107 protein-coding genes, 3 tRNA genes and 3 rRNA genes (2 of these 113 running past the window's edge) are annotated in these 115,343 nt (G+C 40.2%); 78 read left to right on the forward strand and 35 right to left on the reverse strand.

Annotation, left to right across the window (positions count from 1 at the left end; translation table 11 throughout):
• Positions 1-85, forward strand: partial view of an L-cystine-binding protein TcyA gene (locus CVS89_RS01240; RefSeq protein ID WP_107848298.1) — the 3' portion only. Its footprint begins 455 nt before the window's first position; the window shows 85 of its 540 coding nt (coding positions 456-540); its start codon lies beyond the left edge, outside the window; the stop codon is at positions 83-85.
• On the opposite strand, the gene CVS89_RS01245 is transcribed toward CVS89_RS01240, so the two are convergent.
• Complete coding sequence (locus CVS89_RS01245) at positions 63-536, reverse strand: cysteine permease (RefSeq protein ID WP_107848299.1); 474 nt, start codon at positions 534-536, stop codon at positions 63-65. The two genes, CVS89_RS01240 and CVS89_RS01245, sit on opposite strands and share 23 nt — an antisense overlap.
• A 94-nt stretch (positions 537-630) precedes the next feature.
• Here CVS89_RS01245 and CVS89_RS01250 point away from each other — a divergent pair, with 94 nt between their 5' ends.
• The 8 genes from CVS89_RS01250 (at position 631) to CVS89_RS09880 (ending at position 8,147) form a co-directional block, all read left to right on the forward strand.
• Positions 631-1,005, forward strand: a complete 375-nt coding sequence (locus tag CVS89_RS01250; RefSeq protein ID WP_107848300.1) for a RidA family protein — start codon at positions 631-633, stop codon at positions 1,003-1,005.
• A 374-nt stretch (positions 1,006-1,379) separates the two neighbouring features.
• Positions 1,380-2,890: ribosomal RNA gene (locus CVS89_RS01255) — 16S ribosomal RNA — on the forward strand.
• 94 nt (positions 2,891-2,984) lie between these two features.
• Positions 2,985-3,061 (forward strand) — tRNA-Ile (locus CVS89_RS01260).
• A 12-nt stretch (positions 3,062-3,073) separates the two neighbouring features.
• Positions 3,074-3,149 (forward strand) — tRNA-Ala (locus tag CVS89_RS01265).
• 433 nt (positions 3,150-3,582) lie between these two features.
• A 23S ribosomal RNA gene (locus CVS89_RS01270) occupies positions 3,583-6,487 on the forward strand.
• Positions 6,488-6,620: 133 nt separating this feature from the next.
• Positions 6,621-6,739: ribosomal RNA gene (gene rrf, locus CVS89_RS01275) — 5S ribosomal RNA — on the forward strand.
• The 16S, 23S and 5S rRNA genes sit together here with 2 tRNA genes alongside, the layout of an rRNA operon.
• Before the next feature lie 261 nt (positions 6,740-7,000).
• On the forward strand, positions 7,001-7,243 hold the full coding sequence (locus CVS89_RS09965) for a hypothetical protein (protein WP_198425267.1): 243 nt from the start codon (positions 7,001-7,003) through the stop codon (positions 7,241-7,243).
• Positions 7,244-7,571: 328 nt separating this feature from the next.
• Positions 7,572-8,147: an RNA-directed DNA polymerase gene (locus CVS89_RS09880; RefSeq protein ID WP_262367839.1), complete on the forward strand. Its 576-nt coding sequence runs from the start codon at positions 7,572-7,574 to the stop codon at positions 8,145-8,147.
• 858 nt (positions 8,148-9,005) lie between these two features.
• On the opposite strand, the gene CVS89_RS01285 is transcribed toward CVS89_RS09880, so the two are convergent.
• Positions 9,006-9,848 carry a DUF3737 family protein gene (locus tag CVS89_RS01285; RefSeq protein WP_107848050.1) on the reverse strand — a complete coding sequence of 281 codons (843 nt, stop codon included), beginning with the start codon at positions 9,846-9,848 and terminating at the stop codon, positions 9,006-9,008.
• Between the two features lie 111 nt (positions 9,849-9,959).
• Between CVS89_RS01285 and dcd the strand changes: the two genes are divergently transcribed.
• From dcd to CVS89_RS01340, 11 genes are all read left to right on the forward strand, one after another.
• On the forward strand, positions 9,960-10,520 hold the full coding sequence (dcd, locus tag CVS89_RS01290; protein WP_107848051.1) for a dCTP deaminase: 561 nt from the start codon (positions 9,960-9,962) through the stop codon (positions 10,518-10,520).
• A 197-nt stretch (positions 10,521-10,717) separates the two neighbouring features.
• Positions 10,718-12,697 carry a motility associated factor glycosyltransferase family protein gene (locus CVS89_RS01295; protein WP_107848052.1) on the forward strand — a complete coding sequence of 660 codons (1,980 nt, stop codon included), beginning with the start codon at positions 10,718-10,720 and terminating at the stop codon, positions 12,695-12,697.
• Between the two features lie 2 nt (positions 12,698-12,699).
• Positions 12,700-13,887, forward strand: a complete 1,188-nt coding sequence (locus tag CVS89_RS01300) for a UDP-N-acetylglucosamine 4,6-dehydratase (RefSeq protein ID WP_107848053.1) — start codon at positions 12,700-12,702, stop codon at positions 13,885-13,887.
• Complete coding sequence (locus tag CVS89_RS01305; RefSeq protein ID WP_107848054.1) at positions 13,874-15,025, forward strand: LegC family aminotransferase; 1,152 nt, start codon at positions 13,874-13,876, stop codon at positions 15,023-15,025. The genes CVS89_RS01300 and CVS89_RS01305 overlap by 14 nt, the downstream gene beginning before the upstream one ends.
• 11 nt (positions 15,026-15,036) lie before the next feature.
• Positions 15,037-15,639, forward strand: a complete 603-nt coding sequence (locus CVS89_RS01310; RefSeq protein ID WP_107848155.1) for a NeuD/PglB/VioB family sugar acetyltransferase — start codon at positions 15,037-15,039, stop codon at positions 15,637-15,639.
• A 24-nt stretch (positions 15,640-15,663) separates the two neighbouring features.
• Complete coding sequence (gene neuB, locus CVS89_RS01315) at positions 15,664-16,665, forward strand: N-acetylneuraminate synthase (protein WP_107848055.1); 1,002 nt, start codon at positions 15,664-15,666, stop codon at positions 16,663-16,665.
• Positions 16,662-17,822 carry a UDP-N-acetylglucosamine 2-epimerase gene (gene neuC, locus CVS89_RS01320; protein WP_107848056.1) on the forward strand — a complete coding sequence of 387 codons (1,161 nt, stop codon included), beginning with the start codon at positions 16,662-16,664 and terminating at the stop codon, positions 17,820-17,822. The genes neuB and neuC overlap by 4 nt, the downstream gene beginning before the upstream one ends.
• Positions 17,819-18,865: a nucleotidyltransferase family protein gene (locus tag CVS89_RS01325; RefSeq protein ID WP_103571442.1), complete on the forward strand. Its 1,047-nt coding sequence runs from the start codon at positions 17,819-17,821 to the stop codon at positions 18,863-18,865. The genes neuC and CVS89_RS01325 overlap by 4 nt, the downstream gene beginning before the upstream one ends.
• Positions 18,866-18,878: 13 nt before the next feature.
• A complete protein-coding gene (locus CVS89_RS01330) occupies positions 18,879-19,781 on the forward strand; it encodes a Gfo/Idh/MocA family protein (protein ID WP_107848057.1) in 903 nt (300 codons plus the stop codon).
• The gene (locus CVS89_RS01335) at positions 19,774-20,481 is read left to right on the forward strand and encodes a cytidylyltransferase domain-containing protein (RefSeq protein ID WP_107848058.1); all 708 of its coding nucleotides are present in this window, start codon (positions 19,774-19,776) and stop codon (positions 20,479-20,481) included. The genes CVS89_RS01330 and CVS89_RS01335 overlap by 8 nt, the downstream gene beginning before the upstream one ends.
• Positions 20,468-21,238 (forward strand): oxidoreductase, encoded by a 771-nt coding sequence (locus CVS89_RS01340; protein ID WP_107848059.1) that lies wholly within the window; start codon positions 20,468-20,470, stop codon positions 21,236-21,238. The genes CVS89_RS01335 and CVS89_RS01340 overlap by 14 nt, the downstream gene beginning before the upstream one ends.
• A 276-nt stretch (positions 21,239-21,514) precedes the next feature.
• Here the strand turns inward: CVS89_RS01340 and CVS89_RS01345 are convergent, their stop codons facing one another.
• Positions 21,515-23,014 carry a flagellin B gene (locus tag CVS89_RS01345; RefSeq protein ID WP_103571446.1) on the reverse strand — a complete coding sequence of 500 codons (1,500 nt, stop codon included), beginning with the start codon at positions 23,012-23,014 and terminating at the stop codon, positions 21,515-21,517.
• A 201-nt stretch (positions 23,015-23,215) separates the two neighbouring features.
• On the opposite strand from CVS89_RS01345, the gene topA reads away from it, so the two are divergent.
• The 4 genes from topA (at position 23,216) to crcB (ending at position 27,708) form a co-directional block, all read left to right on the forward strand.
• Positions 23,216-25,330, forward strand: coding sequence for a type I DNA topoisomerase (gene topA, locus CVS89_RS01350; RefSeq protein WP_107848060.1), 2,115 nt, complete (start codon positions 23,216-23,218; stop codon positions 25,328-25,330).
• A gap of 59 nt (positions 25,331-25,389) precedes the next feature.
• Positions 25,390-26,109 carry a leucine-rich repeat domain-containing protein gene (locus CVS89_RS01355; RefSeq protein WP_107848061.1) on the forward strand — a complete coding sequence of 240 codons (720 nt, stop codon included), beginning with the start codon at positions 25,390-25,392 and terminating at the stop codon, positions 26,107-26,109.
• A 406-nt stretch (positions 26,110-26,515) separates the two neighbouring features.
• Positions 26,516-27,355 (forward strand): biotin synthase, encoded by an 840-nt coding sequence (locus CVS89_RS01360; RefSeq protein WP_107848062.1) that lies wholly within the window; start codon positions 26,516-26,518, stop codon positions 27,353-27,355.
• The gene (gene crcB, locus CVS89_RS01365; RefSeq protein ID WP_107848063.1) at positions 27,355-27,708 is read left to right on the forward strand and encodes a fluoride efflux transporter CrcB; all 354 of its coding nucleotides are present in this window, start codon (positions 27,355-27,357) and stop codon (positions 27,706-27,708) included. Before CVS89_RS01360 ends, crcB begins: the two co-directional genes overlap by 1 nt.
• A gap of 531 nt (positions 27,709-28,239) precedes the next feature.
• Here the strand turns inward: crcB and CVS89_RS01370 are convergent.
• Positions 28,240-28,722 (reverse strand): hypothetical protein, encoded by a 483-nt coding sequence (locus tag CVS89_RS01370; protein ID WP_107848064.1) that lies wholly within the window; start codon positions 28,720-28,722, stop codon positions 28,240-28,242.
• A gap of 116 nt (positions 28,723-28,838) precedes the next feature.
• Here CVS89_RS01370 and CVS89_RS01375 point away from each other — a divergent pair, with 116 nt between their 5' ends.
• The 3 genes from CVS89_RS01375 to CVS89_RS01385 are packed head-to-tail and all read left to right on the forward strand — an operon-like array spanning position 28,839 to position 32,082.
• Positions 28,839-30,002: a cation:proton antiporter gene (locus CVS89_RS01375; RefSeq protein ID WP_002940802.1), complete on the forward strand. Its 1,164-nt coding sequence runs from the start codon at positions 28,839-28,841 to the stop codon at positions 30,000-30,002.
• Positions 30,003-30,004: 2 nt separating this feature from the next.
• Complete coding sequence (locus CVS89_RS01380) at positions 30,005-31,282, forward strand: citrate synthase (protein ID WP_103589875.1); 1,278 nt, start codon at positions 30,005-30,007, stop codon at positions 31,280-31,282.
• Positions 31,279-32,082, forward strand: a complete 804-nt coding sequence (locus CVS89_RS01385; protein WP_107848065.1) for a 3'(2'),5'-bisphosphate nucleotidase CysQ family protein — start codon at positions 31,279-31,281, stop codon at positions 32,080-32,082. Before CVS89_RS01380 ends, CVS89_RS01385 begins: the two co-directional genes overlap by 4 nt.
• Positions 32,083-32,084: 2 nt before the next feature.
• Here CVS89_RS01385 and CVS89_RS01390 read toward each other — a convergent pair whose 3' ends face one another.
• The 8 genes from CVS89_RS01390 to CVS89_RS01425 are packed head-to-tail and all read right to left on the reverse strand — an operon-like array spanning position 32,085 to position 38,109.
• Positions 32,085-32,549 carry a damage-inducible protein gene (locus CVS89_RS01390; RefSeq protein WP_107848066.1) on the reverse strand — a complete coding sequence of 155 codons (465 nt, stop codon included), beginning with the start codon at positions 32,547-32,549 and terminating at the stop codon, positions 32,085-32,087.
• A 1-nt stretch (position 32,550) separates the two neighbouring features.
• A complete protein-coding gene (locus CVS89_RS01395) occupies positions 32,551-34,107 on the reverse strand; it encodes a class I SAM-dependent methyltransferase (protein ID WP_107848067.1) in 1,557 nt (518 codons plus the stop codon).
• A 9-nt stretch (positions 34,108-34,116) separates the two neighbouring features.
• Positions 34,117-34,614, reverse strand: a complete 498-nt coding sequence (locus CVS89_RS01400) for a redoxin family protein (protein WP_107848068.1) — start codon at positions 34,612-34,614, stop codon at positions 34,117-34,119.
• Positions 34,615-34,650: 36 nt separating this feature from the next.
• On the reverse strand, positions 34,651-35,325 hold the full coding sequence (gene modB, locus CVS89_RS01405; RefSeq protein WP_107848069.1) for a molybdate ABC transporter permease subunit: 675 nt from the start codon (positions 35,323-35,325) through the stop codon (positions 34,651-34,653).
• Complete coding sequence (locus tag CVS89_RS01410; RefSeq protein ID WP_107848070.1) at positions 35,325-36,182, reverse strand: sulfate/molybdate ABC transporter ATP-binding protein; 858 nt, start codon at positions 36,180-36,182, stop codon at positions 35,325-35,327. Before CVS89_RS01410 ends, modB begins: the two co-directional genes overlap by 1 nt.
• 2 nt (positions 36,183-36,184) lie before the next feature.
• Entirely contained in the window at positions 36,185-36,574 is a 390-nt protein-coding gene (locus CVS89_RS01415; RefSeq protein WP_107848071.1) for a TOBE domain-containing protein, read from the reverse strand.
• On the reverse strand, positions 36,571-37,326 hold the full coding sequence (gene modA, locus CVS89_RS01420) for a molybdate ABC transporter substrate-binding protein (RefSeq protein WP_107848072.1): 756 nt from the start codon (positions 37,324-37,326) through the stop codon (positions 36,571-36,573). The genes CVS89_RS01415 and modA (CVS89_RS01420) overlap by 4 nt, the downstream gene beginning before the upstream one ends.
• Positions 37,327-38,109 (reverse strand): TOBE domain-containing protein, encoded by a 783-nt coding sequence (locus tag CVS89_RS01425; protein ID WP_103581455.1) that lies wholly within the window; start codon positions 38,107-38,109, stop codon positions 37,327-37,329.
• A gap of 154 nt (positions 38,110-38,263) precedes the next feature.
• Here CVS89_RS01425 and CVS89_RS01430 point away from each other — a divergent pair, with 154 nt between their 5' ends.
• From CVS89_RS01430 to CVS89_RS01440, 3 genes are read left to right on the forward strand one after another with little or no spacing between them, the layout of a single operon-like run.
• The gene (locus tag CVS89_RS01430; protein ID WP_107848073.1) at positions 38,264-38,974 is read left to right on the forward strand and encodes an MlaA family lipoprotein; all 711 of its coding nucleotides are present in this window, start codon (positions 38,264-38,266) and stop codon (positions 38,972-38,974) included.
• Positions 38,975-38,976: 2 nt separating this feature from the next.
• Positions 38,977-39,579: an ABC transporter substrate-binding protein gene (locus CVS89_RS01435; protein WP_107848074.1), complete on the forward strand. Its 603-nt coding sequence runs from the start codon at positions 38,977-38,979 to the stop codon at positions 39,577-39,579.
• Complete coding sequence (locus tag CVS89_RS01440; protein WP_107848075.1) at positions 39,579-42,029, forward strand: efflux RND transporter permease subunit; 2,451 nt, start codon at positions 39,579-39,581, stop codon at positions 42,027-42,029. Before CVS89_RS01435 ends, CVS89_RS01440 begins: the two co-directional genes overlap by 1 nt.
• 2 nt (positions 42,030-42,031) lie before the next feature.
• Here the strand turns inward: CVS89_RS01440 and CVS89_RS01445 are convergent, their stop codons facing one another.
• A complete protein-coding gene (locus CVS89_RS01445) occupies positions 42,032-42,607 on the reverse strand; it encodes a BON domain-containing protein (RefSeq protein ID WP_103589888.1) in 576 nt (191 codons plus the stop codon).
• 75 nt (positions 42,608-42,682) lie between these two features.
• Between CVS89_RS01445 and CVS89_RS01450 the strand changes: the two genes are divergently transcribed.
• Positions 42,683-42,780 (forward strand) — tRNA-Sec (locus CVS89_RS01450).
• A gap of 12 nt (positions 42,781-42,792) precedes the next feature.
• Here CVS89_RS01450 and CVS89_RS01455 read toward each other — a convergent pair.
• Positions 42,793-43,452 (reverse strand): molybdate ABC transporter permease subunit, encoded by a 660-nt coding sequence (locus CVS89_RS01455; protein ID WP_107848076.1) that lies wholly within the window; start codon positions 43,450-43,452, stop codon positions 42,793-42,795.
• 8 nt (positions 43,453-43,460) lie between these two features.
• Entirely contained in the window at positions 43,461-44,159 is a 699-nt protein-coding gene (gene modA / locus CVS89_RS01460; RefSeq protein WP_107848077.1) for a molybdate ABC transporter substrate-binding protein, read from the reverse strand.
• 127 nt (positions 44,160-44,286) lie between these two features.
• Here modA (CVS89_RS01460) and CVS89_RS01465 point away from each other — a divergent pair, with 127 nt between their 5' ends.
• From CVS89_RS01465 to CVS89_RS01515, 11 genes are all read left to right on the forward strand, one after another.
• On the forward strand, positions 44,287-45,387 hold the full coding sequence (locus CVS89_RS01465; protein WP_107848078.1) for a nicotinate phosphoribosyltransferase: 1,101 nt from the start codon (positions 44,287-44,289) through the stop codon (positions 45,385-45,387).
• Positions 45,384-45,881, forward strand: a complete 498-nt coding sequence (locus tag CVS89_RS01470; RefSeq protein WP_107848079.1) for a chemotaxis protein — start codon at positions 45,384-45,386, stop codon at positions 45,879-45,881. Before CVS89_RS01465 ends, CVS89_RS01470 begins: the two co-directional genes overlap by 4 nt.
• 112 nt (positions 45,882-45,993) lie before the next feature.
• Positions 45,994-46,809, forward strand: coding sequence for a menaquinone biosynthesis family protein (locus CVS89_RS01475; RefSeq protein WP_233091267.1), 816 nt, complete (start codon positions 45,994-45,996; stop codon positions 46,807-46,809).
• On the forward strand, positions 46,806-47,075 hold the full coding sequence (fliQ, locus tag CVS89_RS01480; protein ID WP_223154231.1) for a flagellar biosynthesis protein FliQ: 270 nt from the start codon (positions 46,806-46,808) through the stop codon (positions 47,073-47,075). Before CVS89_RS01475 ends, fliQ begins: the two co-directional genes overlap by 4 nt.
• Entirely contained in the window at positions 47,072-47,869 is a 798-nt protein-coding gene (locus CVS89_RS01485) for a UDP-N-acetylmuramate dehydrogenase (protein WP_107848081.1), read from the forward strand. The genes fliQ and CVS89_RS01485 overlap by 4 nt, the downstream gene beginning before the upstream one ends.
• Before the next feature lie 8 nt (positions 47,870-47,877).
• Positions 47,878-48,366: an addiction module antitoxin gene (locus CVS89_RS01490; protein WP_107848082.1), complete on the forward strand. Its 489-nt coding sequence runs from the start codon at positions 47,878-47,880 to the stop codon at positions 48,364-48,366.
• 62 nt (positions 48,367-48,428) lie between these two features.
• On the forward strand, positions 48,429-49,526 hold the full coding sequence (recA, locus tag CVS89_RS01495) for a recombinase RecA (protein WP_021085361.1): 1,098 nt from the start codon (positions 48,429-48,431) through the stop codon (positions 49,524-49,526).
• Positions 49,526-50,776, forward strand: a complete 1,251-nt coding sequence (gene eno / locus CVS89_RS01500) for a phosphopyruvate hydratase (RefSeq protein ID WP_002940828.1) — start codon at positions 49,526-49,528, stop codon at positions 50,774-50,776. The genes recA and eno overlap by 1 nt, the downstream gene beginning before the upstream one ends.
• A 104-nt stretch (positions 50,777-50,880) precedes the next feature.
• On the forward strand, positions 50,881-51,063 hold the full coding sequence (locus CVS89_RS10185; protein ID WP_178140078.1) for a hypothetical protein: 183 nt from the start codon (positions 50,881-50,883) through the stop codon (positions 51,061-51,063).
• 5 nt (positions 51,064-51,068) lie between these two features.
• Positions 51,069-51,929, forward strand: coding sequence for an AMIN domain-containing protein (locus tag CVS89_RS01510; protein ID WP_107848083.1), 861 nt, complete (start codon positions 51,069-51,071; stop codon positions 51,927-51,929).
• A 66-nt stretch (positions 51,930-51,995) separates the two neighbouring features.
• Entirely contained in the window at positions 51,996-53,057 is a 1,062-nt protein-coding gene (locus CVS89_RS01515) for a tyrosine-type recombinase/integrase (protein ID WP_107848084.1), read from the forward strand.
• A gap of 273 nt (positions 53,058-53,330) precedes the next feature.
• Here CVS89_RS01515 and CVS89_RS01520 read toward each other — a convergent pair whose 3' ends face one another.
• The 6 genes from CVS89_RS01520 to CVS89_RS01545 all read right to left on the reverse strand — a co-directional run bounded on the left by CVS89_RS01520 (position 53,331) and on the right by CVS89_RS01545 (position 61,466).
• Entirely contained in the window at positions 53,331-56,321 is a 2,991-nt protein-coding gene (locus CVS89_RS01520; RefSeq protein WP_107848085.1) for a molybdopterin dinucleotide binding domain-containing protein, read from the reverse strand.
• Positions 56,322-56,334: 13 nt separating this feature from the next.
• Complete coding sequence (locus CVS89_RS01525) at positions 56,335-57,072, reverse strand: 4Fe-4S dicluster domain-containing protein (RefSeq protein ID WP_107848086.1); 738 nt, start codon at positions 57,070-57,072, stop codon at positions 56,335-56,337.
• A gap of 185 nt (positions 57,073-57,257) precedes the next feature.
• The gene (locus tag CVS89_RS01530) at positions 57,258-58,388 is read right to left on the reverse strand and encodes a glycerate kinase family protein (RefSeq protein ID WP_107848087.1); all 1,131 of its coding nucleotides are present in this window, start codon (positions 58,386-58,388) and stop codon (positions 57,258-57,260) included.
• On the reverse strand, positions 58,385-59,779 hold the full coding sequence (locus tag CVS89_RS01535) for a GntP family permease (RefSeq protein ID WP_107848088.1): 1,395 nt from the start codon (positions 59,777-59,779) through the stop codon (positions 58,385-58,387). Before CVS89_RS01535 ends, CVS89_RS01530 begins: the two co-directional genes overlap by 4 nt.
• A gap of 168 nt (positions 59,780-59,947) precedes the next feature.
• Positions 59,948-60,910 carry a phospholipase A gene (locus tag CVS89_RS01540; RefSeq protein WP_107848089.1) on the reverse strand — a complete coding sequence of 321 codons (963 nt, stop codon included), beginning with the start codon at positions 60,908-60,910 and terminating at the stop codon, positions 59,948-59,950.
• Positions 60,903-61,466 (reverse strand): molybdenum cofactor guanylyltransferase, encoded by a 564-nt coding sequence (locus tag CVS89_RS01545; protein WP_107848090.1) that lies wholly within the window; start codon positions 61,464-61,466, stop codon positions 60,903-60,905. Before CVS89_RS01545 ends, CVS89_RS01540 begins: the two co-directional genes overlap by 8 nt.
• A 226-nt stretch (positions 61,467-61,692) precedes the next feature.
• Between CVS89_RS01545 and CVS89_RS01550 the strand changes: the two genes are divergently transcribed.
• Positions 61,693-61,950, forward strand: coding sequence for a SemiSWEET family transporter (locus CVS89_RS01550; protein ID WP_103569944.1), 258 nt, complete (start codon positions 61,693-61,695; stop codon positions 61,948-61,950).
• A gap of 437 nt (positions 61,951-62,387) precedes the next feature.
• Here the strand turns inward: CVS89_RS01550 and leuC are convergent, their stop codons facing one another.
• The 4 genes from leuC to CVS89_RS09985 form a co-directional block, all read right to left on the reverse strand.
• The gene (leuC, locus tag CVS89_RS01555) at positions 62,388-63,653 is read right to left on the reverse strand and encodes a 3-isopropylmalate dehydratase large subunit (RefSeq protein WP_107848091.1); all 1,266 of its coding nucleotides are present in this window, start codon (positions 63,651-63,653) and stop codon (positions 62,388-62,390) included.
• An 83-nt stretch (positions 63,654-63,736) separates the two neighbouring features.
• Positions 63,737-64,414 (reverse strand): TonB-dependent siderophore receptor, encoded by a 678-nt coding sequence (locus tag CVS89_RS09975; RefSeq protein WP_232523992.1) that lies wholly within the window; start codon positions 64,412-64,414, stop codon positions 63,737-63,739.
• Positions 64,395-65,219 (reverse strand): TonB-dependent siderophore receptor, encoded by an 825-nt coding sequence (locus CVS89_RS09980; protein WP_320205005.1) that lies wholly within the window; start codon positions 65,217-65,219, stop codon positions 64,395-64,397. The genes CVS89_RS09975 and CVS89_RS09980 overlap by 20 nt, the downstream gene beginning before the upstream one ends.
• A gap of 22 nt (positions 65,220-65,241) precedes the next feature.
• Positions 65,242-65,874: a TonB-dependent siderophore receptor gene (locus CVS89_RS09985; protein ID WP_232523993.1), complete on the reverse strand. Its 633-nt coding sequence runs from the start codon at positions 65,872-65,874 to the stop codon at positions 65,242-65,244.
• Between the two features lie 119 nt (positions 65,875-65,993).
• Between CVS89_RS09985 and CVS89_RS01565 the strand changes: the two genes are divergently transcribed.
• Positions 65,994-67,316 (forward strand): NFACT RNA binding domain-containing protein, encoded by a 1,323-nt coding sequence (locus tag CVS89_RS01565; RefSeq protein WP_107848092.1) that lies wholly within the window; start codon positions 65,994-65,996, stop codon positions 67,314-67,316.
• A gap of 2 nt (positions 67,317-67,318) precedes the next feature.
• Positions 67,319-67,660 carry a hypothetical protein gene (locus tag CVS89_RS01570; protein ID WP_107848093.1) on the forward strand — a complete coding sequence of 114 codons (342 nt, stop codon included), beginning with the start codon at positions 67,319-67,321 and terminating at the stop codon, positions 67,658-67,660.
• A gap of 432 nt (positions 67,661-68,092) precedes the next feature.
• Here the strand turns inward: CVS89_RS01570 and CVS89_RS10250 are convergent, their stop codons facing one another.
• Positions 68,093-68,518 carry a ComEA family DNA-binding protein gene (locus CVS89_RS10250; RefSeq protein ID WP_035142682.1) on the reverse strand — a complete coding sequence of 142 codons (426 nt, stop codon included), beginning with the start codon at positions 68,516-68,518 and terminating at the stop codon, positions 68,093-68,095.
• A 262-nt stretch (positions 68,519-68,780) separates the two neighbouring features.
• On the opposite strand from CVS89_RS10250, the gene accB reads away from it, so the two are divergent.
• From accB to CVS89_RS01620, 9 genes are all read left to right on the forward strand, one after another.
• On the forward strand, positions 68,781-69,233 hold the full coding sequence (gene accB / locus CVS89_RS01580; RefSeq protein WP_087583527.1) for an acetyl-CoA carboxylase biotin carboxyl carrier protein: 453 nt from the start codon (positions 68,781-68,783) through the stop codon (positions 69,231-69,233).
• Positions 69,233-70,564, forward strand: coding sequence for an acetyl-CoA carboxylase biotin carboxylase subunit (locus CVS89_RS01585; RefSeq protein WP_004317853.1), 1,332 nt, complete (start codon positions 69,233-69,235; stop codon positions 70,562-70,564). The genes accB and CVS89_RS01585 overlap by 1 nt, the downstream gene beginning before the upstream one ends.
• A 104-nt stretch (positions 70,565-70,668) precedes the next feature.
• Positions 70,669-72,021, forward strand: a complete 1,353-nt coding sequence (locus CVS89_RS01590; protein ID WP_107848094.1) for an MATE family efflux transporter — start codon at positions 70,669-70,671, stop codon at positions 72,019-72,021.
• Between the two features lie 44 nt (positions 72,022-72,065).
• Entirely contained in the window at positions 72,066-72,734 is a 669-nt protein-coding gene (locus CVS89_RS01595; RefSeq protein WP_107848095.1) for a CsgG/HfaB family protein, read from the forward strand.
• Positions 72,719-73,117, forward strand: a complete 399-nt coding sequence (locus CVS89_RS01600; protein ID WP_107848096.1) for a DUF4810 domain-containing protein — start codon at positions 72,719-72,721, stop codon at positions 73,115-73,117. Before CVS89_RS01595 ends, CVS89_RS01600 begins: the two co-directional genes overlap by 16 nt.
• Positions 73,114-73,791 carry a DUF799 domain-containing protein gene (locus tag CVS89_RS01605; RefSeq protein WP_107848097.1) on the forward strand — a complete coding sequence of 226 codons (678 nt, stop codon included), beginning with the start codon at positions 73,114-73,116 and terminating at the stop codon, positions 73,789-73,791. The genes CVS89_RS01600 and CVS89_RS01605 overlap by 4 nt, the downstream gene beginning before the upstream one ends.
• Positions 73,792-73,796: 5 nt before the next feature.
• Entirely contained in the window at positions 73,797-74,699 is a 903-nt protein-coding gene (locus tag CVS89_RS01610; protein ID WP_107848098.1) for a DMT family transporter, read from the forward strand.
• Positions 74,677-75,099, forward strand: a complete 423-nt coding sequence (locus CVS89_RS01615; protein ID WP_107848099.1) for a Sua5 YciO YrdC YwlC family protein — start codon at positions 74,677-74,679, stop codon at positions 75,097-75,099. Before CVS89_RS01610 ends, CVS89_RS01615 begins: the two co-directional genes overlap by 23 nt.
• A gap of 160 nt (positions 75,100-75,259) precedes the next feature.
• On the forward strand, positions 75,260-77,848 hold the full coding sequence (locus CVS89_RS01620) for a retention module-containing protein (protein ID WP_107848100.1): 2,589 nt from the start codon (positions 75,260-75,262) through the stop codon (positions 77,846-77,848).
• Position 77,849: 1 nt separating this feature from the next.
• On the opposite strand, the gene CVS89_RS01625 is transcribed toward CVS89_RS01620, so the two are convergent.
• Positions 77,850-78,350, reverse strand: a complete 501-nt coding sequence (locus CVS89_RS01625; RefSeq protein ID WP_196088150.1) for a DNA-deoxyinosine glycosylase — start codon at positions 78,348-78,350, stop codon at positions 77,850-77,852.
• Positions 78,351-78,431: 81 nt separating this feature from the next.
• Here CVS89_RS01625 and CVS89_RS01630 point away from each other — a divergent pair, with 81 nt between their 5' ends.
• The gene (locus tag CVS89_RS01630) at positions 78,432-78,878 is read left to right on the forward strand and encodes a hypothetical protein (protein WP_107848102.1); all 447 of its coding nucleotides are present in this window, start codon (positions 78,432-78,434) and stop codon (positions 78,876-78,878) included.
• A 31-nt stretch (positions 78,879-78,909) separates the two neighbouring features.
• Here CVS89_RS01630 and nifJ read toward each other — a convergent pair whose 3' ends face one another.
• Positions 78,910-82,461, reverse strand: coding sequence for a pyruvate:ferredoxin (flavodoxin) oxidoreductase (gene nifJ, locus CVS89_RS01635; RefSeq protein ID WP_107848103.1), 3,552 nt, complete (start codon positions 82,459-82,461; stop codon positions 78,910-78,912).
• A 156-nt stretch (positions 82,462-82,617) separates the two neighbouring features.
• Between nifJ and CVS89_RS01640 the strand changes: the two genes are divergently transcribed.
• The 4 genes from CVS89_RS01640 (at position 82,618) to fldA (ending at position 85,452) form a co-directional block, all read left to right on the forward strand.
• Positions 82,618-83,784 carry a sugar transporter gene (locus CVS89_RS01640; protein ID WP_107848104.1) on the forward strand — a complete coding sequence of 389 codons (1,167 nt, stop codon included), beginning with the start codon at positions 82,618-82,620 and terminating at the stop codon, positions 83,782-83,784.
• Positions 83,785-83,920: 136 nt separating this feature from the next.
• Complete coding sequence (locus CVS89_RS01645) at positions 83,921-84,232, forward strand: DUF2325 domain-containing protein (RefSeq protein WP_002939277.1); 312 nt, start codon at positions 83,921-83,923, stop codon at positions 84,230-84,232.
• Positions 84,233-84,235: 3 nt separating this feature from the next.
• Positions 84,236-84,949, forward strand: coding sequence for a UDP-N-acetylmuramate--alanine ligase (locus CVS89_RS01650; RefSeq protein ID WP_107848105.1), 714 nt, complete (start codon positions 84,236-84,238; stop codon positions 84,947-84,949).
• A gap of 11 nt (positions 84,950-84,960) precedes the next feature.
• On the forward strand, positions 84,961-85,452 hold the full coding sequence (gene fldA / locus CVS89_RS01655) for a flavodoxin FldA (protein WP_103647379.1): 492 nt from the start codon (positions 84,961-84,963) through the stop codon (positions 85,450-85,452).
• A 68-nt stretch (positions 85,453-85,520) separates the two neighbouring features.
• Here fldA and CVS89_RS01660 read toward each other — a convergent pair whose 3' ends face one another.
• Together CVS89_RS01660 and CVS89_RS01665 are read right to left on the reverse strand one after the other, a co-directional pair.
• Positions 85,521-86,273, reverse strand: coding sequence for an amino acid ABC transporter substrate-binding protein (locus CVS89_RS01660; protein WP_107848106.1), 753 nt, complete (start codon positions 86,271-86,273; stop codon positions 85,521-85,523).
• Positions 86,274-86,351: 78 nt separating this feature from the next.
• Positions 86,352-89,804, reverse strand: a complete 3,453-nt coding sequence (locus tag CVS89_RS01665; protein WP_107848107.1) for an acyl-[ACP]--phospholipid O-acyltransferase — start codon at positions 89,802-89,804, stop codon at positions 86,352-86,354.
• A 171-nt stretch (positions 89,805-89,975) separates the two neighbouring features.
• Between CVS89_RS01665 and mnmG the strand changes: the two genes are divergently transcribed.
• The 5 genes from mnmG to CVS89_RS09990 all read left to right on the forward strand — a co-directional run bounded on the left by mnmG (position 89,976) and on the right by CVS89_RS09990 (position 95,737).
• A complete protein-coding gene (mnmG, locus tag CVS89_RS01670; RefSeq protein WP_107848108.1) occupies positions 89,976-91,838 on the forward strand; it encodes a tRNA uridine-5-carboxymethylaminomethyl(34) synthesis enzyme MnmG in 1,863 nt (620 codons plus the stop codon).
• Between the two features lie 363 nt (positions 91,839-92,201).
• Positions 92,202-92,705, forward strand: coding sequence for a ubiquinol-cytochrome c reductase iron-sulfur subunit (gene petA / locus CVS89_RS01675; protein WP_107848109.1), 504 nt, complete (start codon positions 92,202-92,204; stop codon positions 92,703-92,705).
• Between the two features lie 10 nt (positions 92,706-92,715).
• Positions 92,716-93,960, forward strand: coding sequence for a cytochrome b (locus tag CVS89_RS01680; RefSeq protein WP_103630182.1), 1,245 nt, complete (start codon positions 92,716-92,718; stop codon positions 93,958-93,960).
• Between the two features lie 2 nt (positions 93,961-93,962).
• Entirely contained in the window at positions 93,963-95,003 is a 1,041-nt protein-coding gene (locus tag CVS89_RS01685) for a c-type cytochrome (protein ID WP_107848110.1), read from the forward strand.
• 554 nt (positions 95,004-95,557) lie between these two features.
• Positions 95,558-95,737, forward strand: coding sequence for a hypothetical protein (locus tag CVS89_RS09990; RefSeq protein ID WP_196088151.1), 180 nt, complete (start codon positions 95,558-95,560; stop codon positions 95,735-95,737).
• 25 nt (positions 95,738-95,762) lie between these two features.
• On the opposite strand, the gene CVS89_RS01690 is transcribed toward CVS89_RS09990, so the two are convergent.
• Together CVS89_RS01690 and CVS89_RS01695 are read right to left on the reverse strand one after the other, a co-directional pair.
• Positions 95,763-96,050, reverse strand: coding sequence for a hypothetical protein (locus CVS89_RS01690; protein WP_087581727.1), 288 nt, complete (start codon positions 96,048-96,050; stop codon positions 95,763-95,765).
• Positions 96,051-96,094: 44 nt separating this feature from the next.
• Positions 96,095-97,180: an MBL fold metallo-hydrolase gene (locus tag CVS89_RS01695; protein WP_107848111.1), complete on the reverse strand. Its 1,086-nt coding sequence runs from the start codon at positions 97,178-97,180 to the stop codon at positions 96,095-96,097.
• Positions 97,181-97,597: 417 nt separating this feature from the next.
• On the opposite strand from CVS89_RS01695, the gene CVS89_RS01700 reads away from it, so the two are divergent.
• The 11 genes from CVS89_RS01700 (at position 97,598) to CVS89_RS01750 (ending at position 108,119) form a co-directional block, all read left to right on the forward strand.
• Positions 97,598-98,167, forward strand: coding sequence for a 4Fe-4S dicluster domain-containing protein (locus CVS89_RS01700; protein ID WP_009294859.1), 570 nt, complete (start codon positions 97,598-97,600; stop codon positions 98,165-98,167).
• 1 nt (position 98,168) lies between these two features.
• A complete protein-coding gene (locus CVS89_RS01705; RefSeq protein WP_012001180.1) occupies positions 98,169-100,136 on the forward strand; it encodes a proton-conducting transporter membrane subunit in 1,968 nt (655 codons plus the stop codon).
• Between the two features lie 9 nt (positions 100,137-100,145).
• On the forward strand, positions 100,146-101,066 hold the full coding sequence (locus tag CVS89_RS01710) for a respiratory chain complex I subunit 1 family protein (RefSeq protein ID WP_002939300.1): 921 nt from the start codon (positions 100,146-100,148) through the stop codon (positions 101,064-101,066).
• A gap of 1 nt (position 101,067) precedes the next feature.
• Positions 101,068-101,712, forward strand: a complete 645-nt coding sequence (gene hyfE / locus CVS89_RS01715; protein ID WP_012001181.1) for a hydrogenase 4 membrane subunit — start codon at positions 101,068-101,070, stop codon at positions 101,710-101,712.
• A gap of 2 nt (positions 101,713-101,714) precedes the next feature.
• Complete coding sequence (locus CVS89_RS01720) at positions 101,715-103,196, forward strand: hydrogenase 4 subunit F (RefSeq protein ID WP_012001182.1); 1,482 nt, start codon at positions 101,715-101,717, stop codon at positions 103,194-103,196.
• A complete protein-coding gene (locus CVS89_RS01725) occupies positions 103,193-104,929 on the forward strand; it encodes an NADH-quinone oxidoreductase subunit C (RefSeq protein ID WP_009294856.1) in 1,737 nt (578 codons plus the stop codon). Before CVS89_RS01720 ends, CVS89_RS01725 begins: the two co-directional genes overlap by 4 nt.
• Positions 104,926-105,465: a formate hydrogenlyase complex iron-sulfur subunit gene (locus CVS89_RS01730; protein WP_002939210.1), complete on the forward strand. Its 540-nt coding sequence runs from the start codon at positions 104,926-104,928 to the stop codon at positions 105,463-105,465. Before CVS89_RS01725 ends, CVS89_RS01730 begins: the two co-directional genes overlap by 4 nt.
• Entirely contained in the window at positions 105,462-106,286 is an 825-nt protein-coding gene (locus CVS89_RS01735; RefSeq protein ID WP_103567767.1) for an NADH-quinone oxidoreductase subunit B family protein, read from the forward strand. Before CVS89_RS01730 ends, CVS89_RS01735 begins: the two co-directional genes overlap by 4 nt.
• A complete protein-coding gene (locus CVS89_RS01740) occupies positions 106,283-106,627 on the forward strand; it encodes a formate hydrogenlyase maturation HycH family protein (RefSeq protein WP_107848112.1) in 345 nt (114 codons plus the stop codon). The genes CVS89_RS01735 and CVS89_RS01740 overlap by 4 nt, the downstream gene beginning before the upstream one ends.
• Complete coding sequence (locus CVS89_RS01745) at positions 106,627-107,073, forward strand: hydrogenase 3 maturation endopeptidase HyCI (RefSeq protein WP_021087517.1); 447 nt, start codon at positions 106,627-106,629, stop codon at positions 107,071-107,073. Before CVS89_RS01740 ends, CVS89_RS01745 begins: the two co-directional genes overlap by 1 nt.
• 185 nt (positions 107,074-107,258) lie before the next feature.
• Positions 107,259-108,119 (forward strand): formate/nitrite transporter family protein, encoded by an 861-nt coding sequence (locus CVS89_RS01750; protein WP_035143519.1) that lies wholly within the window; start codon positions 107,259-107,261, stop codon positions 108,117-108,119.
• Between the two features lie 119 nt (positions 108,120-108,238).
• Here CVS89_RS01750 and CVS89_RS01755 read toward each other — a convergent pair whose 3' ends face one another.
• Together CVS89_RS01755 and CVS89_RS01760 are read right to left on the reverse strand one after the other, a co-directional pair.
• Complete coding sequence (locus CVS89_RS01755; protein ID WP_012140407.1) at positions 108,239-108,877, reverse strand: Crp/Fnr family transcriptional regulator; 639 nt, start codon at positions 108,875-108,877, stop codon at positions 108,239-108,241.
• 149 nt (positions 108,878-109,026) lie between these two features.
• A complete protein-coding gene (locus CVS89_RS01760; RefSeq protein WP_009295346.1) occupies positions 109,027-109,440 on the reverse strand; it encodes an acyl-CoA thioesterase in 414 nt (137 codons plus the stop codon).
• A 90-nt stretch (positions 109,441-109,530) separates the two neighbouring features.
• Between CVS89_RS01760 and ciaB the strand changes: the two genes are divergently transcribed.
• Together ciaB and CVS89_RS01770 are read left to right on the forward strand one after the other, a co-directional pair.
• The gene (gene ciaB / locus CVS89_RS01765) at positions 109,531-111,363 is read left to right on the forward strand and encodes an invasion protein CiaB (protein ID WP_107848113.1); all 1,833 of its coding nucleotides are present in this window, start codon (positions 109,531-109,533) and stop codon (positions 111,361-111,363) included.
• A gap of 6 nt (positions 111,364-111,369) precedes the next feature.
• Positions 111,370-113,703 carry a putative bifunctional diguanylate cyclase/phosphodiesterase gene (locus CVS89_RS01770; RefSeq protein WP_103572054.1) on the forward strand — a complete coding sequence of 778 codons (2,334 nt, stop codon included), beginning with the start codon at positions 111,370-111,372 and terminating at the stop codon, positions 113,701-113,703.
• Here the strand turns inward: CVS89_RS01770 and CVS89_RS01775 are convergent.
• A complete protein-coding gene (locus CVS89_RS01775; RefSeq protein WP_103572042.1) occupies positions 113,690-114,229 on the reverse strand; it encodes a YcxB family protein in 540 nt (179 codons plus the stop codon). The genes CVS89_RS01770 and CVS89_RS01775 overlap by 14 nt on opposite strands.
• Positions 114,230-114,432: 203 nt before the next feature.
• On the opposite strand from CVS89_RS01775, the gene CVS89_RS01780 reads away from it, so the two are divergent.
• Positions 114,433-115,343, forward strand: partial view of a putative bifunctional diguanylate cyclase/phosphodiesterase gene (locus CVS89_RS01780; RefSeq protein ID WP_107848156.1) — the 5' end (the start) only. 1,330 nt of this gene lie beyond the right edge of the window; the window shows 911 of its 2,241 coding nt (coding positions 1-911); it begins with the start codon at positions 114,433-114,435; its stop codon lies beyond the right edge, outside the window.

Raw genomic sequence — 115,343 nt, forward strand, 5'->3', positions numbered from 1 at the left:
TTTGCTATATAAAGATAGGATAGGGGGCTACAAAACTGAGGCGCTAATCGTTTACGAGGTGGCTAGTAGTAGCCAAGACACATAGTCTCAGTCAGTTTTATGCGCTTTTCAAAGGGCGCTGGCGAGAAAAATTTGCACTTTTCGATGTAAATCCTATACGAGTAACTAAGCTTTAAATCATCATAAAATTTCTTTAAATTTAAAAATTTGATACCGCAAATTTCATGAAATTCAAAAAGCTCATAAATTTTCGAGCCATTTTTCGCCACGAGGTGGGATGGGGCGAGTGAGGTAAATGAGCAAAAAACGCCAGTTGGCACGAGGCCATTTAAGGGCGTGCAAGCTTGTAAAGCACTTGCAAATTTCTCTGGGACGCTCTTTTTTCTAATAAAAACGATGCGCGAGTTTTCAAATTTAGCGCTGATCGCATTTTTCCAAAAGAGGTAGGCGTTTGAGGAGATGCCAGCGTTTTTGGCAAGCTGCGCACCAAGCACGTAGTCATCTAAAAATTCGTTTGGTGCAAGAGTTATTTGCATCTTTGTCCTTTTGAAATTTTGCTCATTATAGCCTTTGGTGCCTAAAAATTTAGAAATTTATAGTAGGATTTTGCCAAATTTCAAAGGAGAAGATATGAAAAAACAAATTTCAACAAAAAACGCCCCACAAGCGATCGGACCATACTCTCAGGCGATTAGTGCGAATGGATTTTTATTTATCTCGGGTCAGCTTGGCGTCACACCAGCAGGCGAGTTTGTAGGTAGTAGCGTAGAGGCTCAAGCTGAGCAGTCACTTACAAATTTACAAAACATTTTGGCTGAGGCTGGACTTAGTTTTGATAATGTCGTAAAGACTACGATCTTTTTAGCAGATATGGCAGATTTTGCTAAAGTAAATGTCACATACGCTAAATTTTTCAAAGAGCCATATCCTGCTAGAAGCACGGTAGCTGTGAAGACTTTGCCAAAAGATGCACTTGTAGAAATTGAGGTTATCGCGGTTTGCTGACACATATCGTGAAAAAAGTTATATCACATAATAAGATGGAGAGTAAAACTCTCCAAATTTATGTCTAAAAAAATTTTGATTTTATAAAATATTTTGCAATTATTTCAACTATCTTTAAGCATCCCTCATATATAATTCCAGCTCACGAAACGAGAAACCACCTTTAACTTCAACGTTAATAAAGCCTTTTTCTTATCGTTGTTCTTTTAACTTACAATTGTTAAACTATTAGTCAATCTTTGAAATCTAAACAAGTGATCGATTGAGCCAGTCTATTATGATTAAATAATAGATTAGACAAACTAATATAAAAACTAAAAGTTTTTTTGATTAAAAACTTCATAATAAAAATCCTATCTATTAGATAGGTAATTAATATGGAGAGTTTGATCCTGGCTCAGAGTGAACGCTGGCGGCGTGCCTAATACATGCAAGTCGAACGGACGAGTAAGAGCTTGCTCTTATGAGTTAGTGGCGCACGGGTGAGTAATGTATAGCTAATCTGCCCTACACTAGAGGACAACAGTTGGAAACGACTGCTAATACTCTATACTCCTCTCTAGCATAAGTTAGATAGGGAAAGTTTTTCGGTGTAGGATGAGGCTATATTGTATCAGCTAGTTGGTGAGGTAATGGCTCACCAAGGCTATGACGCATAACTGGTCTGAGAGGATGATCAGTCACACTGGAACTGAGACACGGTCCAGACTCCTACGGGAGGCAGCAGTAGGGAATATTGCTCAATGGGGGAAACCCTGAAGCAGCAACGCCGCGTGGAGGATGACACTTTTCGGAGCGTAAACTCCTTTTGTTAGGGAAGAACAATGACGGTACCTAACGAATAAGCACCGGCTAACTCCGTGCCAGCAGCCGCGGTAATACGGAGGGTGCAAGCGTTACTCGGAATCACTGGGCGTAAAGGACGCGTAGGCGGATTATCAAGTCTCTTGTGAAATCCTATGGCTTAACCATAGAACTGCTTGGGAAACTGATAATCTAGAGTGAGGGAGAGGCAGATGGAATTGGTGGTGTAGGGGTAAAATCCGTAGAGATCACCAGGAATACCCATTGCGAAGGCGATCTGCTGGAACTCAACTGACGCTAATGCGTGAAAGCGTGGGGAGCAAACAGGATTAGATACCCTGGTAGTCCACGCCCTAAACGATGTATACTAGTTGTTGCTAAGCTAGTCTTGGCAGTAATGCACCTAACGGATTAAGTATACCGCCTGGGGAGTACGGTCGCAAGATTAAAACTCAAAGGAATAGACGGGGACCCGCACAAGCGGTGGAGCATGTGGTTTAATTCGAAGATACGCGAAGAACCTTACCCGGACTTGATATCTAACAAATCATCTAGAGATAGAAGAGTGTCTGCTTGCAGAAATGTTAAGACAGGTGCTGCACGGCTGTCGTCAGCTCGTGTCGTGAGATGTTGGGTTAAGTCCCGCAACGAGCGCAACCCACGTCATTAGTTGCTAACAGTTCGGCTGAGCACTCTAATGAGACTGCCTTCGTAAGGAGGAGGAAGGTGTGGACGACGTCAAGTCATCATGGCCCTTATGTCCGGGGCGACACACGTGCTACAATGGCATATACAATGAGAAGCAATATCGCGAGATGGAGCAAATCTATAAAATATGTCCCAGTTCGGATTGGAGTCTGCAACTCGACTCCATGAAGCCGGAATCGCTAGTAATCGTAGATCAGCCATGCTACGGTGAATACGTTCCCGGGTCTTGTACTCACCGCCCGTCACACCATGGGAGTTGATTTCACTCGAAGCCGGAATACTAAATTAGTTACCGTCCACAGTGGAATCAGCGACTGGGGTGAAGTCGTAACAAGGTAACCGTAGGAGAACCTGCGGTTGGATCACCTCCTTTCTAGAGTACATATAGATATTCCCTCACAAGATATCTATAAGAAAGATATTCTCAATCATCCTTGTTTAGTTTTGAAAGATTGATAGACCTATAGGGGCCTATAGCTCAGCTGGTTAGAGTGCACCCCTGATAAGGGTGAGGTCACAAGTTCAAGTCTTGTTAGGCCCACCAGAGAATTTAATTGGGGAATTAGCTCAGCTGGGAGAGCGCCTGCTTTGCACGCAGGAGGTCAGCGGTTCGATCCCGCTATTCTCCACCATAAAATAGTTTAACACTAAAAGTCTATATTAAGTGTTTTTAGAAGCATTTACTTTAGACTTTTAAGCGTCTTAATCTTTATTGATTACGAAGTTGCCTAAAGCAACTTTGTGCTTTAGGGGTTTCCAAAGGGTGTAACTCTTTGGTCGTAAAGGCTAGCTTGCTAGTCTGCGAAGTCTAAATGTTCTTTTAATTAATATTGTTAATAGTCACAAGCAAGTTTTAAAAACAATTTTACAGGACTTGTTAAAGATTTAAATTTCTATTCTCTTTGCATTTAATGCAAAAGTTTGACATCACAATCTATTTAGGATTTAAAACTTATCTAAATAGTAGTCAATGCTTTCCGTCTTGAGAGCTAGAATTTAAATGTAGTAACATAAAGTTATCTTTAACAAGGAAGTGATGCGAATTAGAATAATCTAATATAGAAAAGGTAAGCTACAAAGAGCAAGTGGTGGATGCCTTGGCTAGTAGAGGCGATGAAAGACGTGCCAGGCTGCGATAAGTCTCGGGGAGCCGTCAAGGGGCTTTGATCCGGGAATTTCTGAATGGGGCAACCCAACTAATAGAGATATTAGTTACCGTATAACGGAGCGAACGAGGGGAATTGAAACATCTTAGTACCCTCAGGAAAAGAAATCAAAAGAGATTACGCTAGTAGCGGCGAGCGAACGCGTAAGAGGGCAAACCACTAGTTTACTAGTGGGGTTGTAGGACTGCAATATAGACTAAACTTAGCTAATAGAACGACCTGGAAAGGTTAGGCACAGAGGGTGATACCCCCGTATATGAAAGCTTTGTTTTACTTAGCAGTATCCTGAGTAGGGCGGAACACGTGATATTCTGTCTGAAGCTGGGTAGACCACTATCCAACCCTAAATACTACTACTAGACCGATAGTGCACAAGTACCGTGAGGGAAAGGTGAAAAGAACTGAGGTGATCAGAGTGAAATAGAACCTGAAACCATTTGCTTACAATCATTCAGAGCCCTATGATTTATCAGGGTGATGGACTGCCTTTTGCATAATGAGCCTGCGAGTTGTGATGTCTGGCGAGGTTAAGGAAACCCGGAGCCGTAGCGAAAGCGAGTCTTAATAGGGCGTTTAGTCAGACGTTGCAGACCCGAAACGATGTGATCTATCCATGAGCAGGTTGAAACCGGTGTAAGAGCCGGTGGAGGACCGAACCCGCTAGCGTTGAAAAGCTATGGGATGACTTGTGGATAGGGGTGAAAGGCCAATCAAACATCGTGATAGCTGGTTCTCTCCGAAATATATTTAGGTATAGCGTCATGTAGTAACACTAGGGGGTAGAGCACTGAATGGGCTAGGGCATACACCAATGTACCAAACCCTATCAAACTCCGAATACCTAGTGTGTAATCATGGCAGTCAGGCGGCGAGTGATAAAATCCGTCGTCGAGAGGGGAACAACCCAGACTAACAGCTAAGGTCCCTAAATCTCATTTAAGTGGAAAACGATGTGGAGTTACTTAAACAACCAGGAGGTTGGCTTAGAAGCAGCCATCCTTTAAAGAAAGCGTAATAGCTCACTGGTCTAGTGATTCTGCGCGGAAAATATAACGGGGCTAAAATGAGTACCGAAGCTTTAGACTTAGTTTTACTAAGTGGTAGGAGAGCGTTGTATTTGCGTTGAAGGTATACCGGTAAGGAGTGCTGGAGCGAATACAAGTGAGCATGCAGGCATGAGTAGCGATAATTGGGGTGAGAATCCCCAACGCCGTAAACCCAAGGTTTCCTACGCGATGCTCGTCATCGTAGGGTTAGCCGGGTCCTAAGCAAAGTCCGAAAGGGGTATGCGATGGAAAATTGGTTAATATTCCAATGCCAACTATAATGTGCGATGGAAGGACGCTTAGAGTTAGAGGAGCCAGCGGATGGTAGTGCTGGTCGAAAGGTGCAGGTTGGAGTTCAGGCAAATCCGAACTCCTTTAAGCCGAGGCCTTACAGGTGCGTGAAGTTCTTCGGAATGAATCGTAAATCCTTTATACTGTCGAGCCAAGAAAAGTTTCTAAGTTTAGTTATAGTTGCCCGTACCGTAAACCGACACAGGTGGGTGGGATGAGTATTCTAAGGCGCGTGGAAGAACTCTCTTCAAGGAACTCTGCAAAATAGCACCGTATCTTCGGTATAAGGTGTGCCTAACTTTGTGAAGGATTTACTCCGTAAGCATTGAAGGTTACAACAAAGAGTCCCTCCCGACTGTTTACCAAAAACACAGCACTCTGCTAACTCGTAAGAGGATGTATAGGGTGTGACGCCTGCCCGGTGCTCGAAGGTTAATTGATGACGTTAGCTCTGCGAAGCGTTTGATCGAAGCCCGAGTAAACGGCGGCCGTAACTATAACGGTCCTAAGGTAGCGAAATTCCTTGTCGATTAAATATCGACCTGCATGAATGGCGTAACGAGATGGGAGCTGTCTCGAAGAGGGATCCAGTGAAATTGTAGTGGAGGTGAAAATTCCTCCTACCCGCGGCAAGACGGAAAGACCCCGTGGACCTTTACTACAGCTTGACACTGCTATTGGGATAAAAATGTGCAGGATAGGCGGGAGGCTTTGATCCATAGACGCCAGTTTATGGTGAGCCATTGTTGAGATACCGCTCTTTTTTATTCTGATAGCTAACTAGCTTGAGTTATCCTCAAGTAGGACAATGTCTGGTGGGTAGTTTGACTGGGGCGGTCGCCTCCCAAAATGTAACGGAGGCTTACAAAGGTTGGCTCAGAACGGTTGGAAATCGTTCGTAGAGTATAAAGGCATAAGCCAGCTTAACTGCGAGACATACACGTCAAGCAGAGACGAAAGTCGGTCTTAGTGATCCGGTGGTTCTGTGTGGAAGGGCCATCGCTCAAAGGATAAAAGGTACCCCGGGGATAACAGGCTGATCTCCCCCAAGAGCTCACATCGACGGGGAGGTTTGGCACCTCGATGTCGGCTCATCGCATCCTGGGGCTGGAGCAGGTCCCAAGGGTATGGCTGTTCGCCATTTAAAGCGGTACGCGAGCTGGGTTCAGAACGTCGTGAGACAGTTCGGTCCCTATCTGCCGTGGGCGCAAGAAGATTGAGGAGAGTTGACCCTAGTACGAGAGGACCGGGTCGAACCAACCACTGGTGTACGAGTTGTCCTGCCAAGGGCACCGCTCGGTAGCTATGTTGGGATGTGATAACTGCTGAAAGCATCTAAGCAGGAAGCCAACTCCAAGATGAATCTTCTTTTAAGAGCTCATATAGACTATGTGTTTGATAGGCTGGGTGTGTAATGGATGAAAGTCCTTTAGCTGACCAGTACTAATAGCTCGTCTGCTTATCTTTTAATAAGCATCACTTCCTTGTTAAGGATAAAAACTTAATAAGATATGTTTTTATAAAACTTTGTTTATGACTTTTAACTTTATCTAGTAGTGTTAAATAAAAGATTTATCTAGTATATCTTTTATTTAACACTGCCCGTGACTATACAGACGAGGAAACGCCTTGCTCCATCTCGAACCAAGAAGCTAAGCTCGTCCTGGCTGATGATACTCTCCCTTACTGGGATGTTGGAAAAGTAGGTCGTTGCGGGCTTTGTTATTTATCTGCTTTAATTCTTGTATTATTAATCTTAGTTTTATTAGTGTTTATTTCTGTTTAAGTATAAAATATTAAATTTTTTAACTATATTTTATTTTTCCTGTTTTTAAAAGAATCAGTAGAGTTGCTTATGAACGTTTAAGTAGTTGAAATAAAACAATCAGGTAAAATAAACATTTTAGTGAAAGAAATGATTAAGGAAATGAGTAGAAAAAGTATTTTAGAGTTAAATGCTACTGAAGTAAGAAAATTTTTTTGAAATATGAAAGCTATTGCAATATAGGCTTGCCAAAGTATTTTTCATTTTCTGAGTTACTAGAAAAAATATCAAATAAATACTCTGAAAAAAATTTATTAAATGATTTTAGTAGAGCAAAAAGCGCAATAGGGGAATTGGATGATGTAAACCATCCTTTATATACCAACAAAGATGGTAAATTATCATGGAGACCGTTTCAAGTCATAAATTCTTTAATCTATGTGGCATTAGTACATTAGATAACCGAACAGATAAATTGGGAGAAGTTGCAGGCAAGATTTAAGAAATTTAGTAAAAATGAAAAAAAGATGCTTAAGCATACCTGTTCAATCCGAAAATAAACAATCCGATAAGGTTCAGCAAATTTCAAATTGGTGGGAACAAGTAGAACAGCAGCCTATTTTGCTTTCACTGGAGTATGACTTCGTTTTTGATACGGATGTGGCAGATTGTTATGGCTCAATATATACACATTCGATTGCTTGAGCAGTGGAGAGGAAAACAATTGCAAAATCACAGTAAGGAAGAAACAATAAGGGTTTACTGGGAAATATCATTGATACAAGTATTCAAAATGCACAATATAAACAGACCAATGGTATTCCGCAAGGTTCCGTGTTAATGGACTTTATTGCTGAAATTGTATTGGGATATATAGATAGAATATTGGGCGTTACTCTTCAAAGGCAGGGTATTGTAGACTATAAAATCCTTCGCTATCGCGATGATTATCGGATATTTGTTAATAACTCTAATGATGGAGAAATGGTTTTAAAATTACTTTCTGAAATTATGATGCCTTTTGGATTGAAATTAAATGCAAGCAAAACAAAAGGGAGTCAAGATATTATTACTCAATCAATAAAAAAGGATAAGTTAGCTTGGTTATTTATTCCAAAAAATTATCGAATCGGTTTACAGAAGCAACTATTGCTTATTAGACAGCATGGTATTAATTATACTAATTCTGCTAGCTTAGTTACAGCATTAAACAAATTTGATAAAAAGATAGAAAAAATTAGAAATAAAAAAGTAAAAATACGAAATGTAGAGCAGCTTATTAGTATTGCACAACAGATATTGCATATAGTAACCCAAAGGCAGTACCAGTATGTTGTGCAATTATTAGTAAATTACTTCTAGAATTAGATGACAATAAAAATATATCTTTATTGGTTTACAGAAAATTAAGCAAAATGTCTAATTCTGGTTTTGCACAAATTTGGCTACAAAGAATGTTAAAAGAAAATTTAAATGAATTTAAATTTTCCGAAAAAATATGTAAATTACAAAATTGCCACATAAATCTATGGAATTATAGTTGGGTAAAGGGCAATGATATGTTAAATATACTGAACAATACACCTATTTTTCTCCAATCTGAATTTGATAAACTAGATAGCGTTATTTCAAATAATGAGATTGATCTTTTTGAGTATTACTAAATAAATGTAAATTTAAGTAATCCAGCCATCTAGAGCAGTCGCACGCATTCAAGATATGTAAAACTCTAATATTTTAGATTAAGGCAAGCGCTTTAAAACTAACATGAAAACACTTTTAAACCCATTTTGTTTACTTTTGTACGAGTAGCAATACCGTATCTCATTTTTAAAAAGCGTTTGCGAAATGGGTTAAAGTCTATCCATTAAAATTGACCTTACAATATCGTTTTTGGTGATCTGCCAAAAAAAACAATTTATAATTAATGTTTTAAAGTTAGATTTTTTATCAGAACAGTATTATCAAAAAGATCAATATATAAATTGTGCTCATAGAATGATAAAACTTTTAGCCAACGAACATTTGTTAAAACCATCTATCGATTATATGCATAGTTTTTAGTATTTAACACTTTTATCGGTCATATAAAATCAATTTTAAAATTTTATAAATTTCATATTACTTTATAGGTGTAAAACCTATTAGATCTCAAATTTTAAAAAATTATTTACATAATATCTCACCTTTAAAAATTTTAGTTATAAAACAAATACTTAACTAAATTTCATCCGTGATGATCTCTATCTTGCTTGCATCAACCAAGCTGCCGTCTATGATGATCTCCTCTATCTTGCCAGCTCTTATGACGCCACTTTTTGGATTTTTCACACTTTTTATCGCGCTTTTGGTGCTCACATCGACGCTTGAATACTCAAAAGCAAGGCTTGTATCCATAAAAATGCAATCTTTTACAACCAAATTTTCTACGTAGCAAAGTGCTTGCAAGCTCTTTATCGTGCAGTTTATGAGTGTCACATTTTTCGCGTTCCAGGCCAGGTATTCGCCTGAGATGAGGCAGTTTTGCGCAACCACGTTTTCGCAGTTCCAAAAGGCGTCTTTTGAGATGAGCTTTGAGTTTGTGATGCGAAGGTTTTTGCAGCTATCAAAGCAGTAGTTGCCGTCCAAGCTTAGCCCATCAATCTCTAAATTTTCGCTATTTGCCCCGAAGTAATCCCCTTTTGCAAAGACGTTTTTTATCTTCGCTTCTGCGCACCCCCAAAGTGTCTCGCTAGCGTCTGAGAAATTTACATTTTCGAGCAAAATTTGCGAGCTTTTTCTAAAGCTTTTTGGAGCGTTTATGAGCACGTCTTTGAAGCTTAAATTTTTGCTGTACCACATGCCAGCTCTTGCTAGAGGCTCGAGATAGCCGCCATTTAGCGTGATGTCGCTTGCGTACCAAAGTGGATATTTGTAGGCAAAAACGCACTCATTTAGCTTTAAATTTGAGCTGTGCTTTAGTGGTGACTCACCATCTTCAAAGATGCAGTTAGTAAAATTTATCCCCTTTGCCCCAAATATCGCGCGTTCTCCTGTGAAAATTTCTGCATTTCTCTCTTGCATTTTTGTCCTTTATTAAATTTCTCTCAAAATTATACTAGTTTTACTGCAAAGTGCCATTAAATTTACTTTAAAGACGCAAAGCGTTATAATCGCCCCAAAAAAGGAGCAAAAATGGGTTTAAAAGCAGACTCTTGGATAAGGAAAATGTCGGTTGAGAAGAGCATGATCGTGCCATTTGCCGAGGAGCAAGTGGGGCGCGGTGTCGTTAGCTACGGCGTTTCTAGCTACGGCTATGATATCCGCGTGGGCGATGAGTTTAAAATTTTCACAAACATAGGCGGAACCGTCGTTGATCCAAAGAATTTTGATGAGAAAAATGTGGTTGATTTTAAGGGCGATGTCTGCATCGTGCCGCCAAACTCTTTTGCTTTGGCACGCACGGTCGAGTACTTTAACATGCCTGATAACGTGCTAGCGATATGCCTTGGCAAGAGCACATACGCAAGGTGCGGCATCATCGTAAATGTCACACCTTTTGAGCCGGGATTTAAGGGGCATATCACGATAGAGATCTCAAACACGACGCCACTTCCTGCGAAGATCTACGCAAATGAGGGGATCGCGCAGGTGCTATTTATCGAAGGTGATGAGCCTTGCGAGGTAACGTATGCTGATAAAAACGGCAAATACCAAGCCCAAGAAGGCATCACGCTGCCTAGAATTTTAAAATAAATTTCATGCCTTTGCGACTTTGCAAAGGCTAAATTTATCTCCCACTTTTTACGAAAAACCCTAAACAATAACGAAATTTTGACGAAATAGAAGCTAGAAAGAGCAGAGCTTTGATAAATAAATTTTAAATTTGGCACAGCTTTTGCTTAAAAATTTATAAACTAGCTCATAAATCAAGCTCAAATATAAGGATATACATGACAGAGAAAAAAGATAAAAAAGTAGCTGCTAAGACAAAAGAAACAAAGCTAAACGGTATAACAAATCCTATCTTTGAGAAGAATCTTCAAGCACTATTTCAGCAAGATGAAGTTTTGGCTGCTAGGCTATTTAGTATGACATCACAAAATAAATATGAGATAGTTTTAGGGAAAAATGATCCTTTGGATATAAATATCATAAACAAAGAGACGTCTGAATCCATATATGAAAATCCTGTCGAAGAGACATATAAGATGCTTGATGAGATAGAAAAAAAATACAAAAGATACCCAGGTCTTTTTTTCTATGGTCTTGGAAATGGTGTATTTTATAAAGCTCTAGCAAAAAATAAGACTCATAAAAGCATTGCTATCATTGAGCCAGAGATCGAAATAATTTATAGCGTTTTAAATTTGATCGATCTATCTGAAGAGTTAGAAAAAGAGCAGATAGTGCTATTTTTCTCAGAATTTACAACTCACACACAGTTTCACTATCTTATAGTAAACGCTGAGTTAGAACCCTACTCAAAGACATACAATTTAATAATACACTCTAAATTTTATGATCAATTTTCAGATGACTATATAGATATAAATAAAAAATTTGCAGAGGCATTTTCTCATATAGTTATAGCCCATGGCAACTCTATAGATGATCTTTTGATAGGCACAAGGCAAAATATAGAAAATTTACCAGAGATGTTTAAAAATTATTGCTACCATGATCTAATCAAAAAGAGGCATAAGCTAGTTGATACAGCCATAATTGTCTCTACTGGCCCAAGTTTAGACAAGCAGCTAGAGACACTTAAAAAATTTGCACCTTATGTAAGTATTATAAGTGTCGATGCTTCATACCCCATACTTGCTAGAAATGGTATAAAGCCTGACTACGTAACATCGATTGAACGCATGATACCAACATCTACTTTTTTTGAAAAAAAACACCCAGATGTTGATGAAGATATATATTTTGTTATTTCTTCGGTGACCCATACACAAAGCGTAAAAAATATATTACCAAGACGCTTAGTGCTTACCATGAAGCCACAACATGAAGAGAAGATGTTCGGTTTAAAAAAATATGGCTATTTAGGAGTAGGACATAGTTGTGCAAACATGGCTTATCAGTTGGCCTATGTGTTAGGACATAAAAATATTGTTTTTATAGGTCAGGATCTTGCTTTTGGCAAAGATGGAGCAAGTCATGCAAAAGGTCATACTATAGCTCAGCCAGATGAAAATTTATATATCACAGCTTATGGTGGCGAAGGAGAAGTACGAACAACTTATGTTTGGACGCTATTTAAAAATCAGTTTGAAAATGATATTGAGCAGTCCAAACTCGAAAATATAACTTCGTATAACTGTACTGAAGGTGGTGCAAGAATAGAAGGAACTATAGAAAGACCATTTTTGGAGGTTATGAGAGAGCTTTGTGTGGATAAAAAAGAAAAGAAACTGCCTCACATACCAAAAAATAGTGAAAAAACAACAAATAACGATATGCTAAAAGCCTATAAAGTAATACAAGAAAAGATAAAAATGCAAACCTTTTTGAAGAAAGAGCTTGAAAAAGTATTTTTAGAAGTTACTCCTAGGATAGATGAGTTAAATTTACTAAGAGAACAAGACAAGATAACTCAAAAGCATTTTGATGAACTTTTAAAAATAGTCAAGAAAGTAGATAAAGCCAAAGACTTTATATCAAAAAGAAAGTATATGAAATACATACAAAATGTTTTTATGATATCGGTTTTCTACCAGGAGCTAGAGCTTGCTAAAATTTCTGTAGCACCTAGCGATACGAACAAAGAAAAAATAGATAAGTTATTTGAATGGGCAAATGCTCATAAATACTGGCTATTTTCGGCAGCTGGTGGCATAAATGCTGATATAGAAACAACAAAAGAAGCCTCTAAGCCTCTTATAAAAGAGCTTAAAAAACGTGGAATATTTCCAAAAGAAGACTAAAAATGGATATCTTAAGCTTAATAGGACGCACGAAAAATCTCTTTGAAGATGACATAAATGCACTTGATAAAGACCTAAAAGAGATAGTTTCAAGCTCAAGCTTTTTAGTTATCGGTGGGGCAGGATCTATAGGCTCTGCCGTGACAAAAGAGATTTTTATAAGAGACCCCAAAAAACTCTACATCGTTGATATCTCTGAAAACAACCTTGTCGAGCTAGTGCGTGACATAAGAAGCGAGTTTGGATATATAAGTGGCGACTTTAAAACTTTTGCCATAGATGTTGCAAGTGCCGAGTTTGACGCACTTTTGGCGCAAAGTGGTGGATTTGACTACGTGTTAAATTTATCAGCTCTAAAGCACGTTAGAAGCGAAAAAGACCCATTTACACTCATGAGGATGCTTGAAACAAACATCTTTAACACCGATAAAACGCTGGCTCAAGCTTCGGATATGAAGTCAAAAAAATATTTCTGCGTTAGCACTGACAAGGCCGCAAACCCTGTAAATTTAATGGGAGCTAGCAAGCGCATCATGGAGATGTTTGCGTTTAGGCACTCTTTAGAGATAGATGTTTCTATGGCTAGGTTCGCAAATGTAGCATTTAGCGACGGCTCGCTTCTTTTTGGCTTTCAAAAACGCATAGAAAAGGCTCAGCCCATAGTCGCTCCAAACGACGTCAGACGCTACTTTTTAACACCAAAAGAGAGCGGCGAGCTCTGCCTTTTAAGCACTATTTTTGGCGAAAATAGAGATATATTTTTCCCAAAATTAGATGAAAATTTAGACCTCATAACATTTAGCGAGATAGCCAAGCGATACTTGGCAAATTTAGGCTACGAGCCATTTTTATGTGAAAATGAGGAGGAGGCCAGAAAGCTTGCAAAAGTGCTTCCAAAAGATGGCTTTTACCCTTGTCTTTTTGCGCCTAGCGACACGACTGGAGAGAAGGACTACGAGGAGTTTTTCGTTGATGGCGAGAAGCTTGATATGCAAAGACTTCAAAATATCGGCATAGTTAAAAATGATGCAAATTTTGACAGCAAAAAGCTAGAAATTTTCAAAAACAATATCTTAAATTTAAAATTAAGCTTGACATGGAGCAAAGAGGATGTTTTGCGCGAGGTCTTCGAGCTCATACCAAATTTTATGCATAAAGAAACAGGAAAGTATCTCGATGAAAAAATGTGATTCTGACGAGGTTTTGAAATTTATAAAAAGCACTTTTGGCAAGGACAAAGTTCCGCTTCACGAGCCTAAATTTATAGGCAATGAGAAAAAATATCTACTTGAGTGCATCGACTCTAGCTTTGTCTCAAGTGTCGGCAAATTTGTCGATGAGTTTGAGAGCAAGCTAGCTCAAATGGTCGGTGCTAAATTTGCAGTTGCCACGACAAATGGCACCTCGGCGCTTCACATCTGCCTAAAACTAGCTGGCGTAGAGCAAAATGACGAAGTGATCACGCAGCCAGTTACTTTTATAGCCACTTGCAACGCCATTAGCTACCTTTTTGCAAAGCCGGTTTTCGTGGATGTTGATCTTGATACACTTGGTATGTCGCCAGCGTCACTTAGTGCGTTTTTGGAGAAAAATTGCGAGCTAAAAGGCGGCAAATGTATTAATAAAACTAGCGGCAGGATATTGCGAGCCTGCGTACCTATGCACACTTTTGGACTGCCTTGCAAGATAGATGAGATAGCTGAAATTTGTAAGCGTTGGAACATCGCTTTAGTAGAAGACTGCGCCGAGAGCCTTGGTAGCTACTATAAAGGCACTCATACGGGGAATTTTGGCAAGCTTGCAGCGATGAGCTTTAATGGCAATAAGATCGTCACAAGCGGAGGAGGCGGAGCTATCATCACAAACGACGAGGAGATAGCAAAGCACGCCAAATTTATCACCACAACGGCCAAGGTGCCACATCCTTTTGAGTATCGTCATAGCGAGATCGGCTACAACTACCGCTTGCCAAATTTAAATGCGGCCCTTCTTGTGGCGCAGCTTGAAAATTTGGAGCTATTTTTAAAGAGCAAACGCGAGCTTGCGATGATCTATAAAGAGTATTTTTCTAAATTTGATGATGTGAAATTTATAGATGAGCCAGCGGAAGCTAGGTCAAATTTTTGGCTAAATGCGGTGCTCTTTGAAAGCCGTGAAAAGAGAGATGAGTTTTTGAAATTTAGCAATGAAAATGGCGTTTTTACGCGTCCTATCTGGCAGCTTATGAACGAGCTTGATATGTTTAAAGACTGCCAAAGAGATGAGCTAAAAAACGCTAAATTTCTAAGCGATAGGATAGTAAATATCCCAAGTAGTGCAAGAGTTTAGCCGTGCAAGATATGGTTTTAGTAGGTGGTGGCGGGCACTGCAAAAGTGTGATAGATGTCATCGAGAGCGAAGCTAAATTTAATATAATTGGTATCATAGATACGGCAGAAAATATTGGCAAAAAGGTGCTTAGCTATGAGATCATCGGTAGCGATGATGATCTGGCTGAGATTTTTAAATCATGCAAAAATGCTGTGGTGACGGTTGGCCAGATAAAAAGTAGCGAGCCTAGAAAAAGACTGTTTGCACTGCTAAAAGAGATAGGTTTCATACTTCCAACCATAGTCTCACCGCTTGCGTATATCTCAAAGCATGCAAGTGTAGGTGAGGGAACGGTTGTGATGCATCATGCCTTGATCAACGCTGGCGCAAATGTCGGTAAAAACTGTATCATAAACACAAAAGCACTTGTTGAACATGACGCAACTATCGGTGATCACTGCCATATCTCAACAGCAAGTGTGGTAAATGGTGGCGTTGTTGTGCAAGATGGGATATTCTTTGGTAGCAATGCAACCAGCAAAGAGTATATCGTGATAGGCGAAAATTCTATCATAGGTGGCGGAACTAGCGTGATGAGAAGCTTGGAGAAAAACGCTTTTATAAAGGCGTAAAACTAGCATTTTAAAGGAAATTTGATGTCAAATAGGGTTTTTATCATAGCTGAGGCTGGGGTAAATCACAATGGCGATATAAATTTAGCTAAAAAACTGATCGACGTGGCAGCCAAAGCCGGCGCTGATGCAGTGAAATTTCAGACTTTTAAGGCTCAAAATCTTGTTTCAAAAAACGCACAAAAGGCTAGCTATCAAAAAGAAACTACCGATAAAAATGAAAGCCAGTTTGAGATGATAAAAAAGCTTGAACTAGATGAGATCACGCATAAAGAGCTTATAGCCTACTGCAAGCAAAAAAATATCACTTTTCTCTCAACTCCTTTTGATAGCGACAGCATAAAGCTTCTTGATGAGTTGGGGCTTAGCACATTTAAGATCCCAAGTGGCGAGATAACAAATTTACCTTATCTTAGGCAGATAGGTGGGCTTAATAAAAAGATCATTCTCTCAACTGGCATGGCAAATTTAGGCGAGGTGGAAGCCGCGATAGAAACACTTGTAAAAAGTGGCACGAAACATGAAAAAATAAGCCTTCTTCATGCAAACACGCAGTATCCAACGCCAATGGAGGATGTAAATTTAAAGGCGATGATAACTCTTAAAAATGCCTTTGGGCTTGAAGTCGGATATAGCGATCATACCCTTGGTATCGAGGTTGATATCGCAGCGGTTGCCATGGGCGCAAAGATCATAGAAAAGCACTTTACGCTTGATAAGAGCTTGCCTGGACCTGATCACAAGGCTAGCCTTGAGCCAGATGAGCTAGCGGCTATGGTTAGGGCTATTAGAAATATCGAGCTAGCGCTTGGAGACGGACTAAAGCATTTTAGCAAAAGTGAGAGCGAAAATATCAAAATAGCTAGAAAGTCGATCGTGGCAAAACGAGATATAAAAAAGGGTGAAATTTTTAGCGAGCAAAATATCTGCGTAAAACGCCCAGGAGACGGCATAAATCCTATGAGGTGGGATGAGGTGATCGGGCAAATTTCACAAAAAGACTATAAACAAGATGAACTGATATGAGAAAAATTTGTGTAGTGACAAGCACTAGAGCTGAATATGGCCTGCTTTACTGGCTCTTAAAAGAGATAAAAGCAGATAGCGAGCTTAAGCTTCAGCTTATTGTCACTGGTATGCACCTAAGCCCTGAGTTTGGACTAACATACAAAGAGATAGAAAAAGAATTTAAGATAGATAAAAAGATAGAAATTTTAAGTAGTTCTCATACAAGTCTTGATATTTGCGCTGAGATGGCAAGAGTTTATGAGAAATTTGCTCCGGCACTAGCCGAGCTTAAGCCTGATATATTGGTGCTTCTTGGTGATAGATATGAGATATTTGGTGTAGCAGGTGTCGCTAGTATCATGCAGATACCAATAGCACATATCCATGGCGGCGAGACCACACAAGGGGCGTTTGACGAGGCTTTTAGGCACAGTATAACAAAGATGAGCCATATACATTTTGCAGCCACAAATGAGTACGCAAACCGCATAATTCAGCTTGGCGAAGATTCCAGTAGAGTTTTTAATGTCGGCGGCCCTGGTATAGAAAATATAAAAAAGCTAAATTTATTAAACAAAGATGAGTTTGAAAAGTCTATAAAATTTAAGCTTGCTAAAAAAAATATCCTCATCACTTTTCATCCGGTGACACTTGAAAATAGGAGTGCAAGAGAGCAGTTTAATGAGCTTTTAAAAGCACTTGATGAACTAGAGGAAACAAATTTTGTCTTTACAAAAGCAAATAGCGACACAGATGGCGATGTGATAAATAAAATGATAGATGAGTATGTGAGCGAAAACCCACAAAAAGCAGTGGCTTTTGCATCGCTTGGACAGCTAAGATATCTAAGCGCGATAAAATTTGTTGATATCGTCCTAGGAAATAGCTCAAGTGGACTTTTGGAAGTTCCAAGCTTTAAAAAGGCCACCATAAATATAGGTGACCGTCAAAAAGGACGTGCTCGAGCTAGCAGTGTGATAGACGTTAGGCCTGTTAAAGAAGAAATTTTAGCTGCTATAAAAAGAGCGTATTCAAAAGAATTTGAGCAAACTTTAAAAGATACGATCAATCCTTATGATGGTGGCAATCCAAGCAAAAAAATGGTTAAAATTTTAAAAGAGATCAAGCTTGAAGGTATTTTGAAAAAGAAATTTTATGATATAGGTATAAAATGAGAATAGTAAACGATATAAAACTAAGTATAAATTCAACCATAAAAGATGCCTTGCAGACCATCAACAACGGAGGGCTTCAAATAGCCATCGTTGTTGATGAAAACGATGCTCTAGTAGGCACGGTAACAGACGGTGATATCAGACGCGGTTTGCTAAATGGACTAGACCTAAACAGTAGCGTCAGCCTCGTAGTACATAAGAGCCCAAGTATAGCAAGTGTTGGTGACACAAAAGAGTCTATTTTAAAGATAGCACTTGCTAAAAAACTTCATAAAATTCCATTGGTTGACGAGCTTGGCAAGCTTGTGGGCATAGAAGACATTGAAGATATTATTAAGCCAGTTGGCAAGACAAATAGAGTTATCCTAATGGTAGGAGGCCTTGGTACTAGACTAAGACCACTCACGCAAGATACGCCAAAGCCGATGCTAAAGGTTGGAAACAAGCCGATCCTTCAGACGATAGTTGAGAAATTTGCTGAGTATGGCTTTGTAAATATCACGATGTGCGTAAATTTTAATGCAAGTATCATTAGGGACTATTTTGGCGACGGAAAAGAATTTGGCGTAAATATCGACTATGTTTTAGAGCAAAAAAGGATGGGTACAGCAGGGGCGTTAAGCTTGCTAAAAGAGCGTCCAAGTGAGCCATTTTTTGTTATGAACGGCGATCTTCTTACAAATGTAAATTTCGAGCACATTTTTAACTACCACATGCTACATAAAGCCACAGCTACAATGTGTGTCAGAGAGTACGACTACGAGGTGCCTTACGGCGTGGTAAAGATGAATGATAATAAAATAACTGCTATCGCAGAAAAACCAGTGCAGAAATTTTTTGTAAGTGCTGGGATATATATGCTCTCACCTGAAATTTTAGATCTAATTCCACAAGATGAGTTTTATGATATGCCTACACTCTTTGAAAAGGCGATAGCTCAAGACAAAAATGTAATCTCCTTTCCGATACATGAGTATTGGATAGACATAGGACGTCTTGAAGAGTATCAAAAGGCAAATGAAGAATATGCAAAGATATTTTAATGAGATATTTTAGATGAAAGCTCTTATTATAGGCTACGGTTCAATCGGCAAAAGACACTGCGAGGTCTTAGAGACTTTAGTACAGATAGATGAAATTTGCCTAGTTACTAGCCAGGATGTGGCTGGTAAAGTGTGCTATAAAAACTTAGAAGAGGTTTCAAATTTAGACAAGTTTGACTACTTCGTCATAGCAACTCCCACATTTTTACATCTAGAAAATTTGAAATTTATAGATGAAAGAGTGAGTGGCAAGATCATACTTTGTGAAAAGCCATTGTTTGAAAAAAACTATAGTTTTACGCCTAAAAATAATAAAATTTTTGTAGGTTATGTGCTAAGGTTTCATCCGCTCTTACAAAAACTAAAAGAGTTTTTAGAAAACGAGAAAATTTTATATCTAAATGCCAATTGCGGTCAGCATCTACCAAGCTGGCGAAGTGGCGACTATAGAAAGTGCTATAGTGCTAGCAAAGAAAAAGGTGGCGGAGTCTTGTTAGATCTTAGTCATGAGCTAGACTATGCTATGTGGTTATGTGGCAAATTTGCAAGCATACAGAGTTTTCAGGGTAAAATTTCAAATTTAGAGATAACAAGCGATGATCTATGTATGGTTTTTGGTAGGACTAAAATGGATGCCATAGCAAATGTAAGTATCGACTATCTAAGCCATATAACGCATAGAAGCTTGCGGGTGGAGTGCGAAGGCTCTACATATGAGCTTGACTTTATAGCAGGCACACTTACTAAGCAAGATAGTAGTAAGCAAGTTTTCAATATGCCAAATTTGGCAAGAAATGAGATGTTTTTAGCTATGCATAAAGATGTTTTGGGTGAGCAAAAATATATTTGTAGCTTTGATGAGGGGTTAGATGTGATGGACGCGATAGATCAAATTCAAAGGCAAAATAATGAGTAATGTTTTATGTACGATATGTGCAAGAGGCGGTAGTAAGGGAGTTAAAGGCAAAAATGTTCGAGAGCTTTGCGGTAAGCCACTTATAGCTCACACCATAGAGCAGGCAATAGCATCAAATTTGTTTGAACATATAGTTATTAGCACAGATAGCGACCTGATAGCAGAAGCAGCTGTAAAGTACGGTGCGGAGGTCTTTTTTAAAAGAGATGCTACTATGGCTAGTGATACAGCAGGAAAGCTTGATGTTATAAAAGATGCTTTTTTAAAAAGTGAGGAACATTATGAACGTAAATTTGACTATGAGATCGACCTTGATGCTACATCTCCGCTTCGTGATGTAAGCGATATAACAAATTCTTTTGAGCAGTTTTTGCGTGATGATAATGACAACCTAATAACCGCTATGCCAAGCAGAAGAAGTCCATATTTTAACCTAGTTGAAATTTATCCAGATGGACACGTGGCACTTGCAAAAACTTTACCAAATGCTATTTTATGCCGTCAAGATGCACCAAAAACTTATGATATGAACGCTTCTATTTATATCTGGAAACGCGAAGTTTTGCTAAATAATGACACTTTATTTTTACCAAAAACTGGACTTTATGTGATGGACGAAGTTAGATCGATTGATATAGATTGTGAGCTTGATTTTAAATTTGTAGAGTTTTTAATGAAGGAAAAAAATGCTAACAGATAAGGTCGTAGTAGTTACTGGAGGAGCTGGTAGGATAGGAAGCGCTTTTATAAGAGCGATTGCTGGCCAAAACGGAGTTGGTGTGATAGCAGAGGTCGATACAAAAAGAGCAAATTTATTAAAAGATGAGATTACAAGCGCGCAAAAAGATGCGAGGATCGAGGTTTTGAAAATTGATATCAGTGATGCAAATTCTATTAATGAGGCTATAAATTTCTTGCACTCAAAGTATGGACACATAGATGCATTAGTAAATAATGCCTATCCAAAAAGTAAAAATTACGGTAAGAAATTTTTTGAGATAGATATGGATGATTTTAATGCCTTTTTAAATTTACATCTTGGTGGATACTTTAATATCTCGCAAAATTTCATTAAGTACTTCTTGGAACAAGGTCATGGTAATATCATAAACATCTCATCCATTCAAGGTATCGGAGCGCCTGCTTTTGAGACATACGAGGGGACAAATATGCACTCTCCAGTCGAATACACAGTCGTAAAACACGGTCTTCTTGGTATGACGAAATATATGGCAAAGATGTTTAAAAAAGATAATATCCGCGTAAATGCCATAAGCCCTGGAGGAATTTTAGATGGACAGCCTGAGCCATTTTTAAGCCAATATAAAAAGAGATGTGGCACAAAAGGTATGCTTGATGCAAATGATATATGTGGGGCTTTAGTGTATCTACTAAGTGACTCTTCAAAATATGTAAATGGACAAAATATCGTAGTTGATGATGGCTTTAGCCTATAAAAATATAAATAAAATAGTATAAATTTATCTAGTCTAAGCTAGATAAATTTATATATCGCTTTTTATACGCACTTTTTCTCATACTAAATTTTTACCAAGCAAGAGCTTGCTATTTATATTTTTTCTATTTTTACAATTTAACTTAATATGGAAAAATATCTAAAACCCCAAAGACTAGCTTTGGGGCTGGGGGTTTGCGTATTGTAAAAGCATTAACACATTAAGGCTTTGCTACTGCAACAAAGCCTTATTTAAAACTTAATTTAACTAACTACGTTATTGTAGTAGCTTCATTACGTTTTGTTGAACGCTGTTTGCTTGACTCATAGCATAAGCACCTGATTGAGCTAGGATGTTATGTTTTGAGAAGTTAGCAGACTCGCTAGCAAAATCTACGTCCCTGATTTGTGATTCTGCTGATTTTACGTTAACTTGAGTTACAGTTATGTTGTTAACTGTAGCTTGAAGTTGGTTTTGAACTGAACCAAGGTCTGAACGAACTTGATCAAGTGTTTTTTGAGCTGACTCAGCGATGTCCATAACAGCCATTGCGCCTTTTAGTGTCATTACACCAGCTGATTGAGCTACTGTAAGCACTTTAGTCATTCTTTGGAAGCCCATAGCACTAGCTAGTTTGCCGTCTATTTGACCTCTTACATCTCTTAAAGCAACTGAAGCTTGAGCACCACCTTTTGCTGAGAAAGCTTCTGACTCTAGTTTTAGAGCATCACCGCCAGCTGCGCCTTTTGCAGATAGCTTAATATCTCTACCATCAAGGCGAACAAGGTTGATACGACCAACGAAAACTTGGTCTTTTTTCATACCGATTGCTTTTGAGATATTATCACCTGAAACACTAAACGCACGACCGTCACGGCTTGTTAGAACCATTTTGCCTTCTGTGTTGATAGAAGCTTCAACACCTGTTTGATCTTTAACAGCGTTGATCGCATTTACTAGAGCGCCGTTGCTATCGTTTTCTTTTACATCAAGGTCGCCGATTTTAACGCCGTTGATAGCAAAGCTTTTGATAGATACGCTTACTATAGCAGTTGACATAGTTCTAGTTACATCAAATGTAGCTCTAATGCCTGTCTTATCAGATGTTTTGTTGATATTTTCAGCTAATTTACCAACACCAGTTCCAAGACCAGTTGATATCTTAGTAGAAGCTATACTAATATCATTTACACCATCAACGCTTAAGAATTTAAGGCTAACTTTATCTGTACCAGTTAAAAGTTTTGAACTCTCAAAACGTGTAAGACCGATCTTATCAGATGTAGTCGCACCAATACTTGCTTTAACAGTTTGGTTTGAATAAGCACCTATTTGGAACTCTTTATTAGAGAATGTTCCGTTTAGTAGTTGCTGACCGTTAAATGAAGTAGTGTTACCGATATTGTCAAGCTCCTCCATTAGACGAACGATATCAGCTTGCAATGCTTGGCGTGATTGAGTTGTTTGGCCGTCTTGAGCTGATTGAGTAGCTTTAGTCTTGATAGTGTCAAGAACTTTTAGCTGCTCGTCCATAGCTTTGTCGGCAACTTGAATGATACCAATAGCATCATTACCATTTGCAATAGCTTGACCTAGAGCTGAAGCTTGGCTTCTTAAGCTATCTGCGATAGATAGACCTGAAGCGTCATCTGCAGCTGTTTGAATTCTAAGACCAGAACTAAGTTTGTTAAGTGACTTAGATAGGTCAACGTTGTTGCTAACCGCGTTAGCGTGTGTGTTAAGTGCGTTTACGTTTGTGTTAATACGAAAACTCATTGTAAATCCTTTTATGTTTTAAGTTACGACTTCATGTCGCACGAAAACTATATCGATCGGTTTTTAAAAAAGTTTAGAGCTATGTATAAAAATTTTTTATAAAAACAAAAATTGCGCTCAATCTAAAAATTTTTCGCACGTTACACTCTAAAAAATTATTTCTGCTACAATTACGCCAAAAAATTCAAAGGCTATATATAAATGAAAAGCTTAATCATCGTAGAATCTCCTGCAAAAGCAAAGACTATCAAAAATTTCTTAGACAAAAGCTACAACGTCATCGCCTCAAAAGGCCACATCAGAGACCTGCCAAAAACGAGCTTTGGCATCAAGATAGAGGATGATAAATTTACCCCAGAGTATCGCATCAGCAGCGATCACTCCGCCATCGTAAAAGAGATAAAAGAGCTTGCTAAGGGTGCAGATGAAATTTATCTCGCGACCGACGAAGATAGAGAGGGTGAGGCGATCGCATTTCACATCGCAAATGCCATCGGCAAAGAGCCAACAAGTCTGCCTCGCATCGTCTTTCACGAGATCACCAAAAGTGCCATACAAAACGCTTTAAAAAGCCCAAGACACGTTGATATGAACAGCGTCAATGCCCAGCAAACAAGGCGCTTGCTTGACCGCATCGTTGGCTACAAGCTAAGCCCGCTTTTAAATTTAAAGATACAAAAGGGCTTAAGCGCTGGACGTGTGCAAAGTGCGGCGCTAAAGATAATAGTCGATCGCGAGCGCGAAATTCAGGCATTTAAACCAGTTGAGTACTACACTATCGACACCGTTTTTAAAAAAGATCTAGACGCCGAGCTAGTTAAATTTGAAAACCAAAAGATCGAAAAGCTCACTATCCAAAATCCAGACCGCGCAAAATATATCATTGAAAATTTACAAAATGAGAAATTTAGCGTCCGTGAGATCGAGAGTAAGGATAGAAAGATCCAGCCAAGTCCGCCATTTATGACTTCAACCCTTCAGCAAAGTGCGAGCAACCGCCTTGGCTTTAGCCCTAAAAAGACAATGATGATCGCTCAAAGTCTCTACGAGGGCGTCCAAACTCACGAGGGCTTCATGGGTGCGATCACTTACATGAGAACGGACAGCTTAAATTTAGCCAAAGAGGCCGTCGCAGCCGCTAGAGAGCACATCCTGCAAAACTACGGCAAAGAGTATCTGCCAGCCAAAGCGATAAGCTACACGACAAGCTCAAAAGGTGCGCAAGAAGCCCACGAAGCGATCCGCCCTACAAATTTAAACTTCACACCGCAAATCGCGGCTAAATTTTTAGAAAAAGACGCGCTCAAACTCTACACGCTCATCTACAATAGATTTTTAGCCTGCCAAATGAGCGCATGTGTAAGCCAAACGCAAAACGTCTATGTCGCAAGCGAAAAAGGCGAGTTTAAGATAAGCGGCAGAAAAGTGCTATTTGACGGCTTTTACAAGGTTTATGGCGAGCTTGATAAGGATAAAATTTTGCCAAATTTAAAAAAGGGCGACGAGATGAGTTTGCAAAGCATAAAAAGCACGCAAAACTTCACCGAGCCACCAGCTAGGTACTCTGAAGCTGGCCTTGTTAAAAAGCTAGAAAGCCTAGGCATCGGCCGCCCAAGCACCTACGCACCGACCATCTCGCTGCTAACATCAAGAGACTACGTGAGGATCGAGAAAAAGCAACTCATACCAAACGAGATCGCATTTAGCATGATAGGCGTTTTGGAGGAGCACTTTAGCAACATCGTCGATAGCGAATTTACCTCACATCTTGAAGAAAAGCTCGATGAGATCGCGCTTGACAAGGCTGACTGGCAAAAGGTGCTAAGCGACTTTTACTATCCATTTATGGAAAAAATTAGTGCTGGCAAAACTGGCATAAAAAGCCTAAAAACAGCCACTCCGATCGGCGAGAAGTGCCCAGAGTGTGGAAGCGAGCTAGTGCTTAGAAAGGGCAGATATGGCGAGTTTATCGCTTGCTCAAATTTTCCAAAATGCAAATACTCAAGAAACGTCGCAAAAGATAATGAAAAGAGCGCAGAAACTGGCACCACAACGGCAGCCAAGCCAAAACGCGAGCTTAAAAAGCTTGACGTGCCATGTCCAAAATGTGGCGGCGAGATCGTCGAGAGATTTAGCAGACGTGGTAAATTTTATGGATGTGCCAACTATCCAAAATGTGACTTCATCTCAAACTACGAGCCAGTCGCGCAAAAATGTGATGAGTGCGGCGGCGATATGATCAAAAAAGAGCTTAAAAAAGGTACATTTATAGAGTGCACAAAGTGTAAGAAAAAGACACTTATCTCTGAAAGTTAAAACTTCTAGTCAAATTTAAGCCCTTGAGCCTAAATTTAGCTTATAAATTTGGACTTTAAATGCCTGACATCATCACCCAAGTTAGCCAGTATAAAGGGCAAAAGAGCCTTGTGATAAACTGCACGCAGCTAGGAGATAGCTTCACGCCGCAGTATAAAACCGCCAAGCAAAAAAGAGCCGTGCTTGATGAGTGGTGCGACTTTTTAAGAAGCGAGCAAGAGGCATTTGATGAGCTTAGCTTTTGCACCAAAATGCCTCAAGAGCTCTTTGATGCGGTGTGCTGCCAAAGAAATTTAAAGAGCCTTCACATCAAATGGGGCTCGTATGAGAGCCTTGACGCGCTGGCAAATCTTTCTAACCTAAAGAGCCTTTTTATCGGCTCAGGAGCCAGCGTAAAAAGCATCGCACCGATCGCGACGCTTACTGGACTTGAAAGCCTTGCGGTGGAGAATTTTCAAAAGATAAGCGACTACTCTGCGTTTTCAAATTTGCAAAATTTAAAGAGCCTAGAGATCAGCGGAGACGGACTTTCGCCTAAATTTATCCACATAGAAAGCCTAGAGTTTTTACGCCAGATGCCTGGGCTAACCAGCCTTGTGATCTTGGTGGCTAGGCTAAAAAGCAAGGACTACTCGCCTATCTTATCTCTAAAATCCCTCACCCACCTTAGCCTGCCGCCACAGCACGCACTTTTTGGACTTTTTGACGAGCTTAGCGCTTTGCCAAATTTAAAAACAGGTCTTTTAAAAGAGAGAGCGGAAATTTATAAGAAAAGATGATGCTATAAAATTTAAATTTTTCGCATAGTTTTTAATAAATTTGTCAGAAATTTTCTAAAATAAAATGCATGCAGTGCACCAGCACCATTGCATGCCACCTCTAACGTTGTCGGGGTTAGGGGATTGTTAAGGGGGAAGGGAGCGACTTCGTAATTCAAGCTTCTTCCCCCTTAACAAAGAAAAACATTAAATTTCTAAAAATTTTTTTATAAATTTTAAAATTCCATTCACTCGCAAGAATTGACTACTGATTTTAGGTCTCGCAAAGCTTGCCACTAAAATCAGAGCCGAAATTACTCGTTCATGAAATTTTAAAATTTGATAGAGTTTTTGCAAAACAACAAGCCACTCTACTTAAATTTTAAACCTACCAAAGCTATAATGCTCCCCAAAAAAGGACAAAAAAATGAAGACAATTATGCTTTGTGCGATATGCTCCGTCACTCAGGGAAACTGCGCTGAGGACTGCGCTTATTGCACGCAAAGTGCCAAAGCTGGCGCTGATATTACAAAATTTAAAGAAAAAAGCGTGCAGCAGGTGGTGGACGAGGCCAAAATGGCATATAAAAACCACGCTCTTGGCTTTTGTTTAGTCACAAGTGGTGCTAGGCTAAATGATAAAAAGACCGACTATATCGCATCTTTAGCAAGAGCCGTGCATAAAGAAGTGCCAAATTTGATGCTCATCGCATGTAACGGTATGGCGACCTACGAGCAGCTTTGTGAGCTCAAAAAGGCTGGCGTTTTTAGCTACAACCACAACCTAGAAACAAGCCGTGAGTTTTTCTCAAAAATCTGCACAACCCACTCTTGGGACGAGAGATATCAGACAAATTTAGACGCAAAAAGGGCTGGGCTCATGCTTTGCACTGGCGGCATTTACGGCGTTGGCGAGAGCGAGGCTGACAGGGTGAGCTTTAGAGCTAGCCTAAAAGAGCTTGAGCCGTTTTCATCGCCTATAAATTTTTTCATAAAAAGCGACGCTCTAAGGCTTGATCAGCCACCTCTTAGCGCAGATGAAGCCCTAAAAATAGTGCGCGAAACCAAAAGCGCGCTGCCAGAAACTAGGGTCATGATAGCTGGCGGCAGGGAAAAGATATTGGGCGAGAGGCAGTACGAGATCTTTGAAAATGGCGCAGACGCGATCGTGATAGGCGACTACCTCACCGCAAAGGGCGAGAAGGCGAGCAAGGACATCGAGGAGCTTACAAAGCGTGGTTTTAGCTTTGCAAGTATCTGCCACTAATGCTTGTAAATTTGCTTTTTGCGGGGCTTGGAGGCTTTATCGGAGCTGGGTGCAGGTTTTTAGCCGGCGAGCTGCTAAAATTTAGCCACTTTCCCATGACCACGCTTGGCGTAAATGTGCTTGGCAGCTTCATTATCGGCGTTTTATTTTGCTTAAATTTAAGCCAAAGTGTGAGGGTTTTCTTAGTCGTTGGCATACTTGGTGGCTTTACCACGTTTTCAAGCTTTAGCCTTGATAGCGTTAAATTTTTACTAGAAGGCGAACTCGTAAAAGGCTTTTTAAATATAATTTTAAATTTAAGCCTTTGCCTGCTCGCAAGCTATCTTGGCATTTTACTTGGTAAAAATTTATGAGGCTTTAAGGTGTGTAATAAAAATAGCTTTATTTATGCCATTTTACAAATTTTAAAACTCCATTCACTCGCAAAAATTGACTACTAAAATTTGGCTTCGCTTACCGCTTAGCTCAAATTTTAGAGCCGAAATTACTCGCTCATGAAATTATAAAATTTGCTCTAAATTTATCTGATGACAAACCGCATGCAGTGCGAAGCACTGAAGCATGCACTTTGAACGTGCGAGTGGTTTTTACTTCGACTTCGTCTCGTAACTGCAAGCAGACGAGGGATTTAAAAAGGGGGATAAGGGGACGGCCTCGTAACTCGAGTCCCCTTGTCTCCCTTTTGAATAAAAGTATCACAAATGAATTTTTATATTTTTTTAAATTTTAAAATTCCATTCACTCGCAAGAATTGGCTACTGATTTTAGGTCTCGCAAAGCTTGCCACTAAAATCAGAGCCGAAATTACTCGTTCATGAAATTTTAAAATTTGCTCAAATTTAATAAAACTGCATATAGTGCGAAGCGTCGCCACATGCGCCTCTCTACCTAGCTTCTACCTTTGGCATCTGCAGCATAAAATTTCTAGCTTCGCTTAAAAGCACCGGCTTAAGTGCATCTGCTGATGTTTGTGGGTCGTAAATTCTCTCATACGAAAGCATCAAAACTCCATCTTTTTTAAGCAAAAAGTGGATTATTTCTATATTTTTGCTCTTAGCCCCATCTTTTATGAGAGCTAAAATTTGATCATTTTCTTCGCTAAAAAGCACGTTTTTATCTTGCTTAAGAGCCCTTTTTAGCTCTTCTAGCTCGCTTTTTGTCTTGACATCTTTGTCAAACTTTACCTTAAACGAGGCAAAGTGCTCGTCCATATTTTCATTTTTTAAAAAGTAAAAGCTCTCGTTTTTAACCACTTGCTTTTTATAAAATGTGCTCCCATCAAATCTAAAACTTTCAACTAAGCTTATCTCGCCTGCCAAAGAAAAGACACCAAAAAGCAGCAAAACAAAAAGGCTAAATTTACGCATAAAATTTCACTCCAAATTTCTAAAAATAGCCGCCATTTTGCCCAAATTTCGCTTAGCTTAATCAAAAAATAACAAAGCTTTTTATACAATCAGGCATTTTTATTTTAAGGATCTTTTTGCAGTTACACCAAGCAAGCGAGCTTAGCATCCTTGTCGTTTTGGCATTTATCGTCTTTGCTTCGCCTTATATTTCTAAAATTTTACGCATCCCAGTCGCGCCTGCTGAGATACTACTTGGAGCGGTTGCTGGCTACATCGGAGTTGTCGGCGAAAACGAGATGTTTAAGCTCATCAGCGAAGTTGGCTTTTTCTTTTTGATGTTTCTAGCTGGCATGGAGATCGACCTTAGGATGCTAATAAACATCGACCGTAAAATTTTGCGCCTTGGGCTCATCTACCTAGCGCTCATCTACGCTCTAGCCACGGCCTTGACGCTAGGACTTGAGCTTAGCCTGCTTTACATCATCATCATCCCGATAATGGCCGTTGGCATGATATTTACGCTATTTAAGGAGTATGGCAAGCAGCAAGAGTGGTTAAATTTAAGCATGCTAATAGCAACCATCGGCGAGCTTTTAAGCATCACGCTTCTAACCTTTACCGCTGCTTACTTGCAGTTTGGAGCGAGCATAAATTTATGGCTAACGATTGGATATTTGATCCTATTTTTGGCTATCAGCGTGCTTAGCTTTAAAATTTTGGACGTGCTTTTTTGGTGGTATCCGGGGCTTAAAGTGGTGCTCATGCCGCACTACGACAAGGACGAGAAGGACATCAGGCTTTGCATCGCGGTATTTTTCACGATGATAGCCTTGATGCTCTATCTAAATTTAGAGGTTGCCTTTGGTGCGTTTATCGCAGGTATGTTTATTACGACATTTTTTGATCACAAAAAGGACTTGCCGCACAAGCTTTCAAGCTTTGGATTTGGCTTTTTGGTGCCGATATTTTTCATCCACATAGGCTCTACTTTCAAGCTTTCAAGCCTAGGATCTAGCGAAGTGATAAAGGATGCTATTTTTATATTTTTAGCGATGCTTGGCACGAGAGTTGTATCTAGTTTGCTCTTTTTGGGCAAGCTTGGCTTTAGAGGGATATTTTTATTTTCAGTTTCGCAGTCTATGCCGCTCACTCTTTTGATCGCAGTTGCTACTATCGCACACAAATCAGGCGAGATAAGTGACTATTCTTACTCATCTTTCATCCTAGCAAGCCTCGCACAAGCTATAATAGGAGCTATAATCATCAAAATTTTAATGCAATCAAAAAGCAAGGAGTAAAAATGTCATCAAACACAGCCACACTAATCGACAACCGAACTGGCAAGAGCTATGAATTTCCTATCCTAAAAGGCACGATGGGGCCAGACGTCATCGACATATCGACCTTCTTTAGCGACACTGGGATGTTTACCTTTGACAGGGGCTACACCTCAACTGCGATGTGCCGCTCAGCCATAACCTACATCGACGGCCTAAAGGGCGAGCTCATGTATAGAGGCTACGACATCGCCTATTTGGCTGAAAATAAGACATTTTTGGACGTTGCCTACCTACTTTTAAACAAAGAGCTACCAACTGGCGAGCAATATGCAAGTTTCAAAGATGAGCTTAAAAAAAGGAGCTTCATACACGAGGGGATGATGAAGCTATTTGATGCATTTCCAGACAAGGCGCACCCTATGGCGATCTTGCAGGCAGCAGTCTCAGCGCTAAGTGCCTTTTACTCAGACCACCTAAATATGGACAAGCCTGAAGAGTATCACGAGATGGCTATGAGGATAATCGCCAAGATCCCAACTATAGCGGCCTTTAGCTACCGCTACTCACGCGGTCTTCCTATCATATATCCAAATTTAGATCGTGGCTTTACTGAAAATTTCCTCTACATGATGAGGGGCTATCCATACGAGCACGTCGATCTTAAGCCAATCGAGATCAAGGCGCTTGATACGGTCTTTATGCTGCACGCTGACCACGAGCAAAACGCCTCGACTACGACTGTTAGGACAGTTGGCTCTACGCACGCGCACCCATACGCATGTATAAGTGCAGGCATCGGCGCTCTTTGGGGCTGGGCTCATGGCGGAGCAAACGAGGGCGTTATCCGCCAGCTTGAAGAGATCGGCTCGGTCGCAAACGTCGATAAATACATCGCTAGAGCAAAGGATAAGAACGATCCATTTAGACTAATGGGCTTTGGCCACAGGGTCTATAAAAATTTTGACCCTCGCGCAAAGGTGCTTAAAAAGATGAGAGATCAGCTGATGGACGAGATCGGCATTAGCTCAGAGCTCATAAAGATCGCCAACCGCATCGAAGAGATCGCGCTAAATGACGACTACTTTGTAAGTAGAAATTTATATCCAAATGTTGATTTTCACTCAGGGCTCATTTTAAAGGCGCTTGGCATACCAAATAATATGTTTGCCGTCATTTTCGTGATCGGCAGGACGCCAGGCTGGATCAGCCAGTGGATCGAGCTAAAAGAGCAAGAGAGTATAAAGATCGTCCGCCCAAGACAGCTCTACGTCGGAGAGACAAACAGAACACCAAAATGAGCGAGCTTTTAAATTTAGCCATCAAGGCAGCCATCAGCGCTGGGGGTGAGATAATGAAATTTTACTCATCTAATGGCCAGGCGCTTAAAGTCTGCCTAAAAGATGACAGCTCGCCGCTAACTAGCGCTGATATAGCGGCAAATGAGGTGATACTAAAAGAGCTAAGCAAAAGCGGGATAAAAATTTGCTCTGAAGAGAGCATCTTGCAAGATAGCGATAAAGATGAGTTTTGGCTAGTTGATCCCCTTGATGGCACGAAAGAATTTTTAGCTAGAAATGGCGAATTTTGTGTTTGTATAGCGCTTATAAAAGAGGCTAGACCGGTGCTTGGCGTCATTTTTATCCCAGTTAGTAAAGAGCTTTTTTACGCTGATGAAAACGGCGCTTTTAAAGAAATTTTAGGCACAAATGATGAGGTCGTAGAAAAACAAGATCTAAATGAAAAAGCTAAAAGCTTAAATAGCTTCATCTTTTCAAGCAGAAGAGGCGAGACGAAGAAGGTTGAACTTGTAAGAGATAGTTTAAATTTAGAGCAAAAATGCATCGGATCTGCCATTAAATTTTGCCGTTTAGCCGAGCTTGGCGGGATATATGTGAGATTTAGCCCAAGCTATCTTTGGGACAATGCTGCAGGTGAGGCGGTAGTGAAATTTAGCGGTGGCAAGGTCTTAAACGCTAGCGACAGATGCGAGCCAAGCTACAAGCTAGCGGATCTAAAAAGCCCATTTTACGTAGCTTTTGGCAAAAATGCTTTGAGCTTAGAGGATGAAGTTTTTAAGCTTATAGAGCAGGGCAGATAAGGCTACTTGCACATTATCTCACCACTCATCTTTAAAAATGCGCTCTCGTTTTGCTCTAAAAATTTATTTGCCGCTTCTAAATCTTGAAATTTATCTTTTAGTCTGATCACTAAAGTGCCACATTTTAGCTCTCTAGCTCGCTCCAAACTAGCATCAAAGCTTTGCGTTAGATCATTTATGCTTTTTATCAAAAGATCGTTTTTACCTAGCTCTTTTACGCTAAATTTGGCGTGTCTCTCAGCTCTTACTACGCCAAGATAGTTTGCGACTTTAGCATTGCTTATATAGATGAAAACTCCCTCACGCAAGTTGCTGCTAAATGCCACTGCATCATCTTGCTCAAGTATCTTTGCAAGCTCTTCGCCACCATAGTCTAGGCTGCTTTTAAGATTTAGATTTTTCACGCTTGGCTTGCTAGCACAACCTGCTAGAAATATACAAAATATAAGAGCAAGAATTTTTTTCATTTTAAATTTCCTCAAGCAAATAGAGCATGCTAGCTATCTTTGCTGTGCCTACGATGTAGCCCTTTAAGTGAGTGACTAGTTTTTCGTTTTTAAGCTCTTTGCCATTTTTATCAGATATTTTTATGCTGTTTTCTTTTACAAATTTTAAACTCTTAGCAGCTATTTCTTCTAAAGTATTTTTGCCATCAAGTAGTAAAAATATATAGTAATCAAGCCTGTCAAGACGTTCTGTGAGACCAAATTTGTTTGCAAAGGTAATGTCTGCGTTATCTTTATGGTTTAAAAAGTACTTTATATAGCCAGTTAAATTTGCCTTTAGCCTTGAGTGATTTGGAGCGTACTCTATATCTTTTAGCTCATCTTTTACGATCATTGCGCTTGCTGAGTTAGTTAAAAGCCTTACAAAAGCGCTATAAACCATGAGTTTATCTTCTGGCAAAATCTCTAAAATTTGAGAGAGATTTATGCTAGCTGGATACATCCTATAAAAGACCTCACAAAGCCAAGATATATCTTGAGGCATAAGAGAAAATTTATCATGCCAGCCATCATCTTTTTTTACAAAGTCGGCCACGACGTGAATTTTATTTACATCGCTTGGTCCTATTTGTTTATTAGCCACGCTCTCATAAGCTTTAGCATGCACGATGAGACTTTGCCTAAAGACCTTGTTGCTAACTATATCTAAAAACTGCTCTAGATCGATCCTATCTTTAAATTTCTTATCTTTATAGTTATCTACATGCTCTATACCAAGATCTGGTACAAAAAGGTCTTCAAGTCCATATTCGCAAAGATAGGCAAGATCGTTTTTAGCTAGCATGGCGTTAAAGTCTTTAAAGTAAAATGGATCGTTTATCTCTTCTAAAAACTCATGAGCTATATAAAAATCATCCTTTTCAAGCACGTTATCTATCCAGTGAAGCAGCAACTTTGCAGGGATTTTATCTTCATAATTTTCTCCAAGCTTTGTTAGCAAGACCTCTTTATATACTAAAAGCGCCTCTTTAGCAGCTTTTAGCCTCTCTTCTGTGCTATCTTTATCTTTTGCGGCAAGTAGCATGAGATCACGCACGACATCTTTTATCTTCCAGCCTGGGTATGTGTTATAAGAGATAAACGCCACGCCGTTTTGACTTAAATTTTCTCTTACGACCTTTAAAATAGCATCTTTCACAAAGTCAGGCACCCAGCTAAAGACGCCGTGAGCGATGATATAGTCAAATTTCTCATCACTTTTAAACTCGCAGATATCGCCGTGAATTAGCTCTAAATTTTGTAGTCCTATTTCTTTAACGATCTCTTTACCACGCCTTATTTGCTCGCCGCTAAGATCGATGCCAACTACTCTTGCATTCTCGTTATTTACGGCAAATGGGATCAAATTTCCACCAAAACTGCAACCTATCTCCAAAACTTTTGCATTTTTGCAAGGCGGTGGATTGATACCAAGAAGTGTGGCGCAAGCCTCTAGTTTATAGGGCGATGACTGCGCAAATGCCGCTGATTTATATGTTAGCTCGTCATAAGACTTTTCGATCTTGCTATTTTTGTCCATCTTCTATCCTTAGTAGTCTTCGTTTTTTATCTTCTCCAACATATTTTTAGCGTCGTTTTCAGGTTCATCAACTATATATGCGCGCCTTATATTGCCACCTTTTATGATAAGTGTTTGACGAAAGTAAAATTTATGCCCATTTGAAGCTGCAAATACAGGCAATTCAAGCGCGCGCTCTAGCATAAACTCGCTATCATTTAAAAACATCACGCCAGTTGCGGTCTCTTCTTCAAATTTCTTCTGAGCTGCGATATCTTGGGAGCCAATAGCTACTACCATAAAGCCAAGATCGTTAAATTCTTTAAGAAGTTTTTTGTAGTTTATCGCTTGTTTGGTGCAGCCTTTCATGCCAGCAGTTTTTTGTAGCTGTTCGCTTAAAAGCTCGAAGTCCTCGCCTATCTTTGGATAGATAAAAACTACGCAGTCGTGGGTCCTTGCAAAGGCTGAAAAGTCAAATTTTTTACCGTCTAAAGTCCTTAAATAGATGCTTGTAGGCACTTTTATCATGTTTTGTCCTTTAAAAATTTTATCTATTATATATCTTTAAGCTTTTTTTGAATTTAAGAGATAGACGACAAAAAGAACGAAAAAGCTAATTATTAGCATCAAAAGAGCGTAAATGTGAGCTTTGGTATAGTCAAGCATCTCAACTGCTTCAAATATCGCGATACTAGCGACCTTGCTCTCGCCAGCCACGCTACCACCTATCATCAAAACCACGCCAAACTCGCCCATCGTATGAGCGAAGCTAACAACGATCGCGGTTAGTAAATTTGATCTGATACTTGGCAAGATCACTCTAAAAATGGTCGTGAGCTTGCTTTTGCCAAGGCTGTAGCTCGCCTCAAAAAGGCTCTTTTTTAGACTATTTAGCCCAGCATAAATGGGCCCAAACATAAATGGCAGCGAGTAGATGCAGCTTGCCACAACAAGGCCAGTGAAGTTAAAAACTAGCCTCACGCCAAAGAGCTCTTCGATAAATTTACCAAAGGCCGAGTAAGGCGAGAGAAAAATGAGCAGATAAAAGCCAAGAACGCTTGGCGGCAGCACCAAAGGCAGCGAGATGATGGACTCTAAAAACGCCTTGCCAAAGAATTTCTTTTGCGACATAAAGTAAGCAAGCCCTACGCAGAAGAAAAATAGGATAAAGGTCGTGATAAAAGAGAGCTTTAGCGAGAGCCAAAATGGCTCGTAATCAATATTTGCTAGCTCACTCATCATGCTTTTACCAAATTTACGCCAAAGGCTTTTGTGCTAACCACCACCGTGTCGCCAGCTCTTAGTCCACTAGCTTCTGCGCTACTTAGCACGACCTCGCAAATTTGGCGGTTTATTAGCACGCTTGCTACAAAAATGGCGTCACACTTTTTGATCTCCAAAACCTTAGCGTTAAATGCAAATTTCTGCGATCCAGCACTTTTTAAAAATATCTCGCTCGCACTGCCAGACCTTGAAATTTTGCCATTTTCAAGGACAAAAACCTTGCTACAAAGCTTGTAAATTTCAGCTATGTCGTGACTTACTAAGATAACACTCATCTTAAACTCATCGTGAAGCGCTAGCAAATAGTCTTGCAGCTTCTCGCGCATAGCGTTATCTAGGGCACTTAGTGGCTCATCAAGTAGTAAAATTTCAGGCTTTCTCATCACCGCACGAGCAAGTGCTACGCGCTGCTTTTGACCGCCTGAAAGTTCGCCTATCTTGGCGTTTTTTAGGCTCTTTAGCTCGCAAATTTCAAGTAGTTTGTTTGCTAAATTTTCATCATTATTTGCAAAGAGTAAATTTTTAAAGACGTTCATATTTTCAAAAAGTGCATAGTCTTGAAATAAAAAGCCGATATTTCGCTTTTGCGGGGCTAAATTTGTCTTTTCGTCAAAAAAGATCTTATCTCCAACCTTTATCACGCCACTTTGTGGGGCTTCAAAGCCAGCGATAAGTCTTAAAATCGTCGTTTTACCTCCACCACTTGCTCCATAAAGTGCGACAAACTCGCCACTTTCAAAGGCAAGCTCGGCCTCAAGCATAAATTTACCGCCACCGCCATTTAGCTCTTTTTTGCAAGAAATTTCTATCATTTTTAAGCGCTTACGTGGATACTTGTTGATTTAACGTAGGCAAATACCTGCCCGCCTACCGCTAAATTTAGCCCTTTTAGAGCGTGATCTGAGATGATAGCCTCAAAGCAAAACTGCTCACACTTTAGGCCAACTATGCTTAAAATTTCACCGCGATTTATGCCAGCGACCTCGCATTTTAGCTCATTTTCAAGCGAACTAGCCTCAAGTCTAAGCTTTGATAGGACGACGTCTGAGCTTTTGAAATTTAAGCTCACCTCATCATTTAGAGCAAATTTGCTAGCCTCATTTAAGGCTAGCATATATAAATTTGTCCCTAAATTTAAGCACTCAAGCCCAAAAAAGCTGACGCCATCTTTAGATGAAATTTGAATGATCTTTGCTCTTATCATTTAGCTGGGACGTTGTAGCCAAATTTCTTGAAAATTTCTTTTGCTTTATCGCCCAAGATAAACTCATAAAATGCCTTTGCATCAGCGTTACCATCAGCATGTTTTAAGAGTACGATGCCTTGATCGATCGGAGTGTAGAGCTCTTGAGGCACGAAGATATAGTTAGTACCCTCTTTGTATTTTGCCATTTTCTCGCTAAAAAGCGCGCTAGCAGCGATAAAGCCAACATCTGAAGCGCTTAGTGCCTGAGAAAGTGTCTCAGAAATTTTTTGAGCATAGACGATGTTTTTATCTACTTCGTTATAAAGTTTTGCATTTTTAAGAGCCTCGATACTAGCTTTGCCGTAAGGTGCAGTCTCTGGATTTGCTACCGAGATCGCTTTTAAGCCACGAACCACTTCGATGCCCTTTTTAAAATCCACATCTCTTATAGAAAAGATCGCTACAGCGCCTTGTGCATAAACTTTTGGTGCAGCCACTGCAAAGCCTGTGTCGTAAGCTTTTTGCGCAAAGCCCATATCAGCAGCCATGAAGATATCAGCTGGAGCTGAATTTTGGATCTGGGTAACAAGGCCACCGCTTGCGCCAAGAGTTAGGTTGATCTTAGCGTCTGGATGAAGCTTGTTAAACTCTTTTATAAGCTCAGGAAACGCATAAGTCGTGTTTGCTGCGGCATAGACATTTACGTCAGCGCCAAAAGCGTTTATGGCAAGCAGTGCTGCCACACATAGAAATTTAAAAACCTTTTTCATTTATACTCCTATTATGATTTGAGATGATTTTACTATTGCTAAAAGCGTGTCACCAACGCCTATTTGCATATCCATCGCGCTATCTTTTGTGATGATGGCAGTTAAAGTTTGCTCGTCGCTTAGTTTTAGCGTGACCTCGGCATTTACAGCGCCTATCTTTGCCTCGATGACCTCACCTTTTAGCTGATTTTTAGTGCTTATTTTTATATCAAGATCCTTTGCAAGGATGACAGATGGCGCTTTAAAGATGAAAACTACCTTTTGACCCACTTTTAGGCCTAAATTTTTCTCGCTCTCAACTGTTATGGTCGCTTCAAGCGTGTTGCCATTGCTTAGCTTTGCAGTGATCTCAGAATTTACAGCGCCTCTATTTATACTAACGATCTCGCATGAGAGCTGGTTTCTAGCGCTTAAATTCATACTCATTCTTTGTAAATTTATGATATCAACATCTTCAAAATCAACCTTTTGGCAAATTTTTTGCAAAAAATCCTTTTGTGTCTCGAGGATAGCGTCGTAAATTTTTATCAGTTTTTTGGCGTATGGGCTAAGCTCTGAACCGCTATTTTTCTTATTGCCGTCGGCTCTTATTATGAGTGGCTTGCTGCTTTTGTTATTTATCGTATCTAAGCAGTCCCAAGCGTTTTTGTATGATATGCCGACAACCTCAGCTGCTTTTGTGATACTTTTTGTCTCTTTTATCGCCTTAAGTAGGGCTATATGCTTTGCTAAAACCTGCGTATCTTCGCCTAGAAATAGCTCTAAATTTATATCTGCTTTCAAAATTTTAACCTCTAAATATATAATAATAATTTGCAAAGTATATCTAATTATATTAATTCACAAGCTTAAAATTACAAATTTTCTTTAATTTCTTGTAAAGTTTCAAGAGGATAAAATCAAGCTGTTTTTTATAAATAAATTTTAAGGTTTTATGATGAAATTTTTGCTTGCTATCTTTTGTAGCCTGCTTTTAGCCTGTGCCAGCGCTGATCTGAACGCAAACAGTGAAAAAGATGATTTTGACGTTGAGTTTGAAGCAAAAAAAGATGTTTTTGACCCGCTTAGTGGCTATAACAGAGTGATGACAAACGTAAATGACTTTATCTACATAAATATGCTAACTCCAGTGGCAAAAGGCTACGCTTATGTCGTGCCAGCTACGGCTAGAACGATGGTTGCAAATTTCTTTGACAACCTTCTTTTTCCAGTGCGTTTTGTAAATAACTTGCTTCAGTTTAAATTTCAAAATGCTGGCGAAGAGACTTTGCGATTTTTGGCAAATACGATAATTGGCTTTGGAGGGCTAACGGACGGGGCAAAATACTATGATCTAAAGCCTCACAACGAAGACTTTGGACAAACCCTCGGTTACTGGGGGCTAGGAAGCGGCTTTCACATCGTTTGGCCTTTGCTTGGACCATCAAATTTAAGAGATACTGGAGGCCTAGTTGGAGACTATTTTGCCGATCCTATCAGCTACGTTGATCCTAGGCTTTTATCGCTTGGTATCAAATCTTATAGAGCATTTAACGGCTTTTCACAAGATCCAACTGCTTATGAAAAACTACGCAAAGACGCGATCGATCTATATCCATTTTTACGCGATGCTTACGAGCAAAGACGCGATAAACTTATCAAGGAGTAAGTATGAAAATTTTTAAAGCTTTTGCGGCAATTTTACTTTTAGCAACTAGCCTTTTTGCCCTCTCAAAAGAGCAGATAAAGCCTGAGATAGAGGCAAAGACAACAAAGGTGATTGAAATTTTAAAAAATACAAATTTAGATAACAATGCAAAGACAAAAGAGATTTTTGCTCTGCTTGATCCACTATTTGACTACAAACAAATGGCAAAGATCAGCCTTGGCAAACGCTACAACAGTCTAAGTGCTGACGAGCAAGCTAAATTTGACGCAGCATTTGAGCAAAAGCTAAAAAGCTCATATATCGACAAGCTCTTAGGCTACAAAGACCAACAGATCCACATCACTGGAGAGAGTGAGCCTCAAAAAAATAGATACTGGCTCACATCAGAGCTTCTAAATGACGGCAAAAACTATGAATTTGTCTATAAATTTTACGATGCAAAAGAGCGTGGCTGGCTCATTTACGACCTTGATATCGTTGGTGTGAGCATCATTCAAACTTATAGAAGTCAGTTTGGCGACGTGCTAAATAATGCTGATTTTAATACGCTTTTACAAAAACTAAACGAAGCGGTTTTGCCTGATCAAAACAAAACTAATCCTTAATGCGACAAATTTTTAAATTTATCATTGCCAAAAACAAGCTTGTTATCTCGCTTGTGCTAGTTCTAAGCGTAGTTTTTGGTTACCTTAGCACAAAGCTTAGCATCGACGCTTCAGCTGAGACTTTGCTGCTTGAACATGACCCAGATCTAAAAGCCTATAGGCAGATCGCAAAGCGCTACGACTCGCCTGGGCTTTTGGTGGTTGCTTTCACCCCAAAAGATGATCTTTTTTCACCTAAAAATTTAGAGCTTATTAAAAATTTGAGTGGCGAGCTAGCCAAAAACGATATGGTTAGCAGCGTCATCTCTATCTTAAACGTGCCACTTCTAAATAGCGTAAAAGGTGGCGTTACAGGCATCTTGGATCACACGCCAACGCTAAGTGATAAAGATATAAATATCTCAAAAGCAAAGCTTGAGTTTGCAAAAAGTCCTATTTATAGCGGAAATTTGATAAGCAAAGATCTAAAAACCACGGCGATCGCGCTAAATTTAAAGCAAGATGAGAAATTTAATGAGCTTGTAAATGAGCGAAATTTACTTAGCCAAAAAGAGTCAAACGGCACTATCACGCAGGCAGAAAAAGAGAAATTTAAAGCGCTTTTAGCGGAGTTTAAAGCCTACCGTGATGAGCTTAGAAAGAGCGATCACAAAAACCTTGAAGCCATAAAGACAGCCATCGCTAAATTTAACGCAAACGATGAGCTCTTTTTGGGCGGCGCAAACATGATCGCTGATGATATGATAGGCTTTATAAAGAGCGATCTTTTGGTTTATGGGCTAAGCGTTTTAGCGCTTCTTAGCTTTAGTTTGTGGCTATTTTTCAGGCAGATTAGATGGATCGTCTTGCCGATGTTTATCTGCGCGGTAAGTGCCATTTTTACGACTGGAATTTTTGGTATGTTTGGCTGGGAAGTGACGGTCATTAGCTCAAACTACATCGCACTTCAGCTAATTATCACCATCTCAACTGTCATCCACCTAGTCGTTAGCTACAGAGAATTTTACGCAAGACATCCAAAATACAGTCAAAATCAGCTCATCTATCTGACACTTCGTGACAAATTTTCTCCATCTTTTTGGGCGATATTTACAACAGTCATTGGCTTTAGCTCATTAATGAGTGCAGATATAAAGCCAGTTATCATGCTTGGCATTATGATGAGTGCTGGCATTAGCGTTTCACTTGTACTTGCATTTTTGCTATTTGGCTCGGTAAATGTAAATTTAAAGAAGCTTGCCCCTGTTAGGACATTTGAAAATAGCTTTAAATTTACAAAATACTGCGCAAATTTGGCGCTAAACTCAAGAAAGATCATCTACGCAGTTTGCGTGCTTGTTGTCTGCTTTGGCGTTTATGGCATCAGTAAGATAAAGGTTGAAAACAGCTTCATTGGCTACTTTAAAGAGAGTACGCAGATCCGCCAAGGCATGCAGATCATCGACACAAAGCTTGGTGGCACGATCCCAGTTGATGTGATAGTGAAATTTAAAGAGAGCGAGCCAAAACAAGAAAAAAGTGATGAAAAAGATGACTTTGAAAGTGAGTTTGAAAACGACGCAAAGAGCGCAAAATACTGGTTTAACAGCTACCACACAAGGATCGCAGAAAAGGTTCACGACTATCTAAAAGAGCAAAATTTTGTAGGCAACGTAAGCTCTCTTGCAACGCTTATAAAGGCGATAAAAGAGCTAAATAACGGCGTTAGTGATGATTTTTTGCTAGCTGCGATGTATGAAAAACTACCACTTGAGTATAAAAAGATCTTGTTAAGCCCTTATGTAAGCGTCGAAAACGACGAGCTTAGATTTAGCCTAAGGATCGTTGATAGCGATCCAAAGCTTAGACGAAATTTATTTCTCAAAGAGCTTAGAGAGGGGCTTTTAGAGCTTACTAAAAACGATAACGTAAGCATCGAAGTTGTCGGTATGATGGTGCTTTATAACAACATGCTTCAAAATTTACTTAGCTCGCAGGTTGATACATTTGGACTAACGGTTGCGATACTTTTTGTCATATTTTGCTTTGTTTTTAGAAGTATCAAGCTAGCAACCATCGCCATTGTTTCAAATTTGATCCCGCTTTGCACGCTCTTTGGCGTGATGGGATTTTTTGGCATACCGCTTGATGTGATGAGCATTACGATTGCTGCCATTAGTATAGGCATCGGCGTTGATGATATCATCCACTACATCCACCGCTTTAAAGAGGAGCTGCTTACAAAAGATGTTTTTGAGAGCATCAAGGCTGCACACGCTAGCATAGGATACGCGATGTATTACACCTCATTTACCATTTTTCTTGGTTTTAGCGTGATGATAACTAGCAACTTTATACCGACTATTTATTTTGGCTTGCTAACTGATCTTGTTATGGTATTTATGCTGCTTGGTGCACTCATCATCTTGCCAAGTTTGATAGCAAGTTTTGTGAAAAAGCGCGAGGTATAAATTTATTTGATAACTTTGATAAACGAATAGACATCAGCCACGCCGTCAATGTGCTTAGCGTACCAAATGGCGTGCTTTTCTTGTTCGATGCTATCTACCACACCGCTAAAAACAACGTCACAGCCAACGATGCTAACTCGCACATTTGTGCCCTCAACGACGCTATCTTTAAAGAGATTTTGCTTTAAATTTGCAAGTATGCTTAGGCTATCGCACGGATACTCGCTCTTTTTAACCCTAAGATAGGTGTAAATTTTTCGCACTCCGTCCGTGCTTTTGGCAAGCTCAACTAGCTTATCTCCTAACTCTTTGCTATCAACAAGCCCTATGAGATAGGCATCGCCGTAAAAGACCTCTATCTCGATGTCGATGTTGCTAAGTCCTTTTGAAAACAAAATTTTGCTTTGTAGCTTGCTTTGGATAAATTTATCACGAGAGATCGAGTAGATGCCGCGTTTATCGCGAGAAATGGAGTATGCGTCATATACATTTAGCGGCGCTGTTGCTGGGGTGAGGACTGAGGAGCAAGAGCTAAAAAATAAGACCAAAAATGCAAAAACGCTAAATTTAGAAATCATAAATCCTTTTGTAATTTCAAAAAGTTTATAGAAAATGGGCTAAAATTTATCTAAATCTGCTAAAATAACGCACACGGAGGATAAAGTAATCTGGTGATGCTCACGGGCTTCAAACCCGATGACTGGGCGGTTGACCGTCTGGTGGGGAGTTCGATTCTCTCATCCTCTCGCCACTTTTGCTTCTTTTAAATTCTCATTTTATCTAGCAAATTTATAATAAAAAATAAGACGAAACTAAGCACAACTAAAACAAGGCTTAAAGCGAGTGCCTGATCACTTCTGCCATCATAGACAGCGTTATAGATAGCAAGCGAGATGGTGTCTGTTTTGCCTATGATATTGCCACCTAAAATGAGCGTTATGCCAACCTCGCCAAGACCTCGTGAGAGCGCTAGGATAAAGGCTGCCGCTACGCTTTTTGCGATGCTTGGAAAAAGCACTAAAATAGCTGTTTGAAATTTATTTTTACCAAGGCTGTATGCCGCCTCGCTAAGGCTTTTTGAAAGTGAGCCTAGCGCTGAGGCTACGGGCTTTACAAAAAGTGGCAGCGAGGCTATGAAGGCTGCTATAACGAGGGCTTTAAAGCTAAAGACGATATCTAAATTTAATGCCTTACCGATGATGCCATTTTTGCCAAGTAGATAAAGCAGTAAAAATCCAGTCGCAATGGGTGGAAAGATGAGCGGAAAGGTGACTATCATCTCGGCAACTACTTTAAATTTAGAACTACTAAAGGCTAAAAAATAAGCAAGAGCCAGCCCAAAAATAGCAAGCAAAAGCCCTTGACACAAAACGACCTTTATACTTAAAAATAGCGGATCAAAAAGCCAAGCGAGCTCTTGCAAATTTCGCCCTATCTTATGCCAAATTTAGCGTAAATTTCTTTTGATCTTTCGCTTTTTATCTCGTTTATAAATTTTTCGCAATCAGCCTTTTTCTCACACCCTTCAAGCTTTGCAGCTACGATGTTTGCAGGGGCATAAAGCGCCTTATCTATCAAGATAAAACTACCAAATTCATCCTTGTGCGCGTTTAGCTCAGTTTGGTTGATAAAGCCAGTATCAACTTCGCCGTTTAATATATAGGTAACGACCTGTGGCACGCCTGCAACTGCTAAAATTTTATCCTTTAGCTCGCTATCTAAATTTGCTTTTTGCATAAATTCACTAGCTCTTTTGCCATAAACAGTCTTTGCCGCGTCTGGCATAGCGATTTTTGAAAGCGTTTTTAGCTCGTCAATTTTTTCTATTTTTACGCCCTTTTTGGTAGCTAGCACCAAGGCGCCAGAGCCTAAATTTACATATTCAGTGATCTTTAGATCAGACTTTTTCAAAAAGTCCTCATCGCCAACGATCACGTCAGTTTTGCCCTCTTTTGCCTGCGCCATGATCGCTTTGATGTTTGCAAAAGAGGTATCAATATTTACGCCATCTTTTTTGAGATTTTGCGCGACTGCTTCGACTATCTTTTTATATCCACCGCCCGCACTTACTAGCAAATTTTCATTGCCAAATGCAAAGACTGCGGCCATTAAAAGCAAAAATTTTTTCATATTTTTTCCTTTAAAAATAAAATTTCAAGATTTTATAAAATATACTCTTATATATTCTTAAAATATATTTTTACAATTTTACTCTTTTTCTAAAATGGTATAATCTCGCAAAAACAAAAGGACAGACATGAACGAACTTGAGCTAAAGATGCAAGGCAAGATAGAGAGGCTAACAGACAGGACTTTTAAGCTAGATCCTAGGATCGGTGAGGGCTACTTCACGGCGAAATACTTTCTAAAAGTAAATGAGATAATTAAGCAAAATCTGCCTGATCAGCACGTGACGATGCAGTTTTTTCAAAGGCGCGATGATATCGTGCTTTGTGGCATCGACGAGGTTTTAGCGATAATCAATAAATTTGCCAAAAATCCAAGCGAGCTTGAAATTTACGCACTTGATGATGGTGATATCATAAATGCAAACGAGCCAGTTTTAAAGATAAGCGGCAAGTATGAAAATTTCGGCTTTTTAGAAAACATCATCGACGCGACGCTTACTAGAAGAAGCTGCGTGGCGACAAACTCCAGAGACGTGATAAAAGCAGCAAATGGCAAGGACGTCTTTAGCATGGCTGATAGACAAGACGACATCTGCACGCAGCCAGGCGACGGATACGCATCATTTGTAGGTGGCATCAAAAAGGTCGCCACAGACGCTCAGGGCGAGCTTACAGGGCTAAAAGGTGGTGGCACCATGCCTCATGCACTCATTCAAATGTGCGGCGGAGACGTGGTGAAGGCTTGCCAAATTTACGCTAAAACCTTTGAAAACGAGCAGATCACGGCCTTGGTTGATTACAACAACGACGTGATAACAGACGCTTTAAAGGCTGCAAATGCCCTAAAAGAGAGGCTTGGCGCAGTTAGGGTGGATACTAGTAAAAATTTGATAGATAGGTATTTTGAAGGCAAAGATACGAGTAAAATTGACCCGCACGGCGTTTGCAAGGAGCTTATATTTGCCCTAAGAGAGGCACTTGATAAAGCTGGCTTTAAGCACGTCAAAATCGTCGTTAGCTCAGGCTTTAACCCACAAAAAATGAGTGAATTTGAGAAATTTAACACCCCAGTTGATATTTATGGCGTGGGAAGCTATCTTGTTAAAAATGACATTTGTGGCTTTACAGGCGATCTAGTCGAGCTAAACGGCAAAAGTGAGGCTAAATTTGGCAGAAAAAATTTCGCTTCAGATAGGCTAAAGAGAGTTAAATTTCAGGAGAGAAGATGAAATTTATAAAAATTTTAACGTTTCTGTCGCTTTTACTGACCGCTTGCACCGCCGCAAACTACGCTAACGCCTTTGAAAAAGTTGGCATCCTTGAGGACGGCGTTTATCGCTTTAGTCAAAATGGCATCGGAGTCAAAAAAGACCTGCTTGTAAAGGTGATCTCCGTGCAAAACTTAGAGAGCTCTCGCAAAAAGATCATCTCCATGCTAAATATCCCTAAAAAGTCTAAAATAAACGACTTTAAGACAAGCGATGCAGGCGTGATGGTATGGCCATTTTACGAGTTTGAGGGCAAATTTATAACGACAATAATCGTTAAAAGTATAAAAAAAGAAGATAGCGATCAAAAACTGATTAAGATGCTTGAACATAAGCATCCGTTTTACTCAACGCTCCAAGCTCGAAGAAAAGGGGCTAAAGACGCCATAGACGTGAAATACGTGCTAAATTTCAAAGAGGCAAAGCTGGTAAAATCGTTTCAAAACCGCCCTTAAAACTTTATTTTAAATAAATTTCATTAAAATGGCGTAATCAAAAAAAGGATCATCTTTGCACAATCTAAAAACCATAAACGTCGCTCACTCGCCGGATGCTGACGATATTTTCATGTATGCTGCGGTCAAATTTGGCTGGGTTAGCAGTAAAAATTTAGCCTTTACATCAAAGGCGCTTGATATAGAAACGCTAAACGAAGAGGCGCTAAAAGGCACTTACGAGGCAACGGCGATCAGCTTTGCGCTCTATCCAAAAATCTGCGATGAATTTGCACTTTTACGCTGTGCGGTAAGCTTTGGCAATGGATACGGCCCAAAGCTTATCAAGCTAAAAGATAAGCAGCTAAAGAGAAATTTCAAGGTCGCACTCTCTGGCAAAAACACGACAAACGCCCTGCTATTTCGCATAGCCTACCCAGAGGCAAGGATTGTTTATAAAAATTTTCTTGAGATCGAAAATGCCGTGCTTAGCGGCGAAGTCGATGCTGGCGTGCTCATACATGAAAGTATCTTAAATTTCTCAGACCAGCTCTGCGTAGAGCGCGAAATTTGGGACATCTGGAGCGAGCTAAACGGCGAAAATTTACCACTTCCACTTGGTGGCATGGCACTTAGACGAAGCCTACCGATAACTGATGCGATCGAGTGCGAGAGAGTGCTTAGCGAGGCTGTCAGGATCGCCACTTCGCACAAGCCATTTTTATCTCACATGCTAATGGAGCGAAACCTCATCAGAGTTGGCAAAGAGGAGCTTAAAGCGTATCTAAATTTATACGCAAATGACGAGTCAATAAGTATGAACGAAACGCAGTTAAAAGCGCTAAATAAGCTCTATCAAATAGGCTATGACAAAGGCTTTTTTGAAAAGCCAATCGACGTAAACGACTATCTAATCCCAACTGAATACAACGAAGTAAGGTTTAGCTGATGCAAAGTACGCTTGTCTCACTTGGAGTTGAAACCTTTAAAATCGCCCTTTATATCAGCCTTCCGATGCTGCTAAGCGGGCTAATAGCAGGTCTTATCATCTCCATTTTTCAAGCGACCACGCAGATAAACGAAACCACGCTAAGCTTCGTGCCAAAAATTTTGCTAGTCGTCGTTGTCATCATATTTTTAATGCCTTGGATGATCTCGATGATGGTTGAATTTACCACTCGCATGCTTGATTTTATACCGGAATTTATCCAGTGACGAGGCTTGTTGATTTTTCTAAATTTACCTCAGTTAGGATAGGCGGCGTGCATGAAATTTTCGAGGTTGATAGTCTTGAAGATCTAAGCTCACCTCACTTTTTAGGCGCTGTGATGATAGGTGGGGGCAACAACCTTCTTATCTCGCCAAATCCCCCAAAAATGGCGATGCTTGGCAAGAGCTTTGACTATATAAATTTAAAAATTTGTGATGAAAAAATTTGCCTTGAGATAGGTGCTGCGACAAAATCAGCCAAAATTTACAACTTCTGCAAACAAAACAACATAGCTCACCTTGAGTTTTTAAAAAATATCCCAGGCACGCTTGGCGGACTTATCAAAATGAACGCTGGGCTGCTTAAATTTAGCATAAGCGACAACCTCACGCATGTGCGTCTGGCTCGTGGCTGGGTGAGCAAAGATGAGATAAACTTTAGCTACCGCCACAGCGGCATAGATGAGGCCATTTTGGGGGCTAAATTTGAGCTTCATAGTGGCTTTGATGCGAGCATATCTGATGCTATAAGCGCAAAAAGAGCAAATCAACCAAAAGGCGCTAGCTTTGGCAGCTGCTTTGTAAATCCTGAAGGGCACTTTGCGGGGGCAATGCTTGAGGCAGTTGGACTAAAGGGATACGCTATCGGCGGAGCGAAATTTAGCGAAGAGCACGCAAATTTTTTGATAAATTTTAACCACGCAAGCTTTGAAGACGCCACTAGCCTTATAAATTTGGCTAGAGCTAGAGTTTTAGAGAAATTTGGCGTAGAGCTTAAGACTGAAGTTTGCATTTTATAAGGATGATGATGAGTGAGTTTTTAAGCGAAGTTTTTACCCTTTCACTTTTGTTTATAGCTATCGGATTTTACGCCATTTATAGGGCTAAAAAGGCACAAAGCGAGCATGAGAAAAATGTGGCTGATTATGATAAAAACTTGCTAAATTTTGCCAAAATTTTAGGTGTAAAAGATCACATCGACCTAGTTAAATTTGATGAAATTTTGGCTGAGGCCTTAAAAGAAAAATTAATTTTTAAATTTAATAAATCTACCTCGCAAGAGGAATTTATCTCTTTTATAAAAGATGAAAATTTCAAAATCAAACCCCAAATTTCACAAAACAGTATCGATGAAGCTTTTTTAAATCTTTGCGCAAGCTCGCTTATAGAGCCGCTTAAGCTTGCGATACTAAAAAACGAAGATCAAATTTATGGATTTTTGTTTGAAAAAGAGCAGCTTTTTGCTCTTATTGATAGCGCTGCACTGCTTGGCGAAAATATTATAATTTGCGAGTAAATCAAGTAAAATTCATCTCTTTTTAGATAAAATCAAGCCAAATTTCAACTATAAGGTAAAAAATGGCAAAAGAAAAAGATAGTGACAAAAAGATAGCTATCCCAGAGAGCGAAGCGGACAAGAAAAAGGCGCTTGAGCTTGCGCTAAAGCAGATCGATAAAGCTTTTGGCAAAGGCACGCTTTTAAGACTTGGCGACAAAGAGGTTGAGGCTATCGAGTCGATACCGACTGGCTCGCTAGGGCTTGATCTGGCTCTTGGCATAGGCGGCGTCCCAAAAGGCAGGATCATCGAGATCTACGGACCAGAGAGCTCTGGTAAGACTACGCTCACACTTCACATCATCGCTGAAGCGCAAAAAGCTGGCGGAATTTGTGCATTTGTCGATGCAGAGCACGCACTAGACGTAAAATACGCTTCAAATTTAGGCGTAAATACCGACAACCTCTATGTCTCTCAGCCAGACTTTGGCGAGCAGGCACTTGAGATCGTTGAGACACTTGCAAGAAGTGGTGCGGTCGATCTTATCGTAGTTGATAGCGTCGCTGCTCTTACTCCAAAGAGCGAGATAGACGGCGACATGGGCGATCAGCACGTGGGACTTCAAGCAAGGCTTATGAGTCAGGCGCTTAGAAAGCTAACTGGAATTTTAAGCAAGATGAAGACAACTGTTATCTTCATCAACCAAATTCGTATGAAGATCGGTATGATGGGATATGGCACGCCAGAGACCACAACTGGCGGTAATGCACTTAAATTTTACTCATCAGTAAGGATCGATGTAAGAAAGATAGCCACACTTAAACAAAACGACGAGCCTATCGGCAACCGCACAAAAGCAAAAGTCGTTAAAAACAAGGTCGCGCCTCCATTTAAAGTGGCTGAATTTGACATCATGTTTGGCGAGGGTGTGAGCAAAGAGGGCGAGATCATCGACTATGGCGTAAAGCTCGACATCATCGACAAATCAGGTGCGTGGTTTAGCTACAAGGCCGAAAAACTGGGTCAAGGTAGAGAAAATGCCAAAGCCTACCTAAAAGAGCACCCAGAAATTTCTGATGAGATAGTAGCGGCGATCAAAGGCTCAATGGGAATTGATCACCTAATAAGCAGCGGCGCAAAAGACGAAGACGACGACACAAACGAAGCAGGAGATGAATAATGGTATTTATTGAAGATGTAGAAGCTCACGAGGTTTTAGACAGCAGAGGCAACCCAACAGTTCGTGCGACAGTTAGACTAAGCGACGGAACCGAGGCAAGCGCGATCGTACCAAGTGGCGCAAGCACTGGCAAGCGTGAGGCGCTCGAGCTTCGTGATAAAGACGAGAGATATGCTGGCAAAGGCGTTTTAAAGGCTGTTTCAAATGTAAATGAAAAGATCGCAGAGGCAGTGATAGGACTTGATGCTTACAATCAAAAGGCAGTCGATGCGGAGATGCTTGAGCTTGATGGCACGCACAACTACTCAAATTTAGGCGCAAACGCTGTCCTTGGCGTATCTATGGCGGTAGCTCGCGCAGCTGCAAAGAGCCTAAATATCCCGCTTTATCGCTATCTTGGCGGTGCAAACGCTAGCATCTTGCCAGTGCCGATGTTTAACATCATAAATGGCGGCGCACACGCAAATAATAGCGTTGATTTTCAAGAATTTATGATCATGCCATTTGGCTTTAGCACATTTAGCGAGGCACTTAGAGCTGCGACTGAAATTTATCACAAGCTAAAATCTATCCTAAACGCAGCTGGTCACAGCACAGCTGTCGGCGATGAGGGTGGCTTTGCTCCAAATTTAAAAGACAACGAAGAGCCACTAAAGCTCATCTCACAAGCCGTAAAAGAGGCTGGATATGAGCTAGGCAGCCAGATAAAACTTGCCCTTGACGTCGCTTCAAGCGAGCTTTACAAAGACGGCAAATACGAGCTTGAGGGCAAGAAATTTAGCAGCGACGAGCTCATTAGCTACTATGAAAAACTTTGCGAAAAATATCCGATATTCTCTATCGAAGATGGCCTTAGCGAGGACGACTGGAGTGGCTGGGCTGAGCTTACAAAAAGGCTTGGCAGCAAGGTGCAGCTAGTTGGCGACGATCTTTTCGTTACAAATGAGAAAATTTTACGCGAAGGCATCGAGAAAAACATCGCAAACGCTATCTTAATCAAGCCAAATCAAATAGGCTCAGTCACGCAAACTATGCAAACTGTCCGCCTTGCTCAAAGAAACGGCTACCGCTGCATCATGAGCCACAGAAGCGGCGAGAGCGAAGATGCGTTTATCGCTGACTTCGCAGTCGCACTAAATACTGGCGAGATAAAAACAGGTGCCACCTCAAGAAGCGAGCGCAACGCAAAATACAACCGCTTGCTCGAGATCGAGCTTGAGGCGGGTGAGTTTTTAGGGGATAATATTTGAGCGAAATTTTAGATGAATATGGCAAAGAAGATGGCATATTTCATAAAATCGTAAAATTTGTTCGGCCGACATTACGCTACGTCATAGCCACCATTTGCGTGGCTATGTTTGCCTTTTACGTGGGCAACATGATGTTTGGCAAACGCTCACTTGATGTGATGCTAAGCCTTCAGAGCAAAAAAGAGAGGCTTAGCGAAGACGTGGAAATTTTGAAAAAAATGAATGCACGTCTGCAAAAAGATTATTTTGAATTGCAAGGCCTTGAGCCAGACTCCAACAAAAAGTAGGAACGATGAAGAAAATTTGGTTAGTTTTACCTTTATTAGTAGCGAGCTTATGCGCCAGAGAAAACCCTTTCATGCCTATTAGCGAGCTAAATACAAGCGTTATGACGACAAATGTCGTAGAAAAATATGACAGTTTCAACTCGCTCTCGTTTAAATTTCCAAGCGATGCGATGCTTTTGCTTGATGTCACCATAAGATACAGAGCAAATGACGGCAGCATAAAAGAGAAAAGACTAACTGATATAAATAAAACTATCGACTGGAACGATGAATTTGCCCTAAGCAAGATGAAAAATCCAGAACCAGTCGCAGCTAAAAAACTAGACGTTTCTGTCACGATGGCGGAGGTGCCAGCTCAAAAGGTGAGCACGCCGGTTATAATAGAAAAAAATGAGACTAAAATTTCAAACAAAGATAGAAATAAAACCTCAGATGTGCCAACTCCAAACGTCGTGGTGATCGACCTTGGCACAAAAAAAGTAAAAGAGACAGCTAAGCCTGAGCAAAAGGTAGTTGAAGTAAAGATCGAGCCAGCCTCAAAGCCTGTTCAAGAGATAAAAAGCAGCGAAAAAGAGATTAAATTCTTAGGATTTGTGAGCTTTTTAGCGCATGAAAAAGAGCTAAATATCATAACAAAAGCTAAAAATTTAAAGCACTTTGCCTATGAAAAAAACAAGATCGTACTTGACTTTGCAAAACCTCCAAGAAGCTTTAAAACTAGAAATTTAAAGCTTGAAAACGAGATATTTAAAAACGTCATAATCGGCTGGCACGATAAGTATTTCAGAGTGGTTTTAGAGCTTGATAAGATGCATAAATATAAGCTTGAAACCGCTGAAAATGGATACGTGCTTAAGCTTTTATAGTTTTTGAGCTTTTTCATAAAATTTCAAATATAATACTTTTCAAATAAATATTTAAAGGTCGTTATTTTGAAATTTCCACTTGACTGCAAAGATAGTTTTGAAAGCTCATTTATATTTTGGCTAACTCGCTATGTCAAATTTAAACTTAGCTCGCTTTCAAACAAGGAGCTAAGAGATCCAAAAGCGCTTGCAAGTGTAAATTTTGCCCTAAGCCGCGAGATAAAAAACATAGAGCAGCTTGATGGGCTGGTAAAAAGCGCTAGAAATGCAGGACTAACTGGCATAAATACCTACTTTAACCCGCTTAAAAAGATATATGAGACGATGAAATTTTATGAGCTTAGCAGTCTAAAGCAGATCGATGAAGAGTTGCTAAGTGAAATTTTAGCAAGTACTACTGGCGGACTAAGTGATGCGAGCAAGAAGAACTACAGAATTTCAGTGATAAATTTCTTTGCCTTTTTAGACAAGCAAAACGAAGAGGACGGCAAGGCTCATGTTTTTGATATAAATTTAAAAAACTGGGGCGGCGTTAGTGGCAACAAAGGGCAAAAGCTGCCTGAGTTTATGGGCGAAGAGGAGGTCAAGAAATTTCTTGATGCGATCGAGCAGAGCGACTTTAAGCAAAACTCAAACCGCAACAAGCTTATCATCAAGGTCATCATCTTTACTGGAATTCGTGTGAGCGAGGCGCTAAATTTAAAGAGAAAAGATATCACCGAAGATGGCGATCTTTTTATCATTAGAATTCGTGGCAAAGGCAACAAATACCGCATAGTAATGATAAAGCGCCACCTAATCGAAGCTCATCTAAACGCAATCGCCATAAACTACATCAACAAAGAGGGATACCTTTTTATAAACAAAAAAGGCACGAGGCTCACGCAGGCTTATGTTAGCCGCATAGTTGAACAAATTTTATTTAAAGCAGGCATCAGAAAAGAGAAAAACGGCGCTCACATGCTGCGCCACACCTTTGCAACGATGCTTTATAAAAAGCAAAAAGACCTTGTGTTAGTACAAGAAGCCCTTGGGCATGCTAGTCTAAATACCTCACGAATTTACACACACTTTGATAGTGACAAGCTAAAACTCGCTGCCAAAGTGGCTGAGGATCTAGCGAACTAAGGCACTCAAAGATAGAGCAAACTAGCAATACTAAATTTAACCCATGCAAATTTAAAACGCTGCTTGAAGGAGCAGCTAGCACACTTCAGATGATATTAAATTTAACCAATACAAAATTTAAAACATCAAATTTAACTATGAAATGTGAGAATTTTTAGCTTGCAAGCAGCCCAAAGCTTGCTATGCATATAAATTTACGCCGTAAGACAAAAGCTATCACGAAAATGAAATTTGGCAAGCAAATTTCACTCTGCTCGCCAAATTTATATCAAACTAGCCTATCTTTCTTATCTTTGCAGGAAGTGCTTGTCTAGCGCAAGTACCAACCAACCAGTCATTTAGGCTAAATTCGCCATTTCTTTTTGGATCAAGAAGTCCGAGCTTGTTGTGATTGACCCCTTTTTCTAAATTTGCTATCCCAAAAGCTGGCTTTCCATCGACGATGTGCGTTCTTATACCAAACTCATCATGACCAAATCCATGCTCTATGCTGATAACTCCGCTAGCAACGCCATCAGTCACAAACGCCTCGCCAACTTGCGCTCCATAAGGCGTAGTCACTTTGACTTTATCGCCTGAGCGAATGCCCTGCTCGCTCGCCACATCTGGCGCCATCCTTATGAAGTTGCTAGGATGGACGGCTCTTAGCCTTGGGCTAACAAATGTGTAGAAGTGCTGGATATTTGACTTTCTTGAGCTAACTGTATATTTCCACTCAGAGCGTGGGAAAAATTTCTCAAGCGGCGTGCCGTCACTCGCGACTGGCAGCATTAGACTTGGCACTCCTGGCATATATTCGCCTGTTACCGAGTGTCTGTGTCCGCCAAGTGGCTCATAGTAGATCGAAGCTGGCGTAGGCGCTGGCACTTTTACGGTTGCTTTATCGCCCTTGTATGCGCTCTCGTAGCTATCATATCTGCCGCCTTTTGCTAGCACGTGCGCTACTTTTGGCCTCTCTTCGTCTTTTAGATAAGGATCAAGCTTTGTCATCACTCTTGATATCTTACTAAGCTTTTTGTCCTCGTCGCTTATATCTTTCACGCCCTCGCCGTCAAAGGCTAAATTTGCCAGTGCAGCCGCATAGTACTGCTCTTTTACGTCAAGGTCCATGAAATTTCCGTCTTTGTCTTTGAAGGCATTTTTGCCAAAGCCTTTTAGTCCAAGTCTCTTTGCCACGGCTATATAAAATGCCTCAACGTCGATCACGCCGCCATTTTTATCCTTTGCCTGCTTTGAGCTAACGGCTGGATAGCGCACGACTGAAGTTTTAGCAATCGTTCCCCAAAGAGAGTTTGGAAGTGCCCAGTTTTCTAAATTTACCCCGTCTGGCACGATGTAGTCAGCATAGGCGTTTGTCTCGTTCATAAAGGCGTCGATACCCACAAAAAGTGGTAAATTTTTACTATCTTTTAGTGCGTCTAAAACCGCTCTTTCAAGTCCTGCTTGGCCGTAAAGTACGTTTGTCATGTAGTTTATGAAAACTTTTACTTTGTATGGATAGCCAGCCTTGTGGCTTGTAAGAGTTTCGTTTACAAGTGGCATAGAGATAGGATACCATGGCTGAGTTGATGGATAGCCGCTGCCGCCAGCTGCTACTTTGCGTTTATACTCAGAGCTCGTTTCGTAGTATTTGCCTGATCTTGATAAATTTAGACCATTTGGCTTATAAGCGCCCTCAAAGCTCTCAAGATCATATCTGCCCTTTAAAAACTCGTGCGTGCCGGCACTTGCATTGACGTTGCCGCCCTTAAAGCCGTAAGTGCCCATTAGCGTGTTTAGACAAAGGATCGCAAAAGTAGTCATACCAGCTTGCGTATGCATCATACCGCCATGCACGTTTGTGCTCACCTGTCTGCCGTTTTTGGTGAAATTTTCGCAAAGCCAGATGATATCTTCAACGCTTACGCCGCAAATTTTTGAGTACTCCTCTAAGCTGTGCTTATAAGCTGACTCTTTTAAAAGCTGCATTGAGCTTTTTACCTCGACTTTTTTGCCGTCTATTAAAATTTTACCTTTGTAGTAGAGCTTGGCTAGTTCATTTACCTTGTAGCTTTGTATCTTGCCATCTTGCGAGCAGACCTGCCACTCGTTATTGATAAGTGCAAATTTGCCGTAGTCTTTGTGACCTTTTTCGGTGATGACTAGATGCGTGGCGTTGCACCAGTGTATCTCGCCTGCTAGCTTTGCTTGGTCTAAATTTGGCTGGATAAGGTAGTTTGTAGCGTATTTTTCATTTTCTATAATCCAGCGTATCATCGCCATTGCTAGAGCTGAGTCGGTGCCTGGCTTTATCGCTATCCAGCGGCCTTTGTCTGAAGAGGCGTATTTTACAGCATTTGTAACGCTTGGGTCTACCACTGCGTAGCTAAAGTCATCTCTAGTGCCTCTTGCGTAAGAGAGCATTTTTGCCTGTTTTTGGAAAGGGTTGCCACCATTTGACGGCGAAGTGCCCCAGTAGATAACAAATTTAGAGTTTTCATAGTCTGGTTTTGTGTGTGCAAAGCCCTTTGCGTTGTGTGCGATCTTGCCACCAACCCTAAAGCCGCCACCGCAAATTCCGCCGTGTGAGTAGTGATTTATAGTGCCAAATGACTTTTTAACAAAGCGATCGACGATATCAGAGCGTCCGTCGTATAGATAAAAGCTTAAAAATTGATTGCGCTTGGTGCCGTACTCTGGGTTTTCGCTGTCGATTAGCTCATCGCTATATAGCGCTCTAAGGCCATCAACGTGCCCCTCACCAAAGAGATCTCCGCCCTCTACGACCTCTTCTATTAGCTGCTCAAAACTTATGCTCTTCCACTTGCCCTCGCCTCTTTTGCCAACTCTTTTTAGTGGCGTTAGTATCCTTGCAGGCGAGTCTATCATCTCAGGCAAGATCGCCCCTCTAGCGCAAACTGTGGCTCGCTTTTCATCTTCGCCGCTTAGTGTTGTGGCAAGCAAAGCGTCATTTATCGATGTGTCAAAATTTGCCCAGTGTACGTTTGAGAGTGGGTGGTATGGGTTGCCGCTACATCTTAAAACTTTGTCGTTCTTATCATCTACGTGAAGTCTTATGCCACACTTCGTTGTACAGCCGTGGCACATTGAAAAGACAACGCTATGTCCGTCGTTAAGTGAAATTTTGCCATCTTTTACGCTAAATTCAGGCTCTAGCGAGTTTGACTGCGGTTTGTAGTCGTCTTTTTCGCCATCTGCTAGCACAGCGCTTGCGGTTAGTGTTGAGAGTACAGCTGATCTTTTTAAAAATTCTCTTCTTTGCATTGCTTATCTCCTTTTACTGTGCTATCTCTTCGCTCCAGCTGATAACCTTTTTGTATCCATTATCAAGCTCGAGTTTCTTATCGTTTTTAGCCAAAATTTCGCTAACGCCGTGGTAGAACACCTGTGGATTTGTATTTTTAGGGCTATCTATAACCATAGTCTCGTGTGTGGCTAGAAATTTTCTGATATTTGAGTTAGGATCGTTAAGATCGCCTATTATACGGCTACCGCCCACACAGCTCTCTACGCATGCTGGCTGAAGTCCCGCTCTTAGTCTGTGGTCGCAGAAGGTGCATTTATCGGCCTTGTAGGTATGTAAGCTAAGATATCTTGCATGATATGGACAGGCCTCCACACAAAGCGCACAGCCTATGCACTCTTTTGTGTCGATCTTTACGATGCCGTTGCTTCTTTGATAGCTTGCTCCTGTTGGACAAACGTCGATACAGGCTGGTTTGTTGCAGTGATTGCAAAGTCTTGGAAGCGACGCAATGACCGCCATTTTACCGCTTTTATCCTTTGCCTCGTACTCAGAAACGATGGTCCTAAAAGCACCTGGCTGAACGTCGTTTTCCAACATACAGCTCATAGTACATGACTGACAGCCAACACATCTTGTTAGATCTATCGCCATGCCGTAGCGAACACCACCACCACTAAAGTCCTTTGGTGCTGCCTTTAGTGCAGTCGTAGCGAAAAATAGTCCTGCAGCTGCGATAAAACTACGACGAGAGTTTAGGGTCTGTTGCATAAGAATTTCTCCTTTCTTTTTAGAAGTTTTTCTTATTTTAACATAGTAAATTTTTTTTCTAAAGTTTATTTTATATTTTTGCAAAATGTATTAAATTTTGAGAATTTTTGTAGCACTTTGTGAGTAAAATTTGAAGTTAAATTTAGAGAGAAAAAGATAGAAATTTAGCTTCTATCTTTTTAAATTTATGCTTTGTGGTTTAGCATATAAAGGCGGATGACTTGCTCGGCGGTCATCTTTAAATTTCTAATGGCATTATCTTTTCGCATGGCTTCTTCAAGGCTCATTGGCTCATTTAGTATGCAAAAATAGGCATCTATGCCGTGCTTGTGGCAGTCTTTGGCGCACCTTTGCACGCTTCCAGCAAGCGCGATGACTGGCTTATGATGCCTCTTAGCTAGCTTTGCCACGCCTGTTGGGGTCTTGCCCATGGTGCTTTGAAAGTCCATGCGGCCCTCGCCAGTGATGACAAGATCAGCCTTTTTGATCTCATCTTCAAGTGCTATTGTCTGCGTGATGATCTCGATACCAGGCTTGAGCTTCGCGCCCAAAAATGCCACAAAAGCAAAGCCAAGTCCGCCAGCTGCTCCAGCGCCCTTTTGCGTGTGAAATTTAGTGCCATTTTTCTCTTTTACAAGGCTTGCAAAGTGCTTTAAGCCGTCATCAAGCTGCTTTACCATGCGGCCATTTGCGCCCTTTTGTGGTGCATAGACGTAGGCTGCGCCCTTTTGACCGTAAAGTGGATTATCCACATCACAGGCGATTAAAAATTCGCATTCTTTTAACTCTTTTAGCGCCTCATCGTCTGAAAAGTCGCAAATTTGAGCTAGATCCTCACCTTTGCCCTCAAGCAAAGCGCCATTTTTGTCATAAAATTTAAATCCAAGAGCGCTTAGCATGCCTGTGCCAGCGTCATTTGTCGCACTTCCGCCAATGCCTATGATAAATTTCCTAGCACCCTTGCTAATGGCATCTTTTATCATCTGACCAAAGCCAAATGTGCTAGTTTTCATAGGATTTCTCTCATCAGGATTTATAAGAGTAAGTCCTGAAGCGCTTGACATCTCAAGTATGGCAAGGTCATCTTTTAGGGCATATCTAGCTAAAATTTCAGTCCCAAGAGGGTTTTTTACAATGGTATCTATAAATTTCGCATCAAGCGCGTCAGCCATAGCCTCCACGCTGCCCTCGCCGCCGTCAGCCACTGGCTTTACGACGACGTCACAAAACTCTTCAAGCGCCTCTTTTATAGCAAGGCCCGCCTCAAGCGAGCTTAGCGAGCCTTTTAATGAATCTATCGCAACCAAAATTCTCATAAAAGCACCAAAGATAGTATGTAAACGCTGATCATACCAACAACGCCCATGATAAATGTCATCGCTGTTTGTGTGCGGTAACCTTGATCTGCGGTCATCTTACTAAAGTTTGTCACGACCCAGAAGTAGCTATCGTTTGCGTGAGATACGCACATAGCACCTGATGCTATCGCCATGACACAAAGTGCGGCTGAAATTTCGCTCGTAAAGCCAAGTGTGTGCATGAGTGAGTTGTCAGCGCTAAATGCGCCCATGATAGAGGCTGTCGTGATGATAGCCACGGTCGAGCTTCCTTGAGCGGTTTTTAGCACGGCTGAGATGATGAATGGGAAGAAAATTCCTATCGCTTTTATAGTTGAGGCATTTTCTTTTATGAAATTTACAAAGCCAGCCTCGGTGATGACGTTGCCCAAAACGCCGCCAGCTGCGGTGATAAAAAGTATTGGACCAGCGATCTTTAATGATTCGTTTGTTATATGGTCAAATTCTCTCATTTTTTTAGTTTCAGCTAGTAAAAATACGCAAAAGATCACGCCGATCGCAAGGGCGATGATAGGGTTACCTAAAAATAAAAATATCTTTGGTAAGAGCGCAGCTTTATCAAGCATGCCTTGTTTTGCTAAAACATCTACCACAGAGCCAACCGCCATGAAAATGATAGGCATGATGATAGGAGCAAGGCTCAAAAATCCGCAAGGCAATTTGCCAAATTTCTTTAAAAGCTCCTCGTAGCTAGCTGTTATCGTAGCATCAGCCTCTTTGTCGCTAATAGTTACGCTTTTAGCGATACTTTTTGAAAAGAAATAAACAGCTACCAAAACAGGCACTGAAACTACTGTGCCCATGATGATGACAAGAAGTAGATTGCCGCCAAGTCCAAGTGTGCCAGCAGCAGCTATCGGGCCAGGAGTTGGTGGGATGAATACGTGAGAAGCGTATAGGCCGCCGCTAAGTGCTACTGACATAGCAACTGGACTTGCTGAAATTTTCTTGTAAAGTGCCTCGCGGATAGAGTTTAATACGACAAAACCGCTATCGCAAAATACCGGTATGCCAACAACCCAGCCCATTATAAGCATGGCAAGCTCTGGGCGTCTTTGTCCGACTAGCTTTACAACCATGTCTGCTAGCTTTAGCGCAGCTCCCGTTTTTTCAAGTACTGTGCCGATGATCGTTCCAAAGATGATGACGATGCCGATACTTTTAAACGTACCGCTAAAGCCAACGCCTATCATCGCTGGGATCTTGGATAGATCGATACCTGCGACGATTGCTAGCACCAAAGATATACTCATAAGTGCCAAAAATGGATGCACCTTGAACTTTGAGATCATAAGGATCATAAGGATGATTGCTATAACAAAACAGACAATCAAAGCTATACCGCTCATGAAAGCTCCTTTTATTGTGAGATTATTGATGAGGATTTTAGCAAATTTTGCTTATATTTTTTCTAATATTTTTTAAGTTTTTCTATTAGTTAAATTTTTTTCGTTATTTATCTAAAATTTACTTCATCTGCCCAAATTTAGCCACTTTATAAGATTAAATTTTTAAGGCTATTTTAAAATAACAAAGCCAAGACCAATCTTGTCAGTGTGCCTATCATAGTCAATCAAACTCTCGCCATATCCTGTAAAATACTGCAAATAGCCATAAACGCCGCTTGAAAATATCGGAAACATATATGAAATTTCAGCTGCACCTTTATTTGTTTTATCAAAATGTAAGTTATTTCTTAGCATTAGGCTAAAAATTTGGTCATTTAGCTTGTAACTAAGCCTTAGATCTCCGTGTCCGATGTAGTTTAAAATTTCTTTATTGTCGTTCTTTTCACCGATCACGCTCCAAACTCTTGGTGAAATGGTTAAATCTCCATAGACTAGATCGCCTTGCACGTAGGCTCTGTTCCAGCTCCTTGAGTTAGTGCCATCTCGTCCGTTTGACTCATGCAAAAGTCCAAATTTTAGGTTTTTCACGCCTATTTGCTCTAGGTATTTTGGAGAGGCGAAATTTAAGAAAATTTCAGGCTGATAGTTTGTCTCACGAAACGGCGCTGAGGTTTTTGTTATCTGCCACCAAGAGGTTTGTGTATATGCTGCCACGAGGCTCTCTCTAAGTCCAAAAACATCGTAAAATAGTGGCTTTGCAAGGCTTATTTGAAACTTCGTCTCAACGCTCTTTCGCCCGTCATCTGGGACAGTTTTAGCGTAAGTTACTGGCAAAAGGTAGTTAAATTTATAAAGCTCGATGCCAAGTGCGTTTTGTAAATTTTTATCGCTTTTATCTCTTAAAAGATCAGCCTGCTTCAGTTTCGCGTCACTTGGTACTGGCTCGCTTGCTTGCGCATTTTGCACTGCTTCTTGCTCGCCTAAAGAGCTTTTGGCTAGCTCTTTATAAATTTGCATCGCACCCTTTATATCGCCACTTTGCTCAAGCTCTTGCGCCCTTTTAAAGTCATCCGTCCTGCTTGCCATCAAAAATGTAAGACTAAGGCTTAAAAGCAATGTAAATTTACTCATTTTTCATCTTTTCATTTGCTATTTTGTACTCGTCTGGGAAATTTACGTTAAAAAACTGCTCTTTATCATCAAAATTTACTATCTTGCACTTGCAGTTTTTTCGTAAAAGTCCGATTTTGTGCTCATTTTTTTTGTAAAGCTCGCGTGCAAGCGGGGCTAAACTTGGGCTAAAAAAACCACAAAGTGAGTGGATATGCTCATCATCGCCAGCCACAACCATCTCAAATTCATCTTTAAATTTAGTCAGCTCGCCAAGGCTTACAAGATCAAAAAATGGCATATCAGCTGGGATGATAAAGACGCTATGATCAAAGCTTTTTAGCACGCAGTAGAGCGCTAACATCGGCGAATAATCCTCACTGCTCTCATCTTTTATGAGCTTTAGAGGCGGGTTAAATTTCTCAAATTTAGAGCTTACAAAAACCTCATCAAAAACTTTGCTAAATTTAGCGACCTGATAGTGCGTGAGTGTTTCAAATCCCCCAAATGGCAGCAAGGTCTTGTCCTGACCCATGCGCGAGCTCTTGCCACCTGCTAAAATGACGCAAGTTTGCATCTTTTATCCTTTTAAATTTCAAAAAATTACAAAAGTATAACCAAATTTTCTAACTCATCTTGTTTTAAATTTATTATCACTTGATAAAAGCTTTGCCCTTAAATTTGCAAAAATGGGCGCTTTTGCCAAAACAATGGGCTACTTTTTAGCAGATAAAATTAATTTTTTTACCACGCTAATCATAAAGCTAAGAATAATATAATGGCTTACTTTTAAAGGAGATCACATGAGTGAAAGAAATTTACAAATTTTAGGTTGGATAGGCACGTGCTTATCGGTTGTTATGTATTTTTCATACATCCCACAAATAATGGGCAACCTTGATGGCAACAAAACGCCTTATATACAGCCACTAGCTGCTGCGCTAAACTGCACGATATGGACTAGCTATGGCTTACTAAAAGCCAAAAGAGACTATCCGCTAGCAGCTGCAAACTTACCAGGCATAATCTTTGGACTTTTGGCAACTATAACAGCGTTTTAATGCGCTAGCTTCAAGCTTTTTATACTAAAAATAGCCGGTAAATTTGTAAATTTATCGGCTAACAAATCTAAATTTTACAAATAAACTAAAATATCAAATTTAAGACAGGTCTAAAAGTAAATTTCACAAGAAATTTCATCTCAAGATTAATGTAAGAATATACCGATTACTAGATCGAATTTTACTTTAAAATTTAGCAGCAAGATTTTAAGATAGATTTGGATGTTGTGACGAAATTTTCAGAAGGAATTTCATCAAAATTTGTGAAAAAGATAAGGCAAAGTATCGTGAGATGGGTTTAAGGGCTTTGCTCCCCTTGCGGTCGCAACTGCAAGCAGAAGCAACGTAAAAATTTAGCAAAGATAAGACAATTTAGTCTATCGAGCTAAATTTTTACTAGCTCCATTAAAAACGCTCGCGAGACGAGCCGTTAAATTCTAAAGATCACGCGGATCAGCGATTTTACCAGCTATCGCGCTCGCCGCCACAACAGCCGAGTTAGCTAGATAAATTTCACTAGTCCTATCGCCCATACGACCGACGAAATTTCTATTTGTTGTTGATATGCAGCGCTCATTTGCACCTAAAATGCCCATATATCCGCCAAGACAAGCACCACAAGTTGGGTTGCTCACAACTGCACCTGCTTCGATGAAAATGTCGATTAGTCCCTCTTTTTCAGCAGCTCTTGCGATCTTTTGCGTCGCTGGAGTGATGATGAGCCTTGTTTTGCGGGCTACTTTTTTGCCTTTTAGGATCTGTGCTGCGATACGAAGGTCGCTTAGACGGCCATTTGTACATGAGCCGATAAATGCCTGATCGATAGCTAGATCGTCGCGAACCGCCTGTCTTACGCTCTTGCCGTTGCTTGGCAAAAATGGATATGCGATGACTGGATCGAGATTTGTAACATCGATCTCTAAAATTTTGTCGTATTTTGCGCCCTCATCGGAGTAGAAAAATTTTGGCTTATCGCGTAAATTTTTATCTTTTAAAAACTCTTTCGTGATCTCATCAACCGCGATGATACCGCTCTTTGCGCCAGCTTCGATTGCCATGTTACACATTGAAAATCTATCATCCATACTAAGGCCATCTATCACCTCGCCGCTAAACTCAAGCGCCTTGTAAAGTGCGCCATCAACGCCTATTTGGCGGATGATCTCAAGGATGAGGTCTTTGCCGTAGACGTGCTTATCAAGCTTGCCTTTAAAGACGACTTTGATGCTTTCAGGCACTTTAAGCCAGTTTTTGCCAGTGATCATCGCGTAAGCTAGGTCGGTGCTGCCCATGCCGGTGCTAAATGCCCCAAGAGCGCCGTGCGTACAGGTGTGACTGTCTGCGCCGATGATGACGTCGCCTGGGATGACTAGCCCTTTTTCAGGCAAAAGCGCGTGCTCGATACCCATATCTTTTTCGTCAAAATAGTTTTTAAGGTCGTGTTTGTAGGCAAATTCGCGTGAAATTTTGGCTTGATTTGCGCTTAGGATGTCCTTTGTCGGGATGTAGTGGTCCATCACGATGGCAAAGCCGTCTGGGTTAGCTAGCTTTTTAGCGCCACTTCGCTCAAACTGCTTTATAGAGATAGGCGTCGTGATGTCGTTACCTATGATCATATCGATCTTGCTCTCGATGATCTCTCCTGCGCTTACCTCTTTGCCAACGTGATCTGAAAATATTTTTTCTGTGATAGTTTGTTTCATAAATTTCCTTTAAATTTTGGGGCGATTTTAACAAAAATAGCTAAATTTAAAGAAAATTCACCAAGCCAAAAGGCTTAGTGAAGTTAAAATTTAACCGACGCAGTGAGCATAAACTGACGAGCATAGCCTGGCTGTATCGGTATGATATTTGCCTGTGTGCCAGTCGATGAAGATGTGTAGTAGAGCTTATCGGTTAGGTTTTTGACATTAAATGAGAAATTTGTCTCATAGCCTGCGATCTTTGTATCATAGCTGATAAAAGCATCATAAACAACCGCGCTATTTATCTTAAATGCTGTTCCTGCTGGCACTGCAGGTAAATTTGTCCTCATGTAGTATGTATACCACGAGCCAAAATACTTAGCTCCACCGCCGATCCTTAGCCCTTTTGCGCCAAGATGGCTAAAGTCATAGTTAGCAAAGAGGCTTGCTTGATGCTTTGGCGTGGCTTCAAGCGGTTTGCCAACGAGTACTGCAAAGGCGCCACTATCTTTTCGCACCTCGGTTTTAGTGTATGCGTAGCTAGCGCCAAGACTTAGCCCTTGCGTTACACGACCATTAAAATCAAACTCAAATCCTCTAGAGCGCGCCTCGCCAACTGGCGTACTCACGCCATCTACGGTGCGCATGATGTTTTTCTTATTGATGTTAGAAACTGCTACACTTGCTGTTATGCTATCGTTTTGAAATTTAGATCCAAACTCTATACTTTTGCCCTCTTCTGGCTTTATATCGCCTATGTCAGCGCCGCTGATCGCCATTTGTGGGTTGAAGCTTTGCGCGTAGGTAGTTGGTATAGACCGACCACTCAGGTGTTAGCAGATACAAAAGCCCAGTTTGCCACGTAAATTTGCCATCTTGCTGATCTGTGCTATTTGGTCCGCTAGTCGTGCCGCGAGCTACTTGGTCGTAGTATTCGTATCTAGCTCCTAAAGAGTAGATCAAATTTTGGGTCAAATTTATGCTATCTTGTGCGTAAAATCCGATCGTTTTTAGCTTTTGGTACTGGATACCTGAGGCTCTATCAGACGGATAGGCTACCGTGCCATAGACTGGGTTATAGACATTTATAGGGAAATTTCTTTGCGTCGTGCCAGAGCTATAGCTGTTTAGTGCGCCAGGTCTATAGCGGTAGTACTCCTTTGCATCGATGCCAAAGAGCAAGTTGTGCTCCAGCTCGCCTGTTTTAACATAGCCATTTAAATTTAATGAACCTGCGTGCGTGCGGTGGATAAAGCCGTCATACGCCTCGTTTCGCCTAGATGCAATGCCAGTGTTTAAATTTACATTCATTAGTCTGATGTGACCGTACTCATGACGAGACCCAGAAAAGGCATAAGCGCCCTTTAGCATCCAGTTTTCGCCGAGATTTTTCTCAAAATTTATATCAGCAGTGTCAAGCTTTGTTTTAAGCTTATTAAATGGCTCGTCAAGTCGTCTTTTCTTATCTATAGGCAGTAGTTCGCCGGTGCTTGGGACGAGATACATGCCGCGGTCGATCGGATCGGTTGAGCGAGTGTGAGTGTAGGCGAAATTTATGCGGTAGTCATCGCCTTTATATGACAGTGATGGCGCAAAAAGGACGTTTTTATACTCGCCAAACTCTCTCCAATAGTCCTTTTTTCATCGTATCAAATATAAATCTATACGCAAAGCCGCTCTCTGCGATCGGTCCTGTGGTGTCAAAGCCAGTGTTCCAGTAGTTGCGGTTGCCAAAACCAGCCCAAATTTCATTTGCAAAGTCATATTTTGGCTTTTTAGTTACCATGTTTATTATGCCGCCTGGCTCTTGTGCGCCATAAAGCAAGCTAGCTGGGCCTTTTAGCACCTCGACGCTTTCTACGGTTTTGTTAAAGCTATGCATGACGCTAGCTGGCACACCATTTCGCATTATAGAGCCATCACGCCCACCACCAAAACCTCGCTTGATGATCGAGTCAAAAATGCCACCCGTTGTGTTGCCATAGCTTATGCCGCTCACGTTTTGAAGGCTCTCTGCTAGTGTCTCTGGCTTTTTGTCTTTTAGTTGTTGAGCTGTCACGACATTTACGGTTTGTGGTATCTCAAGGATAGGCGTATTTGTCTTGCCAACTTCGCTCGTTGTGGCTCTATAACCATCATCAGCGCTATCTTCTACGCTCACGCCTTCTAAATTTACATCAGCGCCATTTAAAGCCGAAATCGCAAAACAAAGTGCGATACTAATGCGAAATTTACTCAACTGGTCTCCTTTAAAAATTAATTATTTTAAAAATCATTATCATTATATAAAATTGAAATTTAATTTTTTATGAATTAATTTACATTATATTTTTGCAACATTTCTGATATAATCCCCGCATGAAGTATGCACATTTAGTTCAAATAGCAAGTTATCTATCAAAATTTAAAAAGATAAGCCAAGCAAAGCGCGTAAGCGACATGGCTATACTTATCGAATTTAGCGGCGAAAAGATTATTTTTGATCTAAATAAGTCAAACTCAGCGGTCTATAAAGATGATGAGCTAAAAGAGGCGAAAATTTATCAAGCACCCTTTGATAATGTCCTAAAAAAACGCTTTAACGCCTCGCATATAAAAAGCGTCGAGTGCCTAAAAGACAATAGAATTTTAAAATTTATCTGCACGCAAAGTGGCTCATATAAAAGCGAAAATTTCATCCTTTATCTTGAATTTACCGGTCGCTTTACAAACGCTGTGATAACTGATGAAAATAACGTTATCATCGAGGCGCTAAGGCACATCGATAATAGCTACCGCAAGATAGAAACTGGCGAAGTTTTAAAAGAGCTGCCAGCTATCGCTATAAAAGAAAAGCCGTGCGAACCTATAACGGACTTTGATGAGTTTTTTAAAAGAGAAACTGCTAGGATAAATGAAGCAAGGATAGCTAGCCTAAAAGAGGCAAAGCTTGCTAGCGTGCAAAAAAAGATAGATAGTATGAGAGAAATTTTAAACTCGCTTGAAGATAAAGATGAGCTAATGAAAAAGAGCGAGGAGTTTGCAAACTACGGCTCACTTTTGCTTGCAAATTTGGCAAATTTTAAGGGCTATGAGAGAGAAATTTCTCTTAATGATTTTGACGGCAACGAGATAAAACTAACTCTTAACGATACGCCAAAAAATAGCGCAAATGAATTTTACTCAAGGTCAAAAAAACTTCGCGCAAAAGCCCTTGGAGTGGAGATAGAAAAGAGAAATTTAAGCGAAAAGATCGAGTTTTTAGAGGGGCTAAAATCACTTTTAAAAGAGGCAAATAGCGCTTACGAGCTTGAAATTTTAAGCCCAAAAAACAAGGCAAAACAAAGAGAGAGACACATAAAAGATGTGAGCGAAAATGCTGAAATTTTTTACGTTAGAGAGTTTAAAATTTTAGTTGGCAGAAACGAAAAAGGCAATATAAATTTACTCGATCTCGCCAAAAAAGATGATATCTGGCTTCATCTAAAAGACGCCCCAAGTGCTCACGTCATCATCAAGACAAACAAGAGCAAAGTGCCAGAAGACGTGCTAGAAATGGCTGCTAAATTTTGCGTGGAATTTAGCGTAAAAGGGGCTGGCAGATACGAGGTGGATTACACCAAACGCGAAAATTTAAGGCGTGAAAATGGCGCAAACGTCACTTACACAAACTACAAAACGATCATCATAAATAAAGGCTAAAAATGGCGGTAACACCTTTAGGAAACAGCAACTTCATCAACCAAAACGCCCCAGTCGTCTCGCAGGTGCATGCAAACCAGCAAGCACGCTTTGACATGCAAACGCTAATGGCATCTGAGCTAGCCACCCAGCAAAACGAGGAGATCAAAGAGGTGCGTCCGATGGAGGAGTCATATAAAATAGACCCAGAAAAAGAGCACGAGCGTCAAAAAAACGAAGAAGAGGCGAGCGAGTTTGAGAACGAAGAGCAAAGCGCAAAAGCCAAATATGAAGAGAATTTGGAAGATGAAAAAGATGATGAAAGTGACATAGAAGAACATCATATGCTTGATATATCAATATAGTTAATTTAGTAGGCAAACTCTCTCTAAACTCTGCGCCTTTAACCAAATCTTATATAAATTTTATCTATTTCTCACTAAGTGTTTGGCAAACAACTGACCTGATTCAAGCTTTATTTTGTTGTGATACATACCAAATCTATATTTAGTTCATGTAAAGCCAGTTTTATCCACAACGGTTTTCGCATTAAGAGCCTGACTCAGTGTCATCTATGGTAAATACTGCACCCTTGCCAGCATTAAATTTGGATCATCTTCTAATGTTATAATGAACTATCAACAGCATTAAATACAGCTTGATTTGCATAAGAATAAATTAGAAATTATTCGCTAAAACTAAATAAGACATAAAATACAAAAAAGTAATAATAAAAAAGATAAATATAAGAAGGATTAGGAACGCTTAGCGTTCCTTTTTAAGAGTAATTTTGTATTTTACTTTTCTATCTTCTCTTTGGCTTTACTTTTAGCCTCTTTTTTTACTTTTTCCTTCTTCTCTTTTACTTTATCTTCAGCGTTGTCTTTTTTTTCTTTTACTTCGCTGCTCTTTTTACTTACTTTTTCTTTTAGCTCATCTTTTTTAGATTTTGCTTTAGCTTTCGTTTTGTCTATTTTTGTCTCGCCAGATGTTGAAATTTCTGATTTTAAATTTTCAAATGTCTTATCACCTATGCCATTTACATTTTTGAGATCTTCTATCGAGTTAAATTTATTTGCCTTTCTATACTCAATAATAGCATCTGCTTTTGAAGCACCTATACCATCTAGGCTCATTAACTCTTCTTTTGAAGCAGTATTTAAATTTACAGCTGCAAACATTGTAGAAGCTGCTACTAATAACGATAACATAACCTTTTTCATTTTTTGTCCTTTTTAAGTTAAATTGGGCGCTGAGTTTAACATATTTAACATGCTAAGTCAATTTAAAATAAAAATTAATAATCTGTGCCGATTGTAAAATTATAAGTAATTAAGAATTTTAAATACGAAAAAGTAGACTAAAGTAAAAGTTTTAGATAGCTGTAATTATATTTAGAAAGATAAATTTTTATGTCATAAAAAAAATTTTTATCTATTTTTCGCTACAATTAGAAACTTATATAAAAATTTAGGAGAATTTTCTATGAAAAAAGAAGATATAAAAGAGCTTATCGAATTTTTTAATGGTATGGAGATGAATCATATCAAGATAAAAAGTGGTGATTTTGAGGTCGAGGTAGAGAAATTTGCTGATTATTGCGCACCTGCAAAGCCAGTGGCACAAGCAGCAGCTCCAGCGCCAACACCTGTAAATGTTGTCGTTAGCTCAGAGGTAAAACCAGCTGCAAATTCGCCAAAAGATAGCATAAAATCTCCTATGGTAGGTACTTTCTACGCTGCTCCAAGCCCAGGCGCTGCACCATTTGTAAAAGTAGGTCAAAGAGTGAGAAAAGGCGATGTAGTGGGCATCATCGAAGCTATGAAGATCATGAACGAGATCGAGGCTGAATTTGACTGCCAGATCACTGAGATGCTAGTCTCTGACGGACAGCCAGTTGAGTTTGGATTGCCGTTATTTGGCGTGGAGAAAAATTAATGGAATTAAAAAGAATTTTAATCGCAAACCGCGGTGAGATCGCTCTTCGTGCTTTGCGAACGATAAAGGAGATGGGTAAAGAAGCCGTTGTAGTTTATTCAACCGCTGACAAAGACGCGCTTTATGTAAAATATGCCGACGTGGCCATCTGCATCGGTAAAGAGCGCTCAAGTGACAGCTACCTAAATATCCCAGCTATCATAAGCGCAGCTGAGATCAGCGAAGCAGACGCTATCTTCCCAGGTTATGGCTTTTTAAGTGAAAATCAAAATTTCGTTGAAATTTGCTCACACCACAAGATCAAATTCATTGGACCAAGCGTTGCTGCGATGGCTTTGATGAGCGATAAGAGCAAGGCAAAACAGGTCATGCAAAGAGCTGGCGTGCCAGTCATCCCTGGCTCAGACGGCGCTGTGGCTGATACAAAAGCTGCAAAAGAGCTAGCTAAAAAGATAGGCTACCCCGTCATACTAAAAGCTGCGGCAGGTGGTGGCGGACGCGGTATGCGCGTGGTTGAAAAAGAGGCTGATTTAGAAAAAGCATTTTGGTCTGCTGAGAGCGAGGCGATGAGTGCATTTGGCGATGGCACAATGTATATGGAAAAATACATCCTAAATCCACGCCACATCGAGGTTCAAATCATCGGCGATAGCCACGGCAACGTGCTTCACATAGGCGAGCGCGACTGCTCTATGCAGCGCCGTCACCAAAAACTGATCGAAGAGAGCCCAGCCATCTTGCTTGATGAAAAAACAAGAGAGAGGCTACATGAAACTGCCATAAAAGCGGCAAAAGCGATCGGCTACGAGGGAGCAGGTACGTTTGAGTTTTTGGTTGATAAAAATTTAGACTTTTACTTCATCGAGATGAACACAAGGCTTCAAGTCGAGCACACAGTAAGCGAAATGGTAAGCGGACTTGATATCATCGAGCTTATGATAAAAGTGGCTGAGGGCGAAAAGCTACCGTCACAAAAGAGCATAGAGCTAAAAGGCCATGCGATCGAGTGCAGGATCACAGCTGAGGATCCAAACACCTTCACTCCATGCCCTGGCAAGATCACAAAATATGTCTGCCCAGGCGGCCGCAACGTGAGAATGGATAGCCACATCTACCAAGACTACTCTATACCGCCGTATTATGACAGTATGATCGGCAAGCTCGTAGTTTGGGACACTGATAGAAACAGAGCAATCCACAAGATGAAAGTAGCTCTTGATCAGCTCATAATAAGTGGCATCAAAACAACAAAAGACTTTCATATCGCCATGATGGAAAACAAAGACTTTTTAAGCAACAACTACGATACAAACTATCTTTCAAGACATTAAAATTTTTGGTCAGGATTTGTTTTAAATAGATCCTGACCAAAATTTATAGCCCTTTCACCTTTTAAAATTTATAATTTACCCACACTTTACAAAGGGGATGAAATTTGAAAAATTTGACAAACGAGCAGAGATTTTTCTCAAATGCCGACCTTACAAGGCTATTTTTCCCTATCGCCGTAGAGCAGTTTTTAGAGTATAGCTTAGGGCTTGCAAACTCGCTAATGGCAGCAAGTGTTAGCGAAAGTGCGGTGAGTGCGGTAAGCCTTGTGGAGTTTGTCATGGCGCTATTTATTAGCATATTTACCGCCATAGCCACTGGTGGCTCGGTGGTCGCTAGCCAGTATCTAGGTAGCAAACAAAGTGGCAACGCTAGAAATACCGCCGATCAGCTAATTTGGTTTAGCCTAATTTTCGCCATCTTTATAGCCATTGCCATCATCCTTTTAAAAGACCTCATCTTAGATAAAGTCTTTGGCGATATCGGCGAGCAAGTGAGGAGCGATGCTAGCCACTATCTCGTTTTCTCCGCCATTTCAGCGCCCTTTCTAGCAGTCTATGCAGCAGCTGCGGCGATCTTTCGCACGATGTCAAACGCAAAGCTACCTATGTATATCATGGCGGCTGCAAATTTACTAAATGTGCTGCTAACTGCCATTAGCATCTACACATTTCACACAGGGGTGCTTGGTATCGCCATTAGCACGCTCATAGCAAGAGCACTTGCTTGCTTCGTCATCGTCTATCTGCTACTTGATATAAAGCTAAAACTTCACATAAGAAAGAGCCTTGTCTATAAATTTGACTACGATATCATCAAGAAAATTTTAAATATCGGCGTGCCTTATGGCTTTGAAAACTCTATGTTTTACGTGGGTCGCATCATCGTTTTGAGCCTTGTTTCGCTCTTTGGCACGGCAAGCATCGCTGCAAATGCCGTGGGCGGGACGATCGTGATGTTTCAGGTACTCCCTGGCATGGCGATAGGCACAGGTCTAAGCGTCGTCGTGGCTAGATGCATCGGCGCAAATGACTTTAATCAGGCTAAATTTTACGTGAGAAAATCGATGCTAAGCATCTACATCGTGCAGCTTTTTAGCACGGCTGTTGTTTTACTACTTCTTGAGCCGCTACTTCGCGTTTATAATCTCTCAAGCGAGGCCATAAATTTAACAAGGCAGATCGTCTGGTATCACGGCATCGCGATGTGCCTCATCTGGCCGCTTGCCTACACCTATCCGACCGTTTTTCGAGCTGTGGGGGACGCAAAATATCCGATGATAGTAAATTTAGCCTGCATGTTTGCCTGCAGGATCGTGCTAGCTTATATTTTTGCGCTCACGTTTGATCTTGGCATGATAGGTACTTGGTTTGCGATGTTTGCCGACTGGGCAGTAAAGGCGGTGCTCTTTGTGCGCAGATACGCAAATGGCACGTGGATGAAATTCCGAGCCATTTAAAAAAAAGTAGTAATATACACACGATTTTGTCACAAAGGATAAAGATGAAAAATGTTTTAAAATTTAGTGCAGCTCTAGTGATAGCAGCACTTTTTGCTGGATGTGCAAGCGAGAGCTCAAGAGTGGTAGAAACTCCAAAAGTAGCAAGCTACGGCTCAGTTTATAACGGCAAAAAAGTCTCAGTTTCTATTGGCCGCTTTAATAACCAATCAAACTACGGTAATGGCGTTTTTAGTGATAACGAGGATAGACTTGGCAACCAAGCTCAAAGCATCCTAATTACAAATTTACAGCAAAGCGGTAGATTTTCGGTGCTTGAAAGATCAAATATGTCAGTCCTCAAACAAGAGAGCGAGCTAAGCAAAGAGGCTCAAAATTTAAAAGGCTCAAGATATGTGATAACTGGCGATGTGACTGAGTTTGGACGCAAAACAACAGGCGATCACCAGCTATTTGGCATACTTGGCAAAGGCAAAAAGCAAACCGCCTACTCAAAGGTAAATTTAAACGTTGTCGATACCAAAACGGCTGAGGTTGTATATTCTGTTAGTGGTGCTGGCGAATACACCCTTTCAAATAGAGAAATAATCGGCTTTGGCGGCACCGCAGGATACGACTCTACGCTAAATGGCAAGGTGCTAAGCCTAGCGATAGTTGAAGCGGTAAATAACCTAGTAAATGGCATAGAAAGCGGAGCATGGCAAGTAAAATAAAGCTCGCCTGCCTTGGCGCTCTTGCGCTCTTAGTTGCAGGGTGTAGCAACGCAAGTGGTCCAAGGTCGCTTTACTACTGGGACGGCACATATAGCAGCTCGCTATATAGCTATCTAAACGAAGATGGCGACGCAACCGAGCAAATTTCACGCTTAGAAAATTTAGTGCAAAACTCAACCCAAAGGGGCTACAAGGTTGCCCCAGGGCTTTATGCACACCTTGGACTTTTATACTTAAATAATGGAAATTTAGGCGCTGCAAATGCGAATTTTGACAAAGAGGTGCAAAATTTCCCAGAGTCAAGAGAATTTATAAATTTCATCAAAGGCTCTAAAAAATTTAACCCCGAAAAAGCAGAGCAAAAAAGAGGGAGCAAAAGATGAAAAATAGCCTGAAATTTATAGCTGTGACGCTTCTTGCGCTGTTTTTTGCGGGTTGTTCTTTCAAAGAGCCTGAGCCATACGACTACTCGGCTTTTTTACAAAAAAAGCCACGCTCCATCCTAGTGCTCATGCCAACAAACGATAGCACCGAGGTAAGCGGCTCGGCAGCGGTTTTGGCTAACTCAGTAGCCCCACTTAGCGAGGCTGGATACTATGTATTTCCAGTGGCTCTTGTAAATGATACATTTAAGCAAAATGGCATCACTGAGCCAAGCGAGATCGCAGCCGTGCCACTAAATAAGCTTGATAAAATTTTTCATGCCGATAGCGTGCTTTACATCAACATAAAAGACTACGGCACAAGCTACGTCGTGGTCTCAAGTTCTACAAAGGTAGTGCTTGAGGCAAAGCTAGTCGATATAAAAAGCGGTGCGACGCTCTGGCAGGGCGAGGCAGCAGCCGCAGAGGATAGCGGCAGCGGGCAAAACAGCCTGCTTGGCATGCTAGTCTCAGCCGTCATCACACAGGTGGCAAACACCATCTCAGATAGATCATACGACCTAGCAGCAAGAGCCGATGCCTACCTCTTTTCTAGAAACTGCCATGACTGCATACTTTATGGGCCATATTCGCCTCACTACGGCAAAGACGCCCAGCTACATAAAGATAGATAAATTTAATGTCCAGCCATCAACTTGGAGTGCTTCTTACGCTAGTTGGTGGCGTGCTTTGGGGATTTAGCGGAGTTTGTGGGCAGTATCTCTTCTCGCAGGGCATTAGCGCTGATTTTTTAGTGCCTTATAGGCTCTTGCTAGCTGGCGCTTTTATCGTGCTCTATTACGCTTTTAAGGCTAAAAAGGCCGTTCTTTTGCCAGTTACTGACGTAAAACTGATGGCTGAGCTTCTCACATACGCCCTGCTTGGACTTATGATGACGCAGTATGCTTACTTTTACTCGATCGAGCTCTCAAACGCCGCAGTTGCGACCGTCATTCAATACACCGCTCCAGTTCTCATCCTAGCCATCATCTGCCTAAAAGAGAGGCGAGCGCCAAGACCGCTTGAAATTTTAGCCCTACTTTGCGCGATGCTTGGCGTCTTTTTTCTTGCTACGCACGCGCAAATTTCAGCCCTTGTCATCTCACCAGAAGCGCTATTTTGGTGCTTAGTAAGTGCTGTTTGTGTCTGCGTTTATAACCTAGCTCCCGCAAGGCTAAATGCCAAATACTCAGTCACGCTCACGCTTGGCTGGGGCATGGTGATAGGCGGCGTGGTGCTTTGCCTTTATATGAGAGTGTGGGAGTTTGCAGGGCTTAGTGGCACGGCGCAGTGGCTGGCATTTCTCGCCGTTATCACGCTTGGCACGATATTTGCATTTAGCTTTTATATGACTGGGGTTAAGCTCATAGGCGCCTCAAAGGCTAGCATGATAGCCTGCATAGAGCCACTAAGTGCCGCGTTTTTTGGCTACTTTTGGCTTGGGACGAAATTTGTCTTTTGGGACTTTTTAGGCTTTGCCCTCATCATATCATGCATATTTTTACTTTCAAAGAAGAGAGATGATATATCTAGCGCAAACTGACACGACAGCTGGCTTTTTAAGCAAAGACTACATGGAGATAAATCACGCCAAAATGCGAAGTGAAGGCAAACCTTGCCTTATCACGACGGCTAAATTTAGCGTTTTACGTGGGCTTGCTAGAGCGCCAAAAAAGTATAAAAATTTCATCCGCCGCTCGAGAAAAACGACATTTTTATATCCAAATTTAAAGGCGATTAGGGTCGTAAAAGGGTGCGAACATGAGAGATTCTTAAGCAAATTTGACTGGCTTTACTCAAGCAGCGCAAACAAAAATGGTATGAAATTTGACGAAGTTTGGGCTAGAAGCGTGGCTGATGAAGTTGTTGATGAACTATTTTTTGAAGATAGGCCATCAAAAATTTATAAAATTTCAAAGTCAAAACTAAAAAAGATCCGCTAAAAATTTTTAAACTTTTGAACAAAGATAATCTTATTACTCTTTTATAACTATAATACCCAATTTATCGTACTTTAGTACAATGTACAATCCCTTTCAAAACGATATAATTTTGCCATAGGAAACATATTGGTGTGTCAAAATTAGTAAAGGGGAAAATATCATGTCAAACGAGATCGCAGTAGTAAAAAGTATATCTGGTGAGGGTGCAAAAGCTATAAATAACTTGGGTGAGACAAGAGAACTTCACGTAGGAGATATAGTTTATAGTGGCGAAAAGATAGTGACTGATGATGCTAACTCTAAGATAACGATCGCTACAACTAATGGTAAAGAGGCAACCTTAATAGGCAAAGATAGCCTAAATTTGGATCAAAATTTATTTGGTACTGAAAACTCAGGTGGCAAAACTATAGCCAGTATAGATGACTTACAAAAGGCGATTTTAAGCGGTAAAGACCTAAACGCACTTGAAGAGACCGCAGCTGGTGGAAATGCTGGTGGAAATGCTAGTGGTGATGGGGTGAGTCTTGGTGAGGCTAGATTTGCCGAGGGCGGACACTACTCAAATATCAATGAAAATTTTAGAAATTTAAATGACTCTGGTAGAAATTTTGAAGCACCTATAAGCTCGGTTAGCGGTTATGCTGATGGAGCTACTGGTGCTGATGTGATAACACCTGTAGTGCCAGTATCTGTTGTCTCTATAAGAGCAGGGCAAGATGCAAGAGAAGAAAATGCATATAGTTTTGGCGATAGTAAATATCTTACTTTTGATTTTTCACTTAATTCAGCCCTAAGCGTTACGCCAACTACTTTAAATTTAAATTTTAGCGGTGTGAGAGGCAAAGATTATGATGACGGTTACTACTCTCTTGACGGTGGGCTAAACTGGTTTATGTTAACTAGTGATCAGATATATCTTAATGATCCAAATGATATTGCAAATTTGAAAGTCAGGTACCATGTCTTAAATGACTATGGACAAACTCCAGGATATCAAAACGAAGGCGAAATGGTAAAAGACTTAGGGGCGGATATCGCAGCTGGTATTAAAAATTTTGGAGATTATAGAAGAGAGGTTAGTCTAAGCATCACTAGCGATAATAGTGAAATTTTAACTACTAGCACGAAAAGCGGGATAATAGACGATGATAATAACTTTTTTATAGATCAAGATGTAGAAGGCATAAATTTAGATACAAAAACTGGCGATGAGACTCTGGTAGTTGCTGCAAAAGTTAAGGACTCATATATAAAAGAGGGCTATTACGGCGATAATAAGCTAACTCTTCAAGGCGCAACACTAGATAATACTTTTATAGAAACAGGTGAAAAAGATGATATCTTGATAAAAGACTCTGAGCTAAAAAATGGTTCACGGATAAATGCTGGTATAGGCGAAGATCATGTGGTGATAGATCATTCAAAGATCACTGATAGTGTTATAGATGTCGGAACTAGTGATCTGTACTCTGATCCACTCGGACTTAGTAAAGTACAAACGATAAATATAGTAAATAACTCACTTTTAACAAATGCTAGGATATATGGTCCTGGTATCTTTGGATCGATGTCCGGTCCTGGTCCAATTGAGTTAAATCTTGAAAAAGGATCAGATGCTGTGAATTTAACTGTAGATAGCGGCAGAAGTAAAGACATTATAAATATTCACTCTAATATTACCGCTACATCACTTGGGTATAGCAGTATGGCAACACAAGGTGGTGATGACATTATAAATATAGATAGTGGTGCAAAGATAGAAAATACAACAATATATGCACAAGTTGGTAATGACACTATAAATATCAATAATGCGACAATTAGCCATAGTTACATCAGCACAGATGGTCATGCTGGTATCTCTGCGATAGATAAAGACACTTTTAACCTTAGTGAAGTGACAATAAAAAATGGTGCAAAGCTTGAGGGTGGACTAGATACAGATACTTTTAATATAGAAAATATCACTGTGGATCAAAATGGGTATGGTGGTGACTCTTTTGCTCTTAACGGTGATAGTGGTAATGACATTTTCAATATAAGAGGCACTATCGATGGAAAATTTAACGATGCTAGGGTAGGGTATTTATCTGAAGTTATCTCTGGCGGAGATGGTGATGATACAGTAAATTTTGAAGGTGGCTCGGTTGTGAACTACTCTAAAATTTATGGAGAATGGAGTGGCTATATCGGCAATGATACGTTTAATATAAAAAGTGGTGCTACTTTAAATAACTCTATGATATGTGGTATGGATGGCAATGATACGTTTAATATAAAAAGTGGTGCTACGTTAAACGATACGCAAATTTATGGCGATGATTACAAAAATGAATGGGGTGCAACTGGCAACGATATCGTAAATGTGGAAAAAGGTGCAGTTTTAAATAATGTCTCTATCGATGGTGGAAGCGGTGAAGATACGTTGATAGTTCGAGAAAATAACATCGACTTTTCAAAGGTTAAAAATTTCGAAAAACTATCTCTTGGTGGAGATGTGCAAAGCGATGGTAGTATAGCGGATAGCGAGAGTGCAAATTTGAGACTAAGTGCTGCCAATGTTAAAGACATTTTGCGTGATACTGGAAAGACAGTATTAAAGATAGATGGCGATAGTAGCGACAGGCTTGAGCTTGATGGCTTTGATGAGCACTCAGCTGTAAGTGCTGGAGGCTACACGAAGTATGCAAGCCTTGATGGTACCATAAGCATAGAGATCAAAGACGAAGTTGTTTCAAGTTTCTGATCTATTCTAATTCCCTAACTATCATCGACCATTTTTTTGCAAGCTTTTCAAGGCTAAATTTAGCATTTGCAGGGCTGGTTGATGGTAGTTTTATCACCTCGTTTTTTGTTGCTTTTATGATCTCATCTTTTAAGTATTTTTTGCAAATTTCATAAGCTTTGCCGCCGTTTGCATAGACTTGCATGATATTTGCCTCTTTAAATATCGGCTTTAAATTTGCAGGCACAACGGCGGTCATTTTAGCGTCGCTTGAGCCCTCTATCTCGCATGATATCGCCGCGTCATATATCGCGATGTGATGAGAGAGTAGAAATTTTATCTTTTCATCCGTGCTTTCTGGCAGCGGAGCGTTTAAGACCCCAGCCAGCACTCGCCAAAAGCGGTTTTGCGGATTTGTATAGTAAAAGCCAAATTTACGAGAGATGACAGAGGGAAAAGAGCCTAGGATTAAAATTTTAGAGTTTTTATCAAAGATTGGCTTAAAAGGGTGCGTTTGGCTCATATTTTTGCCTTTTAAATTTATGAATAATTTTAGATAATGATATATAAAATTTGCTTTAGAAGTTAAATTTAAGGAGCTGCAGTGCCTTGGCGCAAGATGAGGTTTTTTGATAAGAGCTGGATAAGCGGTGATCTAGGCGATAATGAGTTTGAAAAGAGGATAGAGGATTATAGCTCGTATATAAAGTCTTTTTATGGCGAGCTAAAGACGCTTGAGAGAGTTTTTGTAGATCTAAATTTTAGTGATGCAAAGATAGTATCTTTTGCCTTTATGAAAAGTGGCGCTAGGGTTAAATTTTACATCGGAGACTTGCAAAATGGCTACTACGAGCTAAGCGTCATTTTTAAAAATTTTCATATAGATGATAGCGCTCTTGGAGAGATCATAGCCAGTGAAGTGGCTTTTGCGGAGAAGGAATTTTATTTTTCATATATGATGAGTGATCTTAAGGAGCGTCATTTTGCCTTTGACGAGATATGCAGTATTAAATTTAAAAAAATTTCAAGCAAGATGTATTCTAGCTGCTAGAGTAAATTTTAGGTGCAAAAGCACCTAAAATTTAATTGATTTCGTCGCTAAAGTCTGCTAGGCTTAGGCGTTTTAGCTGGCGGTAGCGTCTTTGTGCGTCAGCTTTGTTTTTAGCTAGTAACTCGTCTGCGTGCTCAGGGTTGGTCTTCTTAAGCGAGTTGTAGCGAACTTCGTTTAGCAAAAACTCTTCATAAAGCGACCAGTCAGGCTCTTTTGAGGTGATTTTGAGCGGATTTTGTCCCTCTTTTAAAAGGCGCGGATCGTATAGATATGTCGGCCAGTATCCGCATTTTGTGGCGAGCTCGCCTTGGCCGCCTGACTGCGATAAGCCGCCTTTGATGCCGTGAGCGATGCACGGAGAGTAGGCGATGATGAGACTTGGGCCATCATACGCTTCGGCCGCTGCGATCGCTTTTATCACGTTTGCTTGGCTCGCGTTTGAGTTGATCTGCGCTACGAAAATGTTACCGTAAGTCATCGCGATGTAGCCAAGGTCCTTTTTCTGAGCTGGCTTGCCACTAGCCGTAAATTGCGCTATCGAGCCTGCGCGGCTTGATTTTGAGCTTTGACCGCCAGTGTTTGAATAAACTTCGGTGTCAAGCACTAGCACATTTACGTTCTCACCGCTTGCTAGCACGTGGTCAAGTCCGCCAAAGCCGATGTCATACGCCCAGCCGTCGCCACCGATAATCCATTGCGACTTCTTGACGAGAAATTTCTTAAGCTCTAAAATTTCTTTAACGCCTGGTGCGCTTAAATTTTGCTCTAAAATAGGCAATAAATTTTTCGTGATCTCTTGCGTTTTTTCGCCGTCATTTTTGAAATTTATCCAGTCGTTGTAAAGCGCTGAAAGTGCGTTTGGCACGCTATCTATGTTATTTCTCATTATATCTTCGATGCGGTGGCGCATGGTCTCCATCGCTACGTTCATACCCATGCCAAACTCTGCGTTATCTTCAAATAGCGAATTTGCCCAAGCAACGCCCTTGCCTTCGTCATTTGTGGTGTATGGAGTAGATGGGGCTGAGCCGCCATATATCGAGCTACAACCAGTCGCGTTTGCCACGATCATGCGCTCGCCAAAGAGCCTTGTTATAAGCGTGATATACGGAGTTTCGCCACATCCCGGGCAAGCGCCGTGGAATTCAAAGAGCGGCTTAGCAAAGCCAACGCCTTTAACGCTCTCTTTGTTCATTAGATCGTCTTTGTAAGCGACCTTTTTAAATAGATAATCAGCGTTTTCTTGCTCGTTTTTGCCTAGCTCTTCTTCAAGCGGCACCATGACGAGCGATTTTTCTTTGCTTGGGCAGTTTTGCGCGCATAGCTCGCAGCCGGTGCAGTCTAGCGGGCTTACTTGGATTTTATATTTTAGTCCCTTGACCTCTTTGCCTTTGGCCTCTAGGTTGTGCTCTTTTACGCCATCTGGGGCTGCGCTAAGCTCGTTTTCGTCTATCAAAAATGGCCTGATGACAGCGTGTGGGCAGACAAATGCGCACTGGTTGCACTGGATGCAGTTTTGCTCGATCCATTTTGGCACCATGACGCCAACGCCGCGCTTCTCGTAAGCCGTCGTGCCAGCTTCAAAGTGGCCGTCTTCGTAGCCTATGAAAGCTGAGACTGGTAGGCTGTCACCGCGAGCCGCATTTATCGGTTTTACGACGTTTTCGATGAAGCTGTTGCCGATATATTTTTCATCTTTTTGTTCATCATCTGCTAAATTTGCCCACGCAGGATCGACTGGCACTTTTATGAGCCCATTTGCACCAACGTCGATAGCGTTGTAGTTCATCTGCACGATCGCCTCGCCTTTTTTAGCGTAGGCTTTGTGCGCGTACTCTTTCATATATTTTTGCGCATCTTCAAATGGTATGATGTTGGCAAGCTTGAAAAATGCCGACTGCATTATGGTGTTTGTGCGGTTTTTAAGGCCGATGTCGTGTGCTAGCTTTGTTGCGTTTATGATGTAGAAATTTATATTTTTGCTAGCTAAAATTTTCTTAACTTTATTTGGCAGTTTGGCGATCGTCTGCTCTGCGTCCCAGATAGAGTTTAGTAAAAATGTGCCGTTTTCTCTGATGCCGTCAATGACATCATAAATTTCAAGATATGCTGCGACTGAGCAGGCTACAAAGTGCGGGTTTGAGACGAGATAGGTCGAGCGGATCGGCTTTTTGCCAAAGCGAAGGTGCGAGCGCGTGTAACCGCCCGATTTTTTACTATCATAGGCAAAATATGCCTGCGCGTAAAGGTCGGTTTTATCGCCGATGATCTTTATCGAGTTTTTGTTTGCGCCCACGGTGCCATCAGCGCCAAGGCCGTAAAATAAGCACTCTTTAACGCTCTCGTCGCTTAGTGAAATTTTCTCTCCAGTTGGCAGCGACGTAAAGGTTACGTCATCGACGATACCCACCGTAAAGCCGTCTTTTGGCTCGCTTTGGTTTAAATTTTCAAATACAGCTAGCATTTGCGCAGGATCGACGTCCTTTGAGCTTAGGCCGTATCTGCCGCCAACTATGACTGGTGCGTCCTTTTGGCCGTAAAACGCTGCTTTTATATCAAGATATAGTGGCTCGCCAAGGCTGCCAGGCTCTTTTGTGCGGTCAAGGACGGCTATTTTTTTCACGCTCTTTGGCATCACGTCAAATAGGTACTTTATGCTAAATGGGCGGTACAAATGCACCTTGATAATGCCCACCTTTTCGCCTTTTGCGTTTAGATAGTCCACGACCTCTTCAAGAGTTTGCGTCACTGAGCCCATAGCCACGATGACGCGTGTCGCTTCCGGGTCGCCGTAGTAGTTAAACAGCTTGTAGTCACGGCCAGTGATCTTTGAAATTTCAGCTAGGTAGTTTGCTACGATATCTGGCACTGCGTCATAGAAGCGGTTGCTTAGCTCTCGTGTTTGAAAATATATATCGTCATTTTGCGCTGTGCCACGAGTTTTTGGGCTCTCTGGATTTAGTGCATTGTCTCTAAATTTCTGCAACGCTTCGCGGTCTAGCAGTCTATCAAAGTGCGCGTAGTCAAGCACCTCGACCTTTTGAATTTCATGGCTCGTTCTAAAGCCGTCAAAGAAGTGTAAAAATGGCACTCTGCCCTTAATCGCTGCTAAATGCGCCACGCCAGCGATATCCATCACCTCTTGCACTGAGCCGCTTGCTAGCATAGCAAAGCCAGTTTGACGACAGGCATAGATGTCTTGGTGGTCGCCAAATATTGAAAGAGCCTGCGCTGCTAGAGAGCGAGCTGAGACGTGGATGACGCCAGGGAGGAGCTGGCCTGCGATCTTATACATATTTGGGATTTTTAAAAGTAGGCCTTGAGAAGCTGTGTAGGTCGTAGTTAGCGCACCAACTTGTAGCGAGCCATGCACCGTGCCAGCTGCGCCGCCTTCGCTTTGCATTTCGACCACTTTTACTGGCATACCAAATAAATTTTTCTTGCCCTGCGCTGCCCAAAGGTCAGTGTAGTCAGCCATAGGCGAGCTAGGAGTGATAGGGTAAATTCCAGCTACTTCGGTAAATGCGTATGACGCGTAAGCTGCGGCCTCGTTTCCATCCATAGTTTTCATTATTTTTGACATATTTCCGCCTTAAAATTATCTTAAAAATGGCTTTATTATAAAAGAAAAATCCAAAATTTGTCATTAATCTCTATCATTAAAAAATTAAAATTTATAAATAACTAAGATGTAAGTCAAATTTTAATATTGTAAGAGCAAAGTAAAAAGGATGAAAATTTGATAAATATTCATAAAATAGCCTATCTAAGGGTTATCGCGCTAGCTTTTGCAGCTTTTATATTTAATACAACTGAGTTCGTGCCGGTGCCGCTTTTAAGCGATATAGCAAAGGATTTTGGCATGAGTACGGCTGATACGGGGCTCATCATCACGATATATGCGTGGAGTGTGACGATACTCTCGCTACCTTTTATGTTGCTAACTGCAAATTTAGAGCGAAGGTCGCTACTTTTAAAGGTTTTTATCATTTTTGTCGCTTCTCACGCACTTTGCGCAGTCGCTTGGAATTTTACTGTTTTAGTCATAGCTCGCGTGCTAATAGCCATCTCACACGCCATATTTTGGTCGATCACCGCCTCGCTTGCTGTTAGAGTTGCGCCTATCAATAAAAGCTCGCAAGCTCTAGGACTTTTAGCACTTGGCACATCGATGGCGATGATACTTGGCTTGCCACTTGGCAGGATTTTAGGCGATAGCTTGGGCTGGCGTGTCACATTTGGGCTTATAGGAATTTTTGCTGTGGGCGTTGGCGCTTGGCTATATAAAATTTTGCCACTTTTACCTAGCAAAAACTCAGGCTCGCTAAAGAGCTTACCTGGTCTTGCAAGAAATGGCTTTTTGATGGTGGTATTTTTGCTAACTGCTATCGTTATCAGCGCGCATTTTAGCACTTATAGCTACATTGAACCATTTGCTAAAGATATAAGCGGTTTTGATGGTAAATTTATAACTATATTTTTGCTTTTATTTGGCGTCGCTGGTATCGTAGCAAGCGCGCTTTTCTCTAAATTTTATAAGCTCATACCAAATGCCTTTACAGCTATCTCAATAGCGATCATTTTAGCCTGCTTGATTGCGCTAAATTTGATCGCTACAAATGAGACTTTTATGCTTGTGCTTGCCTTTATCTGGGGGCTTGGCATAGCTGGGATAAATATGAGCTTTCAGATAAAGGTGCTAAGCTTAGCCTCAAATGCCACGGACGCTGCGATGGCGATATACTCAGCTATTTACAATATCGGCATAGGAGCTGGCGCACTCATAGGACATCAGACGATAGTTCGCCTTGGAGAGCAAAATATCGGCAACGTTGGTAGCTTTTTTGCAGTGGTTGGGCTTGTCATCTTTTTCGTTGCGGCGGTTAAATTTAAAAAGGCTAATTAAATTTAGCCTTTTTAAAAAACCAAAAACGTTACAAATTTCTACAAATAAGTGATAATAAATATCATAACTAAGAATAATTTTAGCTAAGCTTTTTTATAATCGTTATCATAAAACGAATAAATTTTAGGAGCTTGTTATGTCAGTTTTAGTTATCGGAGCAGATGAGATCACGCCTATTAAGGCTGTTTTGCATGATTTGGGAGCTGAAAAGATAGAGCACTGGGACGCTAGAAACGAAAACCGCGTAAATCGCAAGCCGATCCCGCAAGATACCGAGTGCGTGGTGATGCTAACTAGCTTTTTAAACCACAACACGATGAAGACTATTAAAACTCAAGCAAAAAAGAGAAATATCCCTATCGTTTGTGCAAAAAGAAGCGTTAGTTGCGTATTTTGCGAGTATTGTAAGGTCTTTGGCCTAGATAAGGAATTTGGATGCAAAGAATAATCGATGAAGTTCGGGTTTTTATCAGATATTGGCGAAATAACTCCAAGTATTTTTGCAAAGCTTGACAAGCTTTCGCGTGCGAAAATTTTCATCGCACTTTATAATGTTGGCGTTGAAAGCGAGCTAAAGATCCCGCTTTCATACGCTAAATTTCTAAATTTCAAAGATATTTTTGAGGCTAGGATAAATTTCTTACTGCGTGATAAATTTTTAAATTTCAAACCAGTTGATAGCTTTTGCATACCTTCAAACGTCGTTATAAATGCTTATTTGAAAAATGATTTTAAAGGGTTGAAATTTGTAGCAAAAGAGCCAAAGATGGCAGCTGCAAAGATGATAAAGATGCTTTATAGAAGCGGAGAATTTGAGTTTTTCATTGACGCAGCGCAGATGTTTTGCCAGTTTGTTTATGATAAAATACGCCTCCGCCATCAGGACAAAGAGGTCGTGCTAAATGGCGGCGTCATCTCGGTCAAAAAAGATGGCAAAAATTTACTCAGCGTCATGCCAAGCTTTAAAAGGGTGAGCTTTGATGATATGAGAAATTTAAACGACGATATAGATAGGGCCGTTTGCGCGCTTGGTCGCGAGTGTGAGATGGTTTATATCGTTTGTCCTAGAAATGAGGAATTTAGGCGGCACGTTGAGGTTAGGCACTGCTTTGCAAGAGGGTGCATAAAGCTCGTGCCTTATACGATTATTAGTAAAATTTTTTAAAAAGGATAAAAATGATAGGTATAGTTTTTGGAAGCAGCATGGGAAATACCGAAGATGCAGCAAAACTTATAAGCGAGGGTTTGGGGCTTGAAAACGAGCTTTTAAACGTCTCTGATGTGGATGGGGCAAAGATAAATAGCTTTGATAAGCTCATCCTTGGCACATCGACCTGGGGTAGTGGCGACTTGCAAGACGACTGGGACGCGTTTGACTTTAAAGCGTTAAATTTAAGTGGCAAAACGGTCGCTGTTTTTGGCATGGGTGATAGCGAGAGCTACTCAGATGAGTACTGTAACGGCATGGCAAAGCTTTATGATGAGGTCGTAAAAGCTGGCGCAAAGGTAGTGGGCGAGGTTAGCACTGATGGCTATACATTTGATGGCTCTGATGCCGTAAGAAATGGTAAATTTGTGGGTCTAGCGCTTGATGCTGATAACCAAAGTGACAAGACAGAGGGTAGAATTTCAGCTTGGATCGAGCAGATAAAACCATATTTTGCGTAACAAATTTAGCTAGATCTTCTAGCTAAATTTAAACAAAACGCCAGCTAAAAAGTTGGCGTAAATTTTTACTATTTTGATACATCTATACCAAAATATTTTAGAGATATTTCTTTTAATTTTCCTTCTTTTGAAAGCTCGCCTAACGCTTTATTTATCTGTTCTTTAAGCTCGGTATTACCCTTTTGTATAGCAACTCCCGCGTAGTCTTTGTCAGTACCAGTTGTGGCTATCTTTACAGGGGCGTTCGGGCGTTCTTTTAAAAAGTCGTAAAATACTACATTTGTTCTTATAACTGTATCCACGCGACCTGCTATTAGCAATTCCATACTTTTTGCAAAGCTGTCAACTGTGACATTTTGAGCACCGTAGCTTGCTGCGACTTTTGCCCAGTTGCTTGTGGCGGAGTCGGCATTTTTCTTGCCTTTTAGATCGTTAAACGACTTTATAGAGTTGTTATCTTTTTCGACAATTATCGCGCCATATGTAACGGTGTATGGCTCTGAAAATTCATACTTTTTCTTTCTCTCGTCAGTGATACTCACTTGATTAAACACAGCATCTGCTTTGCCAGAGTCAAATGCAGCTAGCATCGCATCCCACGGCGCAGTTAGAAAGTCTATCTTTAAATTTAACTTCTTTGCTACAGCTTTTGCGATATCTACGTCATATCCGACAAGCTCATTTTTGTCGTTATAGTAGCTAAATGGCGCATATGTTCCCTCAGTAGCGACGGTCAAAACGCCAGGTTTTAGTGTGCTGGCATTTGCTAAAACTGCAAATGCACCTAAAATAAATGCAAATAATACCTTTTTAAATTTCATTTTTATTCTCCTTTTTTAGATTTTGCCCGAGTATTTAAACGAAATTTTGCTTAAAAAGCATCATAAAAACTAGGCGGCTCACTCCGCTAAAAGTGAGACCGCTAGAGCTTTAACGCCCTTAAAATCAACCTTGCCACTTGCAAGTGTTGGGATATCATCAACGATGAATATATAGCTTGGTGTCATGATCGGAGCTAGGTTGCTCTCTTTTAAAATTTGCTCGATATTTTCAGGCTCTGTGCCACTTTTTACTAAAAGTGCGATCGCTTCGCCCTTTTTACTATCTGGCACGTTTGCGCTACTAAAGACAACGTCGCCCCCAAGCACCTTTGCAAGCTCTTCTTCGACGCTTCCAAGGCTTATCATCTCGCCGCCTATCTTGGCAAATCTTGAGTATCTATCTACGATAAACACAAAGCCGTTTTCATCGATGTGGCCTTTATCGCCAGTTTTATAGTATCTAACGCCGTCAATGTGCGTGATGACCTCGCTTGTTTTGGCTTCGTCGTTTAGATAGCCCTTCATCACCTGCGAGCCGCCGATGACGATGAGTCCGTCTGTGCCAGTTTCTAGCTCTTCAAGCGTCTCTGGGTCGATTATTTTTATGATGGTGCCAGGTAGAGGCATGCCAACGCTGCCAGGTCTATTAAATGTAAGCTCTTTTAGGCTCTCTTTTTCTAGGATATTTGGCATATTTACTGCAGCTACTGGTGCCGTTTCGGTCGCGCCATAACCTTCATAAATTTCTATGCCAAATTTGAGCCTAAACTCGTCTTTTATCTCTGGTTTTAGCTTTTCAGCCCCAGCTACGACCATTCTGGCACTTTGAAACATCAACGGATGAAGCTTTTTGTTTCTGGTGTAGAGCCTAAAGAAGGTCGAGGTGCCAAAGATGATGCTGGCGCTATGTCTTGCGGCCATTTTGCCGATAGTTGCTCCGTCTGTTGGGTCAGGCACGCTTACCATTTTTATGCCCTCGCAAAGTGGCATAAGTGTGGTGACTGTTAGGCCAAATGAGTGAAATACTGGGAGTGAATTTAAGATCACGTCATCTTTTTTGAAATTTAGAAGTTCGCTTATTTGCTTGATGTTTGCAAGTAAATTTTTATGGCTTAGCTCGATGCCTTTTGGCTCGCCCTCGCTGCCGCTACTAAATAAAATGGTAGCCGTATCTTCTAAGCTTACACGCTTAAAATAGCAAAGCTTAATGAGCCAAGTTGGAGCAAAAAACGCAGTTAAAAGTGCTAAAAATTTCTCTTTTTTTGAGACGCTGGCTGAGAGATCTTCTGCAAATTTAGCCTTACCGCTCATCGCATCTTTTAGATCAAAGCCCTTAAGTGCGAGCTTTTCAAGAAATTTGCTAGAGGTGATGACTGTATTTATATTTGCTTTTCTTAGGGCGTGATTTAGCGAGGTCTCATTAAGCGTATAGTTTAAATTTACGCTCACTTTGCCCATGGCAAGAAGTGCCATATTTACTATTGCTGCGATGCTTGAGCTAGGTAGTAAAATGCCTATATTTTTCTCATCTTTTAGCTCTCGTTTGAAAATTTTGATAAAGACTAAAACGGCGGTTATAAATTTCAAATTGCTTAAATTTAGCCCAGTGCTGTCGCTCACGCACTCTTTAAATTTATCCTCTTTTGCGTTATTTAGCCATTCGCTCGTTAGTGGTTTTTGTCTTGAGATAAAGCTCTCCCACGATGAAAAGCTAAGCTCAAGCACCTTTTGCTTCATCTTTGCAGCGTTTATAAATGTAGTTATTGGTTTGCCAAAGGCGACGATGATGTCGCGTCTGCCGTTTTTAGAAGTGAGGTCTTTGTAAAATTTACTAGCCCTTGAAAAGCTCGAACCCCAAAGGCCACGAAGGTAAAATGGCACGATGCAAATTTCTTCTAGATCTCTGATGATAAGCTCAAAGCCCTTTTGAAATTCATTTATCTGGCCGTTGTAGCTGATGTGACCCTCTGGGAAAAGTGCGACCACTTCGCCATTTTTTAGGCACTCTCTAACTAGCTCGATCGACTCTTTGCTAGCGCCTGCGCCTATCGGGATCACTTTAAAAAATTTAAAAATTTGCTTTAGATACCATTTGTTATAGATCGTTCTATACATGACAAATCTTATGCCCCTTGGGCTTGCAGCTTGAAGTACGAGCCAGTCGATCCAGCTGATGTGATTGCCAAGAAGTAGCGCGCCGCCACTTTGCGGTAAATTTTGAAGTCCTTCAACAAAAAAGCGGTACTTTGTCTTTAAAAATGGCAACAAAAGCAGCCTTGTAAAAAGGTGTGGAAGCTGCAAAATAGCGTAAAAACTGCCGAGCAAGCAAACAAGCGCTGTAAAGACAAAGAGGCCAGTGGTTGAAATTTCAAAATATACTAAGCCTATGCCAATGGCTAGAAATAGCAGCATTGAGACGTTTTGCAAGAAGTTGTTTGCCGCCATTATCTTGCCGGTGCTCTTTTGTGGGGCAAAGTACTGGATCATCGCATTTAGTGGCACTATAAATATGCCTCCAAAAAAGCCAAATGCAAATGAACTAAGGCTCACTACGCCGATGCTTGAGCCAAATGCGAAAAATAAAAGCGAGAAAAATATACCAATAGCGCCCATCGGCACAATGCCAAGCTCGATGTGTAGCTTTGACATAGAGCCAGCCACGTATGAGCCAAATGCGATGCCTATGGCGCTTACTGCAAGGATAGCTTGCACCGCTAGCGAACTATCGTCATTAAAAACTGCCTTGTAGTGAGCTGGGAAGGCTGCGATGATGATCTGAGAGATGCCCCAAAATATGCTAAGACCTGCGATGCTTAGCCAGATATTTTTATCTGATCTTACCTCTTTTAAATTTTCTCTCAAGTAGCTAAGGCTGATGTATTTTTTAAGCTCAAATTCTCCGCTTTGTTCGTTCGTTTCGCTGATATAAGGTAGCTTGTAGGCAAAAAATGCTTCAAGTGCGCTAAATACGACTAAAAAGATGCCGATAGGATAGACGCTTTTTAAAATTTCTTCTGAGTTTTCGCCTTGGATGTATAAATTTTCAAATATAAATGAAAATAAAAATGAGCTAACAAGTATCGCTACGATGGTTAGCGCTTGGATGACGCCGTTTGCTGTGCCAAGTCGCTCAGTACCGACAAGTGCTTTGATGATGCCGTATTTTGCAGGCGAGTAGATCGCACTTTGAGCGGCAAGTATGAGTGTGAGCGCAAATGCCACACCAAAAGCACCCAAAAGGTAGCTAATAAGCACCGCAACGCTGATAACAACGCCAAAGACGGCGCAAATTCTAATAACCTTTGTCTTTGCAAATTTGTCATTTATAAAGCTTGAAGGCGAAAATAAAAATATAAATGGAAGCAAGATCATCGCATTTATAACGGCTGTTAGGATAAAAAGCGTATCGCCTGAGTAGGTCTTTAAAAGGACGTTTTGGATGGTTATTTTGTGCGCTAGATCGACACTTGCGTTTAAAAATGCGATCGCAAGGTAGGGCAAAAAGCCAGTGACTTTTAGTAAATTCCTCATGAATAAAGCCTTTTTGGATTTTAAATTTTGTAAATCTAACAGCAAAATATTTAAAATATCATTAATAAAAAACTCTAGCCATAAATTTTTGTGGTGAAATTTCTTTAAAAAATTTAAATTTTATATGCTTTTTGATAAAATCCGCCTATCAAAAATAAGGAAAAATTTATCATGGACTATGAAATCATCGTCGTTGGCGGCGGACATGCTGGCATTGAGGCAAGTCTTGCGGCTGCTAGAATGGGCAAGCAAACTTTACTGATCACGATCTTAGCCGAGCAAATAGGCGCTGCAAGCTGCAATCCAGCCATCGGAGGCCTTGCTAAAGGACATCTTGTAAAAGAGATCGACGCGCTTGGTGGTCAAATGGGACTTACGACTGACGCTGTTGGTATCCAGTTTCGCGTGCTAAATGAGAGCAAAGGCCCAGCAGTACGTGGTAGCCGCGCTCAGATCGATATGGATAGATACCGCGTTTATATGAGAAATTTGCTTTTAAATACGCCAAATTTGGAAATTTCTCAAGAGATCGCCACTGAAATTTTAAGCGAAAATGGCGAGGTAACTGGCGTTAAAACCCATCTAAATAACATCTATAACGCAAAAAAAGTGATAATTACAACTGGCACATTTTTAAACGGGCTAATCCATGTTGGATTTAACAAACTTGAAGCTGGCCGCGTGGGCGAGCTAAGCGCAAAGGATCTAAGCTCTAGCTTAAGGGAGCTTGGGCTAAATTTAGGCAGGCTAAAGACTGGAACATGCCCAAGGATCGACGCAAAAACGATAAATTTTGAAATTTTAGAGAAGCAAGATGGCGACGCAAAGCCAGTTGCATTTAGCTTTAGAACTAAAAATTTCTCCCCAACGCAGCTACCATGCTACATCGCCTATACAAACGAAACCACGCATGAGATAATTCGCTCAAATTTCGACAAATCGCCACTTTTTACAGGTCAGATCGAGGGTATCGGACCAAGATATTGCCCTAGTATAGAGGATAAGATAAACCGCTTTGGCGACCGCGACAGACACCACCTTTTCATCGAGCCTCAGACCCTTGAAGCGACAGAGTACTACATAAACGGCTTTTCAACGAGCCTGCCTTACGAGGTGCAAGTGCAGATGCTCCGCTCTGTAAAGGGCTTTGAAAATGCCAAAATAGTAAGGCATGGATACGCCATCGAGTACGACTACGTCGAGCCAACACAGCTAAAACATAGCCTAGAGACCAAAAAGATAAAAGGGCTATACTTGGCTGGGCAGATAAATGGCACGACAGGATACGAGGAGGCCGGCGCTCAGGGGCTAATGGCTGGTATAAATGCAGCGCTTTCGCTGGATAACAAAGAGCCGCTTATCTTGCGCCGTGATGAGGCGTATATCGGCGTTTTGATAGATGACCTTGTCACAAAAGGGACAAAAGAGCCATATAGGATGTTTACGAGTAGGGCGGAGTATCGCTTGCTTTTGCGTGAGGAAAATGCCATTTTAAGGCTTGGTGGATATGGTCATGAGCTTGGACTGCTTGATGATGAGACTTTTAATGAGATCGAAAATATAAGAAGAAATTTAAAAGATGGGCTAGAGTTTTTAAATGAGACTCAGATCACGCCAAGTAAGGCAAATTTAGAGCTTTTAGCAAGCCTTGATGAAGAGCCGATCAGTCAAAATGTGACCCTTCAAAAGATAGTCGCTAGAAAGAGCTTTACGGCTGAGAAACTAAGAAAGCTTGATGAGAGATTTGTAAATTTAGACGATGCGAGCATGGATCAAATTTTAACCGAGTGCAAATATCAGCACTACATCAGCGAGCAAAAAAATCAGATAGAAAAAATGAAAGATATGATGGATGTGAAAATCCCTGAAAATTTCGACTTTAGAAGCATAAGTGGCCTTAGCAACGAAGTGGTCGAAAAGCTTGAGAAATTTGCCCCGCCAACGCTTTTTGCGGCAAGTGAAATTTCAGGTATCACGCCAGCAGCGATCGACATCTTACATATTTATATAAAAATGAGCGAGAAAAAGGCTTAAATTTAAGCCTTTTATGGTTTTAAAATTTAACTGGCGTTTAAAATTTAAAACAAAGTTGCTCATTTTTAATAGTTGCTATTTATAATTTTTTAAGATTAATAAATTTTATTATTAAAATTTTCTATTTTACAAGCTCTAAAATAGAAAATTTTTTTATCTTAACGTTTAGACATTAGATCAAATTTCTCTTTTATAAAAAGCTTAAAATCACGATATATGGATATTTCTGGGTAAATTTACGTCAAATTTTAGTGTAAAAAAAGCTTAAATTCACTTTATTTTTACAAACTATATTGTGAGATTATAGTTTTTTAATTTTTTGAGAGTATAATCGTTTAAATTTTATTTATAGAAAGGAAATTAATGTCAGTAAAGCAAGAAAGACGAAGCTTTATCGGCCTTGCGTTTGGTGCTGTGGCAGCTGTGGGTGGCGCTATGTCACTAGTTGCCATGAAAAAGACCTGGGATCCGCTCCCTAGCGTAAAAGCTGCTGGTTTTACAACCGTCGATCTAAGCCCGATCAAAGATGGCGAGATGAGACAGGTTGAGTGGCGTAAAAAGCCTATTTTTATCCTCAAAAAAAGTCCAGATATGGCTAAAAACGACAAGAGAGATGTTGTCGTTGGAGATGCGAGATATGTAGTTCTTATCGGACTTTGCACACACCTAGGATGTATCCCTGAGTACAAGTCTAGCAAGCAAATTTTTGTCTGTGCCTGTCATGGCGGCGAATTTAACGTCGATGGCATACAGACATACGGACCTCCACCAAGACCGCTTGATATCCCACCATTTAAGATAGATGGAACCAAGCTAGTTCTAGGCGAAACAAGCCCAGAATATGAAAAATTAGTAGTTAAAGCTTAGGAGGTTAGCGATGTCTTTATCTCATAAATCAACTGGCGTTATTGACTGGCTTGACCAGCGCCTAGCTTTTACAAAACTGATGAAGGTTCTAGTTAGCGAATACTGGATCCCAAAAAATATAAATTTCCTTTGGGCTATGGGCGTTATCCTAACGACACTTTTCTTACTTTTGATCATCACTGGCTTTTTGCTTATGATGTATTACAAACCAGACATACATTTAGCCTTTGATAGCGTAAATTACACTATTATGCAAGAGGTCGAGTACGGCTGGCTGTGGCGTCATATCCACGCGATTTCAGCATCGACTATCTTTCTTATCATGTATATCCACTTGCTTACTGGACTTTACTATGGCTCATACAAAAGAGGCAGAGAGGTCATTTGGGTAAGTGGTATGGTGCTATTTATCTGTTTTTCAGCAGAGGCATTTAGCGGCTATATGCTCCCATGGGGTCAGATGAGCTACTGGGCGGCTACTGTTATCACTCAGCTCTTTGGTGGCGTGCCAGTTATCGGCGATGCTTTGGTTGAGTGGATCAGGGGCGATTATGCAGTTGGCGACTCGACACTTACAAGATTTTTCATGCTTCACGTATGCTTGCTACCACTTGTAACTATCGTTGTTTTGGTTATCCACTTCTACTCACTAAGAGTTCCGCACGTAAATAACCTAACAAGCGAAGATATCGACTTTGACGTAGAGGCTGAGGTCTATCTACACGGTGACAGAGCAAAAGCTAAAGTTATACCATTTTGGCCAGGATTTTTGGCAAAAGACTTCATGTATGTATCATTTTTTATGATATTTGTTATGTATCTCGTTTGCTATCATTTTGGCTTTGCGATGGATCCTATCAACTTTGAGCCAGCAAATCCACTAAAAACTCCACCACACATCTATCCAGAGTGGTATTTTTTGTGGCAATATGAAATTTTACGTGGCTTCTTCTTTGATATAGCAGGAATTTCAGCTTATAACATCGGTCTTATCGCGTTTGCCTTTGCAGGCGTTGCGTTTATGCTTATACCACTCTTTGACAGAAGCGACCTTGTAGCTCCAGCTCACAAAAGACCACTATTTTTCGTATGGTTTTGGGTGCTAGTTGCTGACCTTATCGTATTATCTATATATGGCAAGCTCCCAACAGGCGGCATCAACGACTGGATAGGATTTTATGCTTCACTGCTATTTTTAGTGCTATTTATAATCGCACTTCCAGTTATCACAATACTTGAAAGAAAAAGGGGCTAATCATGAAAGAGCTTAAAATTTTTGCCATCGTTGTTATCCTTTCAGGTATTTTATACTGGGGTATCGAGCCTTACGCTCATACAAAGCTTCATCCGCACACTGCAAATGCCGAGTATAACTTCTCAAAAGAAGATACTGACTACGCAAAACACTTTTTAGAGCAGAAAAAAGAGGCGCTTGAGGCTGCAAAAGCTAGCGGCAACAAGGCTAGCATCGATGCAGCTACAAAAGATGTCGAGACAGCACAAAAAATTCTTGATGACTACACAGCTTTTTGGGCTGATATAAACTCGATCGACCTTGTAAAAGGTGACGCTGCAAAAGGCGCTGAGACATTTGGAGCAGCTGGATGTATAGGATGCCACGGCATCGAAGCAGCTGGTATGCCAGCTAGTATGGACGCTGAGACAGCTAGCCAAAGCTTTGGCGTAGTGCCACCAGATCTTAGCACAGCTGGTAAAATTTATGACGAGAGATTTTTGGCTGCACTTATCAAAAATCCAACTATGGCTGTAAAACTATCTCATAAATTTAACGACGAGCATCCTTATCCGATGACTGCATTTATGGGTGCTGGCGGCGATATAAATGCTGAGGTTGCTGATATAGTTGCTTATCTTAAAAAAGTATCAGCTGACGCGGATGCAAAGAGCAAGATCACTGACGAGAAAGTCTTTGCTGATGCATGTCAAAGATGCCACGATATGAAGTATGATAAAAAATATACTCTTAGCAATAAAGCAAGCCTTGCAGCATATATGGGCTCAAACCCACCTGATCTATCTATGATGATCCGCTCAAAAGGTGCAGACTACTTGCATAAATTTATAAACGATACTCAAAAGATGCTTCCAGGCACTGCGATGCCTAGAGTTGGCTTAAACAAAGCTGCTGAAGACGACATAGTATCTTACATAGAAAAAGTAGGCGACAGCAAAAAGGCTGAGCGCGAGAGCACAGGACTTTATGTCATGATCTACTTCTTCATCTTAGGAATTTTTGCTTGGCTTTGGAAACGCAAAGTCTGGAGCGAACTCCACTAAAATTTAAGAGCCTTTTTGGCTCTTAAATTCTCTCTAGTAAAATTACATATATAAATAGGTATTCTTTAAAATTATTCTTTTACAAATTTAATCAAGCTGTCTTTGCAAATTTTAAAATTCCATTCGCTCGCAAGAATTGACTACTAAAATTTGACTTCGCTTGCAGCTTAGCTCAAATTTTAGAGCCGAAATTACTCGCTCATGAAATTTTAAAATTTGCTTGAGTTTCTTTGTCATAAAACGCATGCAGTGCGTAGCACTAAAGCATGCTCCTCTAACGTGCGAGGGGATTGAGGGATCTAAAGGGAGATAAGGGGACGGCTTCGTAATTTAAGTCCCCTTGTCACCATTTTGAATAAAAAAAATTACAAATTTAATAAAGCTGTCTTTGCAAATTTTAAAATTCCATTTACTCCTAAGAATTGACTACTGATTTTAGGTCTCGCAAAGCTTGCCACTAAAATCAGAGCCGAAATTACTCGCTCATGAAATTTTAAAATTTGCCTTTATTGATTGACTAGCTTAAATTTAGAAGTTAAAAGCATTTCAGAAATTTGCTTGAATTTTGCGCATGTGATATACCGATGGCAATACGCCCAGTGTGCAACAGGTATTTGGCAAAAGATGTGGCAAATGTGAGGATATTAACAGCCACTAAGCGAGTAAATTTGTATTTTCTAGCAAATTTACTCAGCAAAAAACCACATAAATTTACGCAAAACAGCCAAATTTAGCTCGCCGCAAAGCCACACTAAACGACTAAATTTCTTTGGCGATCTTGCTCATTTTATTTATCAGCTCTTCACGCTCGCTTGATTTTAAGTTGCCGTATTGAAGCTTTGTCATCATCTGCATGAAGTCAAACTGCTTAAACATCTGCGCGTCGCTTTTCAGCTCTTTTTCAAGCTTTTCGTAGATCTTCTCCGTCTCTTTGTTCGCTTTTTCTAAATTTTGCAAAAAGCTTCCAGTAGCGCTTGCATCAAGGTCGTTTTTCGCTGCCTTGTCGATGGCATTTTTTAAATTTGATAAATTTTCAGAAATTTTCATCTGCACTTCCTTTTGGATTTTAAAATTTAGAGCAAATTTTATTCCTAAATTTCATCCCACCACTTTTTTCTAGGTGGATTTTGCACGGTAAAAACCTCTGCGATCATCGGTGTCGCGTAGTTTAGCTCAAGTTTTGTAGCCGCCTTTTCAAAACGCTTGATCGGCTCATCCCAAGCGTGATAAGAAAGATCAAATTTACCCCAATGCACCGGCACGCCAAGCTTAGCTTTAAGATCTTTTAGCGCTTGCGCTGACTCCTCTGGCTTCATGTGCACGTAAGGCCAGCCATCGCTGTAAGCGCCATTTTCTATAAAAACTAGATCAAAGCCGCCAAATTTCTCATTTATCATCTTAAAATGCTTGCCATATCCGCCATCTCCGCTAAAGTAAAAGCTAAAGCCAGCCTCCTCTACCGCCCAGCCGCCCCAAAGTGTGGTGTTTCTTTTGAATGTACGCCCGCTAAAGTGCCTTGAGGGGCAAAAAGTGAAGTTTAAATTTCCTATTTTTAGATCACCAAACCAGTCAAACTCGTAAATTTTGCCTTCATCCACGCCCCATTTTACGAGGTGGGCTTTGACGCCAAGCGGCACTAGAAATTTGGCTATCCTATCCTTTAGCTCAAGGATCGTTTTATGGTCAAGATGGTCGTAGTGGTCGTGCGAGATGAGGGCGACGTCGATCACCTCTGGATAGTCGCTAGCGGTGATGGCGTGCTCGTAGGCAAAGGGCTTGCCGCCAACTGGCAGAGGGAATGCTCGGTGCAAAACGGGGTCTGTGATGATGGTTTTGCCATCAAGCTTGCAGATTAGGCTAACGTGCCCAAGCCAGATAAACTCGCCATTTTTGAGAGCGTTTGCGTCAAATTTTAAATTTGGCAAAGGCTTAGTTGGTAGCTTGCCTTTTGGTGGAAAGAGTGCTTGAGGGACGTAATTTAACATAGACGCTTGCGGACTTTTCTTTACCATATCAATTGTCGGCTCTAAATTTACAAAAACTTTGCCATTAAAATTTGGCGAAGCCTCTATCAGCTTTTGGCTTTTGGCATCTGGTCTGCCACCAAAAACAGGGGCAAATTTCATAAAAGCAAAAACTGAAGCGATAAATAAAACTATGACTATAAAAATTTCCATCAACAACCCTTTTAAATTTAAAGGTTGGATTATATTTTAGATTTTTAAATTTCAGTTTCATTTAATTAACCAAAGCTTAAAAAACTAATTTTTAAATTTAAACTTAATTAAGATAATTTTACTCTTTTTACTAATTATCCGTTATGAAATATTAATCTTTTTTGATTAATCATACGATAATAACGCCATTTAATAGCATATCTTAAACTAATATAAAATAAAAATTTAATTTCAAAAATACAAAATTTGTCAGATAGCTGACGGAATTTAATCGCCAGAAGTTATAGAATTGTTTCAAAAATTTCAGGAAGGAGCGTTTGAGATGTTAAATAAAAATTTAACTATCTCTATTCATGTGATTAACAATCACTCTATTAGTGAGCAGGGCGGTCTTGCCTTGTTTTTTAGGAGGAATTTATGAAAAAACATAAATTTGTGATTGCCGATTCTAAACGCTGCATAGGATGTGCGACCTGTATGGCTGCATGTTTTAAAAGTGCTTATGAACGCGGCAAACTATCACGTGCAAGGCTAAGCGTCTTAAGAGAAGCTAGCGGTGTTATGCCGACTCAATGCAGACAATGCGACGATGGCCCTTGCGCAAATGTATGCCCAACTGGAGCGTTGCGATTTAATGATAATTGCATCGAGCTTCACGAGGAAATTTGTATAGGTTGCAAGATGTGCACGATCGCTTGCCCTTATGGTGCGATAAGCTCAAGTGCAGAGCTTATGCCTTCAGTAAATTACGCTGTCGAGCCAAAATACTATCTTGAAGTAGAGTCACAATCAGGCGCAAAAAACATCGCGGTAAAATGTGATATGTGCTTTGGCCGTGAAAATGGACCAGCTTGCGTTGATGTATGTCCAACAAGCGCTCTTATAATGGTTGATCCAGAAGAGGGCAAACATAAGCTTGGCAAGAGGATAGACTACGATGCAGCGAATAAATTTGCTACTAAAATTTTAAACGGACAAGGAGCATAAGATGACTACGGTTTATATGCTATTTCTTGTAAGTGCCGTCGTTAGTATCTTGCTCTACTGCGCTCCAAAAGCCGCTGTTAAAGTTGGTTTTGGACTAAGTGCTATAAGCTGCTTTTATGCGATGTGTCACTTCGTTGCAAATATGGGAGTAAGTGATAGCTTTGCTCTTATGGATGGCTTTTTGTATTCGCCAAAATTTGCGCTAAATCCACTTGGAAATTTCTTCAGCTTTGTTGTTGTTTTCATCGGATTTGCAAGTAGTGTTTATGGTATGAGCTATGCAGAAGAGTACATAAAAAAAGCAAATGTTGGTGTGTTTGCATGTTTGTTTAACACATTCATCCTTTCAATGCTTCTAGTAATCAGTGCTGATAATGTATTTTGCTTTGTTGTTTTATGGGAGCTTATGACTCTTGTGTCATCATTTCTTATCATCGTCAATGACGGTAAAAATACACTTAAAGCGGTTATGGTATATCTTGGTATTGCACAAATCGGTGCATTTTGTATAACCTGTGGCTTGCTTATCACAGCTTACTACGCAGGAAGCTTTGAATTTAGCGCATTTATGGGTGTTAAGATGCCATTTGGCGCTTCTGCTGCTGTATTTATACTATTCTTGGTTGGCTTTGGTAGTAAAGCTGGTATGTGGCCATTCCACGTTTGGCTTCCACAAGCTCACCCAGCAGCACCATCAAACGTTTCAGCCCTTATGTCAGGCGTTATGATTAAAGTTGCTCTATTTACACTAGTTAAATTTACACTTTACCTACCACTTAGCACATATTTTGGTCTTACAATACTCGCTCTTGGTGCAGCTAGCTCACTATTTGGTGTTTTATACGCTCTTTGCCAACACGACTTCAAAGCTTTGCTTGCTTACCACTCAGTTGAGAACATAGGCATCATCTTGCTAGGTCTTGGTACTGGTATCTACGGCGTTGCAGCTGGAAATTTAACACTTGCAGCAGTAGGTTTTCTAGCAGGTTGCTACCACGTAGTCAATCACGCTATATTTAAAGGTCTGCTTTTCCTTTGTGCTGGTTCAGTTATCCACGCTACTCATACACAAAATATGGACATCCTTGGTGGTCTTGCTAAAAAGATGCCATGGACAAGCCTTGGTATGTTTATAGGTATCATGGGTATCGCAGCTTTACCTCCAGTAAATGGCTTTGTTTCAGAGTGGTTTACATATCAAGGTATGCTTCAAGGTGCGATGGGAGAAGGAACATTAGTTAGATATGCATTTACACTTGGCGTCGTAGCTCTTGCGCTAACAGGCGTTTTGGTTGGTATGCACCTTAAACTTTACGCTGTTATCTTTGCAGGTACTCCAAGAGATCAAAAAATTTGGGAAAATGCTAAAGAGAGTCCGATAGGTATGGTTCTTGGTATGATCATCCTAATGATAGGCTGTGTTGGCTTTGGTCTTGGCGCAAACTATATAGTTGATTACATCATGCAAGCTGTAAATTCTATCGCTATAAGCGACTATAAAGCTAGCCTTGGTGCTATAAATGTAACTTCACCTATGGGTAGCATGATCTCAACTCCACTTATCGCTTTAGTCCTATGTGCAACTATGATTTTGCCATTTATCATCCTTGCTGTTATGAAAGCAAACAGAGATAAACCACGCGAAACTGATCCTTGGGCTTGTGGCTTTAAATATAGCTCACGTATGCAAATGACAGGTGGTCCATTCACTGGCGACCTTAGAAAGATTATGCAATGGCTATTTAGAGCTGATAAAAAAGTAGTTACTAGAAATTATTTTGACGCGGTTGAGTATCACAACCATCCAAAAGATATTTGGTGGGGAATGTTTTATGAGCCAGTCATTAAATGGTGTGTGAAATTTGCTGATAAGCTAGGTATCGTTCAAAGTGGTTATACAAATGTATATACACTTTATATCTTGCTATATCTTTGTGTCATACTTGCTGTGAGCTACTTTTTAGTTTAGGAGACGAAAATGCAAACTATACTTTTAATGATATTTCAAGTAGTCGTTATCGTTTTGGTAGCTCCTTTGTTTGATGGTATGGCAAGAAAACTTAGAGCTAAACTTCAATCAAAACAAGGTAGCGATTTCTTTCAAACATATCGCGACATTATAAAGCTTTTTAGAAGAGGAAGAACCGTCCCTGAGTGCTCTCACTGGGTATTTAGATGGGCTCCATTTTTCCTTTTTGCAACTTCAGCTGCAGTGCTAGCTGCTATACCTATCACTTATAGCAAAGACACTGTATTTGGAGCTTACTCAGATATATTTGTTATCCTCTATCTTGGTGCGCTACTTAGATTTGTATTTGGTGCAGCTTCAATGGATAGCGGCAACCCATTTGCGGCAACAGGTGGCGGCAGGGAGCAAATGCTTGGTGTTTATGTTGAGCCAGTTATGATTATGTGCTTAATCGTAGTTATGCTTGCAGCTAAAACATCAAATTTAGTTGAGATCCAAGAGATGGTAAGAACTGGCGTTATCGGATATCAAATTCCAAGTTTTGCCGTTGCTTCTATCGCATTTTTGTGGTGTATGTATGTTGAGACTGGTAGAAAGCCATTTGACTTAGCTGAAGCAGAACAAGAGCTTCAAGAGGGTGTTCTTGGCGAGTATGCTGGTAGCGACCTTGGCTTAGTTCAAGCATCACTTATATTAAAACAGTTTGCTATGATCGGACTCTTCCTAAGCATATTTGAGCCATGGAATTTTAGCAATCCTTTCTTAGCTATTATCGTTTTTGTGATAAAAACTGGAGTATTTTACGTCGCAGCTGTATTTATAGACAACTTTGGACCACGCTTTAAAATGACTTCATCTTTACGCAAAAATGCTCTTGGTGCACTTGCTATTTCGTTTGTTGCACTAACACTTTATGTAGTAGGAGCGTGAGATGCAAACACTAGATATATTAGCCATTTGCATGATCGTAACTTCGCTTGCGGTTTTTGGTCTTAGAAGCTTGAAACTCTCAATCATCGCTTATGCGATAGAGACACTACTTTTAGTTAGTATATTTTTCTTGCTATCTGAGAAATTTAACGCTGAGCAGCTAAAAACTTGGGCGATCGTTGCGTTTTTTACCAAAGTTCTTTTCGTGCCAGGAATTTTGTTCTGGCTTATCAAAAAACTTGGCGTAGTTAGCGAAGATGAGCCAGTTGGTGGATTTTTTGTAAGTCCTGTTATTGCTATGGGATTTTCTCTAGCTCTTTCAATGAGTATCCACCCTATATTTTTAAAATTCTCTCTTATCAAAGAAGAGATCATGCTAATCGCTGCTGGAACAGTCTTTATGATGGGAATTTTTGGCTTCATGCTAAGAAACTCATTTATAAAACAAATTCTAGCTTACTGCTTGTTTGAAAACGGTATCCACCTAAGCCTTGCTCTAATGGCTTACAACTCACATGAGCTAGTTGAGCTTGGAATTTTAACAGATGCGATATTTGCTGTTATTATCATGAGCGTTCTAGCGATTAGATTTTATAAAGCTTATGATAGCTTAGATACTTCTAAAGCTTCAAATTTAAGGGGTTAGAGATGGATAGTTTAGCTTTAATACTTATCTTACCGCTCCTTGGTGCTTTGATCTTGTTTTTAAGTCCTAAAAACTATGCAGTACTTAGCGGACTTCATGTCTTGTTTTCTGCTGCGACATCAGTGGCTTTACTTAACAATGTTCTTAAAGTTTTAAGTGGCGGAACTTTTTATAGTTTTGATAAATTTTTATTCTTAGATAGCTTAGGCTGTGTTTTCTTGGTGCTTATCGCTGTAACTGGATTTATAGTAAATTTCTACTCTATCCACTATATGAGATGGGAACTTGAAGATGGACATATCCACTTAAGTGATCTTAAAAAATACTACGCACTAAGCCATGTATTTATCTTTACAATGACTTTAAGCGTTATCTGCAACAACGTTGCGTTTATGTGGGCAGCTATCGAGGCTACTACACTAGCTTCTGTATTTTTGGTTGCTATACACAAAGATCAAAAATCAACAGAGAGTGGTTACAAATACATCGTTCTTTGCTCAATCGGTCTAGCATTTGCTCTTTATGCAACCGTTCTTCTATACTCAGCTACATATAGCACATTAGGAGACGGAGAGGCTTCTATGCAGTTTTCAAGCATAATGGCTAACGCTAAAAATTTAAATCCAGATGCAGCAAAACTTATCTTTGTGTTTGCGCTAATTGGTTTTGGTACAAAAGCTGGTCTAGCTCCAACTCACACTTGGTTGCCAGACGTTCACGCTGAAGGTCCAGCACCTATCTCAGCATTGCTATCAGGCGTACTTTTAAAATGTGCGATGCTTGCACTTTTAAGATACTACGCTATCACAGCTCAAGCAGTTGGATTTAGCTTTGTTGAAGGCGTAATGATCGTTTCAGGAACTATCACACTTTTTGTAGCAGGATTTTTCCTAATAAGACAACACAACGTAAAAAGAATGTTTGCATACCACTCAATCGTTCACATGGGTGTTATCGCATTTGCACTTGGTGTTGGCGGTAAATTTGGTCTATTTGCAGCGATATTCCACTGCTTAGCTCACAGCTTCACAAAAGCTTTGGCTTTCTGCTCAACAGGTAACATAGCAAGAATTTACGGCCACAAAGATATGAGTAAGATGGGCGGCATGGTTAAGATCGCACCTATTACAACTATTATGTTTGGTGCAGCTGTATGCTCACTAGTTGGTGTTCCAGCATTTGCTATATTTGTTAGCGAATATAACGTCTTCGTTGGAGCTATCACAAGTGGTCAATACATCGCAGTTGCGCTATTTGCTATTGCACTTGCAGTTATTTTCATAGCTGACTTTGCGCACTTTAACATGGCAAGCTTTGGCGAGCCAAAAGGTGTGGTTGTTCATAATAAAGAGATGAGTTTATTTGAAAATTTACCTCTTATAGCACTCTGTGCCCTTATCATAATCTTTGGCGTATGGCACGTAGATAGCTTTTATACGCTAGTAAATAACGGTGTTAATATAATGATGGGAGCTTTAAAATGAGAGGCGATAAATTTGTTGAAATCCTAAAAACTAAAGTAAAAATTTTAGAAGTAACTCGTCAAGCAGACGATCAGATCACAGTTTTGGTGGATAGAAATGATCTTCCACTAGCTGTTAAAACACTTTATTATGATATCGGTGGCTTTATAAGCACCATGATACCAAACGACGAGCGCCAGATAAATGGCTGCTATGCGCTTTACTATGCTATCTCAATGGAAGGTAGCAAGATGACTGAGGCGGATGATTTTGCAGCTGAGGATAAGTGCTTTATCACAGTTAAAACCCTTATCCCAGGAAGCGATCCAACATTTCCATCAGTTACTCCGCTTGTGCCAGCTTGTGTTTGGTATGAAAGAGAAGCTTATGATATGTTTGGTCTAGTAGCTGAGGGTCTGCCTGATAAAAGACGTCTAGTTTTAAGTGATGACTGGCCAGACGGACTTCACCCACTTAGAAAAGATGCTATGGACTACCGCTACCGCCCTGATCCAGTAGATCACAGAGATGAGCCTGATGCGGAGTTTTTGTTCCCAACAGGTGATGCAGTAGTTGATGTGCCACTTGGACCACTACACGTTACATCTGATGAGCCAGGTCACTTTAGACTTTTCTGTGATGGCGACGAGATCATCGATGCTGATTATCGCTTGTTCTATCAACACCGCGGTATGGAGAAGCTAGCTGAAAACAGAATGAACTATGATCAAATGGGCTATCTTGCAGAGCGCGTTTGCGGAATTTGTGGTTATGCTCACGCTATAGCTTGTATCGAAGCAGCAGAAAAAGCTATCAAGCTTGAAATCCCACTAAGAGCTCAAGCTATACGCGTCATCTGTCTTGAGATTGAGCGTCTTCACAGCCACCTTTTAAATATCGGTCTAGCTTGTGAGGTCACTGGTAACTACAACGCTTTTATGCACATCTTTAGGGTTCGTGAGTACTCTATGGAGCTAGCTCAGCTTGTAACTGGCGGACGTAAAACATACGGCAACGTCGTTATGGGCGGCTTAAGACGCGATATGACAAACCATGAGATCAAAAAAGGCTTAGAGATCATCAACAAACTTGATATTCAAATTTCAGAAATTTGGGATGCAGTTTTGGAAGATAAACGCCAAATCGGACGCTGGAAAGGTGTAGGTATCTTAGACCGCCAAATCGCACGTGACTTTAGCCCAGTTGGTCCAAACATGAGAGGCTCTGGCTTTAAACGCGATAACCGCTACGATCACCCATACGACTTCTTCAAACAGATAGAATTTGAAGTAGCAGTTGAGCATGGTTGCGACGTTTTTGCTCGTGAGATGGTTAGATATAAAGAGCTAAAAAGCTCTATCCACATCATCCGCCAATGCTTTGAGATGATGCCTCAAACTCCGATCATGATCGATCCTGTGACTATGATCAAGCCTGAGAATTTCGCACTTGGTCATGATGAAGCACCACGTGGTGAGAACGTTCACTGGATCATGCAAGGTAGCGCTCAAAAAGTATATCGCTGGAGATGTAGGGCTGCGACATATAACAACTGGCCAAGCCTAAGGTATCAATTTAGAGGAAACAATATAAGTGACGCTGCACTTATCGTTTGCTCACTTGACCCTTGCTACTCATGTACCGAGCGTGTTACTTTGGTTGATGTAAGGACTAAAAAAAGTAAAATTTTAACAGAAAAAGACCTTAAAAAATTCTGTCAAGATGGCGGGGTTAGTAAGAAGGATTTAAGATGATGAAGTTATTTGACATCACAGAAAAATATGGAAAGGCGACATACGCCTATCCATTTGAGCCATATATTGTGCCTGAGAATTTCCGCGGTCAGCCAGACTATACATACGATCTTTGTATAGGTTGTGCAGCTTGCGGTATCGCTTGCCCTAGTAACGCAATAGAGCTTAAGATGAACGATGAGCAAACAAGGCTTGTTTGGCAGTTTGACTGTGGTCGCTGCATATTCTGCGGTCGCTGCGATGAGGTTTGCCCAACTGGAGCTGTTCGCCTAAGTGATAGCTTTGAGCTTGCGGTTAAATTTGACAAGAGCGCTCTTATCCAAAGAGGCGAGCTTGAGATGCAAACTTGCAAATGCTGCGGCAAACCATTTACGCCAAAAAGGCTTATAAATTTCACCCTTGAAAAGCTTGGCACAGCAAATTTACTCCCAGGCAGACTTGAAGAGGCAAAAGAGTATCTTTTTATCTGCCCAGAGTGCAAGAAAAATCAATCTGCTGAGAGGCTAACAAAAGGCGTTGAGGAGGCTATAAAATGAGTCTATATCAAGTCCCAGAGGACATAAAAACAGCAAATGACCTAACTGCAAAGCTAGAGCATTTAAAAAATATCAAAAGAAGCTTTAGCGTTTATAGGATCGACTGCGGAAGCTGCAACGGTTGTGAGATCGAAATTTTCGCGGCTATCACACCGATGTGGGACCCAGAGCGCTTTGGCTTTAAGCTTGTAGCAAACCCAAGACACGCTGATATCTTGCTTTGCTCAGGACCAGTCACAAGACAGATGTATTACCCACTTCTTCGTGCTTATGAAGCAGCTCCAGATCCTAAGATCGTAGTTGCTTTTGGTGCTTGCGGAAGTACTGGTGGAATTTTCCACGACGCTTACAGCGTTTGGGGCGGTATAGATAAGATCATACCAGTTGATGTCTATATCCCAGGCTGCCCTCCACACCCAGCGAGTGTTATTTATGGTCTAGGTATGGCTCTTGGCATCATTGATCAAAAGCTACACAAAAAAAGCTATGAAAACGACAGCACTACGCCTCCTCCAGTTAAAAAGTCAGTAATGGGCGATATCTTGTTTGAACGTGACTTGCATGCTGAAAGTAAAAGGCTGATGAGTTATATCTTTGGTAGAACACTATTTGAAAAATATATGGACGCTATCAAAGCCTCAAGCGATATCCACAACCCAGAGCTTGCACGTGAAGCGGTTATAGCAGCTATCAAAAAAGAAGATGATCCTAGATATGCTGAGTGTATGGCACTTTTACACAACGATGTCTATCTAAAATATGCAAAAGCTGGTAAAAATTTTGCGATTGATGTTGATAGTGAGGTTTGGAGTAAAAGATGATACAAGTTTATAAGCTTACAAAAAGGCATATGGACGACAACGAGAAGCTTCCACGCGAGCTAAAGGAGATAAAAATTTTCTCCACTTGCGTGGGACACGGCGTTGGTACGATTGATTTTAGCGAGAAGATCTTAGAGCTAAGTGATGAGGAATTTGACGAGATGATCAAAAACTCAGGCGAATATGTGAAATTTAAGATCGGAAATTTAAGCAAGTATTTTGAAGTTGAAATTTTTGCTGAGCATATCTCTAGACTCTTGCCGCAGCTTTGTGAGTGTAAGCTTAAAGAAATTTTGGCAAATTTAAAAGAGGGATATATCGTGCTTAAGAAGGACTTTTGATGAAAAAGGCCATCCTTTGCATCGGTAATCCTATGCGTGGTGATGATGATGTTGGCAATGAAGTCGGCCGCATCGTAGAAACTGAGCTAAAAGAGTGGAAGGTCTTTTTTGGGCAAGATGTGCCTGAGAATGAATTTTCAGCTATTAGAGAATTTGCGCCTGACATTTTGATAGTAGTCGATGCGATGAGCGGCTTTGATGAGGATAAGATAGAGTTTTTTGATCTAAGTGACGATAGAGACTACATCTACTCAACCCACAACCTACCAACGCCGGTACTTTTAAGCTATTTGCGTAAAATTTGTCCAAAGACGCTTTTTCTTGGCATTAGTGTCTTGCTTGAAAATGTCCTTGATTTTGAGGAGGGGCTAAGCGAGCAGGCTAAAAAAAGTGCCAGAAAAGCTTTTTTAAGAATTGTAGAGATTGATAAAAATTTAGTTGGTTAAATTTAGCAAGAGCTAAATTTAATCTGGGGTTTGCTAAAGATAAATTTGATCATTTTGGATTTGAAATTTAGTGTAAAACTAATTTTTAAACATTAAATTTTGACGCTAAAATGTCTATCTTTGGCACTACTTCTTTGCTTTATATTTGTTATAGATCAAAGAAGGTCAAATAAAAAGGAGACGTGATGTTAAATCCGGCAGAAACCGCTCAAGCGGTGTCAAGTTCTATGGAGCATAAAGCTCATACGCCACTTGTAAGCATTATATTTCTTGCTATCATGGCTGGAGCTGCTATTGCAATGGGTGATATTTTTTGGGCTCACTCAACAGTTGGTATGGCTGAAAAACAGTCTATCGGTCTTTCAAACTTCATCGGTGGTATCACATTTAGCTGCGGCCTCATGATGGTTGTATTTTATGGTGGTCACCTATTTACTAGCTCTATTTTAAGCGGTGTTAGTGCATATGATGGCAAATTACCACTTGGCAAAACCATAGGCTACTGGGTAATTGTTTGGATATTTAACTTCGTTGGTGGCGCATTGATCGCTTATATGTACTACTACTCAGGTTTGCCACTAAAATACGACGGCTACATCTTGCAACACTTTGTACCAGCAGCTATTGGCAAGATCACAGCACCATTTCATGAGCTATTTCTTCGCGGTATCTTTTGTAACGTCTTTGTTTGTATGTCTATCTGGACTGCGACAAGCGAGAGCAACCTATCTGGTAAATTCTTTGCCATTATGTGGATGATCGGCGCATTCGTTGCTTGCTCAATGGAGCACTGCGTTGCAAATATGTTCATCATCACTGAAGCTATCATCTCTAAAGCTCACTATATAGCAGCAAGTGGTGGCGATATCAACGCTGCAGCAGCTTTACTTCACACTACAGCTGATAAACTAGATGTCATCAACTGGACAAATTTCTTAAGCAAAAACTTGCTTCCAGTTACACTTGGTAACATCTGCGGTGGTCTTTTCTTTGTTGGTCTTGTTGGCTTCATGGCTAATAAATTTGATATGAAGAAAAAAGCTTAATAACTCTTTGAATAAATATAGCTCTTGATTGGTATATCTTTAGAAGTACGCGCTAAATGCGTACTTCTAGTATATCTAGTCAAAAGCTATCTAACATCTTCTAGCTTATAGTAAAAAATTTAATTCGTGTAACTTTCAAGTTTTTCGTGGTCGATGATGAGAAATTCGTGCGGTGTGATCTTTCTGATGATGTCGTCTTTGATAAGCTCATTAAAGGCTGTTGAGGCGCTTTGGCGCTTGAGACCAACAAAGCTTGAGAGCACTTTTAGAGAAAACGGCAAAAACACGTATCGATAGCCATTTTGTTTTAGATCTTGCTCGTTTGCAAGCTCGATCAAGAAATTTGCGATCCTGCCCTTTGCGTCCTCAAAGAGTATAGACTTTGTGATCTGGCGCTGCACGATGATGGTGTTTAGCGTGGTTGTTAGGATCTCACTTGCAGCTTTTTGATTGTGCAAAATTTCACCTATTTTATCCAGTCTAATGACGTAAATTTGGGCATCTTCAAGCACTTCAAAGGCGCAGTTATCATCGAGTATGGCGATGTTATTTTTTTCTAAATGATAAAGGATAAATTCCTCGCCATCTTCAAAAAATGAGAGCTTTGCTGAGCCGCTTTTTAAAATGATGATCTCGATATCTTCGGTGTAGATCGTGCTTGTTTTTGGCAGCTCTTTAAACTCAAATTTCTCCAGCTCATCTTGTGTTAAGATATCTAAAATATGCGTTTGTAAAAGCCCTAAGCGTGATTTTTTCATCTTTCTCCCAAAAAAGTGTAAGGGCTGATTTTACTTTATAAAGCATTTAAATAAGTTGAAATTTATCCTTTTTGAAGTCAATTTTTTTCAAATTCTTTTAAAAATAGTGATAAATTTAGGGTTTTGGCTGCATAAATTGCAACCAAATTTTAAAAGCCGTGCAGCTCTTTTATCTTCTCATCTATCGGTTTTTTGTGTCCGTCTTTTGTCACACTGACATAGGTCGCAGTCGCGCTTGTGACGTGTATAGTCTCTCTAAAACCACCGTCATTTAGCCTAAGTGCAGTCACTTCTATCTGCGTTGTTATCGATGTTTTGCCAACTGCGATGATCTTTGCATAGCAGCTTAGCACGTCGCCAACAAAGACAGGTTGCTTAAATATGATCTCTTTCATCGAAATTGTCACAACTCGCTCAGGCGAAATTTCTCTAGCTGCCTGAGCACCTGCAAGGTCGATCTGACTCATTATCCAGCCGCCAAAGATATTTCCAGCTGAGTTTGTATCTTTTGGCAGCATCACTTGCTTGATGCGTGGCTCGCCAAAGTCCTTTAAAATGTCCATTTTTTGCCTTTTAGATTTTAAATTTTTGGTAAATTGTAGCAAATTTTAATGGCTTTATGCTAAAATCCTGCAACTTTAAGGGATGAAAAGATGAATGATTTTAAAAGACTAAATGAACTTACAAAAGAGCAAAAATCCAAGCTAAACGCGATTTATAAAAATTTAGACAACGAGCTTATAAATGAGGCTGTGAAAATTTGTGATCTTACTGGCACACCAAGCCAAAAGCTAGCCCTTGCAAGAAGGATAGTTGATCTTAAAGTTGATCCACTTCAAAATGAGCTAAAAAAGCTAAATTTAGGCGAGGACGAGCAAAAACGCGTGCTAAATTTGATCTATGGCTACGTTAGAAATTTATATGAAAATCTGCATGCCCAGCTTATAAAAAAGGCACGTGATGAGCAAATTTTAGACCCATTTTATCAAGCCTTTGTAGAGGCTATGCACGAGCTTGGGCTTAGTCTAAATGCGTGGCAAATTTCATGGCAAGATAAGATAATAGATACTACAAATAAAGAGTTTGAAGCTAAATTTAAAGATTTAAGCCAGGCAAATGAGTTTATCACTAAAAACGGCTTATTTCAGTGTGACGCTAACGGCGTAAGGGCTGATAGAACGTATGGTGCTGTTTGCAAAGAGGGCGAGAAATTTAGCTTTTTGCCTTACGCGCTTGCCTTTAAAGATGAGGTTAGAGAGCTTAAAAAAGTATTTGTAAAAAATCTTGAAAATTTAAGAAATTTAGCCCAAAATGACGAGCAAAAATCCTACGTAAAATACCTTGAAAAGCTGCAAAACGCCTTTTGTGAGGAGGATAATGCTAAAGTGATAAACGCTTGGCAAGAGGCCGAGATAGCGTGGATGGAGGTAAAAGGAGCACTTCAGCCAGGCCATCCGCTGGAGTACTACGAGGATGCCTACACGCACGCAGTCGCACTTGAGTGGGACATCAGGCTGGTTGATAGCGAGGGCATTGACGAGCTTAAATTTAAAGAAAAAGTAGCAAAAACTTACAAAAGAGTTTGCGAAAAGATCAAATTTGATAACGCCGAGACAAACAAGGCAGTTAGCGAAAATATCGCTAGAACGCAGCTTTATATAAGCGTGCCGATGATCTATTACGCAGCGGAGCTAAACGGGCTTTTTAGCGCTCAAGTCGTGCCAAATGACGAGAGTGTGAGCGCAAAATGCGGCAAGAAAATTTTTGCCTTTGTAAATCACGTCTATGAAGGCGCAAAGGCAAAGCCTTTTATGAAGCTTGGGGCTGAAATTTTTAGTAAGGAATTTTTGGATTTTGGTAGGGAAATTTTATTTTTAAAGCCAAAAATTTGGAAAAAAGTATATGAAATTTCAACGATCGGCCATGAGTTTGGCCACATCCTCTTTATCGGACTTGATACTGAGATGAGCATGAATAAAAGTGGCGTCTTTAAATTTATAGAAGAGTACAAGGCGACGACTGGTGGGCTGGTAAATTTTTTCTTGCACGAAGAGGCGGAGTACAAAATGGCCGTCTTTCATGAGCTAATAGCTCGCGCGGTTGGTCTTATCGCGTGGCGAAAGGTCGATGAGGTGAGGGCTTATTACTGCGAGGGGCTCATACATCTTAGCTTGCTTTTTAGGGCTGGAGTGCTTAAATTTGACGGCAAACTAAGCGTGGATATGAGCGAGCAAGCCTACGCTAAATTTAAAGAAATTTGCTTACAAAACTACTTCGATCTAGCGCAAACATACGCCAAAAAAGCTGATGCGAGCACGTTTTTGGAGAAATTTTGTCAAAAAGATGAGCAGAGCTATCTGCCAAAAGATGAAGAGTGCAAGAAATTTGTTGAGCATTTTTACGCTAGGTACGAGGCTATCGGTAACGACGTCGATGATAGCGGCGAGTGGCAAAGGTGGCAGCTAAGAGCTGAAAACAATAGGTAAATGGACATGATAAATAAAATAAGCAACGAAAACCAAGTATCATTTTTGTTTGTTGTTGCACTTTTTTGTGCATATATAGCTAGCTATTTATTTAATGGCGGTTTTTATGCAGATATAACATCTTGCGTGTTTGATTTTATGATTATGGCATTTATTTTTTTTAAACTAAGAGAAACTAAAAATTTAAAAACTTATTGGATTTACATAATACTTGGGCTTGCTTGTTGGATAGTGGCTGATATTATTTGGATAGTATATGATAAGCTTGATATTGCTAGTCAGTTTATGTCCAAGACTGATTTGATACAAGACTCATATATTGTGTCATTTTTTATGTTTGCATTTTGTGCTTTTTATATTCTGATTAAAAATTTTAAAAATTTGTTCGTTTCGCAAGCACTAATAGATTCTGCTGCAATTATTATAATTTATTTAAGTTTTGTATGGTTTGTGGTTCTTGATGAAAGTTTTAGTCGAATTTTAACACAAAGAGAATTTTTTAATTTACTCTACATTGTTGTGGATATAGTGATGTTTTGTGCATTATTTGTTATATTTTTCTCTATCAATTTTTCAAAAAGAAGAGCATCACTTTTTTTGTGTCTTTTATCTCTTTTTGTGATAAGCACATATGATGTATTTTTTACCGTTATGAGTTTTTGGGGAAATGATACATCTTTTTTCGGATATGACATTGCATTTAAAATTTCATTTTTTATTTTATTTACAGCATCTCTTCATCTAAGAGAAGGCGAAGCAAATTTAAAATTTAGAGCACATAGAGAAGATTTTGAAAAAATTCTAAGGCAAAAACTTGCTGTTTTAATTATATTCTTGATAGGTATGATTTTATTCTCTGCGAAGATAGATATTATGTGGTGGCTCTTTGTTATGATTACATTACTTGCATATGGGGCATTAACTTATACCGTTTCTAGCACTAGAAAAATGGATATTTTGATCAAGCATGAAAGATACATCAAAAAAAAGCTAAACGATCAGATAGAAGACAATGTGAAAAAACTAGAAGAGACAAATAGGCACCTACTAAAGATTAGCAAATATGACTATTTAACAAATGCTTTAAACCGTCAATATTTTATCGCGAGACTCGAAGAGATGGTAAAGTCTAAAGCACTTGGAGAAAAAATAGATATTTATAGTATTGATATCAACCACTTTAAGGTAATAAATGACTCATATGGGCACTATGTTGGTGATGATGTACTAGTGAAACTCGCTTTAAATATTAGCTCTATATTGCCACAAGAGAATTCACTTTTTGCAAGATCTGGTGGAGATGATTTTATAGTGGTTATAAAACAAAATGAAGATGTGCATTATAGGGAATTCTTATATTATTTGTTAAAAGCTATATCTGAACCAATTGTAGTTGACGACTATAAAATAGTCTTAGATGCAAAAATCGGTATTAGCTCAACGCTTACTAGCGAAATTTTAGCAGATGATTTTATTATGCAAGCAGAAGCAGCTCTTGATGCTGCCAAAAAGGATGCTTCACAAAAATATATTTTTTATGGCGATATAAAAAATATTATTCAAGATAGAAACTATATAGAGTTGCTATTAAATTCTATAAAATTTGATGACGAGTTTGAGCTGAAATTTCAGCCTCAATACACGATAGAGGATAAAAGAATAGTTGGAGCAGAAGCGCTTATTAGGTGGAATTCTCCTATTAAAGGACTAGTTGATCAAGCCAAGTTTATCCCGATAGCTGAGCAGAGTTCTATCATAAATGACATAGGAAAATGGGTTGCAAGAGAAGCTATAAAGCAAATGGCTTTTTGGAATAAAAAGTACAATACAAAATTAAAAATAGGTATAAACATCTCACCAAAACAGATAGACAATGTAAATTTTGCCTCTGAAATTATAAAATTTATAGATGAGTATGGTATCGAGGCATCTTGTGTGGATGTAGAGATAACTGAAGCAAGCCTTGTTAATGCAGAAGAAATGATGCAAGATGCACTTTCTCGGTTTTCAAATAAAGGCATTGGCATCTCTATTGATGATTTTGGTACCGGTTTTTCATCGATGAGCTATATTAAAAAATATCCTATGAAATGCTTGAAAATCGCTAAAGAACTGATAGATAATATCGCTAAAAACGATATAGATAAAGATGTAGTAAAAAGTGTTATAACTTTAGCTAAAAATGTTGAACTAAGGACTATTGCAGAAGGCGTAGAGGATGAAACTCAGCTTGAAATTTTAAAAGAGCTAGGATGTGATGAAGTGCAGGGATACCTTTGGGGTAAGCCAATGGGTGCAAATGATTTTGAGGAGCTAATAAAAAGCACTATTGAAGTATAGTTTGTGAGCTAAAGTCCTCAAATTTTAAGATGTACTTATTGCAAAATTTTGCTAAGTTATTTATCGACTTTGAAGTTATGTCATCCTTTGGAATGATAAGGTGGATTTTTTCAGATAAAAATACTATGAAAATATTTTTTAGTTCATAAATTTCACTCACCTTATCTAAACTAAATTTTTCGTTTTCTTTTGGCTCGTTTTCATAATAAGCTATAAAATCTTCATTTACCTCAAAAACCATCTGTTTTTCTAGGTCCGAAACTTCAATTTTTTTTAAAGCAGCAATTCGAGTTTTTTTTAAAAAAATTGGATAAAAAATGATCCAAAATATGCCAAAAATAACTCCAATAATTGTAAAAATTTTACTTTTTAATAGCATATCTACAACGAAGCCAGCTATGATAGCTTCAGTAAAAATCATAAATGTATTTATGAAATATTGCTTTCTTGCTGCTTTTGAAAAAAATAAAATAAATGATTTATAATCTATTAAATTTTGGCCATTTATGACGATATTACATTTCATGATACACCTTTGCTTGTTTGCTTTTTTCAAGGATTATAGCTAAAAGCAAAGTCGTTTCTTGTATAATTTGGACTATATTTATATAAGGGGATACTATTTTTCTGATATCACGATCATCTATGACTGGCATACGAAAATGGATTTTGATTTTGGTTGTAGCATTGTTTATATTGGCTCAATTGTCATCTTTGCTAAACTACAACATGGCTGAGAAAGCTTTCATATTGATTAGCTTTTTTGTAGTTACTTTTGGAATTTATATATCTATGGATAGAGTAAAAACCAAGATGATTCATTGGCTAGCTATTTGTTTTGGTGTATTTTTATGGTCAGTTTGTGATGCGCTGCGCGTGATGAATCAAGATGTATTATCACGGGATCATACCAGCTATGCTTATCTTGATGTGTTCTTTATGATACCTATGATTGCTATTTTGGCTGGAGTTAGTATATTCTTGTATTCAAAATTTGCAGATAGCAAAGAGAAATTAGCAATTGTCACTGATAGTGTAAGTGTTTTTTTATTAATTGGTATTTTAGTATATGGTGCCATAGAAAAAATAGATATTTTACTAATGATACAAGACGAGTCAAATATTGTTTTGATTTCAATTTTGGCAATAAATTTTCTTATACTTTTTGTAACTTTAAGCGAACTCTTTACAAGCAACTTACTTCGCATCAGAATTAGCGGTTTTTATTTAATAGCAGCAAGCATCTTATTCACGATGCTAAATTTATTTATTTTTTATAATCAAATTTCAAATACCGACTTTAGTTTTGAAATGGATTACTTGTATCTTGTACCGTTTGGCCTTTTAATGATAGGCGCTTTTCATCTAAAAAAAGAAAATAAATATGTCATGAGTGATGACAAAGGTATATCAATGGGTTCAAAATGGTTACCCTTGATAGCTGTTTTACCTTTGCTTGTTCATGGAAATTTTGCATCTTTTAGTACGCTTATAACATTATTTGTTTTAGTTGTGAATGCTTTGGTTAATTATTATATTAAAAGCTCTCTTGCTAGTAAAAAAATACTTGATTACGAAAAAAATCTTCATAAAGAGATGGAAAAATCAATGCATGAGCGAACAAACGAGCTTATGCTTGC

This window comes from Campylobacter concisus, from assembly GCF_003048615.2.
GTDB classification, from domain to species: domain Bacteria; phylum Campylobacterota; class Campylobacteria; order Campylobacterales; family Campylobacteraceae; genus Campylobacter_A; species Campylobacter_A concisus_C.

Coding starts and splice junctions, on each gene's coding strand:
- CVS89_RS01245 (WP_107848299.1), bottom strand. CDS start 536: ATGCAAATAACTCTTGCACCAAACGAATTTTTAGATGACTACGTGCTT.
- CVS89_RS01250 (WP_107848300.1), top strand. CDS start 631: ATGAAAAAACAAATTTCAACAAAAAACGCCCCACAAGCGATCGGACCA.
- CVS89_RS01285 (WP_107848050.1), bottom strand. CDS start 9,848: ATGCAAGAGAGAAATGCAGAAATTTTCACAGGAGAACGCGCGATATTT.
- dcd (WP_107848051.1), top strand. CDS start 9,960: ATGGGTTTAAAAGCAGACTCTTGGATAAGGAAAATGTCGGTTGAGAAG.
- CVS89_RS01295 (WP_107848052.1), top strand. CDS start 10,718: ATGACAGAGAAAAAAGATAAAAAAGTAGCTGCTAAGACAAAAGAAACA.
- CVS89_RS01300 (WP_107848053.1), top strand. CDS start 12,700: ATGGATATCTTAAGCTTAATAGGACGCACGAAAAATCTCTTTGAAGAT.
- CVS89_RS01305 (WP_107848054.1), top strand. CDS start 13,874: ATGAAAAAATGTGATTCTGACGAGGTTTTGAAATTTATAAAAAGCACT.
- CVS89_RS01310 (WP_107848155.1), top strand. CDS start 15,037: ATGGTTTTAGTAGGTGGTGGCGGGCACTGCAAAAGTGTGATAGATGTC.
- neuB (WP_107848055.1), top strand. CDS start 15,664: ATGTCAAATAGGGTTTTTATCATAGCTGAGGCTGGGGTAAATCACAAT.
- neuC (WP_107848056.1), top strand. CDS start 16,662: ATGAGAAAAATTTGTGTAGTGACAAGCACTAGAGCTGAATATGGCCTG.
- CVS89_RS01325 (WP_103571442.1), top strand. CDS start 17,819: ATGAGAATAGTAAACGATATAAAACTAAGTATAAATTCAACCATAAAA.
- CVS89_RS01330 (WP_107848057.1), top strand. CDS start 18,879: ATGAAAGCTCTTATTATAGGCTACGGTTCAATCGGCAAAAGACACTGC.
- CVS89_RS01335 (WP_107848058.1), top strand. CDS start 19,774: ATGAGTAATGTTTTATGTACGATATGTGCAAGAGGCGGTAGTAAGGGA.
- CVS89_RS01340 (WP_107848059.1), top strand. CDS start 20,468: ATGCTAACAGATAAGGTCGTAGTAGTTACTGGAGGAGCTGGTAGGATA.
- CVS89_RS01345 (WP_103571446.1), bottom strand. CDS start 23,014: ATGAGTTTTCGTATTAACACAAACGTAAACGCACTTAACACACACGCT.
- topA (WP_107848060.1), top strand. CDS start 23,216: ATGAAAAGCTTAATCATCGTAGAATCTCCTGCAAAAGCAAAGACTATC.
- CVS89_RS01355 (WP_107848061.1), top strand. CDS start 25,390: ATGCCTGACATCATCACCCAAGTTAGCCAGTATAAAGGGCAAAAGAGC.
- CVS89_RS01360 (WP_107848062.1), top strand. CDS start 26,516: ATGAAGACAATTATGCTTTGTGCGATATGCTCCGTCACTCAGGGAAAC.
- crcB (WP_107848063.1), top strand. CDS start 27,355: ATGCTTGTAAATTTGCTTTTTGCGGGGCTTGGAGGCTTTATCGGAGCT.
- CVS89_RS01370 (WP_107848064.1), bottom strand. CDS start 28,722: ATGCGTAAATTTAGCCTTTTTGTTTTGCTGCTTTTTGGTGTCTTTTCT.
- CVS89_RS01380 (WP_103589875.1), top strand. CDS start 30,005: ATGTCATCAAACACAGCCACACTAATCGACAACCGAACTGGCAAGAGC.
- CVS89_RS01385 (WP_107848065.1), top strand. CDS start 31,279: ATGAGCGAGCTTTTAAATTTAGCCATCAAGGCAGCCATCAGCGCTGGG.
- CVS89_RS01390 (WP_107848066.1), bottom strand. CDS start 32,549: ATGAAAAAAATTCTTGCTCTTATATTTTGTATATTTCTAGCAGGTTGT.
- CVS89_RS01395 (WP_107848067.1), bottom strand. CDS start 34,107: ATGGACAAAAATAGCAAGATCGAAAAGTCTTATGACGAGCTAACATAT.
- CVS89_RS01400 (WP_107848068.1), bottom strand. CDS start 34,614: ATGATAAAAGTGCCTACAAGCATCTATTTAAGGACTTTAGACGGTAAA.
- modB (WP_107848069.1), bottom strand. CDS start 35,325: ATGAGTGAGCTAGCAAATATTGATTACGAGCCATTTTGGCTCTCGCTA.
- CVS89_RS01410 (WP_107848070.1), bottom strand. CDS start 36,182: ATGATAGAAATTTCTTGCAAAAAAGAGCTAAATGGCGGTGGCGGTAAA.
- CVS89_RS01415 (WP_107848071.1), bottom strand. CDS start 36,574: ATGATAAGAGCAAAGATCATTCAAATTTCATCTAAAGATGGCGTCAGC.
- modA (WP_107848072.1), bottom strand. CDS start 37,326: ATGAAAAAGGTTTTTAAATTTCTATGTGTGGCAGCACTGCTTGCCATA.
- CVS89_RS01430 (WP_107848073.1), top strand. CDS start 38,264: ATGAAATTTTTGCTTGCTATCTTTTGTAGCCTGCTTTTAGCCTGTGCC.
- CVS89_RS01435 (WP_107848074.1), top strand. CDS start 38,977: ATGAAAATTTTTAAAGCTTTTGCGGCAATTTTACTTTTAGCAACTAGC.
- CVS89_RS01440 (WP_107848075.1), top strand. CDS start 39,579: ATGCGACAAATTTTTAAATTTATCATTGCCAAAAACAAGCTTGTTATC.
- CVS89_RS01445 (WP_103589888.1), bottom strand. CDS start 42,607: ATGATTTCTAAATTTAGCGTTTTTGCATTTTTGGTCTTATTTTTTAGC.
- modA (WP_107848077.1), bottom strand. CDS start 44,159: ATGAAAAAATTTTTGCTTTTAATGGCCGCAGTCTTTGCATTTGGCAAT.
- CVS89_RS01465 (WP_107848078.1), top strand. CDS start 44,287: ATGAACGAACTTGAGCTAAAGATGCAAGGCAAGATAGAGAGGCTAACA.
- CVS89_RS01470 (WP_107848079.1), top strand. CDS start 45,384: ATGAAATTTATAAAAATTTTAACGTTTCTGTCGCTTTTACTGACCGCT.
- CVS89_RS01475 (WP_233091267.1), top strand. CDS start 45,994: ATGTATGCTGCGGTCAAATTTGGCTGGGTTAGCAGTAAAAATTTAGCC.
- CVS89_RS01490 (WP_107848082.1), top strand. CDS start 47,878: ATGAGTGAGTTTTTAAGCGAAGTTTTTACCCTTTCACTTTTGTTTATA.
- recA (WP_021085361.1), top strand. CDS start 48,429: ATGGCAAAAGAAAAAGATAGTGACAAAAAGATAGCTATCCCAGAGAGC.
- eno (WP_002940828.1), top strand. CDS start 49,526: ATGGTATTTATTGAAGATGTAGAAGCTCACGAGGTTTTAGACAGCAGA.
- CVS89_RS10185 (WP_178140078.1), top strand. CDS start 50,881: ATGTTTGCCTTTTACGTGGGCAACATGATGTTTGGCAAACGCTCACTT.
- CVS89_RS01510 (WP_107848083.1), top strand. CDS start 51,069: ATGAAGAAAATTTGGTTAGTTTTACCTTTATTAGTAGCGAGCTTATGC.
- CVS89_RS01520 (WP_107848085.1), bottom strand. CDS start 56,321: ATGCAAAGAAGAGAATTTTTAAAAAGATCAGCTGTACTCTCAACACTA.
- CVS89_RS01525 (WP_107848086.1), bottom strand. CDS start 57,072: ATGCAACAGACCCTAAACTCTCGTCGTAGTTTTATCGCAGCTGCAGGA.
- CVS89_RS01530 (WP_107848087.1), bottom strand. CDS start 58,388: ATGAGAATTTTGGTTGCGATAGATTCATTAAAAGGCTCGCTAAGCTCG.
- CVS89_RS01535 (WP_107848088.1), bottom strand. CDS start 59,779: ATGAGCGGTATAGCTTTGATTGTCTGTTTTGTTATAGCAATCATCCTT.
- CVS89_RS01540 (WP_107848089.1), bottom strand. CDS start 60,910: ATGAGTAAATTTACATTGCTTTTAAGCCTTAGTCTTACATTTTTGATG.
- CVS89_RS01545 (WP_107848090.1), bottom strand. CDS start 61,466: ATGCAAACTTGCGTCATTTTAGCAGGTGGCAAGAGCTCGCGCATGGGT.
- CVS89_RS01550 (WP_103569944.1), top strand. CDS start 61,693: ATGAGTGAAAGAAATTTACAAATTTTAGGTTGGATAGGCACGTGCTTA.
- leuC (WP_107848091.1), bottom strand. CDS start 63,653: ATGAAACAAACTATCACAGAAAAAATATTTTCAGATCACGTTGGCAAA.
- CVS89_RS09975 (WP_232523992.1), bottom strand. CDS start 64,414: ATGGCGATCAGCGGCGCTGACATAGGCGATATAAAGCCAGAAGAGGGC.
- CVS89_RS01565 (WP_107848092.1), top strand. CDS start 65,994: ATGAAGTATGCACATTTAGTTCAAATAGCAAGTTATCTATCAAAATTT.
- CVS89_RS01570 (WP_107848093.1), top strand. CDS start 67,319: ATGGCGGTAACACCTTTAGGAAACAGCAACTTCATCAACCAAAACGCC.
- CVS89_RS10250 (WP_035142682.1), bottom strand. CDS start 68,518: ATGAAAAAGGTTATGTTATCGTTATTAGTAGCAGCTTCTACAATGTTT.
- accB (WP_087583527.1), top strand. CDS start 68,781: ATGAAAAAAGAAGATATAAAAGAGCTTATCGAATTTTTTAATGGTATG.
- CVS89_RS01585 (WP_004317853.1), top strand. CDS start 69,233: ATGGAATTAAAAAGAATTTTAATCGCAAACCGCGGTGAGATCGCTCTT.
- CVS89_RS01595 (WP_107848095.1), top strand. CDS start 72,066: ATGAAAAATGTTTTAAAATTTAGTGCAGCTCTAGTGATAGCAGCACTT.
- CVS89_RS01600 (WP_107848096.1), top strand. CDS start 72,719: ATGGCAAGTAAAATAAAGCTCGCCTGCCTTGGCGCTCTTGCGCTCTTA.
- CVS89_RS01605 (WP_107848097.1), top strand. CDS start 73,114: ATGAAAAATAGCCTGAAATTTATAGCTGTGACGCTTCTTGCGCTGTTT.
- CVS89_RS01610 (WP_107848098.1), top strand. CDS start 73,797: ATGTCCAGCCATCAACTTGGAGTGCTTCTTACGCTAGTTGGTGGCGTG.
- CVS89_RS01615 (WP_107848099.1), top strand. CDS start 74,677: ATGATATATCTAGCGCAAACTGACACGACAGCTGGCTTTTTAAGCAAA.
- CVS89_RS01620 (WP_107848100.1), top strand. CDS start 75,260: ATGTCAAACGAGATCGCAGTAGTAAAAAGTATATCTGGTGAGGGTGCA.
- CVS89_RS01625 (WP_196088150.1), bottom strand. CDS start 78,350: ATGAGCCAAACGCACCCTTTTAAGCCAATCTTTGATAAAAACTCTAAA.
- nifJ (WP_107848103.1), bottom strand. CDS start 82,461: ATGTCAAAAATAATGAAAACTATGGATGGAAACGAGGCCGCAGCTTAC.
- CVS89_RS01645 (WP_002939277.1), top strand. CDS start 83,921: ATGTCAGTTTTAGTTATCGGAGCAGATGAGATCACGCCTATTAAGGCT.
- CVS89_RS01650 (WP_107848105.1), top strand. CDS start 84,236: ATGAAGTTCGGGTTTTTATCAGATATTGGCGAAATAACTCCAAGTATT.
- fldA (WP_103647379.1), top strand. CDS start 84,961: ATGATAGGTATAGTTTTTGGAAGCAGCATGGGAAATACCGAAGATGCA.
- CVS89_RS01660 (WP_107848106.1), bottom strand. CDS start 86,273: ATGAAATTTAAAAAGGTATTATTTGCATTTATTTTAGGTGCATTTGCA.
- CVS89_RS01665 (WP_107848107.1), bottom strand. CDS start 89,804: ATGAGGAATTTACTAAAAGTCACTGGCTTTTTGCCCTACCTTGCGATC.
- mnmG (WP_107848108.1), top strand. CDS start 89,976: ATGGACTATGAAATCATCGTCGTTGGCGGCGGACATGCTGGCATTGAG.
- petA (WP_107848109.1), top strand. CDS start 92,202: ATGTCAGTAAAGCAAGAAAGACGAAGCTTTATCGGCCTTGCGTTTGGT.
- CVS89_RS01680 (WP_103630182.1), top strand. CDS start 92,716: ATGTCTTTATCTCATAAATCAACTGGCGTTATTGACTGGCTTGACCAG.
- CVS89_RS01685 (WP_107848110.1), top strand. CDS start 93,963: ATGAAAGAGCTTAAAATTTTTGCCATCGTTGTTATCCTTTCAGGTATT.
- CVS89_RS01690 (WP_087581727.1), bottom strand. CDS start 96,050: ATGAAAATTTCTGAAAATTTATCAAATTTAAAAAATGCCATCGACAAG.
- CVS89_RS01695 (WP_107848111.1), bottom strand. CDS start 97,180: ATGGAAATTTTTATAGTCATAGTTTTATTTATCGCTTCAGTTTTTGCT.
- CVS89_RS01700 (WP_009294859.1), top strand. CDS start 97,598: ATGAAAAAACATAAATTTGTGATTGCCGATTCTAAACGCTGCATAGGA.
- CVS89_RS01705 (WP_012001180.1), top strand. CDS start 98,169: ATGACTACGGTTTATATGCTATTTCTTGTAAGTGCCGTCGTTAGTATC.
- CVS89_RS01710 (WP_002939300.1), top strand. CDS start 100,146: ATGCAAACTATACTTTTAATGATATTTCAAGTAGTCGTTATCGTTTTG.
- hyfE (WP_012001181.1), top strand. CDS start 101,068: ATGCAAACACTAGATATATTAGCCATTTGCATGATCGTAACTTCGCTT.
- CVS89_RS01720 (WP_012001182.1), top strand. CDS start 101,715: ATGGATAGTTTAGCTTTAATACTTATCTTACCGCTCCTTGGTGCTTTG.
- CVS89_RS01725 (WP_009294856.1), top strand. CDS start 103,193: ATGAGAGGCGATAAATTTGTTGAAATCCTAAAAACTAAAGTAAAAATT.
- CVS89_RS01730 (WP_002939210.1), top strand. CDS start 104,926: ATGATGAAGTTATTTGACATCACAGAAAAATATGGAAAGGCGACATAC.
- CVS89_RS01735 (WP_103567767.1), top strand. CDS start 105,462: ATGAGTCTATATCAAGTCCCAGAGGACATAAAAACAGCAAATGACCTA.
- CVS89_RS01740 (WP_107848112.1), top strand. CDS start 106,283: ATGATACAAGTTTATAAGCTTACAAAAAGGCATATGGACGACAACGAG.
- CVS89_RS01745 (WP_021087517.1), top strand. CDS start 106,627: ATGAAAAAGGCCATCCTTTGCATCGGTAATCCTATGCGTGGTGATGAT.
- CVS89_RS01750 (WP_035143519.1), top strand. CDS start 107,259: ATGTTAAATCCGGCAGAAACCGCTCAAGCGGTGTCAAGTTCTATGGAG.
- CVS89_RS01755 (WP_012140407.1), bottom strand. CDS start 108,877: ATGAAAAAATCACGCTTAGGGCTTTTACAAACGCATATTTTAGATATC.
- CVS89_RS01760 (WP_009295346.1), bottom strand. CDS start 109,440: ATGGACATTTTAAAGGACTTTGGCGAGCCACGCATCAAGCAAGTGATG.
- ciaB (WP_107848113.1), top strand. CDS start 109,531: ATGAATGATTTTAAAAGACTAAATGAACTTACAAAAGAGCAAAAATCC.
- CVS89_RS01770 (WP_103572054.1), top strand. CDS start 111,370: ATGATAAATAAAATAAGCAACGAAAACCAAGTATCATTTTTGTTTGTT.
- CVS89_RS01775 (WP_103572042.1), bottom strand. CDS start 114,229: ATGAAATGTAATATCGTCATAAATGGCCAAAATTTAATAGATTATAAA.